This is a genomic window from Halopiger aswanensis, assembly GCF_003610195.1.
Classification (GTDB): domain Archaea; phylum Halobacteriota; class Halobacteria; order Halobacteriales; family Natrialbaceae; genus Halopiger; species Halopiger aswanensis.
Genome location: NZ_RAPO01000004.1, coordinates 1 through 115,343, shown reverse-complemented (window position 1 = coordinate 115,343; position 115,343 = coordinate 1). Strand labels below are relative to the sequence as shown.

At 61.1% G+C, this 115,343-nt stretch carries 83 protein-coding genes and 8 pseudogenes (1 of these 91 running past the window's edge); 42 read left to right on the top strand and 49 right to left on the bottom strand.

From position 1 onward, the window contains the following. The 5 genes from ATJ93_RS18375 to ATJ93_RS18360 form a co-directional block, all read left to right on the top strand. Window positions 1-685, top strand: partial view of a helix-turn-helix domain-containing protein gene (locus ATJ93_RS18375; protein WP_120246127.1) — the 3' portion only. The gene continues 59 nt to the left of window position 1, outside the view; 685 of the gene's 744 nt are visible here — the last part of the coding sequence; its start codon lies off the left edge, out of view; its stop codon occupies window positions 683-685. Window positions 686-772: 87 nt separating this feature from the next. Beyond that, window positions 773-1,612, top strand: a complete 840-nt coding sequence (locus ATJ93_RS18370; protein WP_120246126.1) for a proline dehydrogenase family protein — start codon at window positions 773-775, stop codon at window positions 1,610-1,612. A gap of 176 nt (window positions 1,613-1,788) precedes the next feature. Beyond that, window positions 1,789-1,935, top strand: a complete 147-nt coding sequence (locus ATJ93_RS23790) for a hypothetical protein (RefSeq protein ID WP_170155607.1) — start codon at window positions 1,789-1,791, stop codon at window positions 1,933-1,935. Continuing rightward, entirely contained in the window at window positions 1,925-3,613 is a 1,689-nt protein-coding gene (locus ATJ93_RS18365; RefSeq protein WP_120246125.1) for a sodium/proline symporter, read from the top strand. The genes ATJ93_RS23790 and ATJ93_RS18365 overlap by 11 nt, the downstream gene beginning before the upstream one ends. Further along, window positions 3,614-4,132 carry a hypothetical protein gene (locus ATJ93_RS18360; RefSeq protein ID WP_120246124.1) on the top strand — a complete coding sequence of 173 codons (519 nt, stop codon included), beginning with the start codon at window positions 3,614-3,616 and terminating at the stop codon, window positions 4,130-4,132. It abuts the gene before it with no gap. Window positions 4,133-4,953: 821 nt separating this feature from the next. Here the strand turns inward: ATJ93_RS18360 and ATJ93_RS23265 are convergent. Then, window positions 4,954-5,748: a hypothetical protein gene (locus tag ATJ93_RS23265; RefSeq protein ID WP_147376663.1), complete on the bottom strand. Its 795-nt coding sequence runs from the start codon at window positions 5,746-5,748 to the stop codon at window positions 4,954-4,956. A 228-nt stretch (window positions 5,749-5,976) separates the two neighbouring features. Here ATJ93_RS23265 and ATJ93_RS18350 point away from each other — a divergent pair, with 228 nt between their 5' ends. After that, the gene (locus ATJ93_RS18350) at window positions 5,977-6,972 is read left to right on the top strand and encodes a restriction endonuclease (RefSeq protein WP_120246122.1); all 996 of its coding nucleotides are present in this window, start codon (window positions 5,977-5,979) and stop codon (window positions 6,970-6,972) included. Window positions 6,973-7,065: 93 nt separating this feature from the next. On the opposite strand, the gene ATJ93_RS18345 is transcribed toward ATJ93_RS18350, so the two are convergent. The 5 genes from ATJ93_RS18345 to ATJ93_RS18325 form a co-directional block, all read right to left on the bottom strand. Continuing rightward, window positions 7,066-7,965: a polysaccharide deacetylase family protein gene (locus ATJ93_RS18345; protein ID WP_120246121.1), complete on the bottom strand. Its 900-nt coding sequence runs from the start codon at window positions 7,963-7,965 to the stop codon at window positions 7,066-7,068. A 385-nt stretch (window positions 7,966-8,350) separates the two neighbouring features. Then, a complete protein-coding gene (locus ATJ93_RS18340; RefSeq protein ID WP_211334090.1) occupies window positions 8,351-9,703 on the bottom strand; it encodes a S8 family peptidase in 1,353 nt (450 codons plus the stop codon). Window positions 9,704-9,716: 13 nt separating this feature from the next. Further along, a complete protein-coding gene (locus tag ATJ93_RS18335) occupies window positions 9,717-11,063 on the bottom strand; it encodes a M14 family zinc carboxypeptidase (protein WP_120246120.1) in 1,347 nt (448 codons plus the stop codon). A 613-nt stretch (window positions 11,064-11,676) separates the two neighbouring features. Then, the gene (locus tag ATJ93_RS18330) at window positions 11,677-11,988 is read right to left on the bottom strand and encodes a hypothetical protein (protein WP_120246119.1); all 312 of its coding nucleotides are present in this window, start codon (window positions 11,986-11,988) and stop codon (window positions 11,677-11,679) included. Between the two features lie 89 nt (window positions 11,989-12,077). Beyond that, window positions 12,078-12,353: a PadR family transcriptional regulator gene (locus ATJ93_RS18325; RefSeq protein ID WP_120246490.1), complete on the bottom strand. Its 276-nt coding sequence runs from the start codon at window positions 12,351-12,353 to the stop codon at window positions 12,078-12,080. 216 nt (window positions 12,354-12,569) lie between these two features. On the opposite strand from ATJ93_RS18325, the gene ATJ93_RS18320 reads away from it, so the two are divergent. Further along, on the top strand, window positions 12,570-13,043 hold the full coding sequence (locus tag ATJ93_RS18320) for a redoxin domain-containing protein (protein ID WP_120246118.1): 474 nt from the start codon (window positions 12,570-12,572) through the stop codon (window positions 13,041-13,043). Window positions 13,044-13,092: 49 nt separating this feature from the next. Here the strand turns inward: ATJ93_RS18320 and ATJ93_RS18315 are convergent, their stop codons facing one another. After that, window positions 13,093-14,736: a DUF2070 family protein gene (locus ATJ93_RS18315; protein WP_120246117.1), complete on the bottom strand. Its 1,644-nt coding sequence runs from the start codon at window positions 14,734-14,736 to the stop codon at window positions 13,093-13,095. 216 nt (window positions 14,737-14,952) lie between these two features. Here ATJ93_RS18315 and ATJ93_RS24145 point away from each other — a divergent pair, with 216 nt between their 5' ends. Then, window positions 14,953-15,834: a hypothetical protein gene (locus tag ATJ93_RS24145; RefSeq protein WP_245977685.1), complete on the top strand. Its 882-nt coding sequence runs from the start codon at window positions 14,953-14,955 to the stop codon at window positions 15,832-15,834. Continuing rightward, a complete protein-coding gene (locus ATJ93_RS18305; RefSeq protein ID WP_120246116.1) occupies window positions 15,834-16,847 on the top strand; it encodes a hypothetical protein in 1,014 nt (337 codons plus the stop codon). The genes ATJ93_RS24145 and ATJ93_RS18305 overlap by 1 nt, the downstream gene beginning before the upstream one ends. Before the next feature lie 45 nt (window positions 16,848-16,892). Here the strand turns inward: ATJ93_RS18305 and ATJ93_RS18300 are convergent, their stop codons facing one another. The 3 genes from ATJ93_RS18300 to ATJ93_RS18290 form a co-directional block, all read right to left on the bottom strand. Then, window positions 16,893-20,096 carry a PAS domain S-box protein gene (locus ATJ93_RS18300; RefSeq protein ID WP_120246115.1) on the bottom strand — a complete coding sequence of 1,068 codons (3,204 nt, stop codon included), beginning with the start codon at window positions 20,094-20,096 and terminating at the stop codon, window positions 16,893-16,895. A gap of 614 nt (window positions 20,097-20,710) precedes the next feature. Next, window positions 20,711-23,215, bottom strand: coding sequence for an alpha-L-arabinofuranosidase (locus tag ATJ93_RS18295; RefSeq protein WP_120246488.1), 2,505 nt, complete (start codon window positions 23,213-23,215; stop codon window positions 20,711-20,713). A 219-nt stretch (window positions 23,216-23,434) separates the two neighbouring features. Beyond that, window positions 23,435-25,519, bottom strand: a complete 2,085-nt coding sequence (locus ATJ93_RS18290) for an IclR family transcriptional regulator domain-containing protein (RefSeq protein ID WP_120246114.1) — start codon at window positions 25,517-25,519, stop codon at window positions 23,435-23,437. Window positions 25,520-26,070: 551 nt separating this feature from the next. Between ATJ93_RS18290 and ATJ93_RS18285 the strand changes: the two genes are divergently transcribed. Both ATJ93_RS18285 and ATJ93_RS18280 read left to right on the top strand, forming a co-directional pair. Further along, window positions 26,071-28,752 carry a glycoside hydrolase family 2 protein gene (locus tag ATJ93_RS18285; RefSeq protein WP_120246113.1) on the top strand — a complete coding sequence of 894 codons (2,682 nt, stop codon included), beginning with the start codon at window positions 26,071-26,073 and terminating at the stop codon, window positions 28,750-28,752. 52 nt (window positions 28,753-28,804) lie between these two features. Beyond that, entirely contained in the window at window positions 28,805-29,566 is a 762-nt protein-coding gene (locus tag ATJ93_RS18280) for an IclR family transcriptional regulator (protein WP_120246112.1), read from the top strand. A 93-nt stretch (window positions 29,567-29,659) separates the two neighbouring features. Here the strand turns inward: ATJ93_RS18280 and ATJ93_RS18275 are convergent, their stop codons facing one another. After that, window positions 29,660-31,570 carry a glycoside hydrolase family 127 protein gene (locus ATJ93_RS18275; RefSeq protein WP_120246111.1) on the bottom strand — a complete coding sequence of 637 codons (1,911 nt, stop codon included), beginning with the start codon at window positions 31,568-31,570 and terminating at the stop codon, window positions 29,660-29,662. 169 nt (window positions 31,571-31,739) lie between these two features. On the opposite strand from ATJ93_RS18275, the gene ATJ93_RS18270 reads away from it, so the two are divergent. Beyond that, a complete protein-coding gene (locus ATJ93_RS18270) occupies window positions 31,740-33,938 on the top strand; it encodes an alpha-L-arabinofuranosidase C-terminal domain-containing protein (RefSeq protein WP_120246110.1) in 2,199 nt (732 codons plus the stop codon). Window positions 33,939-33,972: 34 nt separating this feature from the next. Here ATJ93_RS18270 and ATJ93_RS18265 read toward each other — a convergent pair whose 3' ends face one another. From ATJ93_RS18265 to ATJ93_RS18235, 7 genes are all read right to left on the bottom strand, one after another. Next, the gene (locus ATJ93_RS18265) at window positions 33,973-34,185 is read right to left on the bottom strand and encodes a hypothetical protein (protein WP_120246109.1); all 213 of its coding nucleotides are present in this window, start codon (window positions 34,183-34,185) and stop codon (window positions 33,973-33,975) included. A gap of 68 nt (window positions 34,186-34,253) precedes the next feature. Continuing rightward, window positions 34,254-35,366 carry an ABC transporter ATP-binding protein gene (locus ATJ93_RS18260; RefSeq protein ID WP_120246108.1) on the bottom strand — a complete coding sequence of 371 codons (1,113 nt, stop codon included), beginning with the start codon at window positions 35,364-35,366 and terminating at the stop codon, window positions 34,254-34,256. After that, a complete protein-coding gene (locus ATJ93_RS18255) occupies window positions 35,359-36,414 on the bottom strand; it encodes an ABC transporter ATP-binding protein (RefSeq protein ID WP_120246107.1) in 1,056 nt (351 codons plus the stop codon). Before ATJ93_RS18255 ends, ATJ93_RS18260 begins: the two co-directional genes overlap by 8 nt. 2 nt (window positions 36,415-36,416) lie before the next feature. After that, entirely contained in the window at window positions 36,417-37,409 is a 993-nt protein-coding gene (locus ATJ93_RS18250; RefSeq protein WP_120246106.1) for an ABC transporter permease, read from the bottom strand. 13 nt (window positions 37,410-37,422) lie between these two features. Further along, on the bottom strand, window positions 37,423-38,433 hold the full coding sequence (locus ATJ93_RS18245; RefSeq protein ID WP_120246105.1) for an ABC transporter permease: 1,011 nt from the start codon (window positions 38,431-38,433) through the stop codon (window positions 37,423-37,425). 77 nt (window positions 38,434-38,510) lie between these two features. Then, the gene (locus tag ATJ93_RS18240; protein ID WP_120246104.1) at window positions 38,511-40,193 is read right to left on the bottom strand and encodes an ABC transporter substrate-binding protein; all 1,683 of its coding nucleotides are present in this window, start codon (window positions 40,191-40,193) and stop codon (window positions 38,511-38,513) included. 773 nt (window positions 40,194-40,966) lie between these two features. Then, window positions 40,967-42,475, bottom strand: coding sequence for an alpha-N-arabinofuranosidase (locus tag ATJ93_RS18235; RefSeq protein ID WP_120246103.1), 1,509 nt, complete (start codon window positions 42,473-42,475; stop codon window positions 40,967-40,969). A gap of 359 nt (window positions 42,476-42,834) precedes the next feature. Here ATJ93_RS18235 and ATJ93_RS18230 point away from each other — a divergent pair, with 359 nt between their 5' ends. Together ATJ93_RS18230 and melA are read left to right on the top strand one after the other, a co-directional pair. Beyond that, window positions 42,835-43,878 carry a zinc-dependent alcohol dehydrogenase gene (locus ATJ93_RS18230; RefSeq protein ID WP_120246102.1) on the top strand — a complete coding sequence of 348 codons (1,044 nt, stop codon included), beginning with the start codon at window positions 42,835-42,837 and terminating at the stop codon, window positions 43,876-43,878. 267 nt (window positions 43,879-44,145) lie between these two features. Beyond that, on the top strand, window positions 44,146-45,468 hold the full coding sequence (gene melA / locus ATJ93_RS18225) for an alpha-galactosidase (RefSeq protein ID WP_120246101.1): 1,323 nt from the start codon (window positions 44,146-44,148) through the stop codon (window positions 45,466-45,468). A gap of 135 nt (window positions 45,469-45,603) precedes the next feature. Here the strand turns inward: melA and ATJ93_RS18220 are convergent, their stop codons facing one another. Continuing rightward, complete coding sequence (locus ATJ93_RS18220) at window positions 45,604-46,848, bottom strand: M14 family zinc carboxypeptidase (RefSeq protein WP_120246100.1); 1,245 nt, start codon at window positions 46,846-46,848, stop codon at window positions 45,604-45,606. Window positions 46,849-47,526: 678 nt separating this feature from the next. Here ATJ93_RS18220 and ATJ93_RS18215 point away from each other — a divergent pair. After that, entirely contained in the window at window positions 47,527-48,867 is a 1,341-nt protein-coding gene (locus ATJ93_RS18215; protein WP_120246099.1) for a right-handed parallel beta-helix repeat-containing protein, read from the top strand. Window positions 48,868-48,889: 22 nt separating this feature from the next. On the opposite strand, the pseudogene ATJ93_RS18210 reads toward ATJ93_RS18215, so the two are convergent. Together ATJ93_RS18210 and ATJ93_RS18205 are read right to left on the bottom strand one after the other, a co-directional pair. Further along, a pseudogene (locus ATJ93_RS18210) lies at window positions 48,890-49,060 on the bottom strand (ATP-binding protein); the annotation flags it as partial. Window positions 49,061-49,092: 32 nt separating this feature from the next. Continuing rightward, a complete protein-coding gene (locus ATJ93_RS18205; protein WP_120246098.1) occupies window positions 49,093-49,647 on the bottom strand; it encodes a flavodoxin domain-containing protein in 555 nt (184 codons plus the stop codon). A 792-nt stretch (window positions 49,648-50,439) separates the two neighbouring features. On the opposite strand from ATJ93_RS18205, the gene ATJ93_RS24685 reads away from it, so the two are divergent. The 5 genes from ATJ93_RS24685 (at window position 50,440) to ATJ93_RS18185 (ending at window position 53,578) form a co-directional block, all read left to right on the top strand. After that, window positions 50,440-50,613, top strand: coding sequence for a hypothetical protein (locus tag ATJ93_RS24685; RefSeq protein WP_449405100.1), 174 nt, complete (start codon window positions 50,440-50,442; stop codon window positions 50,611-50,613). Window positions 50,614-50,705: 92 nt separating this feature from the next. Further along, window positions 50,706-50,993, top strand: coding sequence for an amphi-Trp domain-containing protein (locus tag ATJ93_RS18200; RefSeq protein ID WP_120246097.1), 288 nt, complete (start codon window positions 50,706-50,708; stop codon window positions 50,991-50,993). 127 nt (window positions 50,994-51,120) lie between these two features. Beyond that, window positions 51,121-52,095 carry an asparaginase gene (locus tag ATJ93_RS18195; RefSeq protein ID WP_120246096.1) on the top strand — a complete coding sequence of 325 codons (975 nt, stop codon included), beginning with the start codon at window positions 51,121-51,123 and terminating at the stop codon, window positions 52,093-52,095. 133 nt (window positions 52,096-52,228) lie between these two features. After that, the gene (locus tag ATJ93_RS18190; protein ID WP_245977683.1) at window positions 52,229-52,789 is read left to right on the top strand and encodes a dihydrofolate reductase family protein; all 561 of its coding nucleotides are present in this window, start codon (window positions 52,229-52,231) and stop codon (window positions 52,787-52,789) included. Between the two features lie 174 nt (window positions 52,790-52,963). Further along, on the top strand, window positions 52,964-53,578 hold the full coding sequence (locus ATJ93_RS18185) for a peptide-methionine (S)-S-oxide reductase (protein ID WP_120246094.1): 615 nt from the start codon (window positions 52,964-52,966) through the stop codon (window positions 53,576-53,578). A 284-nt stretch (window positions 53,579-53,862) separates the two neighbouring features. Here ATJ93_RS18185 and ATJ93_RS18180 read toward each other — a convergent pair whose 3' ends face one another. Together ATJ93_RS18180 and ATJ93_RS18175 are read right to left on the bottom strand one after the other, a co-directional pair. Next, window positions 53,863-54,453: a hypothetical protein gene (locus tag ATJ93_RS18180; RefSeq protein WP_120246487.1), complete on the bottom strand. Its 591-nt coding sequence runs from the start codon at window positions 54,451-54,453 to the stop codon at window positions 53,863-53,865. 190 nt (window positions 54,454-54,643) lie between these two features. Next, a pseudogene (locus tag ATJ93_RS18175) lies at window positions 54,644-55,464 on the bottom strand (IS5 family transposase). A 257-nt stretch (window positions 55,465-55,721) separates the two neighbouring features. Here ATJ93_RS18175 and sfsA point away from each other — a divergent pair. Further along, the gene (sfsA, locus tag ATJ93_RS18170; protein ID WP_120246093.1) at window positions 55,722-56,435 is read left to right on the top strand and encodes a DNA/RNA nuclease SfsA; all 714 of its coding nucleotides are present in this window, start codon (window positions 55,722-55,724) and stop codon (window positions 56,433-56,435) included. A gap of 778 nt (window positions 56,436-57,213) precedes the next feature. Here the strand turns inward: sfsA and ATJ93_RS18160 are convergent. After that, window positions 57,214-59,214 (bottom strand): beta-galactosidase, encoded by a 2,001-nt coding sequence (locus tag ATJ93_RS18160; protein ID WP_120246091.1) that lies wholly within the window; start codon window positions 59,212-59,214, stop codon window positions 57,214-57,216. Between the two features lie 451 nt (window positions 59,215-59,665). After that, window positions 59,666-62,020, bottom strand: coding sequence for a glycoside hydrolase family 95 protein (locus ATJ93_RS18155; protein ID WP_120246090.1), 2,355 nt, complete (start codon window positions 62,018-62,020; stop codon window positions 59,666-59,668). A gap of 162 nt (window positions 62,021-62,182) precedes the next feature. On the opposite strand from ATJ93_RS18155, the gene ATJ93_RS18150 reads away from it, so the two are divergent. From ATJ93_RS18150 to ATJ93_RS18140, 3 genes are read left to right on the top strand one after another with little or no spacing between them, the layout of a single operon-like run. After that, window positions 62,183-63,997, top strand: coding sequence for an ABC transporter substrate-binding protein (locus ATJ93_RS18150; RefSeq protein WP_120246089.1), 1,815 nt, complete (start codon window positions 62,183-62,185; stop codon window positions 63,995-63,997). Window positions 63,998-64,039: 42 nt separating this feature from the next. After that, complete coding sequence (locus ATJ93_RS18145; protein WP_120246088.1) at window positions 64,040-65,056, top strand: ABC transporter permease; 1,017 nt, start codon at window positions 64,040-64,042, stop codon at window positions 65,054-65,056. After that, window positions 65,043-65,996 carry an ABC transporter permease gene (locus ATJ93_RS18140; RefSeq protein ID WP_120246087.1) on the top strand — a complete coding sequence of 318 codons (954 nt, stop codon included), beginning with the start codon at window positions 65,043-65,045 and terminating at the stop codon, window positions 65,994-65,996. The genes ATJ93_RS18145 and ATJ93_RS18140 overlap by 14 nt, the downstream gene beginning before the upstream one ends. 81 nt (window positions 65,997-66,077) lie before the next feature. Here the strand turns inward: ATJ93_RS18140 and ATJ93_RS18135 are convergent, their stop codons facing one another. Continuing rightward, complete coding sequence (locus ATJ93_RS18135; protein WP_245977682.1) at window positions 66,078-66,362, bottom strand: hypothetical protein; 285 nt, start codon at window positions 66,360-66,362, stop codon at window positions 66,078-66,080. A gap of 222 nt (window positions 66,363-66,584) precedes the next feature. Between ATJ93_RS18135 and ATJ93_RS18130 the strand changes: the two genes are divergently transcribed. The 3 genes from ATJ93_RS18130 to ATJ93_RS18120 all read left to right on the top strand — a co-directional run bounded on the left by ATJ93_RS18130 (window position 66,585) and on the right by ATJ93_RS18120 (window position 71,270). After that, window positions 66,585-68,810 carry an ABC transporter ATP-binding protein gene (locus ATJ93_RS18130; RefSeq protein WP_120246086.1) on the top strand — a complete coding sequence of 742 codons (2,226 nt, stop codon included), beginning with the start codon at window positions 66,585-66,587 and terminating at the stop codon, window positions 68,808-68,810. Window positions 68,811-69,867: 1,057 nt separating this feature from the next. Continuing rightward, window positions 69,868-70,758, top strand: coding sequence for a ParA family protein (locus ATJ93_RS18125; RefSeq protein WP_120246085.1), 891 nt, complete (start codon window positions 69,868-69,870; stop codon window positions 70,756-70,758). Continuing rightward, entirely contained in the window at window positions 70,755-71,270 is a 516-nt protein-coding gene (locus ATJ93_RS18120; protein ID WP_120246084.1) for a hypothetical protein, read from the top strand. The genes ATJ93_RS18125 and ATJ93_RS18120 overlap by 4 nt, the downstream gene beginning before the upstream one ends. Window positions 71,271-71,595: 325 nt before the next feature. Here ATJ93_RS18120 and ATJ93_RS24575 read toward each other — a convergent pair. Then, window positions 71,596-71,760 (bottom strand): annotated as a pseudogene (locus ATJ93_RS24575) (transcription initiation factor IIB family protein); the annotation flags it as partial. 81 nt (window positions 71,761-71,841) lie between these two features. Here ATJ93_RS24575 and ATJ93_RS18110 point away from each other — a divergent pair. Continuing rightward, window positions 71,842-72,039: pseudogene (locus ATJ93_RS18110) on the top strand (DUF1214 domain-containing protein); the annotation flags it as partial. 195 nt (window positions 72,040-72,234) lie between these two features. Here ATJ93_RS18110 and ATJ93_RS18105 read toward each other — a convergent pair. Together ATJ93_RS18105 and katG are read right to left on the bottom strand one after the other, a co-directional pair. Next, window positions 72,235-72,474 (bottom strand): annotated as a pseudogene (locus ATJ93_RS18105) (primase-associated protein); the annotation flags it as partial. A gap of 377 nt (window positions 72,475-72,851) precedes the next feature. Beyond that, window positions 72,852-75,035, bottom strand: coding sequence for a catalase/peroxidase HPI (katG, locus tag ATJ93_RS18100; RefSeq protein ID WP_120246083.1), 2,184 nt, complete (start codon window positions 75,033-75,035; stop codon window positions 72,852-72,854). A 308-nt stretch (window positions 75,036-75,343) separates the two neighbouring features. Between katG and ATJ93_RS24570 the strand changes: the two genes are divergently transcribed. From ATJ93_RS24570 to ATJ93_RS18060, 9 genes are all read left to right on the top strand, one after another. Further along, window positions 75,344-75,748 carry a MarR family transcriptional regulator gene (locus ATJ93_RS24570; protein ID WP_211334108.1) on the top strand — a complete coding sequence of 135 codons (405 nt, stop codon included), beginning with the start codon at window positions 75,344-75,346 and terminating at the stop codon, window positions 75,746-75,748. Then, window positions 75,745-75,930, top strand: a complete 186-nt coding sequence (locus ATJ93_RS23935; RefSeq protein ID WP_211334089.1) for a hypothetical protein — start codon at window positions 75,745-75,747, stop codon at window positions 75,928-75,930. The genes ATJ93_RS24570 and ATJ93_RS23935 overlap by 4 nt, the downstream gene beginning before the upstream one ends. Before the next feature lie 287 nt (window positions 75,931-76,217). Further along, the gene (locus ATJ93_RS18090; protein WP_120246082.1) at window positions 76,218-76,571 is read left to right on the top strand and encodes a hypothetical protein; all 354 of its coding nucleotides are present in this window, start codon (window positions 76,218-76,220) and stop codon (window positions 76,569-76,571) included. Window positions 76,572-77,562: 991 nt separating this feature from the next. Further along, window positions 77,563-78,462, top strand: coding sequence for an LEA type 2 family protein (locus ATJ93_RS18080; RefSeq protein ID WP_245977678.1), 900 nt, complete (start codon window positions 77,563-77,565; stop codon window positions 78,460-78,462). Continuing rightward, window positions 78,459-78,581, top strand: coding sequence for a hypothetical protein (locus ATJ93_RS24385; protein ID WP_281271579.1), 123 nt, complete (start codon window positions 78,459-78,461; stop codon window positions 78,579-78,581). The genes ATJ93_RS18080 and ATJ93_RS24385 overlap by 4 nt, the downstream gene beginning before the upstream one ends. A 384-nt stretch (window positions 78,582-78,965) precedes the next feature. Beyond that, entirely contained in the window at window positions 78,966-79,811 is an 846-nt protein-coding gene (locus tag ATJ93_RS18075; RefSeq protein WP_245977677.1) for a hypothetical protein, read from the top strand. Between the two features lie 12 nt (window positions 79,812-79,823). Beyond that, window positions 79,824-81,539: an ABC transporter ATP-binding protein gene (locus ATJ93_RS18070; RefSeq protein ID WP_120246079.1), complete on the top strand. Its 1,716-nt coding sequence runs from the start codon at window positions 79,824-79,826 to the stop codon at window positions 81,537-81,539. Further along, on the top strand, window positions 81,536-82,351 hold the full coding sequence (locus tag ATJ93_RS18065) for an energy-coupling factor transporter transmembrane component T family protein (RefSeq protein ID WP_120246078.1): 816 nt from the start codon (window positions 81,536-81,538) through the stop codon (window positions 82,349-82,351). Before ATJ93_RS18070 ends, ATJ93_RS18065 begins: the two co-directional genes overlap by 4 nt. Before the next feature lie 70 nt (window positions 82,352-82,421). Then, entirely contained in the window at window positions 82,422-83,240 is an 819-nt protein-coding gene (locus ATJ93_RS18060) for an inositol monophosphatase family protein (protein WP_120246077.1), read from the top strand. A 25-nt stretch (window positions 83,241-83,265) separates the two neighbouring features. Here the strand turns inward: ATJ93_RS18060 and ATJ93_RS18055 are convergent, their stop codons facing one another. From ATJ93_RS18055 to ATJ93_RS18040, 3 genes are all read right to left on the bottom strand, one after another. Continuing rightward, on the bottom strand, window positions 83,266-84,036 hold the full coding sequence (locus ATJ93_RS18055) for an inositol monophosphatase family protein (protein ID WP_120246076.1): 771 nt from the start codon (window positions 84,034-84,036) through the stop codon (window positions 83,266-83,268). A gap of 87 nt (window positions 84,037-84,123) precedes the next feature. Continuing rightward, entirely contained in the window at window positions 84,124-84,891 is a 768-nt protein-coding gene (locus ATJ93_RS18050; protein WP_245977675.1) for a CehA/McbA family metallohydrolase domain-containing protein, read from the bottom strand. 925 nt (window positions 84,892-85,816) lie between these two features. Further along, entirely contained in the window at window positions 85,817-86,479 is a 663-nt protein-coding gene (locus ATJ93_RS18040; protein WP_120246074.1) for a helix-turn-helix domain-containing protein, read from the bottom strand. A 270-nt stretch (window positions 86,480-86,749) separates the two neighbouring features. On the opposite strand from ATJ93_RS18040, the gene ATJ93_RS18035 reads away from it, so the two are divergent. Further along, the gene (locus tag ATJ93_RS18035; RefSeq protein ID WP_211334088.1) at window positions 86,750-89,875 is read left to right on the top strand and encodes a glycoside hydrolase family 2 TIM barrel-domain containing protein; all 3,126 of its coding nucleotides are present in this window, start codon (window positions 86,750-86,752) and stop codon (window positions 89,873-89,875) included. A gap of 293 nt (window positions 89,876-90,168) precedes the next feature. Here ATJ93_RS18035 and ATJ93_RS18030 read toward each other — a convergent pair whose 3' ends face one another. From ATJ93_RS18030 to ATJ93_RS24560, 6 genes and pseudogenes are all read right to left on the bottom strand, one after another. Next, the gene (locus tag ATJ93_RS18030; RefSeq protein WP_120246072.1) at window positions 90,169-90,474 is read right to left on the bottom strand and encodes an L-rhamnose mutarotase; all 306 of its coding nucleotides are present in this window, start codon (window positions 90,472-90,474) and stop codon (window positions 90,169-90,171) included. Window positions 90,475-90,552: 78 nt separating this feature from the next. After that, a complete protein-coding gene (locus ATJ93_RS18025; protein ID WP_120246071.1) occupies window positions 90,553-91,227 on the bottom strand; it encodes a carbohydrate-binding family 9-like protein in 675 nt (224 codons plus the stop codon). 94 nt (window positions 91,228-91,321) lie between these two features. Then, on the bottom strand, window positions 91,322-93,187 hold the full coding sequence (locus tag ATJ93_RS18020; RefSeq protein WP_120246070.1) for a DUF2264 domain-containing protein: 1,866 nt from the start codon (window positions 93,185-93,187) through the stop codon (window positions 91,322-91,324). Between the two features lie 125 nt (window positions 93,188-93,312). After that, window positions 93,313-95,823 carry a methyl-accepting chemotaxis protein gene (locus tag ATJ93_RS18015; protein WP_120246069.1) on the bottom strand — a complete coding sequence of 837 codons (2,511 nt, stop codon included), beginning with the start codon at window positions 95,821-95,823 and terminating at the stop codon, window positions 93,313-93,315. A 320-nt stretch (window positions 95,824-96,143) separates the two neighbouring features. Further along, a pseudogene (locus ATJ93_RS24565) lies at window positions 96,144-96,269 on the bottom strand (alpha-L-rhamnosidase C-terminal domain-containing protein); the annotation flags it as partial. A 171-nt stretch (window positions 96,270-96,440) separates the two neighbouring features. Next, window positions 96,441-97,105: pseudogene (locus tag ATJ93_RS24560) on the bottom strand (enolase C-terminal domain-like protein); the annotation flags it as partial. Here ATJ93_RS24560 and ATJ93_RS18000 point away from each other — a divergent pair. After that, window positions 97,088-97,522: a TIM barrel protein gene (locus tag ATJ93_RS18000; RefSeq protein ID WP_245977668.1), complete on the top strand. Its 435-nt coding sequence runs from the start codon at window positions 97,088-97,090 to the stop codon at window positions 97,520-97,522. The pseudogene ATJ93_RS24560 and the gene ATJ93_RS18000 sit on opposite strands and share 18 nt — an antisense overlap. Here ATJ93_RS18000 and ATJ93_RS17995 read toward each other — a convergent pair. Then, window positions 97,436-99,172 (bottom strand): right-handed parallel beta-helix repeat-containing protein, encoded by a 1,737-nt coding sequence (locus ATJ93_RS17995; RefSeq protein WP_211334087.1) that lies wholly within the window; start codon window positions 99,170-99,172, stop codon window positions 97,436-97,438. The genes ATJ93_RS18000 and ATJ93_RS17995 overlap by 87 nt on opposite strands. Before the next feature lie 185 nt (window positions 99,173-99,357). Here ATJ93_RS17995 and ATJ93_RS17990 point away from each other — a divergent pair, with 185 nt between their 5' ends. Then, window positions 99,358-99,600 (top strand): hypothetical protein, encoded by a 243-nt coding sequence (locus ATJ93_RS17990; protein ID WP_120246067.1) that lies wholly within the window; start codon window positions 99,358-99,360, stop codon window positions 99,598-99,600. On the opposite strand, the gene ATJ93_RS23785 is transcribed toward ATJ93_RS17990, so the two are convergent. The 3 genes and pseudogenes from ATJ93_RS23785 to ATJ93_RS24555 all read right to left on the bottom strand — a co-directional run. Continuing rightward, complete coding sequence (locus ATJ93_RS23785; RefSeq protein ID WP_170155606.1) at window positions 99,597-99,752, bottom strand: hypothetical protein; 156 nt, start codon at window positions 99,750-99,752, stop codon at window positions 99,597-99,599. The genes ATJ93_RS17990 and ATJ93_RS23785 overlap by 4 nt on opposite strands. 17 nt (window positions 99,753-99,769) lie before the next feature. After that, window positions 99,770-102,604, bottom strand: a complete 2,835-nt coding sequence (locus ATJ93_RS17985; protein WP_245977666.1) for a sugar-binding domain-containing protein — start codon at window positions 102,602-102,604, stop codon at window positions 99,770-99,772. Window positions 102,605-103,772: 1,168 nt separating this feature from the next. Next, window positions 103,773-103,934 (bottom strand): annotated as a pseudogene (locus tag ATJ93_RS24555) (helix-turn-helix domain-containing protein); the annotation flags it as partial. Window positions 103,935-104,604: 670 nt separating this feature from the next. Between ATJ93_RS24555 and ATJ93_RS17970 the strand changes: the two are divergent. After that, entirely contained in the window at window positions 104,605-105,591 is a 987-nt protein-coding gene (locus ATJ93_RS17970; RefSeq protein WP_120246065.1) for an LLM class flavin-dependent oxidoreductase, read from the top strand. Window positions 105,592-106,361: 770 nt separating this feature from the next. Here ATJ93_RS17970 and ATJ93_RS17965 read toward each other — a convergent pair. After that, the gene (locus ATJ93_RS17965) at window positions 106,362-107,363 is read right to left on the bottom strand and encodes a Gfo/Idh/MocA family protein (RefSeq protein ID WP_120246064.1); all 1,002 of its coding nucleotides are present in this window, start codon (window positions 107,361-107,363) and stop codon (window positions 106,362-106,364) included. Between the two features lie 336 nt (window positions 107,364-107,699). Between ATJ93_RS17965 and ATJ93_RS17960 the strand changes: the two genes are divergently transcribed. Further along, on the top strand, window positions 107,700-108,854 hold the full coding sequence (locus ATJ93_RS17960; protein WP_120246063.1) for a site-specific integrase: 1,155 nt from the start codon (window positions 107,700-107,702) through the stop codon (window positions 108,852-108,854). 200 nt (window positions 108,855-109,054) lie between these two features. On the opposite strand, the gene ATJ93_RS17955 is transcribed toward ATJ93_RS17960, so the two are convergent. The 6 genes from ATJ93_RS17955 to ATJ93_RS17930 all read right to left on the bottom strand — a co-directional run bounded on the left by ATJ93_RS17955 (window position 109,055) and on the right by ATJ93_RS17930 (window position 115,054). Then, a complete protein-coding gene (locus ATJ93_RS17955) occupies window positions 109,055-109,318 on the bottom strand; it encodes a hypothetical protein (protein ID WP_147376662.1) in 264 nt (87 codons plus the stop codon). A 908-nt stretch (window positions 109,319-110,226) separates the two neighbouring features. After that, window positions 110,227-111,018: an ABC transporter ATP-binding protein gene (locus ATJ93_RS17950; RefSeq protein WP_120246061.1), complete on the bottom strand. Its 792-nt coding sequence runs from the start codon at window positions 111,016-111,018 to the stop codon at window positions 110,227-110,229. Further along, window positions 111,018-111,797 carry an ABC transporter ATP-binding protein gene (locus tag ATJ93_RS17945; protein ID WP_120246060.1) on the bottom strand — a complete coding sequence of 260 codons (780 nt, stop codon included), beginning with the start codon at window positions 111,795-111,797 and terminating at the stop codon, window positions 111,018-111,020. Before ATJ93_RS17945 ends, ATJ93_RS17950 begins: the two co-directional genes overlap by 1 nt. Beyond that, window positions 111,797-112,897, bottom strand: coding sequence for an ABC transporter permease subunit (locus ATJ93_RS17940; RefSeq protein ID WP_120246059.1), 1,101 nt, complete (start codon window positions 112,895-112,897; stop codon window positions 111,797-111,799). The genes ATJ93_RS17945 and ATJ93_RS17940 overlap by 1 nt, the downstream gene beginning before the upstream one ends. Further along, entirely contained in the window at window positions 112,894-113,787 is an 894-nt protein-coding gene (urtB, locus tag ATJ93_RS17935; RefSeq protein ID WP_170155605.1) for an urea ABC transporter, permease protein UrtB, read from the bottom strand. Before urtB ends, ATJ93_RS17940 begins: the two co-directional genes overlap by 4 nt. A gap of 1 nt (window position 113,788) precedes the next feature. Then, window positions 113,789-115,054, bottom strand: a complete 1,266-nt coding sequence (locus ATJ93_RS17930; RefSeq protein WP_120246058.1) for an urea ABC transporter substrate-binding protein — start codon at window positions 115,052-115,054, stop codon at window positions 113,789-113,791. Between the last annotated feature and the right edge of the window lie 289 nt (window positions 115,055-115,343).

The window sequence follows — 115,343 nt, the reverse complement described above, 5'->3', positions numbered from 1 at the left end:
CCTCGAGATCTGGCATCCGGACTGTTGGGGCATTCAGGCGACGGAAGCCGTCGACGCCGGCCTGCTCATCCACACCGTCCACCGAACCGTCGACGAGACCGTCAAGGGACACTTCACCGTGTACGCCGACACGACGGCCCAACTCGACGAGTTCGTCGCCTTCGCCGACGAGTCTCCCCTGACGCACTCGGCGGTCGAACTCGGCGGGCGGCCGACCAGCACGGCGCCGAACCCGGGCAACGCGACGCGCGAGTTGTTCGTCGAGTACGAACCCGAACACAGCATCAGCGATACGCTCGTCTCCCACGGCTTCATTCACGACGCGTCGGTTCGCGTCGAAGGCGGCGTCGAACACTGGCCGGTCTTCGTCGCCGACGATCGCTCGCAGGTCCGGGACCGCCTCGAGACGATCCGCGCCGAGACCGACGCCGAAATTACGGTCAGCAAGATCGGCTCTGCCGACGGGGGCGGGGGATCGACGGATTCGGGGCCGGTCGATCGGCTCGATCGTCTCACGCCGCGGCAACGAGATGCGTTCGAACTCGCCTGCGAACGAAATTACTACGCCTGGCCCCGCGAGATCAGCACGCGCGAACTCGCCGACGAACTCGGCGTCTCGAAGACGACGCTGCTCGAGCACCTCCGAAAGGCGGAGGCGAAACTCCTCAATCCCGACGCCGCGTGATCGCTCGCCGACTTCTATTCAGTAGAACCGGGAGCGAATCTTTTGGTCGGGTATCGATTTAGGAGGGATCCCTCCCAGTTGTTCGATATGATTCCCCCGATCGCCAGCCGATTCGTCGCCGGAACGACCGCGTCCGGCGCGCTCGATCACGTCGCCGACTGCAACGCCGATGGCCTCGGCGGTATCGTGAACCTGCTGGGCGAACACTATCACGAGCGCGAACCCGCCGACGAGGACGCCGAAACGTACTGCCGGTTGGTTTCCCGAATGGCCGCTCGCGGCCTCGAGGGAAGCGTCTCGGTCAAGCCCTCCCAGATCGGGATCGACGTCGGACCGGACGTCTTCGCGGAAAACTTCGATCGGATCGTCGAGACCGCCGCCGAGGAGGACGTGTTCGTCTGGTGCGACATGGAAGACCACACGACGACCGACACGACGCTCGAAGCCGTCGAATCGGCCGCGGAGAAGTACCCCCATGGCGTCGGTGTCGCCATTCAGGCGAATCTCAAGCGGACGGGCGACGACCTGCGCCGTCTTGCCGACATCCCCGCAGCAGTCCGCCTCGTGAAAGGCGCCTACGACGAACCCCCGTCGGTCGCCTACCAGACGAAAGCCGAGGTCAACGAGGCCTACGAGGAGCACCTCGAGTTCCTGTTCCGGGAGTTCGATCAGGGCGTCGCGGTCGGCAGCCACGATCCGGCGATGCTCGAGACCGCCAGGGACCTCCACGAGGAGTACGGAACGCCGTTCGAGATCCAGATGCTCATGGGCGTGCGCGAGGACGCCCAGCGCAGGCTCGCGGCCGAGGGCTACGAGGTCAACCAGTACGTTCCCTACGGCGACAAGTGGATGCAGTACTTCTACCGGCGGGTCCGCGAGCGCAAGGAGAACGCCCTGTTCGCGCTGCGTGCCGTCGTGGGCGTATAAACCGCGAGGGCGAACGTCGGGCTTCGAATCGTCCACGACAACCGGAGCAGTACTGGTTTGCAGTCCGGAGCGAGCGACAGCTGTAGTCTCAGCGGGGCATGTTTTCGACGCGTTACCCCATTAAAGAACGGGTAGATTCGGTACCCTTATGTGTGGGTAGTAACCACACAACGACGATGTCTGCGAGTAACATGGTCGGCCAGGTCTGGTTATTCGGACCGTTCGCCGTGTATCTGGTGATGCTCGGCGTCTACTACGTGTGGGAAGGAAAGCGAGAGAAACGACTCCGCCAAGAGTACGAGGAGACGAACCATGGCCAGTGAGGGAATCGCCGGCTCCGCCGGAATCTGGGTCCTCGGAACGTTCGCAGCGTATCTCCTCGTACTGCTCGGGATCGGGCTGTACTCCTCCCGGCTCATGGACACCGTCGACGACTACGTCATCGGCGGACGAAGCGTCGGTCCCGTGGTGACGGGCTTTTCCGAACGCGCCTCCGAGATGAGCGGTTGGCTGACGCTCGGCGTCCCCAGTGACGCGTTCGGAACGGGCGTAATGGCCTTCTACAACGGGCTCGGCATGATCCCCGCCGACCTGTTCGCGTGGGCAGGACTCGCGAAGCGACTGCGAAAGTACACGGAGATCGTAAAGGCGGTCACGCTACCGACGTTCTTCGAAACGCGGCTCCAGGACGATACCGGCCTCGTCAAGGGCGTCTCCGCGTTCGTCCTCATGATCTTCGAGGGCGGTTACGTCGGCGCACAGATCGTCGCAGCCGGGACGCTGCTGGAAGTGCTCACCGGCGTCGAGCCGCTCGTGGGCATCCTCGTGGGCGGCCTCATCGTCGTCGGCTACACTATCCTCGGCGGCTACTTCGCCGTCGCCTGGTCCGACTACTTCCAGGGTGCGATCATCCTCGGCGCGTTCATCGTCCTGCCGATCATCGCGTTTACGAACTACGGCCTCCCGTTCGACGACCTCGCGTCCGTCGGGAGTTCCTACACGAGCGTCACGGCCGGCATGACCGGCTGGGCGGCGATCTTCGGCATCATCAGCTACGCCGCCATCGGACTCGGAATCCCCGGCAATCCGCACGTGATGGTGCGGTTCATGGGGATTGACAGGGTGAAGAACATCCGCCTCGCGGCGATGGTCGCTCAGCTGTTCATGTTCGTCGCGTACCTCGGCGCCGGCTTCGTCGGGCTGTACGCACTGGTCGCCTTCGGCCAGGGCGGGATCGACGACCCGAACAACGTCATGCCGATGCTCACCCTCGAGTTCTTCCCCGGCGCCATCGCGGGCATCATCCTCGCGGCGGCGCTGGCCGCGATGATGTCCAGCGCCGACTCGCAGCTACTGGTCGCGACCAGCGCCATCGTCGAGGACGTCTACCACGGGTACGTGAATCCGAACGCGAGTCAGGAGAAACTCGTCCGGTACTCGCAGATCGTCACGCTCGGCCTCGGCGCGGCGAGTATCGCCTTCGCTTACCTCGCGAAGGACACCCCGATCTACACGCTCGTCCTCGACTACGCCTGGGGCGGTCTCGGAGCCGCCATCGGCCCGACGCTGATCGCGGCGCTGTGGTGGAAAGGCGTCACCGCCAAAGGCTCGGTTGCGAGCATGATCGTCGGCACGACGACGATGATCCTGTGGACCCAGTTGTCGTCGCTCCTCGAGGCGCTCGGTCTCTCCGGAGCGGTCGAGAGTTCGGCGTTCCTCTCGGGACTCGTCGGCGTCTACGGGCTCTTCCCGGCCTTTATCCTCTCGGTGACGACGCTGATCGTCGTCTCGCTGCTCACGCGCCCGCCGGAGGGCGTCGACGAGCACTTCGACGTCTTCGACAAGCCCCTCTCGGCGCTCTCGAGCAGCGAGAGTCCGACGGGCACCCCCGATTACGTCACCGACGGCGGTCGCGACGTCGACCCGAAGGCCGTGACGGAGACCGACAACATTCGCGCCCACGTCGCCGCCAGCGACTACTGGGAAGAGGGTGACGAATAGATGAGTAACGCTCGTCGGACCGACGCTGCGTCCGCATCCGCGCCTGCTCGGGGCGACCGCCGCGAGCGCACGGAACTCTCCGTCATCGCACCGACGGTCGCACGAGACGACGTCGACTCGGACGGCCGCGTCGGCGTCGTCGCGTATCCCTACCGCGTCTACGACGCCGTTGCGACCATCGACCGGCCGCTGCTGTCGGACCGCGAGCTCGAGTACGTCGTCACCGTCGATCGGTCTCGTCGACTCGCCGTTCGGGCGGATACGTTCCCGGAGACGACGGAGCAAACGGTTGAGGACGTTCTCGTCATCCCGTCGGAACTCTCCGACGAGCAGACGCGGGCAAAGGCCGAGGACGCCGTCTTCAACTGGACGCTCCGGAAAGTCGCCGTCAGTTCTACGCCGGACATTCGCTTCGAGCAGTCGGTCGACGCCTACAAACTGTTCTGGATCGCGTCGCGGCCCGACGGCGACGTCATCGTCGACAGCGTCCGGGGTACCGAATCGCCGCTCGAGGACTGAGCCGGTCCCCTGTGACCGGTTGGCGGTGCCGGTTCTCGCTCTCTTGGAGGGAGCATCTGTGCTCGAGTAGGTGGACCAACCACCGCTAATGTGTGGTTTCACCGTCTAGTGTAGCCCCTCCGCTAGTATCCATTATCTTTCTGACCGATTTAATCGGGGCGTGCTACAATAATGTTCGATCTATGCAATACAATACCGGCGCTGGTCCGACTACCCATCCACGAGATGTGGAAGAAGTGGGATCACAATTTGAGGGTTTGAAACCACTTTTCGATATGATTTCGATCAACGTAGGTGGGTTAACTGTTCCATCCTAAGCGAATATGGTCAGTCAGGTATCCGTAACTCTCAACGGGAAACACAGGTCGGAGAGATCGTGGATTTTGATTTCTTTCTATAAGAATGTAGCAGTTGGTTTGGTTCTTCGTCATCCAAAACTGCGACGTCAAGAGTATACCGGAAGTCGCCATTTCTTGCATTACCACTACAATACCACCCTTGTTGTTATTGATGAAACACTACCAACATCGACCTGCGACACTTCCGGAGTGGGGCTGTTCGTGTATAGGATACAAATCAGTTAGAGTCCAGTTAGACAACGAAACAGGACCGTGGTGGGAAATTCGCTCTAAGACACGTTTGGATGAACTGGCGTTCAAGCCACTGCACAGGAGGAAAACAGGCCTTGCAGATCCTCTACGTATGGGTCTTAGCCGTAGTCTTCTTAGTCTATCCAGTTGCCGAACAGATCAACGAATGGAATTGTAAAGAACTTATACTACTGGACTCCTCGAATGGTATCGTGATTGAGGTCTAACAGATTATAAGAGAACGAGTGCGGTACCGAACCCAAATCCTGCGAATGCCGACGCAGCCAGAAACCTAATGCCGACTAAGCCGAGCCACCGAACACGACTGGTCGCGTCCACGTCTACCAACATGTCGTCGTCGATTCGCAACCGAATCGTCGCCTCCGAGGCACTATCTTCCGAGCGGCCGAGGACGTAGAGTCTGTCTCCGGGTTCGAGTCGCCACTCGGTGTAGCGGTGTGGATTCGACCCAATGCCGAACACCGCCCCTGCACTCGAAACGTCTGGAACGTCGCCTAGAACATCGTGGACCGCCTCGGGCGGCGGGCTGGTCTCGTCGAACGCGACCCGGTCGTCGATACCGAGTCGGAGATCACTGTACAGTTCATCGGGGACGGATCTCCGCCACGACGCAACGTCCGTGTCGAACTCGAGCCGGACGCACCCGGTGTCGTCGGCGAGATACAGCGGCGGGAGGTCGTAGTGGCCGTCCTTGCGGTGCCATCGCGGAACGAGCAACCCGAGTCCGGTTCCGCCCGTACGGTGTTTCACCTCTCTGGTGAGGATGTATCCAGCACACACCTCCCCTGAGAGTGGCGCACGCACCGTTGACTCGGCGGCCTCGATCTCGCCGACCGCTGCAACGCGGCCGGATCCAAGGGCATCTAGGGGATTGACGCCGGTTGAGACCATCGTTTGCACCGAGCGTAGCGAGAGTGCCACGCCGGTCAGACCTACGAGTCCGACGAGGATGAATATCGCAGATAGAATTAATTTCAAGACCATCGTTTCGCTCGAACCGGACACGATGTTTCAGCGATGTTCATACTTGAAAGAGTAAGAATATTGTAATAAGTGTATCGTCGGCGCTCGAGCGGTTGGAACGACTGGCGACGCTAGTACACGAATGCTGTATGTGTCCGTTCAGAATACGTGTCGCACTCGTTGCAGTAGCGCTTGTCATACCGGCTGCATTCTTGCGATTAACTGGAATACGAAATCTTTTGCCACCGTAGCGACGATGGTCACAGCGTTATGGGCACGGGAGGATCGGCGACTTCTATCCTGCAACTGCTCCAGCAGTTAGACGGCCACGAATTCGAACACTTCATCGCCGATCTCTGGGCTCGTCGCGGGTGGAACGCCGACGTAACGTCCCAATCGAGCGACAAAGGAATCGACGTGGTCGCCACGAAAGCGTTCCCGTATCCGAAGAAGGTACTCATCCAGACGAAACGATATCGTGACACCAACTCAGTCTCCGGCCCCGAGTTGCAGAAATACGCCTCGCTAAAGCAACGAGAGAACGTCGACGAAGTCGTCGTCATTACGACGAGCGAGTTCACGAACCAGGCCGACGTCATCGCCGACGATTTCAATATCAAGCTGATTGACGGCAAAACGCTGCAGCGATTGGTCGGCGAGATGTCCGCCGAAGATCTGGTCGCGACCTACGCGGACGGAGCCGAAATTCAGAACCATCCGTACACTGAGTGTATTAGCGCATTCGAAGCGCCATCTTCGACGACTATCGTCGCCGAATGCGAACTCTTCAGGGCGACCCTCGTCGGATACGAGTGGGTCACGTCGTCGGATCCGGCCGTGAGGAAGCCGACCGAATTCGACGGCCCGTTCTTCGCGTTCGAATTCACCAATCTCGTCGATTACGATCTCTCCGTGCACCCGTGGGAGGATTTCACCGTCTACGACGACCGCGGCCGGTCGTACACCCAAGAGATGCGGTTCTCGCGGAACAGCTATTTTCCGGGCGACTGGCAGGTCAAACAGCCGACCATCCCCGCCTCGGGGACCGCCAAATTCGCGTTCTACGTTGCCGACGTAGCGGGCGACGTCTCCAGAATCCGATTTCGGAACAATACGCACCTGCTACTCGACGATTATGATCGGGAATCGGACGAATTCTCTACGGAAGACTTACTGCGGAAGGTCGAGTGGACGATGTACCTCTCCGAAGAGCAGAAGGCAGCGGTCCCGGACCTTCCGGCGAAACTGGCGGCTGCCGTCAAGTGACCAGTGAGTACGCGGTTCGAATTTTTCAGTAATGTGGGTTTTATACGTCGGTTCTGTGTTCTGACCCCGACTGGCTCAAGAACTGAACAACGATCACACGTAGTCGCTCTGACTCTCGTACACCGACGGATCGTCCTTGTACTTCTCGGCGATGGTCTCGAGGGTAGCGAACTGCGCGTTCTCGTGGCCCTTCACGTACTGGATAAACTCCTCGAGCAGCGGGATCATGTGCGGCAGGCCGTGGATGTCCGGGTGGATCGTGAACGTGTAGACGCCGGCGCCGCGGCGGTTGTAGAGGTAGTCGAACTGGCGCTTGTAATACTGCTCGTACATCATCTCGGGATCCTTGTACCCGGCGTGGTAGATCGGCTGTTTGATGAACAACATCGGCGGGATGTCGTCCCGGTACCAGCTGATCGGAATTTCGACGACGTCGGTTTCCTCGCCGTACCGGTAGGGTTCCATCCACGTCTCGGGCTCCTCGTCGTACTGGATCTTCTCCCAGCTGTCGCCCTTGCGCATCCAGCCCGGTTCGAACATCCGCTCCATGAGGCTGCTGTCGTACAGGAAGCCGTGCTTTTCGACCAGTTCCGGCGTGTTCTCGCTGAACTCCCACCAGCTGGCGCGGTGGCCGACCGGTTCCGATCCGGTGACGTCCTCGATGAGATCGATCGAGACCTCGAGGATTTCGTCTTCCTGTTCCCGCGAGAGGTCGGTCGGGTTCTCGTGGGAGTAGCCGTGGACGCCGAGTTCGTGGCCGTCGGCCGCCACCGCTTCGATCTCGTCGCGGAAGGTCTCGATCGTGTGACCGGGGACGTACCACGACGTCTCGACGTCCTGATCGTCGAAGAGCGCGAGCATCCGCGGGATGCCCTCGTTTCCGGCGGCTAACCCTCGAGAGAGGTCTGCGGGCGAGTCCGCACCGCCGTAGGAGCCCAGCCAACCGGCGACGCAGTCCGCGTCGACACCGATCGCGACATCTACTGTTCGCATGTACAGCAGTGACTCTCGACAACCAGCGGGAAAGAAGTGTATCACTGGCGTCCGTGACCGTGTTTGGATCTGATAGGACACATCTAGAGTATTCGAGAGTCTTAGGAAGCTGGTAGTGCGCACAAGAGGGGCTCAAAATTGTGTTTAGGGTCATCGTTTCGACCTTCAGTGAGAGAACCATGACAAACAGCCTCGAATTCCTCCTCCTGACAGAGACAATGCAGCTGTACCTGAACGCCGTCGCGACAAACTTACAGACCCACCGATCCGATCTCAGGCGGTCTCAAATGGTTTATACAGCAGAGTGAACGGGATGGTCTCGATAATCCGATGAGGTTGGTGCTCGAGTGCTGTTAAGAACTGTCCGTCAGATAGCTGCGTCTGGTCAGTCTGTCAACGCAGCGTATGTATCGAGGTAGCCTGCGCCGTAGTACTTGTTCGCGTACTCGTCCGGACGGTCCGCGGTCCGTTTCAGTACGTTCCGGATCTGGTTGCCGTTGTACTCCGGATGCGCGCTGTTCACGAGTGCAACGGCACCCGCAACCTGTGGTGCAGCCATCGACGTCCCGGCTAACCATCCGTAGCCGTACTCGGTCTCGAGATACTCGCCCGTTTCGTCGTCGAAGACGGGCGTTGCGGTGGCGTTCAGCACGTTGTCGTATTTGTTCTCCCCGCCGTGTCCGCCGGGGGCCGCCAGATCGATCGCACCGACGCCGTGGGTCGTGTAGGTCGAGGGCGAATACGCGGGTTCGTCCGCGTCGCCGGTGTCGGGATCGAAGCCGACCGGACCCGTCGCACTCGTCGTGATGCCGCCGGCCGTTTGCGAGGAGTCCGTTTCGTCTTGGTTGAACTGGAGGCTCTCGCCCCAATTGCCCGATGCGTGCGTGTGAACGGTTCCGTTCCGTCGCGCGTAGTTTCCAACGCGCTGGTGGACCTCGCCCCAGAATCGTCCCCAGCCGTCCGTCCGCATTCGCCAGGTCCAGCCGAGGCTTAGATTGGCCGCATCGCAGCCGATCTCGGCGGCGTACACGAGTGCGGCCATAACGGTCCCGTAGTAGGTCTCGCCCCAGTAGGCGGGCGGGAGGTCCTGTCCCTGCTGGTCGACGCTCGCCGGGGAAGCGCTGAACACGCGCAGATCGACGAGTTCCGCGTCCGGCGCGGATCCGATCACCTTCCCGGTATCGTCGCTCGCGGCGATGATTCCGGCCACGTGCGTTCCGTGGGTGCCGGCGTAGGGCTTCCCCACGCCGTAGTCGTCGTCCGCGAAACTCCGCGACAACTCGAGGTTGACTTGTCCGTCGAGGGCGGGATGGTCCGCGGCGATTCCGGAGTCGATAACTGCGATGCGACTCCCCTCGCCGCGAGTGAGTTCGTGTGCGTCGGGGATCCGCTGGTCCTGCTTGTCCCACTGGTACTCGACCAGGTCGCTTTCATCCGCCGCCGTCTCGGCGTCGGCACGGCGTACCGGTCCGTACGGTTCGGGCCCGAGACGAACGTCCGGTGCAAACGCCGCCCCGACGTCGTCGAGTTGCGATTCCGTCGCCCGAACGACGAGGAGATCCACCGGATCCAGCGAGTGGATTACCTCGAAATCGTCCTCGTTTCGGAGGCTCTTGCGGTCGACGATGAACCGCTGTGGGGAGTCTTCATCGGCGCTTACGGCTGTCGATCCCAGGACGAGGCCACCGATCGATACGCCCGTTCGCCGGAGCAGGGTGCGTCGTTGCAGACGTGACATAGGCGTGGCGTTGTCAGCGATTATCGTGCGGATTTTCGATCCCTTCGCTGAGCGGGATATCGAAGTACGCCATCTCGTCGACGTCGTGAATCGACCCGTCCGCGAGCCGTTCGAACGTGGCCATGATCCCCTCGACGGTCGCTTTCACCATCGTTCCACGGGCCTTGTGACCGCGGTCGTCGCTCTGGTGCGAAACCTCGTAGAGCGCCCCCGCGGCGTCGGTCTGCGGGCAGAGCGCGTCAAGGTACGACCCCCAGAGTGGACCGTAGCCGTACCGCGTGATCGTGTTGAATCGGCCCTGGCCGAACTGCTCCATCCGGTCGGCGACCAGCGCGTTAAGCTGCAGGGAGCGGGTCTGCGCGTCGACGGACAGGAACGGATTCCCCTGTCCGACGTACGATCGATAGTCAACGCCGTCGAGTCCGGCGTACGTGGGCCCGAACGGCGACATCACGCTCATGATCGACTGCCATTCGGGACCGCCGTTGCCGCCGGATTCCGGATCGATAGTCGGACCCTGATGGTGGTGGGTGATCGCCCAGTCGGGATCGGCCTCGAGGAACGACTCGGTCACCGCCTGCGTCTCCGGATTGATGTTCAGGCCGACGTTCCAGAGTTCATCGTACGGGTCCCCGTCTTTCAGTTCGAGCGGCACCTCCTCGACGGGCATGTTCAGCGTGGCGAGTTTCGCAGCTTCGTCTTCGACAGTCCACCAATCCTCTTCTTCGTCGCCGGGGGTGAACTCGGGATCGATACTGAATCCGCGGTTGAGGTCGTACCCGGGGATCTCGAGGTTGTAGGCGTAGGAATTCGCGTTGATATACTGTGAGTCACCTTCTTCCCATTCGGTCGTATTATATCGGCGCTGGCGGAGTTCGCCGTCCGTTCCGAGTCCGTCGTCGCCGACGAAGTTCGCGCCGTCGGGGTTGACCCGCGGGATGATCGTGATCGTCAGTTCGTCCAGGATCGCGTCGATCGTCGCCCCGGAGCCGTTCGCGAGCGTCTGCAGGATTTTCACCATCGCCTCCGCCCCGGTCGGTTCGTCGCCGTGGATCTGGTTGATGATGTGGACGTTCTCGTCGCCGTCGCCGACGGTTACTTCCCAGATCGGATCACCGCGGCCCGCGGATTCGCCGATTTGCTCGAGCGTAATGCGGTCACTTCGATTGTCGAGTTGGCGTAGTCGCTTGGCGAGTTCCTCGTTGTCGAGATAGCCGTTGTAATTGATCGCCCGCTCGTTCGGCGCCCACGGGCCACCTGGTCGGTACCGGTCACCGTCCTGCGCGGTTACCGTGTTCGTAAGCCCGAGTCCGCTCACTGCCAGTCCGGTCTCGAGGAACCGTCGTCGGTTGAGATCCATAGCCACCGGCTTAGTTTAGAGATAGAGAAATAAACGTTAGCGTAACCTACGGTATTGCATTAATTCAATCGACCAACAATAGTATAGTAGTATTTTGCTCGGAACGATTCTTATCGTTGCTGTCAAGCGACAGTTCGAACGAGTCTTCGATCGCACGATCAGCGTGATCAGCGTGTTTGAGGGCAAGTTCTAGAGCAGAATTATATTGGTCCAACTCCCTACTCCTTCGCAGTAGTTGCGTCCTGAGGACGGACGCTGGCAACCGGTCCGCCGATGATACAGTTACTGCTTGATCGACTCTATCTGAGATACCAATATAATTAGCCAGCAGGACTATAGCTTCTATTGACGATTCACTATATGACGAGGGGGTGTGGGGAGCGGTATCGATCCGACCGACCCTTTGGCCCGAAGACAGCGCCTCCTCGTCTACCAACACACCGTTCCGTTGGTATTCACCTCACCACTCCGATCATCGATTCGGTCACCGGAGTATCCCACCGGTGACTCTCACCGCAACCAGTTTGCTACATAGTGGAGAGTCGAACTCACAGTGTCCGGTAAATCGGCCGGTTCCGCTGTGGATACCGTAAACGTGCTCGATGGCGATAGCCTACGTACTGTCGCCCCGTGCCGAGACACCGTAGTCGATGTGGACCGCAGGCGTACTCGGTGAGTCAGGCGCAGCGATACCGTTCCAATCGACGATACGGATATCCGCCATTTCACCGGAAAACCGGAACCGCATAACGCCGGTGTCTACGGAACCCTCCGCTGAATGGTCCGTAACGACCGTTGCCTCCTCGAGTGGATCAGCACCGACGAGTTCGATAGCACCGTCGACGGTGATTTCATAGTTTGATGGAACGCCTCTCCCAACGATCGTAACGAGATTTGGCAGAGTGTCGCCAGTCTCAGTCGACATACCCCGACGACGCTAGTCTGCGATCATAAGCCTTCTCTTCGGTAAAACCATAGCTATTGTTGAACTAGCCCGCAGATAACGACTTCACCTCACACCTCAATATACTGCCGTACCCATTCCTGTCGCTCCGCAATTGCTTCTTTTCCGGCCGTAGTGATAGCGTAGTAGTTCGTCCGGCGGTCGAGTTGTCCCTTCTCGACGAGTTCCTTGTTGACGAGCGTATCGAGATTTGGATAGAGTCGCCCGTGATTGATCTCGTTACTGTAGTACTGTTCGACTTCCTCCTTTACGTCCTGCCCTGACGGCTGGTCATCACCCGCGATGACGTACAGCAAATCACGTTGGAATCCGGTGAGGTCGTTCATCGTACATGAGTATTCAACAATGCTGTATTTGAGTTCTTTTCTGGATAGAACTAACTGTATTATCCGGATGAAAGTCCCTTTTTCGTCACAATACTCGTCAAATCGGGAGGTATTATTCTGCTTCGCTAGCAAGCTGAATGCGAACCGGGCGTACTCGTTTCGAATATCGGCTGTTCGGGACGGCACTTATGCTGGTTGTTACCAAACGGAAGTCGTATGCCCACGACTGGAGACACCGCTCCGACGTTCACGGCGACAGTCGGTACCAGCGACCACGAATCGTTCGACCTCGAGAACCACCTCGGTGACGGTCCGATCGTCCTCGCGTTCTTCCCCGGCGCGTTCACGCCGCCCTGCACGAACGAGATGGTCGCCCTGCAGGACCGTCTCGAGCGGTTCGAGGGCGCTGGCGCGACGGTCTTCGGAGTGAGCGCGGACTCCCCGTTCTCACAGGGTGCGTTCCGTAAGGAACACGGACTCGAGTTCGATCTCGTCAGCGATATGGCCCGCGCGGCCATCGATGCTTACGACGTCGAAACGGACATTCCCGACCTCGGCCTCCACGGGATCGCGAACCGGGCCGTCTTCGTCCTCGACGGGGACGGTCTGATCACGTACCGATGGGTTGCTGACGACCCGACGAACGAACCGCCCTACGACGACCTACTCGAGGCCATCGAATCGGCGTAACGCTGATCAAACTCACGAGACTGCTGAACGTGTGAGCGAAAATCGATACTCAAAGGACCCAGAGAACGAGGAAGGCGTAGAACGCCGCAAGCGAGATAATAACGAGTCGGATGAGGATGTTCACGCTGAAGACGAGGCCGCTGTAGTCGAGTTTGAGCAAGTGTAACTGATCCGTCTGATCGTTCGTCAGCCCGATCTCGGCATCGGTGACGCGGTCGGTTGCACGCTGGACCGTGTCCGTGACCGTCTCGATGTCGAATCCGTCCATGTTCGCCAGGTCGTGAACCGATGCGTGCGTGTCCGTCGAGAACAGAATCACCTCGTCGAACTCTTCTTTGAACCGTTCGCGTTGGGCTCGCAGATCGTCGGTGATCCCGTTGGTATCGACGCCGAAGACGAGCGTTCGTTCTCCGTCGACCTCCTCCACGAGCGCCAGCAGCGGATGGTCGCCGCAGTCGACGGCGAAGCCGGCGCTGTACGGGTAGGTTTCGGCACCCTCGAGGCGCTCGAGGAAGTCGTCGAAACACCGCTTGAGGCGGGCGGCTTCCTCGGTGCCGTACTGGATTTCCCGGTCCAGTTCCGCGTGGATGTGGTGGTTGTGCATATCCACGAGGAGGACGTCGTCTTTCGAGACGTCCCGCATGAAGACGCCGGGATGGTAGTCGTCGATTCCCTCGGCTTCGAAGAAGACGATTTTCTTTCCGTCGATCGTCCGCCCGTAGAACTCGAGGTCGTCGTACTCCGCGCTGTGGAGTCGCGACGCCGTCGACACCGTTTCGGGGTCGCCGACGGCGTCGATGACTTTGGTCACGTCCGCCGGATCGGCGAGGTCTTCCTTGTGGGTACACGGAACGTGCAGGAAGAAGCCGGTGCCGTCGTCGTTCAAGTCGTCGATGACGTCGCTGCTGAGTTCGCCGCCGCCGAACCCGCCGAGGGGGCCCGGATGGATCCACGGCGCTGCGAGCGTAAGCGTCTGGCCGTTGTCGATCGTCAGCGTTTGGACGTCCGGCCGCGCCGGGTACCCGAGATCGAGGGCCGATCGTTCACCCTTCAACAGCCCCGACGTGAGTCTGAACGCGGAGACGTTGGCGTTGCTACCGATCAGATAGTCGAATAGCTTCAGGAATCCGACGAGGACTGCGACGACGACCAGAAGTACGCCAAAGTTGACGAGCAGCGACGCCTCGGAGACGCCGACGTTCCGACCGATGAAAAACTGGAACGTGCCGATCAGGAGAAGGGGTTGAACGAGCGACAGGAGCACTATCCGCCGCAGGCGCTCGGGACCGACCGAAACGGTCAGGACCATCACGTTAGTGAGGCTCACGGTGATCAGTGCGAGCCAAACGATTCGCCACGCGTTCAGTCCGGTATCCGCACCGGAGAGGATGAGCGCGTAAATGAAGAGAAACAGCTGCGTCGTGAGCGCGAGGAAGTAGCTCCAGTGGCGCGGATAGTCGGGCAATGCGTGATAGAAGAGTTCGGCGGCGATGACGAACGGCCCCATGAAGATTACGAGCGCGCCGACCGGGATGAGCCACGGTTCCAGTTCGACCGGCGCGAATTCGTTGAGCGCCAAATACGCGAGAGTTGCATAGAGCGGGCTCAAACCGACCAACGCGGCGATTTGAACCGGGAGCGACGGGAGCCGAAAGACGATGTGTTTGAAGATATCGACGTTATCAGCACCCATGACTACTCACCGGTAAGTTCGTCACGCCCTTTGTGAGTGTTCATTGCTCGCGGTAGTAACCCCATTAGGGTATCTCTTTTCGTTCACGGGCGAGCGGGACGTCGTCTGCCGTCCCAACCCGACCCGTAGCAATTCCGCGGTAGGCACACGTATCGGATCTCTTGTCATCAGTGGTACATAATTACTACGAATAGTGACGTTCACTATTTCCGATAGATGACCGAAAACGAACGGACGTTCCGAACGCCTCGTCGTGGACTCCTGTCGACGGTCGCGGGAACCGGTTTCGTCGCCGTCTTCGGTTCGATCGCGTCACGGTACGTCACCGCCGACACGAGCACGGGCGCGGGTGATGAGTTCCTGCTCGGCCCCCTCGAGTCGGCGCTCGACGAGTGGCGACCCGGTGACGACGTCGCGCTGTCGAGAGTCGCCCGACGTGATCGTCCGATTGCGGTCACCGAAGGCGAGTACGCCCTCGAGGCGACCGTCGACGGGAATACGACACCGACCATCTCGCGGCGGGTCGCCGACCTCGACCTGATGGCGCATCCGTACTTCGTCGCCGGTGTTACGCCCGGCCGAATTGCGGGGACCGATTCGGCCCTCGAGTTTCGGTTTCGGCTCGTGAATGTCCTCGATGACTGGGTAGCGACGGATCCGATCGCCGAATCCGATCCCATCCCGATCCCGCAAGCGATGCCCGCACGCATTTACTGGGACGCGAGCGACGTCGACACCGGTCTCCTTGACGCGACGGCACGACTCGAGATCACGTGGTCGGTGGCCGACCGCGATTCGGGCTCGTCGACCGAAATTGACACACGCCGTGGGGGAATCGTCTTCGATGCCGTTCGTGCGACCAACGCAGTCGGCGCCATCGGCCGCGCACGCCTCGCGGCGACGATGCGGGACCTCCAGTTCGATCACGGTGTCTACGTCCGTACCACGGTAACTGCGGAGTCCGAGACGCGAGAGGAAGGCGAATTCGTGTTCGCCGACGGTGAAACGGAGCCGTATCGATTCGAGAGGCTCGCCGCAGATCGGCACCTGCTTACGGTTGCGGGAACCGAGATCGAATTCGGCGGAGGGTGGCACTGATGGTCGAACGATCCACGTCGGCGACGACCGTCACGCTCCTCCCCGGTCACAACGAGAACAGTTCGGAGGGCGGCGATCCCCTCAACAGCTCGATGCCCGACTACTACGGGAAGTCCCTCGACGCGTGGTTCGTCGCCGACGCCGTGACCGACCTTCCGGACGACCTGCAGGCGGTCCGCGAGATGCGAAAGCAGCTTCCCGAATACGACGAGGGGCTTCGACAGTACCGACTGGCAAACCGCATCGAACTGGCGTTCGCCACCCCCGACGGCCGAACCGTCGTGGACTCGAGTCTCTCCTACGACACGAACGCGGACGAGAAGCCGTCGTACGTCGGCGTCGAAGGAGAGGAGTCGGAGGACAACCTCGTGAGAGACATCATCGAGCGAGAGGATCTGGACTGGTTCGATGGTCAGGACAAACTCCGCGCGTCGGTCACGCGGTTCGAGAGCGATGCCGTCTCCGAAGCCGTCGACGGCGTCGAGGGCGTCCGGGCCTCCGTCATCTTCGGCGGCACCGATACGTACATCGAGATCATGCGCGAGAAGTTCTACGAACTCGGTCCCATCGAGTTTCTCGAGACGACGGGGATGGACGCGGCGGTCGTTCCCGCGTTCATCGTCGAGCCGCCGACGATGTACACGTTCCTCGAGCTCGCGCTACTGGCCGATGGGACGACGCTCGCGCGCGTCTGGGACGTCAGTCCGTATCCGAAGCACTACCTCTACGTCGAGGAGCGAAAGCGCGAGGAAACCGAGTTCGAGGAGGGGAGTCGCCCGGACGGCGGCGACTGGCAGCCAAACGAGGACACGAACGAGCGGTTCGGGCAGTGGGTGCTCGAAGAGCAGGGATTAGAAACGCCGTTCTCGCCGCATACGAGAGCGGGATACGAGCACTCTATCGAGTACGCCGCCGCAGCCGATGCGTATCCGACGATGAGCTACGGCGAGGACGGTGCTGAACTAACTGCATCGTCGGTTGCCTCTGCCCTTCCGCCGTTGTTCCCGTGGTAGCCCGGCAATTCCGCTATCGATAGTACGGAGCCGAGGAATGGCCGATCACGCCGGGGGCAGCGTGAACGAAAACGTCGTTCCGTTCCCCGGTTCGGAGTCGACCCAGATCTCGCCCCCGTGACGTTCGATGATGCGCCGACAGAGCGCGAGACCGATGCCGGTCCCCGGATGCTCTTCGTGGGTGTGGAGCCGATGGAACACTTCGAAGATTCGATCCTGGTCTTCGGGATCGATCCCGATCCCGTCGTCGTGAACCGAGATGACGTATTTCGCTCCATTTCGTTCGGCAGCGATACGGATCTCTGGCGGCTCATCGCCGCTGTACTCGATCGCGTTGCTAACGAGATTCTGAAACACCTGCTGGAGTTGGCTGGCGTCTCCGCGGACGGTTGGTAGCGAGTCGACCACAACCTCGGCCTGATTTTCGTCGATCTGGAGTTCGAGATTCTCGAGCGTCTCGTCGAGAACGTCGTTCAGATCGATCGATTCGAACGGATCGCCGCGCGTTTCGACCCGCGAGTACTGGAGGAGGCCGTCGATCATCTGGCGCATGCGCTCGGCGCCGTCGACAGCGAAGTCGATGAACTCCTCGGCATCGTCATCGAGGTCGTCGCCGTACCGATTCTCCAGCAACTGCAGGTAACTGGTCACCATCCGCAGCGGCTCCTGGAGGTCGTGGGAGGCGGCGTACGCGAACTGCTCTAAGCGTTCGTTCGACGCCTCGAGCTGGTGTTCGTACTCGAGACGGTCGGTGATGTCGCGGCCGATCCCAGTGAGCACCTCGTTCCCGTCGGGATCCTCGAGCGTGGATGCCGTGAACTCGTACGGTATCTCTTCGCCGTCCCTGGTCCGAATCTTCGCTTCGATTTGTAGATCGCCGGTTTCGAAGCCGTCGGCGATCGTCGCTGCGACCTGCTCGGCGTGTTCCTCGTCGAAAAAGTCCAGTGCGGTCATCGACTCGATTTCCGCGTCCGAGTTGCCGGTGACGTCGTTTACGCTCTCGTTCCACCGCTGTAAGTTGCCGTCCGCATCGATGAGATAGAACAGATCGTCGACGGCGTTCAGAACGTCGTCGGTGAACTCCTTGTGCTCCTTGAGCCGACGTTCGCGCTCGCGGAGGGCCCGTTCGCGTTCCTTGCGTTCGGTGACGTCGCGGACCACGCCGATCTCCTCGTGGCTGTCGCCAGTCTGTAACGTCGCGAAGGTCCCTTCGACCGGGACGCGGTCGCCGCTGGCCGTCTGAAGTTCCGTCTCCATCGCCGGCGGTGCTTCGACGCCGGCCGCAATCTGGTCTCGCGATTCGGTGATCGTCTCCTCGTCGACGACCAACGAGGCGTGTTCGCCCACGAGTTCGGTGCGATCGTAGCCGGTGAGTTCGGCGTACGCCTCGTTAACCATCGTGAAGTAGCCGTCCTCGTCTTTGACGTAGATACCGTCGTTGATCGTCTCGACGATGGTCTCGTACTTCGTCAGTTCCTGCTCGCGCTCTACTCGAGCCGTCACGTCGCGGAAGTAAATCGAGAGCCCCGATTCGGACGGATACACCGAAAACTCGAGCCACGACTCGGTGCCGTCCTCGTAGACCTCGAAATTGAGCGGCTCCTGCGTTTCCATCGCCGTTCGGAACTTCGTCCTGTATATTTCGTCGTCCGTCTCGGGAAGGACGTCCCAGATTTCTCGTCCCAGTAACTCCTCGGCGGGTTGTCCGAGGAGTTCGGCGGCTCGATCGTTTAAGTGTGTCAACTGCCAGTCGTCGTCGAGCGCGTAGAACGCGTCGGAGATTCGCCCGAGGATCCCGTTGAGTTCCGTCTCGAGTTCCGCTTTTCGTTGCTCGAGTTGTCGCTCCCGTTCCTTGAGTTCGGTGATGTCCTTCCCCGCAGTGATGATGCGATCGATCGTTCCGTCGGGACCGTATACGGGGACGGTATTCACGCGGTAGTGTCGTCGATCACCGTTCGGCAGTTCGAAGATCAGTTCTTCGTCGAACACCGGTTCGCCGCTTTCTAAAACGCGGGCCGACGTCGTCTCCTCCGGCTCGAGTCGATTCCCGTCGGCATCGTAGATTTTCCACTCTCCCGTATCGACGGGGTTCGCGGTAAATTCCGCTTCGGAGAGGTCGAACACCTCCTGCGCCCGTCGATTTGCCATCACCGTCTCTCGGTCGCTGTTTTGCACGGCGATGGCGACCGGCGCGGTCCGCAGCAGTTGTTCCGTCTGGCGGTACTGCTGTCGGAGTTGCCGTTCGCGCTCCTTTTGCTCGGTGATGTCCTCGAGCGAGAGGATCACTCGCCGATCCTCGCCGTCTTCGAGCGGCGCAGCGTTGAGCGAGACCCAGCGTCGGTCCCCGTTCGGCGCGTCGAGCTGGCACCGGTAATCGTAGACGGGGTCCCCGGTTTCGAAGGCTTCCGCCCAGGGTCGATCGGCCGGCGGAATGCGGTCGCCCGCTTCGTCGTAGACTTCCCACGAGTCCACGGTGTACTCTGACAGGGCTGCATCGTCGATCTCGAGTCGGGTAAGCAGCCGCCGGTTTGCACGGGTGAGGCTCCCGTCCGGACTCAGGACGCAGGTCCCCACCGGGATCGTCTCGAGGATCCGTTCGGTGAAGTCCCGCTCCCGGCGCAGTCGCTGTTCGTACTCCCGGCGCTCGGTCATATCTCGCGTAACCTTCGTAAAGCCCCGGAGCGTGCCGTCGTCGTCGCGGATCGCGGTGATCGTGACGTGGGCCCAGAACCGGGTGCCGTCCTTGCGGACGCGCCACCCTTCGTCCTCGACGCGGCCCGCGTCCGCCGCCGCCTCGAGATTCTCCTCGGGGACGCCCGCTTCGGTATCGCCATCGGTATAGAAGGTCGAGACGTGTTCGCCGACGATCTCCTCGGTTCGGTACCCTTTGATCCGTTCGGCTCCGTCGTTCCAGTTGACGACGGTCCCCTCCGGATCGAGCATAAATATGGCATAGTCCCTGACGGCGCTCACGAAGGCCGCGAACTCCGCTTCGTCGGGGCTTTCAGACCCCGTTCGGTCGTCGCCGTCGGGCTGCCACCATACTCGCGTCCCGTCGGCGAGTTCCCGCCTTTCGACCTCGCCGCTTTCGGTAAGCTCGTCTAAGGCTCGGCGTGCCGTTCGTTGCGAGCAGTCGAGTGCGTCGGCGACGTCTGCGGCTGTAATCGGTATTCCTTGTCGCTCGAACTGCGTAAAAACACCCCGCACGTCCTCCCGTGTAATGTCCGGTGCTGACCCGGGGGTACCCATAGACGCAGTTCTCGGCCCACCCTTGTAAACACTTACCGTTCGATACTATTCAGTCTGAGCCGAAAAACCGAACTCCGCTTTACTCCCCTCGAGATGGCATGTTCTGGTCGATTCACAGCGCGTCCTAGCGGTATTTGACTTGCGCGGTTGTCCACCCTTCGGGGTCGAAGATAGGTACAATAGCTATAATAGCTACAATAGGTAACTATCTCACTCACGTAACTATACAAATTATGGTAATATAGTAATGAATATATTTCCTCTGTCAACCTTGCTACTTTACTATTCCCCTCAATATTCAGATGGCGGAAAAATGGCGGCTATACCCCTATAACTCATTTTATTTGGCCGAGGTATTGGTGATACATAAAAAGAAATGGTATATATGTGGTCAGATTATTTCGTTCCTTTTCTCTCTTACAAACCAATCACTAGTCTAGAATAGATAGCAAATATTTATCATAATATACTGTATCTCGTTCTATATAGTCCGGATGATCTCATCAGGTAATCGGCTCCTGTGCTCCTATCGGTTACCGCTCAAACCTTGACGGCACGCTCAACGAGCAGCCGCCAAAATATATCAGGAGCGCAATTCGTACCGCTGTACTCGGCTATTTTGACTGCCCACGCTTTTTCTCGTTCCCGTTTCTGTCCTTCTTTTTGTTCCCGTTCTTCTTTCCGTAACCGTTCGTCCTGCCGGGGCCGCTGTTGTTTCGAATCGGGATGTTCTCCTCACCGTCGAGGCCGGGCCACACGCCGTTGTCGCCGATGATATCGGCGCGTCCCCGATCGTTGTCGACGAACAGCCGGGCGATCGACGCCGGCTCGAGTTCGAGCGTGACCGTTCCGTCGCCGTCGACGTCCTCGATCGTGTGCTCGACCGCGTGGTTCGTCGGTTCGTCCCACGACGTCGGGGTTTCGTGAGGAAGCGGTCGTTCGTCGGCAGCCGGCTCGAGTCGGACGATCTCGACCGACTTGTCGGCGTACCACTCGCCCAGTTCGATCGTCACCTCGCTCCGTGCGCGGAGGTTTCGGTTGGTCAGGAACAGGGCCAGTTCCTCGCCCCGTCGGTTCTGCATCGCGGCGGCGTCGACGTACGGGACGTCGGCCATGGGGTTGATCCGCTCCCCGGTGTCGGGGAGATCGCGGCTCGCACCGGTCGTTTCGACGTCGACTGCGTGCCACTCGGCGTCGTACTCGAAGACGGCCGAGTACAGCCCCGTCACGGAGCCGTCGGGACGGAGCGGATTCGGATCCGGCGGATGATCGTCCGTCTTCACCGGCACCCACGACTTGATCGGGACCCACGTCTGGGCGGCCCACTTGACCGTGTCCGTCTCGCGAATGCACGCGTTGAGCACGCCCGCCACGTAGGACGCGCCGGGCATCGTCTCCGGCCCCGGATACGGCGCGCCCTCCGCAACGGTCGGGAAGATCCCGATCTCGCTGAGGTTGACGTAGAAGTCGTCCTCGTGGCCGTATTCGTCGGCCAGATCGCCGAGTTCGCCGAGCTGTTCGCCCAGCTGGGTCGCCGCCATCACGATCACTTCGCTGTAGTCCCAGTCGTCGGCGTCGTGGTCGTCCTTCCAGGCCTCGACGTCCTCGGCGCTGTCGAGTCCCCACTGGTAGCGGTGGATGTTCAGCCCGTCGAGCTGTTCGGGCGAGAGTTCGTCCAACAGCGTCTCGTTCCACGGATTGTCGTTGTGTTCGGCTTCGGCGGGGTCCCACCCGCTCGCGATGATCGTAATCGAATCGTCGACCTCGCGCATCGCGGCGGCGTACTCGTCGAATCCGATGCGCTCCTCGGAGCCGGTGGCGTACTCCGAGGCGTCCGACGTGTGACCGAACTGCCAGTCGCCCCAAACCTCGTTGCCGACGCCCCAGTGCTCGACGTTCCATGGATCGGCACGCCCGTGTTCCGCGCGCAGCGCACCCATCTCGGTGTCGCTCGAGCCGTTGACGTACTCGACCCAGTCGGCGGCGTCTTCGGGGAGGATCTGGCGCTCTTCGGCCCAGTCGTCCGGGTTGTCCCACCACCCGATCGTGATCTCGGGCGTGAGATCGGCGACCTCGCACAGTTCGAGGTACTCGGCGGTCCCGAAGAAGTTGGGTTGCATCCCCTGCCAGGCGTGGTTGAACCGGGGCGTGCGCTCCTCGAGCGGACCGATCCCGTCGCGCCAGTTGTACTGGCTGGTGACGTTGCCGCCGGGCCACTTCAGCCACGTGCCGTGCTGTTCCGCCAGCAGGTCGACCGTGTACGGATTGAATTTCCCGTTAACGGCGTCGTCGGCCGCGAGTTCGACGAAGTCGATGTCGAAGTGCCCCGTCCCGTCGGTCGTGAACTCGAGGGCGTACCGTCCGTACGGCGTTTCGACGTCAGCGACGGCGCCGCCGACGTACTCGTCGCCGCTCTTTTCGTCGAGTTCGAGCGTCGGCTCGTAGCGCGTCCACTCCCCGGAGACGTCCACCGCGGTCGACGCGAGCACGTCGCCCTCGAGGGTCGTCAGCGACGCCGTGACGGTGTCGACGTCGCCGCGGACCGAGAAGCCGAGGTCGTACCCGAGCGTCCGATTGTCCGGCAGGACGATCCGCTGTTTGATCCCGGCGCCGTCGGTCCCTTCGTCGACCGCGATCCGCGGGTAGCCGGTGGTTCCGTGCGGCGAGTCGCCCCCGGCGACCCGTTCGCCGTCGGACCGGAGGTCGAAACTCGCGCGGGATCCGTCGACGGGTTCCCACGGGAACGGGAGCGTCTCGTGGCGCTCGACCTCGTAAAACGCGTCTATTTCGTCGCTGAACCAGTAGTCGGGAACCCGCCAAAACGTCGGGTTCATCACGTGCAGCGAGTACACGCCCGGATAGATCGTCGCGTCCCCGTAGTGTTCATTCAGCCGGCCGAACAGCGTGTCGGGAACCGGCTCCTCGGACTTGTCGTGCGGATCGACGCTGACCCTGTTCTCGATCGTTTCCCGCGGCTCGGCCGATGCGATACCGGCCCCGAATCCGACCGTGGATCCGGCGACCAGCATGGACTGCGTCGCGAGCACTTCGCGACGCGACAGCCCTCCACCGTCCGAATCGTTGTCGCCACTACCGTCTGCAGTTGGATTTGGTGACATCCACTCGCGAATTGAACAGAACATCATTAAATTATTATCCAAAATTACGCTCGGTTAGGATGTGAAGATAATTCCGGACCCGAGCTAGATAGATATACGACCAATCCTCGGCGAATCAATCCGTTCCGCTGTTCGGTGAATTCGGGTATCGCGGCCCGATCGCCGTTGTTCGAGTCGCACCGAGAAATCGACCGGATAATTCTATGGCGGGGTCAGCCGTTAGTTACTCAAGAGTTCGGTTTCGATCGATTTTCCGGCCGAAACCAGCAGGGGGACGATCTCCTCCTGCAGTCGTCGGGAATCGCGTTGTAACTCGGAGCCGAGGACTTCGATCGCGGCGATTCCGTTGTCTTCGGTGTCCCGAATGGGAACGGCGATCCGGTAGAGTTGATTCGTCTCCGCTTGCTGGTCGAAGGAGTGCCAGCGCTTTTCCAGCACGCCCGCGTTGTACTGCTGGTTGTTCGTTTCTCGATCGATGATCACGCGGTTATCGCGCGCTCGCTTCAGGTCGGCGTAGAAGTTCTGGCGATCGATATCGAACGCGGTGTTCTCGAGGATGTCGTCGACGTACTCCCGAGATCGGTACGAGAGCAGTGCCTTTCCACCCGTCGACGCGTGGATCGGCATTCGACTACCCTCTTCGATGGTCCGGTCGTCGTGTGGCGAGGTGGAGTAGAGATACACCGCATCCCCGTCCTCTTCGACGATCAGCGAGACCACTTCGCCGGTTTTCTCGGCCAACGCGTCTAGTTCTGGCTGTGCGATGCGGTAGACCTCGTGGCGAGAGACGATGCGTTGCCCGAAGTGGAACAGTCGCAGCGACGGTGCGTAAGCGCCGTCGGATTTCGTGACGTATCCGAGGTGGCGCAGCGTGTCGAGGTACTTGTAGACGGAACTCTTCGCGATGCCGGTCTGTCTGGACAGTTCGGTGACGCCGATCTCGCCCGTCTGCTCGAGCGTCTCGAGGAGTTCGAACGCTTTGACGATCGATTTGACGTGGTGAGATTCCGCGGACTGCGTCGACTCCCGCGATCGTCGAATCGCTCGGGGTGGGTCCTGCGACGGCGACGGGTGGTCGCTGGGACGTCGCTGGGACGACTGTTCATCCACGTGCTCGCTCGAGTCGTAGTCGAAAAGCGATTCCAGGGTGGCTCGCGCGTACCTGATCTCGGTTTTGCCGTGACCGTCGTACGTCGAAGTCAGGTGCAGGAGCGACGTTCCGTCCGCCGACGGGAGCAACGCGCTCGACCAGCCGACGGACCGGTGGCCGGTTTCGAGTTCGTCGTCGAACCACAGCGGCGCTGAAACGGGTTCCCACGTCTCCGCACCGGCGAGATCGCTCGAGGCGAGCAGGACCGTCCCGCTTTCCGGAACGCGATTTCGATTTTGGTCACGGAGCGTTTTTCCCGCGACCAGAATCGTTCCATCCTCGCCGCCGTAGGGAACCCAGGTCGCGTAGGGGCCCTCGATGAGCTGGCGCCCGTCGTCGGTCCGGACGGGCGATCCGACGTCGTCGGGGTCGCCCCAGTCGCGGCCGTTCGGCGACGTTTTGACGTACACGCCGCCCCCGTACTGTCGGCCACCGATAAAGTACGTAAGGAGGTACTGACCCGTCGGGAGTGTCGTGATCGTCGGCATTCCCGGCGTCGACTCGTCGTCTGCGACCGCAACGTCGAACGTCTCCGCGTTCCACGTCTGCCCGCCGTCGGTCGAGACGCGGTGACCGATGACGCGGTTGTACCCCTCGTCCGAGTGGCGCGCGTCGGAGAAGTAACAGACGAGGTTGCCGTCGGCGTCGACGGTCAGTTCGGGCGCCCACACTGGCGACTCACCGCGTCCCGGAACGGCTTTTCCACCCGTGACGACGGTGCTGACGTACGACCAGGTCCGGCCGCCGTCTTCGCTCGCGTAGAGGTCGATGCTCGTCTCGGAGCGGTCACTCGGGATCGAGTTTCCGACGGCAAAGACTGTGCCCGCCTCCCAGGGACCGAGCTGCTGTGGGACTTCGAAGAGCGTCGGCTGGTATCGCAGTCCCCATCCGTGCTGGGTGTCCCGAATCTCGGCAAAGCGGGACCAGGTTCGGCCGTCGTCGGTGCTCCGATAGACCGGGAAATACGGCTCGTCGGTGCCGTTCTTGCCCGTCGTCTCGTAACATTCGAACGTTGCGAGAATCGTCGGGTCGTCGCTCTCGTCGTGCTCGAGTCGCTCGACTCGAGGATACATCGCTCCGGGGACCGGCGCCCACTCAGGGGGACTGTACAGCACGCGCCCATCCCGGTCGTCCGTGAGTTCGTCGTCGGTCATGGTTCCCCGTTCGATAGCGTGTCGTTCGACACCGATCGGCCGGCTGTCCGATACCGTCCGGTCTCGCACGTCGGCCCAGCCGGTCCGTGAGGTACCAGTCCGTTGGGCGAGCGTCGTCGACCGGGGCGGACCGTGCGTGCGTGCGTCATCGAGTATCGCTTCGTGGTTGGACGACCTTATTGGTACGGATCCCGCCTGCGGCTTCACCCGTCACTGCCGATCGAATCGAAGATCGATCGGCGTGAGACGGCGGTCGTCGGTTTCACCCTTTATCGACCATTTTTCTCTATAGGAAACAGAATACGTTCTCCGTAGAAGTGCTGCTATCCCGCAATTTGCCGTGTGACACCGTACCAACCGTTACAATAGTACGTATGTAATATGTCGGTATCGAACGCAGCTATTTCTTATATCGAAATCATGCAGCGGTTCGGATGCGGCCGTTCGTTGGAGTGGACGGCCGGCCTCGAGCCAGCCGCGGACCGTCGAGCAACGTTCCTAACGGCAGGCGGATACTGAAGATTTAACCCCGATCAACCAGACACACCGGTATGAACGACGACACGTCCCTTCGCCGCTCTCGCTCGCTCGACGGAGAGTGGCTGTTCGAGGTCGATCCCGACGGGATCGGGATGACGGAGGGATGGCAGACGGAACTCGCGATGTGGCTCACTGAGGCCAATCCCGTCGACGTCCCGCACATCTGGCAGGAGGACGACGGCCTACGGGGGTACACGGGAACCGCGTGGTACAATCGGACGTTTCAGATCGAGACGGCGGACCTCGAGTCCGAGCGCGTCTTCGTCGAATTCGGCGCCGCCGACTACTGGACGACCGTCTGGGTCAACGGCGAGCGGGTCGGCGAAAACCGCGGCGGCTACCTCCCCTTCGAGTTCGAAATCACGGAGGCGATCACCGCCGGCGAGAACACGCTCACCGTTGCGGTTCACGATCCCGGAGATCTGTCGGAGATTCCCCACGGGAAGCAAGGTGAGCCGTGGTTTACGCGCGTCAGCGGGATCTGGCAGTCGGTGACGCTCTCGTTCCGGCCGGCGACCCACATTTCCGGGGCGAACGTGACGCCCGACCTCGAGACGGATACCGCCGCCGTCTCGCTGGATGTCGACGTCGGCGATACTGATCGGTCGGTGGTCGATGCCGTCATTCGGGCCTCACGAGATGGCGAGGTCGAAGCGATCGCCGTCCACCCGATCGACGAGGACGACGAGGCCGTCCTCGAGTTCGACGATCCGGCGTACTGGTCGCCCGAGTCGCCGGCGCTGTACGACCTCGAGATCACGCTCGAAGCAAACGGCGAGGTACTCGATCGCTACGAGGATTACTTCGGCCTTCGGACGATCGAGCGCGACGACGACGGCTTCCGGCTCAACGGGGAGCCGATTCGGCTTCGCGGGGTGCTCGATCAGGGCTATTTCCCCACGACGTTGTATCGGCCGCCGGACGGCGACTTCTTCGAGCGCGAACTCGAGCGCGTCTCGGAACTCGGGTTCAACCTGGTCCGCAAACACCTCAAACCGGCTCATCCCGATTTCCTCGAGGCAGCCGATCGAAAGGGAATCCTCGTCTGGGAGGAGCCGGCGAACCCGGCACAGTATACGGATCGCTCGAAGGAGGAGGTAAAAACCGAACTCCGCCGACTCATCGAACGGGACTACAACCGACCGAGCGTCGTCATCTGGAGTCTCTACCACGAGGAGTGGGGCATCGGCCACAACGAGGCCGAGGAGACGCTCTGGACCGACGAGGCGAAACAGACGTACCTCGCGTCGCTGGTCGAAACGGTTCGGGAGTGGGATCCGACGCGACTCGTGTGTGACAACTCCGGGTGGGCACACGTCGAGACCGATCTCAACGACTATCACTGGTACTGTATCAGTCCCGATCGAGCGACGGAATGGGTCGAGAATCTGGAACACACGCTTCACCACCGTCGGGATAACTACGCTACGCAGCGCTGGTCCGACGACGGCGAGCCGGTCGTGATCTCGGAATTCGGTGCCTTCTCATTCCCGTCGGTCGATACGCTCATCGATCACTACGGGCGAGAGCCCGCGTGGTTCTCCCACGAGTTCCTCACCGATCCGGTCAAGCGGCCCAGCGGCGTTCAGGATCGGTTCGCCGAGACCGGTCTCGACGACGTCTTCGACAACCTCGAGGACCTCGCCGAGTCGTGGCAACACCGCGCGAGCGTCTCGCTCGAGCACATTCTCGGTGAGTTCCGAACGCGGGAAGAAATCGCCGGCTACGTGTTGACGCAACTGTACGACACCGAGTGGGAGGTGACCGGCCTGCTCGATTACTGCCGAAACGAGAAGGCCGTCTACGACGACGTCGCCGCGCTGAACGCCGACGTAACGATCGTTCCGACGGTCGATTCGCACGTTTCGTGGGCCGGCGAGGAGTTCGAACTCGAGATCGCGCTCGTCAACGATACCGACGACCGCGTCGTCGAAGACCTCGAGTGGGAGTTCGACGGACGGACCGAAACCCGGCGACTGACAGCACCGCCACACTCGGTGGTGGAATCGGAACCGGTACGGATTACTGCGCCGCAGGTTGAAACGGTTCGAACCGTTGATGTAACGGTTCGAGGCCGCTCCGAGACGGAGTTGACGCGCACGGAACCGATCGTTGTCGTCCCCTCGCCACCGCGCGAGCCGCCGGAAGCGCTGGTGTTTGCGGAGGGAACGCTCGCCTCGCGACTCGTGTCGGTGGGATTCGACGTCACCCACCGCCTGACGCCCGATGTCGACGTCGCGTTCGTAACGGAGACGACCGCGGACGTCGTCGAGTTCGTTTCGAACGGCGGGACCGCCGTTCACGTCCCGGACCGGCAGGGAGAGATGCGGGGGACCGAGTTTTTCGAGTTCCGGTCGCTCCCGCGGACGGATAGCTGGAACAACACGGCGTCGTTTTTCTATCAGGACTCGCCGCTCGTCGAGGAGTTCTGTTCGAACCGCCACCTCGGCTGGGAGTTCGAAGACGCCTATCCGTACGACATCGTCGCGGACGTAGCGCCCGAGGAGGATACCGTCCACGTCGGCTTCGTGCGGGGGTGGCTGGCCGACCTCGGGAGTCCGCTCCTCGAGCGGTCCGTCGACGACGGTCGAGTCGTCGCGTGTACGTTCCGCGTGCAGACGACTGCCGGATCACATCCGGTCGTGACCGGGTTGTTGTGCCGACTCGTCGACTATCTCACCGACCGGGACTAGATGCGTCTCGGCGCGGGACAATCTATATGTGGCGGTGAGCGTAAGTACGACTATGGCTAAGTCAGCGTCTGCTATCCGGTCCGTTAGCCGCACCTTCGAAATCCTGGAGGTCATCCGCGATCTCGACGGTGCGACCATCGGCGAAATTACCGAGCGGGTCGATATCGGACAGCGATCGGTGTACAACTACCTGAAAACGCTCGAGCACAACGAGTACGTCGACAAGGACGGCGACGAGTACCACATCGGACTGCCGCTTTTCAGTCTCGGCTCTCACGCGAGAAATCTCGTTCCCATCTACGATATCGCACAACCGCAGGTCGATCGACTCGCCGAGGAGACGGGCGAGCTCGCGACCCTGTTCGTCGAGAACAACGGTCTCGGAGTCTATCTGTACTACGCCAGCGGAGCGAACGGAATCGAACTGGGCACGCACGAGGGCGAGCCCGTTCCGCTCCACAGTACGGCGTCCGGCAAGGCCATGCTCGCCTTCCGTCCCCAGTGTGAGGTCGACGATATCCTTTCGGAGCACGGCTTACCGATGTTTACGTCGAACACCATTACGACGCGGGAGGCGCTCGATGACGAACTAACCGCAATCCGCGAACAGGGTTACGCGGAGAGCGACGAGGAACAACGGCCCGGGTTACGATCGCTCGCGGCGCCGATCACCGACGACGATGGGCGGAGCATTGCGTCGATCGGTCTCTCCTGCCCCGTCCACCGTGTCGACGATGATCGCTTCTACGGCGACTATCTGACCGCGCTTCAGGGTGCAGCGAACGTGATCGAACTCGAGTACAACTACGCATAGTGCTGTCAGCCTGATTCGCTCGGAGCCGCGGCAGTCTCCGCTTTGGACCACAGTATCCCATCCGCGATCGGCTGACTCGAGTTCGGTCTCCGCTTAGTGTTCCTGTATCCAGACGCGCATCGCACAGCTTTCGCGGTTATCCCACGCGTAGTACGGAATCGCGGTCAGTCGGGCCGTCGTCTCCTCGCACTCCTCGGCCGGCCGGTAGAGATCGTCCTCCCAGCCGTCGAGCGCCGGAACCGGCGCGTCCCCCTCGAGGACTGTCACGCCGTCCAGGAGATCGTCCCGGTGCACCGGCTCCAGATCGGTCTTCGCGTCGACGCGGTACTGGTGGACCGGCCGCTCGGTATCGAGGGCCTCGAGGCAATAGACGATCGGCCCGCGCTCGAGGGCCACGCGGCCGGCGTTGGCCGCGACCGCGGGGTGGCTGCGGACGACGGTGACGTCCATCTCGAACGTCGCGGTGATCCGGTCGTCGTCCCACGTTCGCTCGAGGGAGACGTATCCGTCGCCGTCGACCGAGACCGACTCGCCGTTCACTTCGATCGACGCCTCGTCACACCACTCGGGAACGCGAAGCGAAATCGTGGCCGCCGCCGGCTCCGTCGCCTCGATGTCGATCGTCACCTCGCCGTCCCACGGGTAGTCGGTCGTCTGGGTGACCTCGAGTTCGGTGCCGTCGACCGTCGGCGTCGCCGTACTCTCGACGTACTGGTTGACGTAGAGCTCCCGGCCGTCGACGGCGTACAGGTACCGCTCGAGCGAGGCGAACAATCGCGCGACGTTCGGCGGACAGCAGGCGCAGTCGAACCAGCCCTGCCGTCCGTGGCTCCCGTCGCTCTCGAGGCGGTTATCGTAGAAGAACTCGGTGCCGTCGAGCGAGACGCCGGCCAGAAAGCCGTTGTACAGCGTTCGTTCGATGAGGTCGGCGTACTTCTTGTCCCCGGTCAGTTCGAACAGCCGCCGGTTCCAGAAGACGCTCCCGATCGCCGCGCAGGTCTCGGCGTAGGCCGTGTCGTTCGGCAGGTCGTAGTCCTCGGTGAACCGCTCGCCCTCGTGTGCCGAGCCGATGCCGCCGGTGACGTACATCCGTTTCGTCGTCATGTTCCGCCAGAGCCGCTCGAGGTGTGCGAGCAGGTCGTCGTCACCCGTCTCCGCGGCGACGTCCGCTGCGCCGGCGAAGAAGTACATCGCTCGGACGGCGTGGCCCTCGACGGCCTCTTGCTCCTCGAGCGGGGCGTGGGCCTGCGCGTACGTTCCGTCGTACTCGCCGTCTTCGTAGAACGCGCCGCGGGCGCTCTCGGCGATCCCGCCGTCGTCGGGATCGTAGCCGGCGATGTCTTCGATGTTCTCGAGTTCCCGTTCGAAGCGGTCGGTTCGCCCCCGAACGTCGATGAAGTAGTTAGCGAGATCGACGTACCGATCCTCGCCGGTTGCTCGGGCGAGTTTCACGAGCGCGAGTTCGATCTCCTGGTGGCCGGGCGCGCCGTCGACTTCGTCGGGGAACACCTCGTCGATGTAGTCGGCGAATTTCGTCGCGACGTCCAGCAGCGCCGTCTTGCCGGTCGCACGATGGTGCGCCACGGCCGCCTCGATGAGGTGGCCCGCGCAGTACAGCTCGTGCATCATGTTGAGGTTGGTCCACTTCCGTTCCGGCTCCTCGAGCGCGAAGTACGTGTTGAGGTAGCCGTCGTCCTCCTGTGCGGCGGCGATCAGGTCGATGACCTCATCGAGTCGTTCCTCGAGGTCGGGATCGTCGGTCGTCGCGAGGACGTAGCTCGCGGCCTCGATCCACTTGTACGCGTCCGTGTCGGCGAACCAGAACCCCTCGAAGCCGCCGGTTTCGCCGGCAGCGGCCCGCCGGAAGTTCTCGAGACAGCCGCTCGTCTCGAGTTGCTCGTACTGGTACTCGATCGTCACCTTCCGGTTGGTCTCGATCCGCGGGCTCCAGAACTCGTCGTCGATCGTCACGTCCGTAAGCGGGACCGGCTCTGCGTTCAGCATCGTGTATTGTGTGCGAACAGCACACGTGAACATATAAATACTGCTGTAGGTCCGTCGAACCAGCCTTCGACCGACTGCGAGGGCCGATCCGCTCTCCGGCAGGATTTCCCACGAGACCGTTCGGCGACCCGTACATTTATCAGACGATGGAGAACAATTGGGAACGATCATGGCAGATCTTTTCACTCACACGGACGGCGAGTCCGACTCCCGGGCGACCGTTCGACTCGATCCCTCGCGGCGGGGCGATGAGGTCTCCCCCGAACTGTACGGCAAGTTCGGCGAACACCTCTACACGCCGCGAAACGTCACCAACGTCCTCGAGGCGCAGGTGCTGTTCAATCCCACGTTCGGCTCCTGGAAGTTCGGCGACCAGCAGTACGGTGCGGACGGCGGCAACAGCGAACTCGCCGATCCCGATGCGATCGACGAGCGGATCGAGACCTACGCCGAAAGGCACGGGTTGCCCGAGGCCGAGCGACTGCAGCAGGCGTACCACGACGGCACCGCGCTGTGGTGGTTCCCGTACGGCAACGCCGACGATGTCCGGACCAGTCCCGATATCGGAACGGCCGACGACCGCGCACAGCGGTTCGAGACCGGGTCGACGGAGGGCTACGACGGACTCGCGCAGTGGTGTTACCTTCCGGTGCACCGAACGACCGAGTTCGAGGGCAAGGTGACGCTGCGCGCTCCCGAGGAGACGACGGTTCGGCTCGCAATTCACGGTCTGGCGGACGACGGTTCGCTCGGCGCAGTGCTCGCCGAGACCGACGTGACCGCTCGAGACGAGTACCGAACGGCCTCGTTCTCGCTCGAGCTTCCGACGGTCGATCGAGACGACGAGCGACTGTTCGGCTTCAGCGTCACCACCCGGAAAACGGACGGGAACGTCGTCGTCGACCGCGTCTGTTGCTATCCCGACGATCACGTCGCCACGGCCGATCCCGAGATCGTCGACTTGCTTTCGGAGATGAACCTCTCCGTGCTCCGATGGCCCGGCGGAAACTTCGTCTCGGGGTATCACTGGGAGGACGGCGTCGGGCCGATCGAAGAGCGTCCGACGAAGCCGAATCCGGCGTGGGACGCCCTCGAGACGAATCTCTTCGGCACCGACGAGTTCGTCGCGCTCTGCGAGGCGGTCGGCTGCGAGCCGATGATCTGCCTGAACGCCGGGAGCGCGACGCCCGAAGACGCAGCGCGGTGGGTGGAGTACTGCAACGGCTCGACCGATACCGAGATGGGCGCGCTGCGGGCCGAACACGGCCACCCCGAGCCGTACGACGTCGCATACTGGGAGGTCGGCAACGAACTCTACGGCTCGTGGCAGATCGGCTGGACGACGCCCGAGGGCAACGCGGACCGGTTCCGCCGGTTCAAGGAGGCGATGGAAGCCGTCGACGAGTCGATCGACGTCTTTGCCTGCGGGAACCGACTGACCGACTGGAACGAGCCGCTGCTCGAGGAACTCGAGGCGGACGACTGGCTCACCGACCACGTCCTCGTCGAGTGTCACGCAGATCCAGAAACCGATCCGGTCGAACTGTTCAACGCCCACTCCGGTTTCGCGAGCCAGTTGCGCGAGGAGTACGAGGCGGTCGCAGCCGAGTGTCGGGCGGCCGGACTCGAGGAGGTACGACAGGCGATCACGGAGCTACAACTGTTTACGCGGTTCGATGAACTCGACGAGGAATCTGAGGCGGATGACGGCGCAGTCGAGGACCGTGAAAACGGGGAACGCCACCTCGACCGCGAGACGCTCCCGACGAACAAGAGCATCACCGAGGTCGTCTTCGACGCGACGATCATCCACGAGTGCATCCGGAGCGGTACCGTCGAGATGGTGACTCACTCCGGCGTCGGGAACCACGGCGGCGGCCTCCGGAAGTCCCAGGGACACGTCTGGGCGGACCCCTGTTACTACGGCCAGCAGCTCGGCTCGAGGCTCATCGGCGGGACTCCGATCGGCGTCGACGTAACCTGCCACACCTTCTCGACGGAGACGGCCTGGGGGACGGACACGAGCGAGTGGTTCGGCGAACTCGAGCCGGTGACCGACGAGCCCGCGATCGACGCGATGGCGGTCACCGACGCCGACGAGCACGACCTCGCGATCGTCCTCGTCCACCGCGACGCGGGCGCCGACGCCATCGACGTCACGGTGTCGGGCGAGCCGCTGGCGGCCGTCGACGGGGACGAGGTCACCGTCGATCGCCTCTCGGCGGAGACGATGTACGAGCGGAACACGCTCGAGGAGCCCGACCGAATCACGCCGACGACCGACAGCGCGACGGTCGACGAGGACAGCGTCACGGTGTCGCTCCCGCCGTGCTCGATGGTTCGATTGACCGCAGACCGAGAGAAGTAGTCCGAGGGCGGGAACGGGACCTACTGCAGCCGAGTTAGCTTTCGTCGAGGAACGAGAACGGCTCCCAGCCGAAGTAGAGCCCGGCCGCGGCGACGAGAATCAGCACGCCCTGAATCGACAGCGTCAGCACGGAGATGACGTATCCGCCCGATCCGGGGTCTTGGAAGGGAAACAGCGCCAACAGGAGAACCGCAAGCGTCAGAGTGATCGCGAGGAGCCCCCGAAAGATCGCTTCGCTCGTATTCATTGCAGGCTCGTTTCGGCGGCGCCGTAATAGAAGTACTGGAGACTGTCAGCCCCGAATCGTCGGGATCGTTACTGCGTCGGCTCGTTTTCGAGCCGTGGGGCGTCGTCCGGTTCGTCCCCGAGTTCGGGACTCTCCCAGTACGCGTGGTCCTCGAGTTCCCGGAAGCAGGTCACCGTGTGATCGTCGTCGCCGTCGACCGCGACCGCTTCTGGTACGTTCTCCTCGCACGCTTCGCGGGCCTTCGGACAGCGAGTGTGGAACCGACAGCCCGACGGCGGGTTCCGCGGGTCGGGCACGTCGATCTTCCGAAGCGGCGAGCCGTCCGGCTCGTCGACGTCGGGATCGAGGTTCGGCGTCGCCCACACCAGTGCCTTCGTGTAGGGGTGTTTTGGATTCTCGAGCACCTCGTCGATGGGACCGAGTTCGACTAGCTCGCCGAGGTACATGATGCCGATCCGGCCGTCGGACTTCCCGGCGACGTAGCTGGCGTTCGAGAGGTTGTGGCTGATAAACAGGAAGGAGGTGTTGAACTGCCCCTGCAGTTCCAGCATGAGGTCCATCATGTCGATCCGCAGGGAGACGTCCAGCGCGCTGACCGCCTCGTCCGCGAGGATGAGGTCGGGGTTCATCAGCAGCGCCCGGATCAACGCGACGCGCTGTTTCTCGCCGCCCGACAGCTGGTGTGGGAACCGCTTGGCGTAGTCTTCGGGCGGGGACATCCCGACCCGTTCGATCATCTCGTGAATTCGCTCCCGGCGCTCGAAGGTATCCATCTCCGGCTTGCGGAGCCTGAGCGGCGCCTCGAGCGAGTGTTGGACCGTCTTGTTCGGATTGAGCGACGCGCCCGGATCTTGCGGGATGATCTGGAGCGACTGCCGGATCTCCTCGAAGGGGATCTCGACGGTTCCCTCGCCGTCTTTGGCCTTCCAGATGTCTTGGCCGCGGTACGTCACGGATCCAGCGGTCGGTCGCTGGACCCCGATCGCCGTTTTGCCCAGCGTCGTCTTGCCGCAGCCGGATTCGCCGACCAGCGCGACGACGTCGTTCTCGGGAATCGAGAGCGAGACGCCGTCGACCGCCTTGACGATGTCCGTTTCGCCCCGCAGCCGAGAGAGCATCGACGAGTCCGACTCGAAGTGCACTTCCACGCTCTCGAGGGAGACGACGTGCTCGTCACTCATTGACCGTCACCTCCTGAAGGGTCAGCGGTACCGCATCGGGGACGTTTTCGACGTGGTGACACGCCGCGACGTGGCCGTCGTCTTCGTCCGAGTCCAGCGGCGGATCGTCGCGTTCGCAGACCGCGTCGGACAGCGGACACCGAGGGTGATAGGAACAGCCCTCGGGAACCGATACCGGATCGGGCGCCGCGCCCTCGATCGGCTTCATCTGTTCGCGCGGCGTATCGAGATTCGGCGTCGAATTGAGCAACGCCCGCGTATAGGGGTGTTTCGCTGCCTTCAGCACGTCGTAGGCGGGGCCGACCTCGACGAACTCGAAGGCGTACAGGACCGCGATCCGGTCGGCGAGGTTCGCGACCAGCGGCAGGTCGTGGGTGATGAAGACGATCGTCAGATCCCGCTGCTCGGCGATCTCCCTGATGAGTTGGATGATACTGCGCTGCATGAGCAGATCCAGCGCGGCGGTCGGCTCGTCCATGACCAGCACTTCGGGCTCGAGGACGAGACTCAGGGCGATCAGCGCTCGCTGGGACATGCCACCCGACAACTCGTGCGGGTAGGCGTCGAGGACCTGCTCGGCCTCGAGGTAGAGGTCCGAGAGGAGCTCTTCGGCGCGAGCCATCCCCTCCTCGACGTCGTAGTCGTGGACGGCCAGCGTCTCCCGGAAGTGATCCTCGATCGTCATCGTCGGGTTGAACGAACTCATCGCGCCCTGAAAGACCATGGAGATTTCCTCCCAGCGGACCTGTTTGATCTCCTCGTCGGAGAGCTCGAGTAGGTCGATCGACTCGCCTGACTCGGGGTAGTAGGTGATATCGCCGGTGAGGATGCCGGGATCGACGACCGCGTCGAGCAACGCGGACGCGAACATCGACTTCCCGCTCCCGCTCTCTCCGACGACGCCGAGGACTTCGCCTCGTTCGATGTCGAGGGAAACCTCGTTCAATACCTTCGATTCGCCGCGTTCCATGTCGAACGAGACGCTCGTGTTACGAACCTCGAAGATCGGATCGTCGACTGACGTCGTTTGTGCGTGTTGTTGGTGCATCGTTATTCCTCGTACGGCGCAGTGTCTTCGACGGTTTCCGCGTGACGCGCCCGAATCCGCGGGTTGAACAGTTTTTCAGTCCCCTGTGCGAACAGTACTAACCCGAACGAGAGGGTGACGATCGTTATCATCGGAATGAGGAGCCAGTAGACCATATCGAGCGAGTAGATGGCAGCGTTCGTGTAGGCGTTGTTGAGCATGATCCCCCAGTTGCTTCCGACGCTGTTCAGCAGCCCGAGATAGTACAGGGCAACCGATCCGAAGATCACTCCTCGCGCGGAGTTGACGAAGTTGATCAGCACGTAGGGCATGATATTCGGGATAACGTCGTCCTTGAGGATCCTCGAAAGGGGTGCACCCATGATCCGCGAAACCTCGACGTACGTGTGGTCCCTGATCGAAAGCACCTGCGATCGAATCGACCGCGCGAGGCCGGCCCACGCGTTGATCGAGAGGAAAATCCCGACCAGGTACGGACTCCGCGGGTCGAAGACGGCGACCAGGAGGATGATCAGGGGGAGGCCGGGAATAGTCATCGCAATGTCGGTGAAGGTAGTCAGGACTCGGTCAACGAACCCGCCCTTGTAGCCCGAGACGGTTCCGATCCCTACTGCCATAATCGTCGAAAACACCGCGCCGGCCAGGATCATCTTCAGCATCGGCGGCGTCGCGTACACGATCTCCGACAGGAGGCTCGTCCCGAGATTGTCCGTCCCGAGCGGGTACGACAGACTCTGGAGCGGCGGCGTCCGGTTCGGCCCCTGTCCTTGCGTCGGCGCGGGAACGAGATAGAGGCCGACCGTCCCCATCAGGACGTAAAACAGGATGATGAGGGAGCCGAGTTGCGTCCGCCAGTCATCCCAAATGACTCGTAGTGGGGCGAGAACGGCTACGTCAAGCCACTCCCTGTACAGTTCCGAACGAGTTGCTCTCGGTCCATCTCTCGTTCCATCTCGGTCGTCGGTCGCGTCGAACGTCGAATTCGTTTCAGCCATTGTCAGTCACCTCTCAGTATGCCTCCTTGGACTGGCCTTCGCTGATCCGCGGATCGATCTTTCCGTACGTGAGGTCCGCGATCAGGATACAGAGCAGAACTGCGACGGTAATAACGAGGAAGATGCCCATCATCAGCGGATAATCACCGCTGTGGATTCCCTGCAGGAGGTAGTACCCCAGGCCGGGGTACGCGAAGATTTCCTCGAGGATGACCGAGCCGCCGAACATGAAGCCGATGGAGATCATCAAGCTCGTGTACATCGGCAACACGGCGTTTCGACCGACGTATCGGATCGCGATTCGGCGTCCGGGAACGCCACGAAGGTTCGCAACTCGAATGTAGTCTTCGCCGATCTCCTGGATGGCGTTCCCCCGCATCGTGATCGCCGTCCCGCCGAAGCCGGTCACGACGAGGGACGCGATCGGGAGCGTCGCGTGGTACAGGACGTCGGAAATGAACGCGGCCGACAGCGACGGATCGATGCTGGTCGAGTAGTTCCCCGACTGCGGGAAGACACTCAGCTGGATGGAGAGGACGTACACCAGGAAAATCGCCGCGATGTAGTAGGGAACCGAGTTCAGAAACATCGAGACGACCGTCGATCCGACGTCAAATCGGCTTCCTTCTTGGTATGCCATGACGGCCCCGAGCACGATTCCAATTGCGAACGAAAGCAAGATTGCGATCGTCAGGAGGAAGATCGTCCACGGAGCGGCTTCGATAATAATGTCGCTAACGGGGCGGTTGAACCACACCGATTGCCCGAGATCCCCCTGCAGGACGCTGGTGAGATAATCGAAGTACTGGACGTACAGCGGTGTCGACGGGTCGACGTTCGTGTACGACTCGACCAGCGAGTTGAGCTGGGACATGTCGACGCCGTTCGATCCGCGGTTCTGCATGACCTGTGCCCTGATGTACTCCGCCGGACCACCGGGCATCGCTCGAATCAGTCCGAACGTCACGGTTATCACGGCGAGAAGCGTGACAACTGCTTGCCCGAGACGCTTTATTATGTACATTAATTTGAATGAGTGTGGTAGGTGTTGTCCTATAATGGTTCCGTTTTGCTGACGGATCGACGCTCGACGTCGTCACTCTACTTCGCCTGTAGGTCGCCAAATCGCGGGAACCACCAGAGCGGCCACTTCGACTGGTACTTCGGCGAGTCCGGTTCCGGAACCTCCCAGTCGTCGGTATAGAACCAGACCGGGTCGTTGATCTCGTTGATCTGTAGCATCGGCATCGTCTGATTGGTGATCCACGCGAGTTCGTCGACGAGACTGGTCGCCTCCGCATCGTCCTGCGTGACGAGCAGTTCCTCCATCAGTCCGCGCGGATCGACGGATTCGAGTTCGCCGTCGGGGTCGCCCATCGGCGGCGCCTCGAGGTCGTCGGGGGAGAGGTTCATGAACTCCGGATCGATGTTGTAGTACATGTCGAAGACGTAGTACGGGCTCGATCGCTGGAGCGTCCACCCCGTCGACGCCAGTTGGAAGTCACCGGCGAGGTAGTGGTTCGACCAGTACGCCGACTCCTCGATCTGTTGTAGTTCGGCGGCGATCCCCTCCGCGTTGAGGTTGTCGACGATCGTCTCGTAGATGGGGTGCCAGTCGTTAAAGCCGGCGACGGTTTTGACCGTCACTTCGAACCGGCTGCCGTCGGGACGGTACCACTCGCCGTCGTCCTTCTGGTACCCCTCTCCCTCGAGGAGTCGTCGGCCTCGCTCGGGATCGTCGTACCGGTGGAGTTGCTCGGCCATCTCGTCGGAGACCTTGTTCCGCCATCGGTCGCTTTGTTCGTTCTGTCCGTCGATGTTTCCGACGAGTCCGCTCGGCGCTTCGACCGGCTGTCCGAAGCGGCCGTAATTGCTCGCACAGGCGTCTCGGTCGATAAACTCACAGATGGCCTGGCGGACGTAGATATTGCCGAAGTCCTCGTCCTCGTGGTTGAAGGGTAACGAGTGGCCCCACAGTGCAGGCAGTTGCGCGTGCAGGAGATCGTCGGGGGCGCTCTCGAAGACCGATTCCGGTGCGGTGTAGTTCCGAATCCCGTCCACTTCGCCTCCGAGCAGCACGCTCGCGGTGTCGGTCGAGACTCGCTGGATCTCCCAGTAGTCCCAGTTGATGTTGTCCGCGTCCGGGTGGTGCTCGTACAGACTCATCCGGAGGTAGTTGTTCGTTCGCTCCTCGAACTGGAAGGGGCCGTTCCCCTTCGGCTCGTCGAAGGCGTCGTTGCGGAGATCGCTTCGAATATCGGCGACTTCGTCGTCGGTCGTCGCGTCCTCCCACCGCTCGACGTAGTCCCGGTACAGCCGGTGTGGCGTCTCGAGCCAGTAGTAGTTGAGCGCGTCCATGAACAGTCGCTCGTTGACCGTCCCGTCGAGGGTAAGCTCGACGGACTTGTCGCCGGCTCGTTGCATGTCCGTCCAGAGGGTCGAGATCGTGTCGCCGATGATGGCGTCGGTCGCCAGTTTCGTGTAGAGGTCGTCGGCGTTGACCGGATCACCGGGATCTCCGTTGTGCCACGTGAGTCCGTCTCGCACCTTCAACACTGCAGTCTCACCGCTGAATTCCTCGACGGAAACCGCGTACGAGTCGAACTCCTCGTTGGCGATGTGGTATCGCTGGAGCGGATCGCTCTGCATCTCGTGGGCGAACGGATTGGTCAGGTTGAGGTGATTGAACTGCCAGTTCGTCGGCTGGGTCGTCGTTGGCTCGATGAACGTGTCAGTCCCCCCTGATTCCCCCTCCTCGCTTCCCGCGCAACCGGCCACGACCATCGCACCGCCGGCTGCGCCGGCGCGAAGAAGACCTCTGCGCGAGATAGAGCGCCGATTCGACTCTACCGTGTGCTCATTGCCAAGTGATGGCATAGCCTCCTGTTCTGGTTACGGGATAAAAAATATTGTGGACTATAATGACTTACAGAGGAGTTGAAACGACTCCGCGTTTGTCACGGTTGCTCGTGTGGTACTACGGAAGAAATTGTATCAGCCCGATCACCGACCGGATAGGTACTATCGCTACCGCTATCGGGTTCTAGGACCCCGTGTGGGATACACTGTCATTCCCCGTTTCCTGATTAGGAACGATAGAATCGCGTAAAGTATATTTACGGATGTACGATCGTAATCGAATGGGGTAGCCGACGTTGCGAATAATAGAGAATACGGGATGTACCCGACGAGTAGATGTATTTCTCATTGGGAAACGCAGTCTACTGCGGACTCGAGGAACGAATCAGATTTCCGGCCATCTCGTGACAGGGGGTCAGTCAGCGACGACGATTACTGCCGGTGTGACGTGGTGCGAACTCCGTCGCGTGAGTACGGCGGTCGGTGCCGGAGCGGTGTGTCGATGTTCCCCTCCGAACGTGTGTCCGACTTCCGTTCTCCGAGCGTGCTTTCGAGTCCTGTTTGCCGGACGCACGCTCGAGTTGCAGTCAGTGGATCACCAACAGATTCGAGCAGCGTCTCTTCGAATTCGACCGGTCGGGCCGAAATTACGACGCGAAAAAAGAACGGTGCAGGACAGAACGGCCGTTCGGAAGCGCTTATTCGATCGAGATCGCGGCGACGGTCGACGGCGGTAGCTCCACTTCGATCGAACTGCCGTCCGACGGCACGGCGAGGTCGTCGGCGGTGAACTCGTCGGCGTTGTGCTTGGTTACCGCGTAGTCGGGCTCCTGCTCGGCGAACAGGATCTCGGCGGAGATATCGTCCTCGTTCAGGTCCGTTCCCTCGAGGGAGACGTCGACGGTCTGCTCGCCGCGGCAGTCGAGGTTCGCCACGGTGACGTACGTCCCGTCGTCGCCGACGGACGCGGAGGCGCTGACGAGCGGAAGTTCGTCGTTCGAATCGCCGTCGACGACTTCGCGGGTCGGCGTGTCGACGGAGGTCCGGACGGCCTCGTTGCCCTTGTGCGGAGCGTAGAGGTCGAAGACGCGGTAGGTCGGCCGCGCCCAAGCGTCGTCCTCGTCGGTTTCGACGAGACACTGGAGGACGTTGACCGTCTGGGCGATGTTGGTCATCGTGACGACGTCGCTGTTGTCGTTGAAGATGTTGAGCACCGCCGCCGCCGAGAGGGCGTCGAATACGGTCCCTTCCTGTTCGAGGCCGTTGTCGGCGGTCGCTTCGGGGTGCCAGGTCCCCCACTCGTCGATGATGACGCCGATGTCGCGAGTTGTCGCGACGGCGTTGATCGCACCGGCCATGCGCTCGATGTGGCGTTCCATCTCGAGGGCCTCCGCGAGCATGCGGTCGTACTTGTCCTCGTCGGCCTCGTCGACGTTCGTTCCCCGGCCGTAGTAGTGGTGCAGCGTGAGGTGGTCAAGTGGGAACTCCGCGCCCCACGGCGCCTCGTTGATCTCCTCTAAGAAGCGGCGGTTCCACTCGTGGCCCTCGAAGCCGCAGGCGATGAGCTCGAGGTCGTGGTCGAACATCAGGTTCGACTGGGTGCCGACGTAGGTGGCGTACCGGCGGTACTCGCGGGCGTACTGCTCGGGCGACATCTGGCCGCCACAGCCCCAGTTCTCGTTGCCCAGCCCCCAGTACTTCACGCCGTATGGGTCTTCGCGGCCGTTCTCGCGGCGTCGGTCGGCCAGTTCCGTGTCGCCGTCGTAGTTACAGTACTCGACCCAGTTGGCCGCTTCCTGGGGACTGCCCGAGCCGACGTTTGCCGCGAGGTACGGCTCCGTACCGATCCGCTCGCAGAGTTCGAGGAACTCGTCGGTGCCGAAGGAATTGGACTCCTCGGGCTTCTCTTCGGGACCCTGCGCCCAGAAGAGGTTCCGGCGGCGCGGCCGCTCGTCCTGCGGCCCGACGCCGTCCTCCCAGTGGTAGTCGTCGGCGAAACAGCCGCCCGGCCACCGCAGCACCGGCAACTCGAGGTCCTCGAGTAACGAGACGGTTTCCTCGCGGAAGCCGTCCTCGTCGGCGCTGTCGGCGTGCCAGATTCCCCCGTAGATACACCGTCCCAGGTGCTCGGCGAAGTGGCCGTGAATTTCGGGCGCGATCCGGTCGATACTCGCTGCAGTATGGACTGTGATCTCTGCGTCAGCCATCTGTACGTTCATTTTGGATAATGTAGTATAAGTGCCTCGGTTCATGTCACCACGATGGTCAATCTCGCGTCCGGATGGCCGAGGGACGCTGGGACGATCGAACGTCACCGGTGAGTGTGTCGCTATCCGTGCGGTCCTCGAGACGAGAGCGCTCCTAACGATCGGTCGGAAAGCACCGCTCGTAGTGAGTGTTCGATCGTACCCTTCTGCGAACACGCTGTCGGCAGAACTGTGCACGAACCTCCGTCTCGATCTACTTCGCTCGATACGGATAGGCGGCTTCCGCGAGTCTCAACTGGGCTTCGGTCCGTCGATTCCAACCCCACAGAATTATAACCATGAATCACTGATCCGGTACCATGCGAGGATTAGCCAAGACTGCTCGAGAGCACGGAGCGATGGAACTCGTCGATCGCGACCGACCGGATCCCGCACCGGACGAGGCGCTGATCGAAGTCGACTACGCGGGGCTGTGCGGGAGCGACGCGGGCATCTACGAGTTCGAGTCGGCGTTCGAGCGGATGGAGCTGCCGACGATCATCGGCCACGAGTACTCGGGTCGCGTCGTCCAGGTTGGCGACGCCGTGACGAAGTTCTCGGTCGGGGACCGCGTCGTCGAGCGTCCCATCCGGGGCTGTGGCGACTGCTACCAGTGCGAGATCGGCGAATCGAACGTCTGTCAGAACGCGGTCATCACGGGTGTCGACCACAACGGCGCCTACGAGCCCTATATCGCCGTCCCCGAGGACGCGCTTCACCCCGTCCCCGACGGGGTCGACCAGCAACACGCGGCGATGGTCGAACCGACCAGCATCGGCGCGCGAGCGGTCATCCAGAACTCTCGCGTACGCGCCGGGACGCGAGTCCTCGTCGAGGGACCCGGTCCGATCGGACTCCTCACCGCTCAGATCGCCCGCGCACAGGGCGCCGAGGTCGTCGTCAGCGGCGTCGGTCAGGACGCCGAGTATCGCCTCCCGCTCGCCGAGGAACTCGGCTTCGAGACGATCAACGTGGCCGACGACGAGCTCGACGCCGTCCGCGACGAATTAACCGACGGCATCGGCTACGACGTCGTCTTCGACACGACGGGCCACCCGTCGGGGCTGCCGTCGGCCGTCAATGAGGTCCGAAAGGGCGGCCAGATCGTCCTCGTCGGTCAGACCGGCGAGACGACGATGCCCTACTCGCCGCTCGTCCGGTCGGAAATCGACCTGCAGTGTTCCTACGCGTCGAAGTACGAGGACTTCGAGAATGCGCTGCGCCTGATCGACACGGGCGACGTTGACGCCGAGACGTTTATCGACGACCGCTTTAACCTGCTCGAGGCCGACGAGGCCTTCGAGACGTTCCTCGAGGGCGGGACCTGTAAGCCGGTCTTCGACGTATCGGTCCTCCGTGAGTAACGTAGAACCGCTCAAACGGGACAGTTGCTGACCGGCAGTTTCCCTCCGGTCGACCGTCAACTGTGTAGTCGGCACGTTCCGTGGAATCAATTGGCAAGAGTTTATTACCGACAAGAGTCATCGTTGATTCATGCCGATTCAGCATCGTCGTCAGTGTCGTCCACGACTGACCGACACTGCTCGCACGTCCCCGAACAGTACCCAGACGGCTTCTCGAGGCGGTCGTTCGGAGCAACAACTTCGTCTCACCGCAGTTGAGGGGTTCTAATGACGAACATTACCTTCATCGGCGCCGGGAGCGTCGTCTTCGCAACGAACCTGCTGACGGACATCTACTCGTTCGACCGCTTGCAAGACAGCACGATCACGCTGATGGATATCGATCCGCAGCGGCTCGAGCGGACGGCCGAAGTCGGCGAGGCGGTCGTCGACCACCACGACCTTCCGGGTGACATCCGAACCACGACGGATCGACGCGAGGCCCTCGAGGGAGCCGACTACGTGCTGAATATGATCAACGTCGGCGGCGAAGAACCGTTCGAGAACGAGATCCGTATCCCCGAGGCGTACGGCGTGAAACAAGCCGTCGGCGATACGCTGGGCCCCGGTGGGGTCTTCCGCGCCCTGCGGACTGCGCCGACGGTCCTCGACATCGCTCGCGATATGGAGGAGCTGTGCCCCGACGCGCTCCTGCTGAACTACACCAACCCGATGGCGATGCTCTGCTGGGCGGTCGACGAAGCGACTGACGTCGACGTCGTCGGGCTCTGTCACAGCGTCCAGCACACGACCGAGGCTATCGGCCGCTACCTCGACGTCTCGAGCGACGACATCGAGCACTGGGTCGCCGGTATCAACCACATGGCGTGGTACCTCGAGTTAGAACGCGACGGCGAGGATTGCTATCCGGCGCTCCGCGAGGCTGCGTCCGATCCTGACGTCTACGAGCAGGATCCGGTCCGATTCGACGTGATGGAGCACTTCGGCGCGTTCATTACCGAATCGAGCCACCACCTGAGCGAGTACCTCCCGTACTTCCGGACGGATGACGACCTCATCGAGGAGTTGACGCCGGACGAAGACTTCGGCCACTACACCGTCGAGTGGATGCCGACGGGACGGTATCTGGAGCACTGGCAGTCTTACCAGCCGGCCCTCGAGGAGGACGAGTTCGAGGTAACCGAGGACGACGTCGCCCTCGAGCGCTCCGCCGACTACGGATCCCGAGTCATCCACTCGATCGAAACCGACGAAACCCGCCGGATGAATCTCAACGTCAGAAACGACACCGACGCGATCGCGAACCTGCCGACCGACGCCTGCGTCGAGGTTCCGTGTCTCGTCGACGGGCGGGGAATTCATCCCTGTTCCGTCGGTAATCTTCCCCCGCAGCTCGCGGCGTTGAACCGTTCGAATATCGCCGTCCAGGAACGCGCCGTCGACGCGATCCTCGATCGGGACGAGACTGCCCTGCGACAGGCCGTGAAACTCGATCCGCTGACGGCGGCCGCGCTCGATCTCGAGACGATCGACGAGATGGTCGACGACCTGCTCGCCGCGAACGCCGAGTATCTCCCCGACCTGCACTGATCTTCGCTGTTCACTCTCGGTGTCGAATACGGTCCGTATGTCGTAATTCGTCTCGATTCGATCTCAACGACTGGTAATCGATCGACGGGGGTACTGCTACCCTCTCGGGGGGTTGTCGGTTCCGGTGCGTAGCGATTACTCTGCGCCGTCCTCTTCTATTCCAACATCGGTGCCCGCTTCAGGAAGTTCGTCCACACGAGCTGTGTCGACGGTATACAGCGACCCGTCGGCAGTCGCTTCGGCTGCTGCCAGCATCGCGTCAAAGGGTTGTCGTGCTCGGAAGAGACGGTCGCCGAGCGTCCCGCCCGCTACTTCGACGAGGACGCTGCCGTAGCCAGCTAACGCGTGGCCGTTTCTGGCGATTCCACCGTAGGTTCCGCCGGGATATCGCACGTATTCTACACGTCGTAATTCGTCGTCGGGTTCGATTAGGTCGTCGCGCATCGTCACTACCAGTTGCTTGGAGAGTTCGCGAATCTCCGGATCGACATCCTCGTGGAGCGGCCACAGCATTGCCCCGGTTCCGATGTACCCGTCGCCGGGATCGTTCGGATCCGGCGGGACGAAGCCTTCAGTTTCGTCTTCCGCATCGTCGTCCGTGTCGTCGCGGGCCCACTCGGGTCCCGGCCACTCGGACTCGTAATCAACCATGAAACTCCCCATTCGGTGGAAGTCGATGACCCACTCCGGATCGACTTCGTCCATCATTGCGTGGATGGCCACCGCTTCGGGAACCGGATTCTCGGGATACTCTTCGGGGAAGTTCTGGTACAGTTCGTGTTGAGTCCAATCGTGGCGGTTGTAACGGTTGATATCCCAGCCGACCCCCGGTTCGTCGGCCGCGAAAATCCCAGATCCGCCCTGAAAGATACCGCTCTCCGGATCGTCTTCGGGCGCCTCCGGATCGATATTGTACCGGTGCGGAACGACGAAGCCGTCTGGATTCACTCGCGGAACGAGATGGACCGTTCGATTCTCGAGTATACGCTCGGCTCGCGGGTCGCCGCTGGTGAGGAACTGGGCGACCGCGAGCAGCCCCTCGGCCATGAAGTATTCGTCGCCGTGCTGTTGGCCGATGGCCAGTACGCTCGGGTTCTTCTCTTTCCCGACGCTCACGGAGTACAGCGGCCGTCCTTGATTCGATTGTCCGATCTGATCGACCGTAACCAGTTCGGGGTTTTCGTTTTCTAATCGGTGCAGAAGCGTCTCGAGTTCTCGGTTATCGAGTACGTCGTCGTTGTTGAGGTATGCTCTTGCGAAGTCTTCGAGTTCGAAGTCATCATCAGTGTGCCGGTCGGATCGCGCCGACGCTGACCCTGCAGTTGTTAACGCTGCGATTCCACCCAGTGCTTTCAGGAAGTCCCGTTTTTCTAACTCCATGACACGAGCTATCAGACAACAGTCGATAATGTAAATTATTCTATAATACTTGGTGGTAGTTACAAATATCTAACTAAAATATGTAATAACCAATGGTAATCTCAGGATGTGGTTGACGACTGACAAAACCCGACTTCGAGAAGTATCGCCTAGTTCTGCATCCGGTCAGTTGGTACGTTACCGTCGAGTGTTGAATACGGTCTCTAACCACCATAATAGTGTGTGGGGAGCACAATTCTCTGACGAATGTCGGTCGATTGGTCTTCAGAGGCTATGGATACAGCCAATACGTATTTTGAGGTATTGGTGCGATTTCGGTGTTGTTTTGATTAATTACGTTAGTTCGACTGTTCAGCCGTAGCCGAAGGAAAATCTGATAGCCGAATTAGGTCTGAGGAGCTTAGAATCCGGAATATTACGGTTTCTGCGATAATTCTGAAGACACATAACTTCATATCTATACTATACCAGTTATATAGCGAAATATCTGCAGTTTTCTTTAAACTAAACTATATTGTAGAATAAACCCAAGAGCATCTTGGCCATCTCCTCTCGGTACGACGCGGTCTGATTGAATGTAAATATGGATACATATTCACCAAACCAAGATTGTATCGGATAAAGACCGATCAGTTGAAGAGAATCTGGCTTCCGTGAACTGGCCATCGGAACGGGTAGATGACTACTCACGAGGAGACTCGTTCGGAAGCGGACGAACGGACGCTAGTCGATCGTCGCTCTTGTCTGAAAGCGGCCGCGAGCGGAGTCGCCCTTGCGCTTACCGGTGCCACCTCTGCTGCGGCCGCCGGCGGAGACTACGACGTCATCGAGGTCCCCGCTGGGCAGACCCACACGATCACGCTCGGCGATGGAGACACGCTCGAGAACACGCTGATCGACATCTCCGCACGGAACGCGAAGTTCCAGATCAGTGCGCGCGGCTCGGGTTGGGAAGTTCGCAACCTCGGGATCCGCGGGAATTGGGACGAGACGACGAAGGCGGAGCCGTTTATCGTCAGCGGCGACGGCGTCATCGACAACTACTACTTCGCCGACGGCGCCACGGGCGAGACGTACCCGAACGGGCCGACTGGTATCTACGTTGCGAACGACCATAGCGGCACGATCGAGATCAACAACGTCAACATCCAGGACCTGCCCGACAACGCGATCTACGGCAGTTCGCCGGGCGACCTCCCCCAGCACAGTCTCGGTGCCGGAGGCGGTGGCGACGTGATCATCACGAACAGCTACGCAGCCGACTGCGTCTCGTCCTCGTTCCGCGTGGGGACCGACGGCAGCCGCGTCGAAAACTGCGTTTCCGTCGGCTCCGATTGCGGCTTCTGGGGATTCTACAATGCGCCGAAGGTCGTCGACTGCGATTTCTCCGACTCGGAACTCGGCGATATCCGCGTCGGCGACGGTCAATGGCAGGACGACGCGACACCCAGACTCGAGAACGTCCGCTACGAGACGGAGGTAATCCACTCGGGGTCGATCGACGGCTCGTCCGCGGGCTCGCCGCAGCGGACGTCCCCGGAGGAGGTCGCGGGGGTCCCGCGCTCGGCCGAAGAAGCCGCGTCGGGCGGCGGCAGCGACGGTACTAGCCCGTCGTCGGACGGTAGCGCCGACAACGACGGCGATGAGGGCGAAGACGACACCGAGCCGGAAGAACACCTGCTCGCGTTCGTCACCGAACCCGACGCACGGTTTGCCGGGTACGAGTTCTCGGCTGATGGCGCCGTCGAGTTCACCGACGCGCCGTACGAGAGTCCCTCCGGCGGTCGGATCGAAGGCGGCACGTACGACGCGGCTGACTTCATCGAGGAAGCCGACGATGGCACGATCCGCGCTGGCGGCGTTACCGGCGGCGGCCACGGCGACGCGTTCACCGTCGTCGGTCCCGTCACGTCGATCGACGTCGACCAGCCCGAGGCGATGTGGATCGAACTCGACGGCGAGGAACTGTCCGTCGAAGCGGTCCTCGAGGCGACGGCCGTCGGCGAGGGCTCTCAGTAGACAGTCGGCGAAGCCGACTCGATCACGCGGCAGGGAGTGTAAACGAAAAGGTCGCGCCGTCGCCGGGCTCGGACTCGACCCAGATCTCGCCGCCGGCAGACTCGCTCTGCGAGCCGGCCGAACTCGCTTCGCTCGTTCGAACGCCGTGCCGTTCGACGATCCGCTGGCAGAGCGCGAGCCCGAGGCCCGTACCGATCGTCGGCTGCCGTAGACGCGCGGCGTGACTCAGTCTCCCGTTCGGCTCTCGACGAAGGCCGCGAAGTCGGCGGCGAACGCGTCGACCTCGTCCCAGTCGGTGTACTCGTAGTCCCGACTGGTATCCACGTCACCAGTCGCGTCCTTGGCGATCCGTTTCATCAGCAGTCGCTTGAGAAATCCATACTTCGAATACCGGAGCGCGCCCCCGAACAGCCCGATTCGATCCGGATGCCAGTCCGTCTCCTCCAGTAGTCCGTCCACGTACGATGCTGCGTCCGCTCGACGCTTCTCGTCGTCGACTGCTGACGACAGCGAGAGTTGGAAGAACGCTGTCGGCCGACTGTGCAACGCTTTGCGATTCGACGCGACGAACTCCGGGATCGCCGAGTGGTGTTTCCCGACGTGTATCGACGAGCCGATGAGCGCGGCGTCGAACGAATCGATCGATACGTCGTCGGATATCGATTCGATATCGATCGTCGTAACGTCGTGTCCTCGATCCTCGAGCGTCGCCGTGATCCGTTCCGCTACGGTCGCTGTTTGTCCTTCGCCAGTCCCGTACACGACGAGAACCGATGCCATGCGTTGGATACGCTCTCGATGTGGATAAAGCAATGTGGGGACTGCCCGGGATGAGTACACCGCAAATTACCGCCGGCCGCGGTCCCTGCAGACGTCTCGCAGCACTCAGGAGATTCGGTACTGCACGATTGCGTCCGACCCACACTCGGGGCAGTTGTCAGTGCCGTCGTCGACGGTCGTCCCGCATCGACGACACTCGTATACGGTCTCCCTTCGCGTCAGTCGGGACAGCAACCGGTCCATTCTATCGGTTAGCATCGTTCACGTCGCTCGCTGGGGCTGCAGTCGTGGAACTCTCCGAGAGGCGTAGACTCGAGACAGCGGTTCGGTGTCGGAATCAGAGATGGGGAGTTCGTGGGAGGCATGAATCGGGAAAGACGGTGTGGAGGGAGCGCGTGACTACGATAGGCCGATGGTAGGTGTGGTGGTGTCGTTGCCCCCTCTATGCCCACTTTTGGATCCGAGGTTGTATATAGGCGAGCCAACCAGAGTGAAACTGAAACTGGACCGGCGAGATCGGCTGTAATACGACGCGTTCGATCGAACGGGCAATAGGTCAGCAGCAGGCAACGAAGGCAGCCTCGTGATGCCGACCAGGGAGACGAGTGGTCAGGAACTCGCCGTGGCTCAGGTACTGGTGCTACAGGTTCGGCTGCGTACCAGCTGTTTTCCATTCGCTTGTCATCGGGTGTGACCTGTGAAACTCACAGTCAGTATCCAGATAGCGACTCTCTCGATTTAGCGCAGAAAACTACATTATCATTCGTGGTGTATATTGTACGATCAGCGCAGATGCAAGTCCAAGAAACCGAAGAAGTCGCGTGCCCGAAATGCGGCGAGACCAGTACCGTCCCGATTCCGGATGCAGACGTAGAACTAAAAATCAGTCCGTACGTAGCCGCATTCGGTGATTACACGAAGGTTGACTGTGCAGCCGGACACACCTTCTGGGTCTACTACTGCTAATGGAATTTCAGTATCTGTCGGCTAACGGGACATGTAAATGTGCCACGGTATAACAGATGCACTTATCGGCACTGGGGACGTAGTCTCAGTCTATGCCCGAAGAAGTACTATTCAAATCGGAAAGTGACTTGCCTCGAGAAGAAATCGCCTCGTATCTGCGCAGTGTCGCCGATAAACTCGACCACGGCGAGACGATAACGCTGAAATCCGGATCGGAGTCAGTGACGATGGACCCGCCGGCACAGCCGACCTTCGAGGTCAAAGCTGAACGCGAGGGGCCGGCGGACGGCCCCGGCGAGCTGAGCATCGAGTTCGAACTCGAGTGGGACGAGAACAGCGACGAGACGGATGCGGGGAGCGGCCGGTTAGAAATAGAGTGATCGAGCAGCCGGATTCTCGATTCCTGATTCCCGATTCGAGCGTCAGTTACGATCGCCCCTTCGTCTACTGGACCTGAGCCACTACCGGCCGGTAACAGCGAAGTAGCTTCGACCAAAACAGCGACGCATGGCGCTCCCACAGGTTCGTGTTCTGAGTACCGGTGGCACGATCGCATCGACGGACGGCCCGGACGGGGCAACGCCGTCCAAAGACGGCGACGATCTCGTCGACGCTGTTCCCGAACTCGAGGACGTAGCGACTCTCGACGTCGAATCCGTCTGCGACGAGCTTAGCTTCCACCTCTCGTTCGGGGACGTCGCGTCGATGGCACGCGCCGTCGAGCGCGCAGCGGACGACGGAGTCGACGGCGTCGTCATCACTCACGGCACCGATACGATGGAGGAGTCGGCGTACTACCTCGACCTCGTCGTTGACGCCGAGATACCGGTCGTATTCACTGGGGCGCAACGACCCGCGGATCGTCCGGGTGCGGACGGCCCAGCGAATCTGCTGCAGGCGGTTCGCGTCGCGGGTGACGACCGCTTCGGAGATGGCGTCTACATCGCGTTTGGAAATCTCGTCCACGCAGCTAGATGGGTGACGAAAGCACGGGCGGGACGTCCGGAAGCCTACGCGTCACCCGATGCGGGACCGGTCGCAGAGATCACGGCCGACGGGCTGGCGCTCCGCCGCGAGCCCCGCAGCGAGTCAGTCTCGATCCCCGCTCTCGAGACGACGGCCCGAGTCGAGGTGGTCACCAGCGGCTTGGGTGTCGATGGTCGACAACTCGAGCGTGCCGTCGCCGACGGCGTCGACGGGATCGTCCTGGCTGCGAGCGGCATCGGGAACACGACCCCCGAACTCGGCGATGCCGTCGCCGATGCGGTTGCTGACGGAATTCCGGTCGTCGTCGCGACGCGCTGTTACGACGGCGCTGTCGGTGCGCGATACGGTGGACCCGGTGGCAGCCAAACGCTCCGTGATCACGGGACGATTCCGGCCGGTGAGCTTCCCCCGTGGAAGGCACGAATCAAACTCGGGTTGGCGCTGTCGGCCTTCGATGAACACGAGGCTGTCCGGCAGACGTTCGAACGCCAGTAGGGTCGACGGCTCCGTTGAAGGCTGAAGAGAATTGCAAGTTTGACTGGTAGCTTGATCGAAGCCTGCCCCGTCGAAGTTCCAAGGTTCCAATTCGTTGTGAGTACCGTTATACCCTCAGAAGCCGTCTAAAGTAGTGGTTGGACGGATGAAGACCCACTATTACACGGCCACGAGTCTCGACGGGTATCTCGCTGACCAAGACCAGTCACTGGACTGGCTCTTCCAGTTCGGCGAGATCGAGGGTGTCCAGGACAACTACCGGCAGTTCATCGATCAGGTCGGTGCTGTTGCCATGGGGTCGACGACCTACGAGTGGCTGCTTGAGCACGAGACCCTCCTCGAGGACCCCGAAAAGTGGCCGTACGACATCCCGGCCTGGATATTCAGCACTCGGGACTTACCGGTGGTCGACGGTGCGGACATCCGCTTCGTACAGGGGGACGTTGCGCCCGTCCATGCTGAGATGGTCGATGCCGTAGACGGTGAGAACATATGGCTAGTCGGTGGGGGTGACCTCGTCGGGCAGTTCCACGATCACGGACTGCTCGACGAAATCATCCTCAGCGTTGCGCCCGTCACACTCGGTTCGGGTGCCCCACTGCTGCCGCGCAGGATCACCAGCCCGTCCCTGAAACTGGTCGACGTCCAGAAACACGGCGACGTTTTTGTACAACTCACCTACGAAATTCAGTAACTCAGCAGACGGGGTGCACCGAATTGCCAGTGTAGATGGACTACGAGTCCGATGTACAGAACAAAACGTCGAGCGACTCGCACCCCTCGAGCGCGCTACGACGGGCGGCGGAGACAGGGTTAACTACGTACAGACCGGAACGACGATACCGAACACGGTCACCCCGCTACTGCCATGCTCACACCAACAGTTATCGAAGCATTCGATGCGAAAGCGCCGGATACCACCGAAACAGCGACGTTCGGGCTCGGTTGTTTCTGGGGACCTGACGCAGCAGCCGGCGCACTGGACGGCGTCGTTCGAACGCGAGTCGGCTACGCCGGCGGGACGACACCCGAGCCATCCTACGACGCTATGGGCGACCACACCGAAGTCGTCCAACTCAAGTACGATCCCGATCAGCTGTCGTTCGGCGACCTCCTCGAGTGGGCGTTCGCCGAACACCATCCGTACAAACAGCCAAAGAAACGCCAGTACCAGCATATCGTCTTTACCGAGACGGCCGATCAACGGGATCAACTACAAACGTATCTGGCTAACGCCGAACTCGATCGAGAAGAGATCGAGACGCGGCTCGAACCGCTCGAGGACTTTCACGTAGCAGAGGAGTACCACCAGAAATTCCAACTCCGAGGCAAACGCTGGATCACAGAGGCCTTCGACGGTGCGGGGTACGACGCCACTGCGGTGCGTGAGTCACCTGCTGCAGCGAAACTAAACGCGCATGCCGCTGGGCACGACGTAGATGTTCCTTTTCTCGAACCATCGTACGATCGTCGTTCAGCATGATTCAACAGGTCGGTCCAATACTATTTGGCCGTCGTCTCTTCCGAACGGATATTCTACATCTTGGTACACTCGCGGGGACCCACTCGGTGGCTACGGTCTTCCCCACACCCCATCCCCTCCCCGTGTCAGAGGCACCATTCCGCGAGTGTTTTACCCCGTCTCGCAACGCTGTCTTCGATCCGATTCTATCGCTAGTATGCAATTAGGCGGGTCTATTGAAATCCTATGCGTTCGACATCATCGTCGCTGAAACAACCGTTAGGTAGATGTGCGTGTTGAGCGGTTCATTCACCGGCTTCGGTCTCAGCGGGAACCTCGAATTCGAGTTGTCCGTCGAGGACGTGTGTTCGGTCGGGTAGCCCCGGCTTGACGAGTTTGACGGTGCTTTCGACGACGACTCGTCGGGCCGACTCCGGCCATCGGGTGACGGGGAGGTCAATGAATACGGTCTCGTTGGCGATCTCGCCGAACCGGTGGACTTCGACGACTGCAGCCGTCCCCTCTCGGAACAGTGATACGGACGGATGGGGTTCGTGGTCGCCCATAAACGGACCTTGGAGCGAAAGCTGTGGCGGGGTGCCGTCACCGCCCAGTGCCACAAACCGCTGTGTGAGCGACTGCAGTTCGGTATCCTCAGGGTGCGAAATCGACGTGTGGAAATGGTTCGGCAAGGGGGCAAACCTGGGATCAACGCCCACGGTAGCGAGGTCAGTGCCGTCTTTGCGAAATTCGAGATATTTCCCATCATCCCGGGGATTGTCGTCGGTTTTTACTGTCGGGTCCGTGTGTTCGGTTCGCGAGTCGACAGCACTACACCCCGCAGCGGTGGTGGAGGCGGCGGTCAGGGCGGACGCGAGGAATGCGCGACGGCGCATAAATGGTAATTTCACTAGCAGCATCAAGAATGTTAAGAAGCTAGTATCAATCCCGAACCTGAGCACTCTCTTTTGAGAAGTCAACGCGTGATTGTGCGCTAAATACGCGCTCCGTATCTTTCACGAGGGGTTCATGGATTCCCGACCGGCGATAAACCTCGATGATCACTACATTTCCTCTATCGAACGTTCAGAGTGCCTTGTCAATGTTGTGAGTGAGACAGCAGACAACGAGTTCACGGAACCGCTTCCACCAGTACCGTGTGCGGACGAATGCGCCGTACTTCCGTTTAAGCCGAGAGTTCACCGTTTCGTTCTGACTACGCTGCCCGTAGAGGTCGGCGTCCAGTCGAGCATTCTACGCCCTGTGAAGTGACGAGAACGCTCGATGCTTGATGACCGGGCGAACATCCTCTTCGTGGGCTAATGCGCGAATCTTCTGATCATCGTATCCCTTGTCGCCGAGGAGAATCGCTACATCATTGGTATTCCGCTTGATGAGCGACGGCGCAATTTGCGAGTCGTGTTTTCGGGTCATCGTTACGTGTACGTCGATGATTGCGTTCGACCTCGTGTCTACGAGGTGCGTGACTTTCAACCGCTGAATCGTCAACTTCGTTCGCTTCGTGTAGTGTTTCGAGGCGTGACTGCGGTCGAAACCGGAGGCATCAATCCCGACGACGCCGTTGGTCGGGAGGAGTGTGACCGAGAGGTTGAGCAGGACGTGCCAGACCGCCATATCAAGCCGATTGAATGCCTTCCACAACGTCGAAGGAGAGGGGAGCTCCTCAAGTTCGATGGCGCTCCGAATCCGAGGCATCTCGTAAGTTCGTCAAGAAGCATCCGGTACGTCGTATTCTTTCGTACCTTGAGACAGAGCAAGACGATGTGCTGGTGAAGTGTGTACCGGCGTTTCGAGAACTTCGACGAGTAGCGGGCAACAGCTCGTCGAGCCAAGTGATACGCCTGCTCAACGAACCGAAGCAACTGCGACTTTGGGAAGGTCTGCATCCGGTCAGACTACCGGGCGAACCTGTAACTCTTCGAGGATTTCAACAGAGCCAATTAGGCACGTTTTCCGACCGACTCGAGCACCACGCTTCCGTTCGTTCTTTAAGTGCTTCTGGCCACAAAGTGAAGCTATGACGGGACAACGGTTCTCCAGCAACTCCTCCTACCGTAGCAACGGCGATTTGCTGCGCTGAAGTCGGTCTGCTTACAATCGACGTATTCGTATTGATGGAACTGAATCCTCTGTCGACCATAGCATGGCGCTATTCACGTTCGACGACGAACTCACTGCGGGACAGATCGTGGACCGACCGAACCGATTCGTCGTTCGCGTCCGGTTCGATGAGGACCCCGAACGCGTATTCTTAGGCGATCCCGGCGCACTCGAGGGCATCCTCGAATCAGGACGAAAGATCCTCTGTTCGCCCGTCGACGACCCCGATCGATCGACCGACTACGACGCGATCGCGATCGACGTCGACGGGACGTACGTGAGCGTTCGTACGGCGTTTGCTAACGACCTCTTCGAAGAACTTCTAGCGGCCGACGCGCTCCCCGCTTTCGAGGGGTACGAGCTTCGCAAGCGAGAACCGCAACTCCCCGACCACGGTCGGGCCGACTTTCTCCTTCACGATCGGTTCGACTCGCCCGCGTACGTCGAGGTCAAATCCTGTACGCACGTCGAAGACGGGATCGCGAAGTTTCCCGACCGACAGACCGAACGCGGTCGTCGACATCTCCGCAGTCTCGCTGCACTCGTCGACGACGGGGACGAGGCGCACATCGTATTCGTGGTGCAACGGCCCGATGTCGCTCGCTTCCGGCCGTACCGCGAGGTCGACCCCGAGTTCGCCGAGTTGCTGGCGCAGGTACGCGACGCTGGCGTAACGGTACACGCGATCGCGACCGCATTCGACCCGCCGCAGTACCGACTCTACGAACGTGCGCTTCCGATCGATCTCGAGGCGTAATCGCTCTGCATCGACGTGGGAAACGTGCGATGGAGATAATGCCAGCGTAAAAAGCGGGTCGCGAAGGCGTTTGCAATGTGTGGGACAGACTACGACAAGTGGACGATGCCTTGGGGGTGGTGGGTGCGTGGATCGGCTGAGGACGCGGTCACTGTTCTGACCGCACCCGTTGTTTGGCGGATGTAGATAATAAAGCGCGGAACACGCTCCTACATTCTGGGAATGGGCAAAACCGAGGTCTCTCCGGCTCCTGCCGGTTGCGACGCGTCCTCGAGCATATAGCTTGAAGTCACTGCGAAATCGATCGCCGGCGTGGGAGAATGAGCGACGATGGGGCCGATCGATTCGGGGGACTGCACGTTACTGGCAGGGAATCGAGCGACTGGATGCACGCTGCAGGGGATACCGTCCTCGAGTTTACGTCGACGTGCTGGCACCGATTCGTTCGGCCGGTCAGCCCGGTTTTCGAGGGTGCGACGGTCGCCGTCGTGAGCACTGCCGTTTCAGCCGCGTTGACGGTAGGTATCGATGGCGGTCCGATCTTCTATACCCTTACTGCGCTCGTGACGATTTCCGTATATTTCAAGTATCGCCTGTAGTAGCATTCGTTCTCTCACGAAGGCTACTGTTCCTCTATTCTCGGATTTTGTGTGTAAAAATGTTTTATCGAGAATATAGATGAATGCTCCTGGTATAGATGCAGGGATTAACTCACAAAGTAAACTCCGTGGTTCTAACAGCTATTATAATATACACTTCAAATCTCGTATTTGATTCCTTATTCGACCTCGAGGTCGGTCACCGGCGTGTCGACGACTGCGAGGTCGTACGCCGGAATGGTGTCCGAGCCCACGACTACCGAGGCGTTAGCCGGAAGCGAGAGGGTCCGTTCCTCACCCGTGAAGTTCATGACCCACGAGTACCCGTTTCGCTCGATGGCGCGGACGTTCGCTGGTAGCGGCTCCGGAGTCGTCGCCACGTTCGCGTCCTCGAGCAGGTCGGTCACGAGTGCATCCGCCAGTTCGTCTTCGGGCCAGATGCCGCAGTAGCGGACGCGACCGTCGCCGACGTCGTTCGTCGTGATCGCCGGGGTGTCGGCTGCAGTGCCGGACTGATGGGTTCCGGTCACGGTCGCCGTATCGGGCTCGAGCCACTCGTCCCAGACGCGGTAGTCGAACGTCTCGCCGTCGTACTCGAGCGTGCGCTCCTGATCCGGATGCGGCGCTTCGTGGGCGTCGACCGTCGCGCCGACGAGGTCGGCAAGTGGGCCCGGCGCCGGTTCGTTCAGGAGTTGGTTCGCTCGATCTTTGACGCCGGAGCGCATCGTCAGCAGCAGGTTCCCGCCGCTTTCGACGTACTCCGTGAGCTGCGTCGCGAGTTCGTCGTCGACGAGGTGCAGCGTCGGCGCGACGACGGCAGCGTAGTCGTCGAGATCGCGCGTCGGCGGCACGATATCGACCGTCACACCGCGCTCGCGAAGCGCCCGATAGTAGGTCTCGAGGTGGGCCCAGTAGTCGAACTCCGGCGCGTGGGGTTGGATGTTCAGTGCCCAGAGATTGTCGTACTCGTGGAGGATCGCGACCGACGCTTCGGGACCTTCGAGATCGGGAAGCGACTCGAGATCGGCTGCAGCGTCTGCGGCATCGGCGTAGCCGCGGTCCGGACTGCCGTCTGCCTCGAGGAGCCCGGCGTGGTACTGCTCCTGGCCCTGTCGGCAGCGGCGCCAGCGGAAGTAGACGACGCTGTCGGCGCCGTGTGCGACGGCGTGGTGGGCCCAGAGCCGCATCGCTCCCTCTGGGGGCTGGGGCGAGTAGGGCGGCCAGTTGATGTCGCCGGGCTGTTGTTCCATTACCCAGAACGGCGCGTTCGCGGCGGAGCGGTAGAGATCGTGATCGAGGCCGGTGACGTCGGGACTGCCGACGAGGTATTCGTCGGTCGAGGGTTCCCCCTGGGCCTGAACCTGAACGTGACCGGTCGGATAGGAGTCCCACGAAGCGAAGTCGAGGCTCTCGCTGACGTCGTACGCGTCGAGCGGACCGAAGTGGCTCATGAAGTTGTGCGTGACGAACCAGTCGTCGTTTGCCTCCCGCAGGATGTCGACCTGCCGTTCGTTGTACGCGACGGCGCTGTCGCTGCTGAACCGGTAGTAATCGAGGAGCAGCGACGGGTGCTGGCTGGCCGCCGAGTGGCGCGGCGGCTGAATCTGGTCGAAGTCGTCGTATCGTTGGCTCCAGAACGTCGTTCCCCACGCCTCGTTGAGCGTTTCGATGTCGCCGTACCGGTCCTGAAGCCACTCGCTAAACGCCGCCGAACAGTCGTCGCAGTAACACCGGATCGTCCCGTGACAGCCGTACTCGTTGTCGGTCTGCCAGCCGGCGACGACGGGATGGTCGGCGAACCGCTCTGCCAGTCGCGTGACGATGCGATCCGTCTCCAGCGCGTACGCCTCGGAATTGAAGCAGTAGTGGCGACGACCGCCGAACTCCCGCGTCGTCCCGTCCGGTTCCTCCTGCAGCATATCCGGATGATCGTCGACAAGCCACCGCGGCGGCGTTGCCGTTGGGGTACACAGAACGGCTTGCATTCCCTGATCGTCGATGTACTCGAGGGCCGTCTCGAGCCACTCGAAGTCGAACTCGCCGCGTTCGGGTTCTAACCGCGCCCACGCGAACTCGCCCATCCGGACGTACTCGAGGCCTGCGTCGGCCATCTGCTGGACGTCCGTTTCCCATCGTTCGCTCGGCCAGTGTTCCGGAAAGTAGCACGTTCCGATTGACATACGCTATCAAGCGAAGGCATTCATCTTAGTTGTATTGTTATCGCATGTCAGTCCGAACTCGCGTCGAACCGCCGAGCCGAGGCGGCGATTGCCGAACCGCTGGCCGAATTGCTGGCCGCACGTCGGCTGCTGTGGACCCGTTTTCCACAATATAGAACGGGTATTCAACTCCGCTCACGACGATTCGGTCCCGTGACGAGTAATTAACGGGGGATATACGCCGCTAATTTACACTGGTATGATTGTAACAGCAGCACCGTTCAACAATATGGGACGAGCGTTCTTCCACCGCGTGCGACAGGACAAAATCAGCCGAAGACGGGCTGATTCGGCGGATTTCTCAAAGGGGCGCTGATTCGAGCCCGCTCCAGACCGTCAGCGCGTCGTTGCCCTCCCGTTCGGTCGTTCTATCGTATCGACCCACCCGACGTCGTCTTCGAGCGGATATCGATCACTCGGTTTCGATCAGGTACGTCCGGTCCGGTTCGACCGGCACGGTGACGACGTCCGGTTCGGGAGACGCAAACGCGACTCGTTGACCTGAATTAGTCGTGATCCGTTCGATTGGTGTTCGAGTACGAACCCGAACTTCTTCCCGGTGTGACGGCCTAAGAACCGCCGAATCGAGTCGTCCGTCGGTCCAGCGGAGATCGACCTCGAAACCGCCGCGAGCGCGCAACCCTTCGACGCTGCCGTCGGCCCACGCATCTGGCAACGCCGGGAGCAGCCGGAGTTCGTCGCCGTGGCTCTGGAGGAGCATCTCCGCGATGCCGGCTGTGCCGCCGAAGTTGCCGTCGATCTGGAACGGCGGGTGGGAATCGAGCAGGCTGTCGTACGTCGACTCGGAGAGGAGCCTCCGAACGGCCTCGAGGGCGCGGTCGCCGTCTTCCAGCCGTGCGAACAGGGCGATCGTCCACGCGCAACTCCAGCCGGTGTGGCCGCCGCCGTGCTCGAGGCGTCGTTCGAGCGAGGTGCGGACGGCCTCGGCGAGTTTCGGGTCGTCGCGGAGCGTGATCACATCCGCGGGGTAGAAGCCGAACAGGTGCGAGACGTGGCGGTGGCCCGGATCGACTTCCTCGTGATCCTCGAGCCACTCCTGCAGGTGGCCGTGTTCGCCGATCTGCATCGGCGGCAGCCGCTCGAGTGCATCGGCCACCTCCTCAACAAACGCCTCGTCGGCGCCGTCGGCGACGCCGAGTTCGGTCGCGGCCTCGATGCAGTGCGTAAAGAGGTCGGTCGCGAGCTGGACGTCCATCGTCGGGCCCTCGCAAACGGTCGCCTCCTGGCCGTCCGGCGTCCGGAACTGGTTCTCGGGCGAGGCCGACGGCGCGGTGACGAGCCAGCCGTACTCGGGGTGTTCGACGAGGAAGTCGAGCAGGAACCGCGCGGCGTCTTTCAGAATCGGATAGATCGCCTCGAGGTCGCTTCGATCGCCGGAGAACGCGTAGTGGTCCCAGAGGTTCCGACAGAGCCAGGCGGGTGCCATCGGCCAGTGGCCCCAGCGCGCGTCGACGGTCTGGACGGTCGTTCGCCAGAGGTCGGTATCGACGTGGGCGGTGAACCCGTCGCAGTCGTAGTACTCGCGGGCGGTCCGCTGGCCGGACTCGCGCATCGAATCGACGAACGCGACCAGCGGCTCGGCACACTCCGCGAGGTTCGCCACCTCGGCGTGCCAGTAGTTCATCTCGAGGTTGACGTCGAGCGTGTAACAGCTGTGCCAGGGCGGGTCGTACTCGTCGTTCCAGATCCCCTGCAGATTCGCCGGGAGGGTTCCCGGTCGCGAACTCGCCAGCAGGAGGTAGCGCCCGTACTGGAAGTACAGTTGGACGAGGTGCGGATCGGAGTCGCCGTCCCGGACGGCGGCCAACCGCTCGTCGATCGGCGCGTCGACTGGATCGCCCAATTCGAGCGAGACGCGATCGAAGAAGTCGCGATGATCGTCGACGTGGCGGCGCTTGAGTTCCTCGTAGGTTCGATCGGCGACTTCCTCGAGCGTCGCCGTCGTCGCGTCACTGGGATCGTCGCCGTCGTAATCCGTCGCCGCGGCGAAGGTAATCGTCACCGCGTCCGCTCCCGCGACGGCAACCGCGCTCGGGGACTGCCCCCAGTCGTCGGCGACGTCCGGCTCGGCGGACGCACCGTCGGCCCGCACCGCCGCTCGCCCTTCGAACCGGAGTCCCCAGCCGCCCGAGCCCTGGTACATGTCGGCCGTGTTCGGCATGTCGACGACCTGTCCGCGCAGCAGGGGGCGATTCTCCTCGTCGACGCCGGCCCGCGCACAGCGGTCGCGGTCGAGTCGGACCGACGCGTCGACCGTCCCCGGTCCGTCGCACTCGAGGCGGACGACCAGAACGTCGTCGGGCGTCGAGACGAAGTACTCGCGGGTGTAGGTCGTTCCCTCGAGGTCGTACTCGACCCGGTAGCAGCCGTCGGCGAGGTCGAGTTCCCGTCGGTAGGCCGTCGCCTCGTCGTGGCCCGGCTGTTCGATCAACAGCTCGCAGAAGGGGAGGTACGGCCGGATTCCGGCCGGTCCCCCCTGCAGGTGTTCGTTGCAAAGCTCCTGGGCGGCTTCGTACTCGCCGTCGAAACACAGCTGCCGGATCTCCTCTACGTGCTCGGATGCCCCCTCGACGACCTTCTCTTCGTGGCCGCCGGCCCACAGCGTCTCCTCGTTGCACTGGATGCGCTCGCGCTCGAGTCCGCCGTAGGCCATCGCACCGAGTCGGCCGTTGCCGAGCGGCAGCGCGTCGATCCACTCGTCGGCCGGCTCGTCGTACCACAGGGTGTGGGTCGCTCCCTCGTCCATACACCGTTCCGTTCGGCGAACCGTATAATCGTACGGGTTCCCTGAGGCTGCTGCCGTTCTCGATTCGGTCGTTACTCGCCGCGGCTGGCCCGATATCGGCTGATCCTGTTACTGTCAGCACACGTCCAAAACCCTTATTAATGAATATTGGGAACACAGACCATGGTACGGACGACTGACAAGACCAGGGCTCGGTATCGGTCACTGTCCCGCCGCCGACTGCTGCAAACGGCAGCCGGCGGGGCAACGGTACTGGCTGCGGGGTGTGCAGGTGGCACCGGCTCCGGTGACGATCAAATCCTCGTCGACGGCGACCACCACTGGATGGACGAAGCGGAACTCAATCCGTACGCCGGCGACTCGACCGGCGGCGCGATCTGGCGGTTCTTCCCGGCGCTGGCCCTCTACTCGACCGAAGCGACGTTCTACGAGGGTGGTTCGGAGGACGAACACGTCACCTACGGAGAGTTCCGCCCCGGAAGCGCCGCCGAGTGGGACCACACCGGCGATCAACTGTCGATCACGCTTCGCGAGGACTGGCAGTGGGACTCCGGCGACGAGGTGACCGCCCAGGATCTCGTCACCCGGCTTCGACTCGACAAGTACGACGAGACGGACCCCTGGGACTTTATCGAGCAGGTTTACGCCGACGACGAGAAGACCGTCGTGCTCGAGTTCGACGCCGAGTACGACGAGGAACTGTTCCTCCACACGTTCTTCCTCCCGGGGATGACGGTCAACACCCCGCCGGAGATCGACGGCGAGCAGACGAAGTTCGGCGAAATCCTCGAGGCGCTCGAGGAGTCGACGACGGACAGCGAGATCGACGACCGCATGACCGAACTGATGGAGTTCAGCTGGGCCCCCGGCGACCTCGCGCTGGCAGGGCCCTACAGCGTCGAGACGGTGACGCGGGATACGCTCATCCTCGAGCCGAACGACGGCTTCTGGGAGCCGGTCGCGTTCGACGAACTCGAGACGAGAACGGTCGGACTCGGCGGGACCGGCGCCGACACGCAGCAAGTGCTGTCGAACGAGACCGATCTCGGTCCGATTCTGACGCCCGAGATGCTCGACGAGATGGACTCGGGTCTCCACATGGCGATCAAGCAGGGCGTCTTCGGCGTCGGCTTAGGATTCAATCTGCAGGGTGACGGTCCCTACACCGACCGCAACTTCCGCCGGGCGGTCGCGTACGTGCTGGACGCCCAGCGCATTGCCGAGGGATCGAATCCGCTGCTGTACGGCGTCCCCGAGTACGCGGCGACCAATCTCATCACGACCGAACAGGCCGAGGACATCCTCGGCGACCGCATCGACGACTTCGAACTGTACGAACGGGACACCGACCGGGCGGCGGAACTGATGCGCGAAGCGGGCTACGAACGCGACGGCGACGCGTGGGTCGACGGCAGCGGTGAGCAGGTCGTCCTCCAGCTCGATACGACCCAGTGGGACGGCTATCCGGAACTGGGAAACCAGTCGACGGAGTTGCTCGAGTCCTTCGGCATCGACGTCGAGTTCGAAGTGATGCAGGAGTCGGCGTACGTCGACATGATCTGGGGCGAGGGCTCCGGGCTGGAAGCCGCGTTCGCGACGTGGGGCGACGGCCACCCGTACCCGGCCTTCCAGGAGGCGTTCAGCGACTGGAGCCAGTGGAACACGCCCGCGGAACTCGAGGTTCCGATGCCGGTCGGCGACCCGGCGGGCGACCTCGAGACGGTCAACGTCCGCGAGTTGACCCAGCAGATACCTGAACAGACCGGCGAGGAGTTGACGGAGACGCTCGTGGAACTCTCGTGGGTCTTCAACCAGAGCCTGCCCGTCGTGCCGCTGGTCAGCGAGAACATGGGCGTCACCTACTGGACCGACGACTGGGAGTTCCCGGGCCGAGACGATTCCATCTGGGGGGTCGAGCGCAATCACGAGAAACTGACCGCCTACGGACTCGTCAGTCCGAGCGGCGAGAGCGAGTGACGATAGTGACAGCGACCACTCTACGAGACCCTGCCACGATCCATGACTAACTGGCTAACGAAACGACTCGTCAAGGCCGCACTCACCGTGTGGGGCGTCGTTACGCTGACGTTCGCCCTGAGTCACCTGATGCCGGGCGGACCGGCCCAACACATTCAGGCGCAACTCGTCTCCCGAGAGGGCGGCAGCATCGATCCCGAACGCCTGAATCAGTTGATGGAACGGTACACGAACGTCCAGCCGGACAAGCCCGTGTGGCAACAGTACATCGATTACGTAACCGCGGTGCTACAGGGCGACCTCGGCGAGTCGATCATCCGGAACGAGCCGGTCGTCGACATCATCGCCGACGCGCTTCCGTGGACGATCTTCGTCATGGGACTCTCGCTAATCTTGACGTTCGTCATCGGGATCACCCTCGGCGCGGTGATGGCCTACTACGAGGGCACGCGGTTCGATTTCCTCTCGTCGACGATCGGGACGGTTCTCAACTCGACCCCGTTCTACCTCCTCGGGCTCTTGCTCCTGTTCGTCTTCGCGTACCAGGTCAATCTCCTCCCGACAGGCGGGAACATGAATCCGCGGACGGAGCCCGGTCTGAACTACCCGTTCATCAGGGGCGTCCTCATACACGCGACGCTGCCGGTCCTTTCGATGGTTCTCACCGAGGCCGGCGGCTGGGCACTCTCCATGCGGGGCAACAGTATCAGCATCCTCGGCGAGGAGTACCTCCGCGTCGCCCGCCTTCGCGGACTCTCCGATCGACGGATCGCCTTCACCTACATCGGACGGAACGCGATCCTGCCGCTGTACACGAACTTCATGATCGCGATCGGATTCGTCATCGGCGGCTCCGTGATCCTCGAGCAGGTGTTCACTTACGAGGGGATCGGCTACTACATGGTCGACGCCGTCCAGGCCAACGATCACCCGCTGGTGATGGGGACGTTCCTCGTCCTGACGCTCGCAGTGGTCTTCGGGTTACTGTTCGCCGATCTGACCTACGGCAAACTCGATCCGCGGATCGCCGCCGGAGGTGAGTCCGATGAAGAGTACTGATCGCTCGTCCGCGGATCACCCGTTCGAGCGGGTCTCCGAGGTCTCGAGTACCGACGGATTCGATCTGTCGCGGTGGCTCGAGGAGCACGTCCTCGTTCCCGCGCGGATCCTCGCCGAGGACCGGAAGACGATCATCGGGGCTTCGATCCTGACCGTCTACGTCCTTATGGGAACGGTCGGCGTCCTGCTCGTGCCGGAGCCGACGACGGACGGCCCCCGTCTGCAGGCGCCGTTCCAGTCGCTCGAGTATCCGCTCGGGACCGACGCGATGGGCCACGACCTCCTCGCGATGATCGTCCACGCGACGCCGCAGATGTTACAGATGATCCTCGCTGGTGCGGTGTTCGCGACCGCGGTCGCGACGGCCGTCGGAACGGTAGCGGGCTACAAGGGCGGACTCGTCGACGACGTCCTGACGCTCATCATGGACGTTATGCTCACGATTCCCGGGCTCCCGTTGATCATCGTCCTCGCGGCGACGATCGAGCCGTCGAACCCGCTGGTGATCGGCGTGTTGCTCACGATCAACACCTGGGCGGGACTCGCGCGAACCATCCGTGCGGAGGTCCTCTCGCTGCGTAACGACAACTACGTCGAAGCGTCCCGACTCATGGGGACGCCGACCTGGCGGATCATCGCGGAGGATATCGTCCCGAACATCATGCCGTACGTGCTGATCAACTTCATGATGGCCGGCCGGTCGGTCATCTTCAGCGCCGTCGGCCTCTACTTCCTGGGGCTGCTACCGTTCACCGCGCTGAACTGGGGCGTGATCCTCGACATGGCTTCCAGCAACGGCGCCCTCTCGAGCACGTCGACGATCCACTGGGTGATCGTTCCGACTGTCGTCATCATCGCCCTGTCCTACGGACTGATCATGCTCTCGCAGGGCATGGATCGACTGTTCAACCCGCGCGTGCGGGCTCGGAAGCGAGACTAATCGGTCCTACCCTTAGACTCCGTTTTTACACGCCTTTGACTCGAGCCTCGAGGGCAATCCAAAACGAGCGAGGTATCGCCGTCACGTCCCGTATCGGTAGCGAAGACCGACGAGGAGAGCCAGAAACGTACCGAGCATCGCGAAGTTAATCTGTAGCAGGACGAACGACGGTGAATCACGGTCAATGAAGAGTAGCGACAAAACGGACAGCGCCAACAAGACGATACAGAGCACTATCAGAAGCGGAATCGCGTGCCGGTTATCTCGAATCACGACCTCGAGCGCAGTCCGAAACGATCGCGTTTGTCTCTTGTTTTCGTCGCCCATAGACTCGTTTGTCGGCTGTTCGCTCGGCGTGAACTTCATAGTTGGTACAGTTACCGTAGCGCAGCAGCGGGTGTTGCGTTTGTCCGTAGTTTCAGCACCGTAACCATTAAGATGACTGGTGAGATACGAGGTACCATCTACCATGATTAGCGTCGGTATCGATCAGCGACGACTGTCGCTTCGATCGTCGCACCCGTTCGAACGACCATCGCCGTCGACGGTCGACGAACACCCAGCTGTTCGCCACTACGGGACGAACCCATGAGTATCGAGACCGCTCACTCTGATCACGAGACCGACGATGCTCTCGAGCCGATCGAGGTCGACGATCCGATCTTTTCGGTTCGGGACGTCTCGGTCACGTTCGATATGGATCGCGGCGAGTCGCGAGTGCTCGACGACGTGTCACTCGATATCGCTCGCGAGGAGGTTCTCGGCGTCGTCGGCGAGTCGGGCTCCGGCAAGTCGATGTTCGCGTCGGCGCTGTTAGATGCCGTCGTCGACCCTGGCCGCGTCGAGGGTGAGATCACGTATTATCCGGACTCGGGATCGCCGGTCGACGTCCTCGAGTTGGGAACCGACGAACTCCGACGCTTCCGGTGGGAGGAAGTGTCGATGGTGTTTCAGGGCGCACAGAGTTCGTTCAATCCGGTCATCACGATCCGCGAGCACTTCGAGGAGACGATCACCGCCCACGGCCGGAACGTCGACGAGGCGATGGCTCACGCGTACGAACTCATCGCCGACCTCCACATGGAACCGGATCGCGTCCTCGATTCTTACCCCCACGAGCTTTCGGGCGGCATGAAACAGCGGACGCTCATCGCCCTCTCGTTGGTTCTGGAGCCGAACGTGCTCGTCATGGACGAGCCGACGGCCGCGCTGGATCTGTTGATGCAGCGGTCGATTCTGGATCTCCTCGAGAATCTCAAGGAGAAGTACGACTTGACCGTCGTGTTCATCACGCACGACCTCCCGCTGGTGACGGGACTGTCCGATCGACTCGCGGTGTTGTACGCGTTCGAATTCGTCGAGATTGCCGACGCCGACCGGATCGTCGACCGCCCCGTCCATCCGTACACGCGGTCGCTGCTGAAGGCGGTGCCGAACCTGAACATGCCACCGGCGGAGATGCAGCCGATCGACGGGTCGGCGCCCGACCCGGTCGACGTGCCGACCGGCTGTTCGTACCATCCGCGGTGTCCCTTGGCCGACGACAGGTGTCGGACCGAGGATCCGGCGCTTCGCGAAACCACTGGGGGCGCCGTCGCCGCCTGCTTCCACTGGGAGGATGCTCCTGATGCGGTGCCGTTAGATCTCGACCGAACATACGATCCCGACGAACAGACGATCGTCGAAGGCTCCCAATCCGAACGGCCTGTACTCTCCCTCGAGGACGTCGAGGTGCACTTCGAACAGGAAAAACGGGGCCTACGAAACCTCTTTTCGGATCCCGAGGTCGTCCGTGCGGTCGACGGCGTCGACCTCGATATCTACGAGAACGACGTCGTCGCGCTCGTCGGCGAGAGCGGCTGCGGAAAGACGACGCTCGGGAAGGCTGCGATCGGTGCCCAACGGCCGACCGGCGGTCGCGTCTCCTACCGGGACGTCGATATCTGGGAGGCTCGAGATCATGGCGATGCCGAGGTCGAGTTCGACGAGATCCGTCGCTCGCTCCAGATGATCCACCAGGACCCCGGGAGTTCACTGAACCCGAACAAGACCGTTCGGAAAAGCCTCGAGTCGCCGCTGAAACTCTGGAAGCCGGACATGGACGCCGCCGATCGGAACGCGCGGATTCTCGGCATGCTCGAGTACGTCGGCATGAGTCCGCCGGAGGACTACGCGGACCGGTATCCACACCAGCTTTCCGGTGGCGAACAGCAACGCGTCGCGTTGATTCGAGCCCTGCTGATGAATCCTGACGTCATCCTCGCGGACGAAGCCGTCTCGGCGCTGGACGTCTCGCTGCGCGTCGAGATGATGGATCTCATGCTCGAGTTGCAGGAGTGGTTCGACACCTCGTACCTCTTTATCTCGCACAATCTCTCGAACGCACGGTACTTCGCGGGCGGCGTCGGTGGCCGAATCGGTGTCATGTACCTCGGAGAGATCATCGAGATCGGGCCCGCAGAAGAGATCATTCAGGACCCGCGTCACCCGTACACGAAGGTGCTAAAATGGTCGACGGAGGATCTCGATTCCGACACCGAAGCCGGCGAGCCGCCGGTCCGCGGAATCGACATTCCCGATCCTATCGATCCGCCCTCCGGCTGTCGGTTCCACACGCGCTGTCCCGAGGCGAGGGAAGTCTGTCGCACCCAGTGTCCGTCGATCCATGACTCGGCTGCCGACGACGGCGATCACGCGACAGCGTGTTTCCGGGAGTACGGTTCCGACCACCCCTACTGGGACAGTGACTCGATCGTCGACGAGCCCCGGCCCGTTTCTGAGACGGTTTCAGGAGAGGACGCCTCGAGCGACTAGTTCGTGCGAGATCGAACAGCGTTCCCCATCGTCTCCGGGTACTGCGATCGTTTTTGATCGCCTCGGCACCTGATAACCTGGCTATCTCTATACTATCAGCTTTTAATACTGTTATTTTGGTGGAGAGATACTGAAATGCATCCCCATACTCAAAAGGCACCTATTGTACCTATTCTTGGCTAATCTGCTTTGGAAAATGCTGATACGGGAGGATAGAACTATAACCGGTTGTCCCTTCTTGAATCCATTTTCCCGAGAGGAATAGCTCGAGATTACCGGCTTAACTTCTTGTACGGCCACTAGTGACCATACTATGCTTCTCCGCACTTTCAGATCTGGACTATTATCTTGACTTGACAGGATCTCAAATGTCTAAGTGAAAATAAATACTCACTCATGACCGCCTCGGTGCGAGTCGTTCCGCTCTGGTGTATAATTGCTGAGCGCTGTTTCCTTGTAACCGAATCTCCTCATTCTGTTCATTGTGTAGAGTATATGGACGGATAAACGGCTGTACTATCAGAATGGGTTTAATAGGTGAAATAGATACAATAGGAACAATAGTTGCAATAGGTGAAATATCTCTAATTGGTGCGGTAGTTGGGTTAGGTCGTGGGTCCTCACGAGGGCCAGCAGCTGCCTCACCCGTCTTTGGACCGATCTCTGAGTAACGTCAACTGCAGAACGTTCAGAACGTGCGGAAGGTGCGAGAGCCGCAATAGGTGGGATAGGTAGCTATTGGAAGATAGCTCGCGGAGCGATTAGTACCGTGCCTGCCGTTTCTTCTGTAGCTCCAGTACATGAACTGCGTTAGACAGCTAACAGAGCTACTGTACATACAACACCTATACCAGAAGAAACAGCTCCAATAGGTGGCTTAGGTGACTAATCTACTGGGGCTATTGCACCTATTGCACCTATCGCACCTATTGGAGCTATCGTAGTTGCAGTAGGTAGAATTAAGAAGGTAGAATAAAATGTCTTTCTTGCCCGCTGAACCAACCACATACGGAACAATAGGCACCTATCGAACTACGATCGGGCGGGCAGAGATACCATGGAGACCACAACGACCGAGCCACGCGCCGTAAGCGTCGTGATCCTGAAAGGCGGTGTCGGCAAATCAACGACCGCGATGAACCTTGCGCGACAGCTCGCCGAGCGCGGCGACACGCTGTTCGCCGACCTTGACCCAAACGGCCACGCGACGAACGGGCTGGGATACGAGGAGGCCTACCAGGGCGATATTAATCTCGGCGACGTCATCCTCGAGGGCAACGCCACCCCGCAGGATCTGATCCGTCCGACGGACCACGGATTTGACCTCCTCCCATCGTCGAACACCCTCGAGGACGTCGAGAAGGATCTCGCCGGCGCGATGCAGGGATCGGCCCGCGTCAAATCGAAGATCGTCGATCCGTTGCTCGGCGACGTCTACGATTACGTCGTCTTCGACTGCCCGGCGTATCCGGGGATGCTCAACAACAACGCGCTCGTCGCGACGGGCAACGTCATGATCCCGATCGAACCCGGTTCGAGTGCGATCGGCGGCTACAAGCGAACGATGGAGCGGTTGATCGAACCGGCGCGCGAGTACATCGACGTGGAGGTACTGTCCGTCGTGCCGAACAAACTCGGCGACCGAATCGACCAGCAGACCGAAGACCGCGAACTCCTCGAGAACCTGAACACGGCGACCTACGAAGTCAATCCCGGCCAGCCGCTGCAGGAAGCGGTACCGGAGTTCGCTCGAATTACAGCCGAAGAGTTCGAGGCGATCGACGCCGGCGAAATGGATGCCCCGAAGCCGGGAATCCGGCACCGATCCGCACTGTCCCGCTCGCTCCAGCACAATCAACCGTTGCAGGACTACGATCCGGAAAGCGATCAGATATCGTGCTACGAAGAACTGGCTGAGATCGTCGTCAACGGAGGGATCGATCGATGAGCAATCCGTTCGATGACCTCAAAACGGACGACGAACCGGCAACAGATTCCGAGTCGGAATCGGAATCAGTGTCGGAGTCGGACGATGAGCAGTCTGCAACGGAATCTATCGATTCTGTCGATGCAGACGTCACGACGTCGACGACCGACACGACGTCGTCGGACTCGTCGGAACCGAGCACCGACGAGACTGACTCGAGCCAATCGTCACAACGAGACGAGCCGAACGATGCGACGACGAGCGATGAGATTGAGGACGAACAACAGTCGCCGGCCGAGACCGGCCCGGCGTTCGAATACAGCGAAGTGCGACAGAAACCACTCTACGCGCGTGACGAAACGTGGAACGAACTCGAGGACGAGCTCGGCATCACCGTCACACCCGAACTCCGTCGGATGGGTATCCGAGACGAGGAGACGAGAGAGATCCACGACGCCCTGTTGAAGGTTGCAATCGAGCATATCGACGAGGTTCCCGACACGATTGCCGAAGTACGTCGCCAATCGTCGTAGCTGCGTATACCGCGAACTGTACAACCGCGTCGGGAGTGCTATTGGTATGAACTCTACCTGCAGACCCGAACACGACTAAACTACAAAGAAGACAGATTGACACTGGACAGTAACCCGTCCGCAGAAAAGGAAGGGAATCGGAAGCGAAGGTCCAATACATAAGACCGGGATCAGTCTGCCTGCTATCTGGTGTCTCCAGTTTGGTTGCGAGTCGTGGAAGAACGCGTTTGGGCTGTGGAACCGCTGTCGGAAGCTCGAGTTCGGTGTTCATCGCCGAATACGCACACTCGAGTTGTGATCGTGAGCACGTTGCTACCTGACTGATCTCCTCGAGGGTTCGCCCGACTCCATTACACCGGCTCACTGCATACACACTGGCTGCTGCGACTCCCTCGAGTGATCGTCCGCGACAGAGGTCTTCCCGCTGAGCGCGTCGAAAGTGCGAACACGCCTGTTCCCGAAACGAGTCGGATAAGCCGAGCGCGCTCACGAGGCAGCGAACTTCACCGAGCCCAGTCGCCAGATTCCGCTCGCGCTTCGACCGCCACTGGCTGCGTAGGAGAACGAGTACGACGCGTACGCGATTAACAACGTGACCGCAGAGCGAGACGACGACGGCGACGTCACCATCCACTTCGGCGGTGACCCCGATCAACCGAACTTCCTCTACACGCCGGAAGGGTGGAACTATACAGTCCGACTCTACGAGCCGCGCGAAGAGATTCTCGACGGGGGCTATCAGTTCCCCGAGGCCGAGCCGGGCGAGTGACGAAGGCACGAACATAGATGCTCTGACGACTGAGTCGGCGTGACTCGACCGTCGCTCGTCTTCCGTTTCGTACTAAGGGTGGTGCCGAACTCATTCTCCGTATTCAGCAGGCCATTTGTGTCACTTCTGAGAGTCACAACAGACCTCTGTAACCCAATTCTCGAAAACTGAGGGAAGTCATTGATTCAGAACTGCTCAGCTGGCTGATTTCTCCTCAAGTTGCTCGTACATCTCGTCCGGGAACGGGAGACTCGAGTAGGTGCATTGGTCTTGGCCGATGCAGTAGCACTGCATATCCTCGTTATCGCAGTTCACCGGAAACGGGGTGTCGCCGTCGATTGTGTTCGAGAACTCATAGCGAACTTGGTACTCGGTCTCCTGTTCGTCGTACCACGGCCACCGGGAGAAAACGTTCTTGACGTCCGCGACGATCTCGCTGCCAAGTTCGGGCCGCTCACCAGTTGCGGCTTCGACGGCCACATACTTCGAAGCCGCGTGCTTGGCCGGGAAGACGGGCCACTCGTTGGTCGGTGGATCTTGCACACGCTTGAGGCGCGAGTGCGACGTGAGCGGCGTTGGTACGCCCGACGGGTGTACCCTCGAGACTTCCCGTAGACCTCCATGCAGTCGCGCTCTAAGTCGACATCGTCCCACTGCAGGCTGTTCCGTTCGTCGTCGTTTCTGTCGCGAAAGAGTTCGCCACCGCGAACGCCGAGTTCCGCGAGCAGGACGACGGCGGTTCGGTCGCGGTACGCCCGTTTCCGTGGAACGCCGATGTTGTCCTCGAGTGCCAGTGCGACGCGGCCGGTCGCTCACTCGAGGTCGAAGCGGTCGTTGGTCATCACGTTGTGCCACGCGTCGACGAAGTCCTCGACGAACTTCTCCTCGCCGTCGTCGGACGCGTAGACCTCCGCGATGGCTCGGAGGCGGGCGTTGGAACCGAAGACGAGGTCCACGCGGGTCGCGGCCCACTCGACCTCGCCAGTTTCGCGGTCGCGCACCTCGTAGATCTCGTGGCCGTCCGAGGGCGACTCCCACTCCATGATATCCTGCTGGGAGTCCGCGTCCGCCGCTTCCCACTCGTAGTCCATGTCGAGCAGGTTCACGAAGAAGTCGTTGGTCAGCGTCTCCGGCTGGTCGGTGAAGACGCCGAGTTCGGAGTCCTTGTAGTTGGCGTTCAGCGCGCGCAGGCCGCCGACCAGCACCGTCATCTCGTCGGCCGTCAGGTCCAGCAGGTCGGCCCTATCGATCAGTAGCTCCTCCGCCGACTGCTCGTGGCCGTCGCCGAGGTAGTTACGGAACCCGTCGGCCTGGGGTTCGAGCGCCTCGAAGGACTCGACGGCGGTCTGTTCCTGGGTGGCGTCGGTACGGCCCGGTTCGAACGGAACCGCCACGTCGTAGCCGGCGTCAGCCGCGGCCTGCTCGACGGCCGCGTTGCCGCCCAGCACGATCAGGTCGGCCAGCGAGACGCGCACGTCGTCGGAGCGCGACCCGTTGAAGTCCTCCTGGACTTCCTCGAGCGTCTCGAGGACCGTCTCGAGCTCGTCGGGCTCGTTGACCTCCCAGCTCTTCTGGGGTTCGAGGCGGATCCGGGCCCCGTTCGCGCCGCCGCGCTTGTCGCTGTCGCGGTAGGTCGACGCCGATGCCCAGGCGGTCTTGACCAGCTGGGAGACGGAGAGATCCGACGCGAGGATGCGTTCCGTGAGTTCGTCGATCTCCTCGTCCCCGATTAGCTCGTAGTCGGCGTCGGGGAGCGGATCCTGCCAGAGCATCTCTTCCTCGGGAACCTCCGGCCCGAGGAACCGCTCCGGCGGGCCCATGTCGCGGTGGATGAGCTTGTACCACGCCTTCGCGAAGGCCTCTTGGAACTCGTCGGGGTTCTCCTGGAACCGCTCGAGGATCTCTCGGTAGTCCGGATCTCGCTTGAGGGCGACGTCCGTCGTGAGCATCATCACGTCTTCCCTCTCCGACGGGTCCTCGGTGCCGGGTGCGACGCCGTTGAGTTCGCCGCTCTTCGTGGTCCACTGCCACGCACCGCCCGGGCCGGTCTCCGCCTCCCACTCGTGCTCGAGCAAGTTGTCGATGTAGCTCGTGTCCCACTGGGTCGGCGTGGCGTTCCACGGCCCTTCGATACCGCTGGTGATCGCGTCGGCCCCTTTCCCGGAGCCGTGGCTGCTCTGCCAGCCGAGACCCTGCTGATCGATTGGGGACGCCTCGGGCTCGGGACCCATGTGCTCCTCGGGGTCGTCGGCGCCGTGGACTTTCCCGAAAGTGTGTCCGCCGGCGATGAGCGCGGCCGTTTCCTCGTCGTTCATCGCCATCCGGCCGAACGACTCTCGAATTCGTTCCGCCGACTTCTCCGGATCCGGCTCACCGCCCGGTCCCTCCGGGTTCACGTAGATGAGCCCCATCACGGTGGCGGCCAGCGGCTCCTGGAGTTCGCCACCCTCGTCGAAGCGGTCGGAGTCTTCCCACTCGGTTTCGGGACCCCAGTCGACGGCCTCGTCCGACTCCCACTCGTCCTCGCGGCCGCCGGCGAAGCCGTACGTCTCGAAACCCATCGACTCGAGGGCGACGTTCCCTGCCAGGACGATCAGGTCGGCCCACGAGAGCTTGCGGCCGTATTTCTGCTTGACCGGCCAGAGGACCCGTCGGGCCTTGTCGAGGTTGGCGTTGTCGGGCCAACTGTTCAGCGGCGCGAAGCGCTGGGTACCGCCGGAGGCGCCGCCGCGACCGTCGCTGGTGCGGTACGTGCCGGCGCTGTGCCACGCCATCCGAATGAAGAGCGGCCCGTAGTGGCCGTAGTCGGCCGGCCACCACTCCTCCGACGTCTGCATCACGCCTTCGATATCTTCCTTCACTTCTTCCAGATCGAGTTTCTGGAACTCCTCGGCATAGTCGAACTCCTCGTCCATCGGGGCGACGTTGCTCGCGTTCTGATCGAGGATTTCCAGGTTCAGTCGGTTTGGCCACCAATCTCGGTTCGACTGGTTCATCACTGATCAATTATCGCTTTCACCTATTAAGACACCCACATGCGGTAGAAAGTATTTTGATTATACTAAGATATTTTCACGAATAGGAAAGTACCCAGTAGGGGATTTCGCGGCGGGTGTTCGATACGTCTGCCGAGTCGCGGCGATGCCCCTTGAGCCACCACTTAAGGATTTCACATCTCTGTCCAGAATACGGATCATGATCCAGAATTTGGAATTGGGTGATGGACAAGCGGCGACGATTATCCTCCCAACACCCGTTCAAATCCGAAATTGTTCGGAAGCAAGGCAACGAATGATATGCTCCTATTTTACCCAACCGTCGGTTTAGTCGATACTCCCTTCGAGAGATTGCAGAGCAGATCGGAACGTCGCACCAGACTGTTAGCCGAGTCGTCGACATCTTAGCTGAGAACGACCTAATCGTCGAATTTTCAAACAACAAGAACAAGCGACTCGTCCAAATCAACCGAGAGCGACTGTCAATCCCTGGCAATCCGATACTCCGTATCCCTCAGCCGGAGTTCCACGAACCCGTGAAAACTGCCGTTGACGAACTAACCGCGAAGTTAGACAGTATACTCGGGGTCGTCCTCTATGAGAGTGTGGCTCGTGGTGAAGCTGCCCGACGGAGCGACATCGATCTCCGGTGCTCACTCGGAGTGAACGGGCTGCAAACCGGTAGGAAGCGAACGCCATCGCACGTAACTTGAAAGAGACCGAGTTCGACGGGAATCGGTACGCCTTCGATATCGACGTTGAGACGGTTCAGGCAGTACCCGCGTACACGGAAGGTATCCGGGAGATCGTCGTCTCCGGTATCCCTATCTACCAGACAGGCGATTTCAAGACTGTCGAAAATCTGCTTCTTCAGGGAAGTGACGGTGATGAGTAGTGGGAGTGACCCGGGTGACGTTTCCGATACGCTGAACGGTGCCTAGGCTGCCTTCGAGTTAGTACCACACAGGACAGCGGTCGACTATTGGTTGATATCTCGGCGCCAAACGAACGACTCCCTGACGAATCGCCCCTTTAAATTGGTCTCTTACATGGCGTTCTAATTCGTTGGAAGTAGTAGCTGAGTAACACGGAATAAGTCAAATTCGATATCAGTCCCGATACAGATATTAATCCGTAATCGCTCATCCCAAGCTTTTAAACACTGTTTCGAGTGTATCCGCCATGGCCTCGGGGCTGGATCCGACCGAAGAGTACGACGGTTCGATTACTGTTCGCCTCCTCGATGACCAGACGGGGACGGAAAAGATTAGCTGCTCTTCGTACGAGGAAGCGATCGAGATCGCCAAAGAGAACCAATACTCGGTGACAGTAGCGAAGATCGTGGATCGGGATGGAAACGTCGTCTTCACGTCTGCTGATATGGATATCGACGACTGGGAAAGCGTCTGGCGGCAAGAGAGGCGTCGTCAGTCTGTTACTGTCGAAGAGTACGACTGTCCTTACGATAGCGTTTCGTGTTTTGCCGACGATCTCTGTGTCCAGTGCAAAATCGATAAGGTGCAAAATCAGTATTAAGCCGCTCCAGTTCTCCCACCCCAGACTCGTCAGCAAGTCTATCGACGAATCAACTTCTCGAGAAAACCACAAACTGTTCGCAATCATTCGGCCGTCGAGTGTCTCTCGTAGGCGGCTTTGTGCTCGAGGGTGACTAGTCAGTCGACAGCGCTACCCCTGCCCCTCCCAGAGATTTACTGCCGAGTCGGAGTCGAGGTTGTCGGAGGCACATCTGACTCGGCAGTCCCCGCTTTGTCCCTCCCAGTACAGGGGGCTGACTGCCGCTGACATCCTCCTACGGCTAAAGCTGTAGGTCTTCGCTTCGCTCTTTCGATAATAAATAGGTGGACAGAATCCACGAGTACCCCTACTCGGTGTCCACTTTCTTATCTGGTTAGTCACGGGTAGACAGAATAGGCTTTGTGGCGCAGAGATACGTTCGATGCTCTCGGCGCAGGCGATCTTCACTCATTGTTCCCCTGCCGATAAATATCCGTGTAGAGTGTCCAGTAGTTACTACCAATTATTTTAGTTAAGCTAATTGTCGTTTGTATCCTCCCGGAAGTATCGATTATGGCCAAAGAGACGATGTATCTCGGGTTTTAGTTGAAGGTGTGCACTGCGGGGTGGGATATACAGCCAGACACTGGCCGGATGGTGAAATCCAGCTAATTGGCAAAGAGGGCTGTAGTTGTGGAGAAACAGACATCCGTACTATCGATGATCTGGTTGATGACGGGTCACCAAGCGGAGCAAACGCTGAATGATCAGTACCGTCCGTACAGTTGCCGCTCATTGTCGGTCGCCTCAATAGACCTCGAGATGTGAACGCCCAACACGACAGTGAGAGAGGTGACTGATAGCCTTAGTCTTCAATACCCTGAACGTGTAACGCGATAGCAGAACTACGGTCGGACGAAAGGAACAGTAGATGGCCGGTCGCAGAACAGCGATAGTGATTCTCGTCGTACTGGTTCTGATCGCTGCGACTGTCGGCTACGGCGTGATTGCAGTGGATCGACCACAGATCGAATCCGTCGACAACGAATGGGGGACCGTTACGGCCGATCGGACCGAGGTCGAAACGCAGATCGACGTCGACAATCCACTGTTGCTCCGCGTCGGCGACGCGACGGCGAACGTCTCGTATACCATCTCGGCAAACGATATCGTGCTCGCATCGGAGCAGAACAATCGCGTGCGACTCGCCGGGGGCGAGAGTACCGTGTCCGTTTCGACGATGATCGACAACGATCAGCTTCCGGCATGGTGGGCGTCTCACATCAACGAGAACGAAACGACTGAGGTACGAATCGAACCGGACGTGACGGTCGATTACGCGGGCCTTCGTCTGCCAGCCGATCGATGGACGCACGATCGGACCGTCGAGACGGATCTCCTCGAGCCGTTGCAAACGAACCGCAGTCAGCAGATTCAAGCGTCCGATCGGACGCTATTCGTCGTCGAGGAAACGGACGCACAGTGGGGTAACGCCACGACGAATAGCACGCCGATCCAGGCCGAGGCAACGGTGACTAATCCGACGGACATTCGGGTGCCGATCACGGAGATCGGATACACGATTCGACTGAACGACATCGTCGTCGGAGACGGCATCGCCGCAGAACAGGCCGTGATCGAACCGAATAGCACCCGGTCTATCGAGGCTACCGCAGCCATGGATACCGCTGCGCTGGACGAGTGGTGGGTCACGCATCTTCAAAACGACGAGACGTCGACGCTGTCGGTAGAGTTCACCGCAACCCTCGAGTACGCCGGCATCCAGCGCGAAGTCCCGTTAGATGTCCTCTCCTATGACCGCACGTTTGAGACAGATATATTAGACGAACACTCACGCGAGGCATTCGCAGCAGGCAGTCCAACTCCCCCGGCGAACGACGCACGCTCTTGAGCCGTTCCGACTTCCGACAGTGGAATACGGATCCGTACGAAGTGATGATGGGCCACAATTTCCTCGACGGGCGCCTCGCGCTCGAGCAGTTGCTCGAGACGCCGATCGAGTACATCTGACTGATAGGATCGGCGAAGCGATTCGAAGAGATGCAAGCGGACTTCGCCGACGAGGATCGGCCGATCACGGACGCACAACGCGAGCGGATCTACACGTCGACCGGGTTGAACCTCGGCAAAGACGAACCTATCGGATTGCAGTGAGTATCGTCACGGCGCTACTCGCGGTCACTCGTGGTCGGACACCGCGACACCGCAGCCGACGGGACGGTCGGATCCACTTGCGTACGGACGCGGAAAAGTAACAGTCCGAACCGGCGACGTCGCGACGACGGTGGAACGACCCCCTGCCTATTTAGTCATCTATGTACCTCTATCTGCAGATATATAAACAATATTAAACTTCAAACCGGTATCAGCCGACGATGGATCTGTATGTCAGAGATGGCGACAGAGAATACGAACTGGTTCAGCTTCGGTCAAAAGGATATGACGGTGTTCATCTTCGTCATGTCCCTCAGTGGGCTCCAATACGCGATAACAGAGGTACTACCCGAGTTCGACGTCGGACCGTTGGAACTGGGCGTTGGTGACTTCATCTTTATCCCGATCGTGCTGGTGTTGCTGTTTCGAACCTTCTGGGCTGCACTCGCAGTTCCGATGGGGGAGGTCGTCTTCGAGGACATTCTGTTGGGCGATTTCAACGGCCTCGGTGTGATGGAAGATTTGCTGCTCGTTTCGACGTGTTTCTTTTTCGCGGCGCTGCTGTTTCAGGACCCGAAAAATCGCCGTCAACTCGCTGCCGTCGTCCTTATCGCTGAGGGCCTCAACGAGTTCCTCGCCATGTTCGTCGATATCGGGAAGGTGTACATCGGCGTCGAAGAACTGGAAGCAGTGCCGGGACTCCCCGAGAGCATACTCGTTCTCGAGGGTGTCGACTTCATCACGCAGATGGTGATTACGGGCATCATCTTCGGGGTTATTCCGGCGCTCTATCTGTATCCCAAACTCCACGGGAAGATTGAACCGCTGATGGGGATGGAACCGTACAAGGGGACCCGTGGCGCGTCCATGGTCCGCGGCTTTTCGTGGAAAGCAGCACTGTCCGTACTGCTCGCGTTCCCGCTCGCGTTCGGGTTTGCAGCGGCCGAAGAAGCTGGCTTTGGACTGAACGTCGTGTGGGAGCCCGAATTCATGGAGGCCTACGGTGAGATGTTTATTGCCGTCCCGATCGTCGTGGCTGCGCTCGTCGCGATCGTCGTCTGGCAGCGCGCAAAACACTCCGCGTAACCAGCCGTGAGCATGACAGAGACAGCGATCGACGTGTCGGATGTCACCTTCCGATATCCGGGGGTTGACGAACCGACGCTAGAGAAGGCGGATTTGCGTATCGATCGCGGCGAGTTTATCGCTATCCTGGGCGGAAACGGGAGCGGAAAGACGACGCTGTGTAAAACGTTCAACGGACTCGTCCCCCACTTCTTCGAGGGCGAGTTCGACGGGCGAGTCCGTGTCGCCGGTCGGGATACGCGTGATGCGTCCGTTGCAGACCTCTCCCGGGATGTCGGCTACGTGTTTCAGGAGTTCGAAAATCAGCTCGTAACGCCGACCGTCTACGACGAACTGACGTTCGGACCCGTCAACTACGGACGAGATGATTACCGCGAGCGAGCACTCAACACGCTCGCACAGTTAGACATCGAAACGGTCGATGGGCGCTTTATCTGGGAGTTGAGCGGTGGCCAGCAGCATCTGGTGGCCCTCGGTGCGGCGTTGACGATGGATCCCGACATCCTCGTCGTCGACGAACCGGCTGCACAACTCGACCCCGTTCGTGCGCACGAAACGTACGAACGGTTACAGGAGCTAAACGAAGACGGAATAACGATCGTCACGATCGAGCACCATACCGAGTTCATCGCCGAGTACTGCGATACCGTTGCACTGGTTGCTGACGGCACCGTCAAATGGAAGCAGTCGACCGACGAGGGGCTCAATCGAATCGAAGAATTACGAGAACAGCGTATTCACCCGCCACAAGTAACTCGAGTCGCCAGAACGGTCGACGACGACGGGAGGCTCCCGACGACATACGCCGATGCGGTCGCTCGGTATCGGTCGCTCGAGCACGACCCAGCTCAACCCGACGACCACGACCGCCCTCGAGGCCGATCGGGAGACGAGCCGATCATCTCCTTCCAGCACGTCGATCACGGGTATACGACGCTGCGCGATGGAGACGTTCGAGTGCTGGAGGACTTCTCGTTGGACCTCTATCCGGACGAACGAGTCGCGCTCGTCGGTGCTAACGGTGCCGGCAAATCGACGTTATTGCGGCTGATTACCGGGATCGAAAAGCCCGATACTGGACGCGTAACGATCAACGGCACCGACACCGATGCTGTTCTTCCGGAAGAACTGGCAGCGGACATTACCTACGTCGATCAAAACCCCGAGGACATGTTTATCCGCGACTCGGTCCGGGGAGACATTGCCTACTACTTACGAGAACGTGACGTCGCCGACGTTGAGGAACGAGTCGACGAGGTCATCGAGTTTCTGGATCTCGAACGGCTACAGGACCGTGACGGACGACTGTTGAGCGTCGGCGAGCAGCGTCGCGCATCGCTCGGGATCGGGTTGGCGACGGACCCGTCGATCGTGTTGTTCGACGAACCGACCGGAAGCCTCGATCTAGCGAGTCGCCGCGAAGTCGAACAGACGATACACCGCGCTGAAAACCGCGTCGAGACGGTTATCATCGCCACACACGATCTCGAGCTGGTCGCCGAATGGGCGACGCGGGTGATCGTGTTGAACGACGGTGCCATCGAAACGGATGGGGCGCTGCGAGACGTGTTTTCCGACCTCGATCGGCTCGAACGATGCAACCTACGGGCACCGCAAGTCGTTCGATTGAGCCACGACCTCGATATCTCACCGCCTGCGCTGACCGTCTCTGAGTTGGCCGACCGACTCGCCGGACGGACCCCGGAACTCGAGGGGGACAACCGATGAGCTACCAGGAAGAGTTTCGCGACGCGCTGTCGATCGAGTCGTTGAAGCAGGATCTGCTGCGCACTGCGTACGACAACGAGGGAACGATTTTCAATCGACTCGATCCTCGCGTACTACTCGCGTGGTACGCGGCGTTCCTCGTCATTCCGTGGTTGTTTTACGATCTACGGATCCTCGGTGGACTGCTCGCGTTCGTGTCCATCCTCGCGGTGGTGTCTCGGGTCAGCAAGTACCTCATTGCGCTCCTCGCGTTCGGCGTCGTCACGAACGTGCTCTTGTACGCGTTCGTAACGGTGCTGATGGGCGGGAGTTTCGTCCGGAGTGCGACGGCACTGCTCCCGTACACGACGAAACTGACGATCGTCTCGGTGACGTCGATCGCCGTATTCTCCGGGATGTCCCCGAAAAACATCAGTCGCGCGTTCATGAGCATCGGCGTTCCCCGTCAGTTTACGTTCGCGATCAGCTACGGGTACCGAATGCTACCCGTTCTCATCGAGGAGTACCACGCGACGGTAACCGTCTACCGGCTTCGAAGCCGAGCACCGGAATCGCCCGGTCGCTTCAAATGTCGCTATTACGTCTACCTGATTCGGCTCTCGATCAAGGCGTTCTATCCGATGATCTTCGACGTCGCAAAACGAAGCCGCGTGACGGTCGAAGCACTCGAAACGAGAGGGTTCTCGTATTCGTTAGAGAGCACGAAAAGCCGTGAATTGCAGTTAGGCGACTTGCGTGTCGGCTGGTTTGACCTACTCTTCATGGGCGGTTCGGCGATCATCGTCGCGAGCATCATCTTTCCATTCGTGTAGCCATCCACCGCTTTTTGTCACTGCAATCGACGCCAGTAGAACCCGAATCCAGACACCAGCATCAGAACACATGGGAACTGCATTCGACGAATTCCTGACGACAGCGAAGGAAGCAGCGACAGAAGCAAGTACGCTACTCCGATCGAATTTTCAGTCCGACTACACCATGACGCAGAAACGAGAGGGGACGCTGGTAACGGAGATCGACCTCCGTGCCGAGCGAACGATTCGCTCGATCATCACGGAGACCCACCCGGATCACGCGATTATTAGCGAAGAGACCGACCGAGATGGAGCGGCGCGATTCACGTGGGTCGTCGATCCGCTCGATGGGACCGCAAATTACGTTACCGGCTTCGAACATTACTGCGTGTCAATCGCGTTGCTAGACGACGGAGAACCGATCGTCGGTGTCGTCGTCCATCCCCAACGCGAGGAGACGTACACGGCAGTTGCAGGTAACGGTGCGCAACGGAACGGACGACGAATATTCGTGTCGTCGGCTGATACACTTCCGGAGAGCGCCGTCTTATTCGGCATCTCGCCGCCTCTCATCGATGACAGCCGGCTCCGTCGGGTGTATCAGCACCTCTTCCCTCCTGACCGGTCGCGGGGACTTCGCCAACTCGGTGCCGGCGCGTGTGATCTTTCGTTCGTTGCGAACGGAACGTTCGAGTGCTTTCTAGACAAGTATACATCGCCCTGGGACGTTGCTGCGGGAAGTTTACTCGTCGAGGAAGCCGGTGGCAAGGTAACCGATTGGGACGGATCGCCGGTGAATTTCACGGCTGAGGAGCGGGACGTCGGCATCATCGCCTCGAACGGTCGCGTTCACGGCGACCTGCGTCAGCTCTATCGAAACGAAACAGCGAACCCCGACACGAACTGAAGTGCCGATTCGGGTCGCCACTCGACTATCCTTGCCTACTCGAGGAGATGAGAGAGACGGCTCTCTGGTGGATTTGTGGATTCGATGCGAGGACCATCTCACGGTTACTCCCGTTCAGTCGCTCGATCCGGGTGATCTCGCCGCCGGCCTCCTCGATGAGTTTGATTCCCGCGGCCGTATCCCAGATGCTGAGCTCTCGCTCGAAGAAAATGTCGAACTGTCCGTTGGCAACCATTGCGAGTTCAGTAGCGGCGGATCCGAACCGTCTCACCCCTTGGGTCCGGTCGATCAGTGACCGAAACTGATCGAAGTGTTGTGACTCGATCGTCGTCGGATCGAACCCCGTAACCACCAGCGCATCCGAGAGTGTGGCCGTCTCTGAAACTGAAATCGGGCGTCCGTTCAGGTACGCACCGTGCCCCTCAATAGCCGTAAATAGCCGATCCGAGGGGATATGATAGACGACGCTCACGTCCGCTGCTCCCGTCCCCTCAAACGCGATCGACACGGAATAGTGGGGAATGCCGTTGAGATAGTTAATCCGTCCGTCCAGTGGATCGACGATCCATCGCGGTTTCGTTGTGAACTCCGGATAGCTCTCCTCCGAAATCACGTTGTGCTCGGGGAAGTGACGCTCGAGCTCGGTTAAAATCGCTTCCTCAGTGGCTAACTCGCAGCTTTTGTTCGGTTCTCGGACTGCTGTGCGATTCGGATGGTGCTCGTCCCAAGCTGCAAGCGCTTCAGCACCGCGACGGGCGGCTAACAGCGCAGCCCACAGGTGAGGATACTGAGCCATACGGTTTGTGCCCAGGTGACCACCTATTCGTTTGCTATGAGTGCTATGTGGGGCTATATACCTAGTCTAGTCGGTCTCCGTTCTCGTTCAGACCGGATAGAACGGTTGGGTACAGCTAACGGCTCGGCCGTCTCCGTGAACTTCTGCTCGGACGTACGTCCGATCGACGAATCGGTCGTTCGGAATCGTTTCTCCGGTTGCGACGACCTCGCCGTCCGCGATCCACTCTATTCGCACTGCATCGGGGGCATCGACGGAAATTGCGTCGTCCGTCACGTCGATTGCGTGGATGAACGGCGCGTGATGGTCCCCATTGTGCTGAACGTAAAACTGGCCCGTAGTCAACGCCTCTCGAACGGCAGCCTTCGAATGAGTCGAGAGGAGCAAGACGTTCCGTGAGCGGTTGAACCGTTTACCGTCCTGCGGGCGGGCGCGGCCGTGGTAGTCATCGCCGGCGAACGCCCAGATCGGTCGATCGGGTCCGAAATGCGTGAGCAACCGATCCCACAGGGCGCGACTCGGGTACCGATCGTTCCCGTTGAAGATTTCCATTCCGAGGAGGACATCAGCGGCTTCGAACACCGGGACGTATTGCTCGTAATCCGACGCGTCGTTGTATTTCGAAGGGTGGGGGAGAATCGCCAGGCCGTCCTGATCCGCGATACGGTCGAGTAGCGCAGTTATCGAGGCCTGTCGTCCGTGTCCGATATCCGTGTCCAGGCCGATCACATCGTGAAGCGAGCCGTGATACGACGCCCGTAATTCGGTTCCCGGAAGCGCGACCACACCGAATTCCGCCGGATCGACGTCCCACTTCGCCCAAGGCCAACTCGTTTGCTCGAGTCGCTCGGGCATCTCTTCGTAGGGGACATCCTTGTACTTCGAGCGCTCTACGTAGTATTCGTGTTCTGTTAACGAAAATACAGTATATCCTACGTTTCTATATTTCTTCAGTAACGTTTTGGGCGAGGAGGCTGGCGAGAGGTTGTTTTTCCCAAGATCGTCGATCGGAATAGTTTCTGCATCGATACTTGGCTCGTGAATGCACGTGTCCTCGCGTATCGTGTTTCGCGGCTCGTGCGTGTGAAACTGCGCTAGATGTTGCGCGTGCTCATCCCACGCTAATCCATCATACGGGTGGAACTTTTCCATGGGTAGCCAGAAGATACCGATGTTAAAAGTGTTCTGAAAGAAGACATGGAAGCTCCTACAACTTATTTGATATAGGGGAGACAGCGCTTAGATGGCCTCTGGTCGGACTTTAGATCTGAGGCTGCCTAATGCTCTACAATCAGCACGCGATTACTTCGGATTCTGAAAGACCCCCTCACTCCATAGACGAGTATTGGCTCCAGTAGACATATTGTTATACGCGAAGAGAATGCGAACTCCCTACCCTGCTCCCGTCGTCCCTTCGGTCGTCCCTCACCGAGAAGGAAGCTTACACCCCAACTCAATTAACTAATAGTAAACCCACAGCGCTGTAGCCCCGAGTAGGGTCATTGTGAGATGGCTTCAAATGTCGATGCCCCACATCGACAACCGTCTTTCTTCCCGATTGGTTGAACCGTGCTATCGGAAAGGACCCACGCGGAATAGACCGCACCGCACTCACAACACCTACCAGCTACTTTCTGCCGCTCGTCGACCACCGTATCGTTGGTTTCGCACGCCCGTTGGTTCCCTGGCATGGATGGATAAACGACTACCTTGCGGAAGAAGCGAGGGGTTGTATGGACAACCTCGAGGTCGATAGTACGAAATGTCAGCTGGCAGTAACTCACTCATCATCCGGATGGGTGAACGTCAAGGTACTCGTGATGAGGTTCTTGTGTGCAGCGTGAAACCGCTTCGAGAGCGCTTGCTGTGAGACGCCCATCTGCTCGGCCAGTTCGCTCATCGAGACCGTCTGTGGGACTTCGTAGTATCCGTCTTCGAGTGCGGTGACCAGCGTCTCGCGTTGCTTCGTCGTGAGATCGTATTGGGCGCTGGCCATCGGCTGTTCCTGATCCTGTATTCGGTTGAGTTCGAACGAGATCTCGTTCTCCTCGCAGTACGTTTGGAACTGAGAGAGACTTTCCTGATCGTCGAATCGCATCCGTAGTTCCCAGTTTTTGTCCCTGCCGATCGCCTGCAAGATCGTGGCTCCGAGTTCGACGTAGGCGTAGACGATCGACTCGACGTTCTGGGTCCACTCGGCACGGTACAGTTTGGCGCCGTCTACTTCGTCAATGGAAGCGACGTTCGTCACCGTCTCGTCGTTCTCGAACGCCGCTTCGAACTCGGTGTGATCACCGCCGCTCACCCAGAAGTATGGCATCACTCTGTCCTCCATCGTCGCTACGACTTGCTCGATCTCGACGACCATATGCGGTGCGTCTGTGAGGGCGTGATTCAGCGCCAAATCGTCGGATTTGACGGAAAATTCCGCAATGAGGCTCATATCGCTAGTTCGCGTCTGAGAGGATTAAAGCCAGTGTTGAATCGGCTCCCTGGTCTCGAGTGATGTCAGTTTCCCGGCGATGCTGCGGGTACCGGGGGTATCTTCGGCTATCGGGGCCACAAAATCGGTGGATCGCTCGAGAAAGTGAAAGAGGCGTGGATCGGAGCGGATCGAGCGCCGCGAGACACAGCGTAGGACTGTATCGCAACAGGAATTTCCACTGTAAGGGTGGCTAAAAGAATAAGTTCCAATACGCCAATTTGAGCGATCATGGACGATTGGATCGATCCGGAGACGATCGGCCGTAACCGGTTGCCGCCTCGCGTGGACGTATTGCCGTACCCCGACCGAGAGACCGCCCTCGCCGACGATCGAACGGCGTCTCGGTGGTTCACCTCGTTGAACGGCCGCTGGCAGTTCGACCTCGCACCCGCGCCCTCAGCTGCGCCGGCCGGATTCGCCGAGCCGGCGTTCGACGCCGCGGACTGGGATCGAATCGAGGTCCCGATGAATTGGCAGGTCGCTGGCTACGGCAACCCACACTACACGAACGTCGTGTACCCGTTCCCGGTCGATCCGCCGAACGTCCCGACGGATAATCCGACGGCGTCGTATCGACGGACATTCTACGTCGACGACGACTGGACGGACAGACAGGTCCGCCTCCACTTCGAGGGCGTCGACTCCGCGTTCCACCTCTGGGTGAACGGTAAGCGCGTGGGCTACAGCGAAGGGGCGCGGCTCCCCTCCGAGTTCGACGTGAGCGAGTACGTCCACGCGGGAGAGAATACGATCGCTGTCCGCGTCTACAAGTGGTCCAACGGGAGTTATCTCGAGGATCAGGATATGTGGTGGCTCAGCGGGATCTTCCGAGACACGTACGCCTACGCGGTCCCGGAGCCCCACGTCGAGAATATAGACGCGAGAACGGAATTCGACGACGAGTACGTCGACGGCGTCTTCCGTGCGGATATCAGTCTCGCTAACGGCGGCGACGCGAACGAAACGGTCGTCCTCGAGGCCGAACTCCGCGATGCGAACGGCGAGTCCGTGGTCGAGTTCGAATCGATAACAGCAGTCGACGCCGGCGAAAACGAGACGGTCACGCTCGAGGCGGACGTCGAGGACCCCGATCTGTGGACCGCCGAGACGCCGCACTGCTACGACCTGCTTCTCACCGTTCGTGATGAGCAGGGTACGGTTACTGAGGTCGTCGCGGAGACCGTCGGCTTTCGCGAAGTCGATATCGAGGACGGCATATTCCGCGTGAACGGCGAACCCGTCACGATCCGCGGCGTGAACCGCCACGACTTCCATCCGGACCGCGGCCGGGCAGTCCCTCTCGACGCGATGCGGGAGGACATCGAGATGATGAAGCGGCACAACATCAATGCGGTCCGGACCGCACACTACCCGAACGACAGCCGATTCTACGACCTCTGTGACGAGTACGGGCTGTACGTCATCGACGAGACGGACATCGAGTGCCACGGACTCGAGTTCGCGTCGGAGACGCCCCACCTTAGCGACGCACCCGAGTGGGAAGCCGCCTACGTCGACCGGATGGTTCGGATGGTAGAGCGGGATAAGAACCACCCGAGCGTGATCGTTTGGTCACTCGGGAACGAATCCGACTTCGGCTCGAATCACGTCGCGATGGCCGACGAGACCCGCGAGCGCGATCCGACGCGGCCGATCCACTACGAACCGGACGAGGCGCAGGAAGTCTCGGATATCGTCGGGCCCATGTACCCGCCGTGGGACCAACTCGAGGAGTGGGCGGCTGCAGACGAGTACGAGCACCCGGTGATCCTCTGTGAGTACGCCCACGCCATGGGGAACGGGCCGGGCAACCTGCAGGAGTACTGGGACCTATTCGACGAACACGAGCGGTTGCAGGGGGGCTTCATCTGGGACTGGCTCGACCAGGGGTTGCGCCGGACGACCGACGACGGCGAGGAGTGGTTCGCCTACGGCGGCGATTTCGGCGACGAGCCGAACGACGCCAACTTCAACATCAACGGCCTCGTCTTCCCCGACCGCGAGCCCTCGCCGGGATTGCTCGAGTACAAGAAGGTGATCGAACCGGTCGCGCTCTCGGCTGCGGACCTCGAGCACGGTGAGGTGACCGTCGAGAACAAGTACGATTTCCGGTCGCTGGGGCATCTTCGGGCCGATTGGCGCGTCGAAGCCGACGGGCTGGTCGTCGAGAGCGGCGCGTTCGAACTCCCCGACGTCGCACCCGGCGAGAGCGATACCGTCGAAGTTCCGGTCGACACGGACGCGTACGACGACGAGGCCGAGTATCTGCTGACGATCGACGTGTCGCTGGCCGGGGACACGCGGTGGGCGTCTGCCGGACACACCGTCGCGACCGGCCAGTTCGACCTTCCGGTCGGCGGCGGCCCGACGGAACCGTCGACCGAAGCCGCGCCGCTGTCCTGCGAGACGACCGACGACGGAATCGTCGTTTCGAACGCCCACTTCGAACTCGTCTTCGATGAGACGGCCGGCGCGATCGATTCGATGCGCTACCGGGGACGGGACCTCGTCACCGACGGCCCGACGGTCGGCCTCTGGCGCGCGCCGACGGACAACGACAGGGGGTTACCCCTCTCGAGGACCCTCCTCTCGAGGATGACCGCGGCCGCCTCGGGTGACGGTCGGATCGACGAGGGAGATATCTACACGATCGGCTTCGCCCAACTCTGGCGAGAGCACGGGCTCGACGAACTCCAGTTCCGGGCGGATACCGTCGAATACGAGGTCAAAAACGACGATCGCGTCGAGATCACTGTGGAGGGACGGCTCGCGCCGCCGATCTTCGACCACGGATTCGGGGTGGAGCAGGAGTACGCGATCGCTGACACCGGCGCCGTCGAAATCGAGACGCGGCTGGTACCCGAGGGAGACCTATCCGTCCTCCCGTCGCTGCCGCGAGTCGGGCTCGATCTGACGGTCCCGTCGGCGTTCGATCGGGTCACCTGGTACGGGCGCGGGCCCGGCGAATCCTACGTCGACAGCAAACGGGCGTCGCTCGTCGGCCGGTACGAGCGCGACGTCGACGAGCTGCACACGCCGTACGTCAGACCGCAGGCGAACGGGAACCGGACGGACGTTCGGTGGGCGACGGTTACCGACCAGCAGGGGGTCGGACTGTACGTGAGGGGCGAGTCGCCGCTGAACGTGACGGCACACCGTTACACGAGGGTGGACCTGGAAGCCGCGGACCACGTCCACGAAGTGCCGCGCCGGGACGAGATCTCGGTATCGTTAGACCACGCACACTGCGGACTCGGAACCGGCAGCTGCGGTCCGGAAACGCTGGAGACGTACCGAGTCGATCCGACAACCCACGAGTTCACGGTCGAGCTTCGACCGTACGTCGAGGCGTAAGTAGGTCAGTCGAAACCGACTTTGAGGTCGGACACGACGACAGATTTCCGTTCGAACAAACTCTCGGAACGATCCCGGAGACGAATGTCGATACTATTGTCTTAGTATTACAATACTATGATCTTGCTAATATATTCTCACATAATATTATGAGAGAAATAATCGCCTTCTCATTCGGCACTCATCGTGAAACCGTTATTAACGGTTGAAACGTTGTGGTTAGAATCCTCTCCGCTGTCGACTAGCCGTGATCGATAGCTACAATATTACGGCGACTATACTTCGGCGGCGGATCACTTCATCCGGTATACTTCGTCCATCCAAATATCGTCATCGTCCGGCTCGAGGATGCCGTCCATGACTTCGTCCCAGTCCCCTTGTGCATCACTCTCTTCCATGATCTCCTTGATGACGTCCGGGTCCTCGAGTTCCAGATAGCCGAAGACGTGGCCGTCCCGTTCGAACACGGAGTACGTCTCGATGCCGGCGTCGGACTCGAGGTAGGCCTCCTCGAGTGCGTCCGGGACGTTCTGGTGTTCCTCGCGATACGCGTCTCGCTGTCCGTCGACGATTTCCAGGTGGAACGCGATTCGCTCCATACGAAGACCGTTTTCTCACGACGGTATAGACGTTGGGGTCCTCCGTGATCGTTGTCTCCGTTCACATCGAAAACACCATCACTCGAACCGAAGCCGACCGAAATACGCCGGCGAGTGGTAGTCAGGAGTCGCCTTCTCGATCGGATTCCACGTAGATTTCTGGTGATCCGGCAGCCCGCTCCGATAGAAGTTCCCCCGCCACTCGGTCCCCGACGTCGGTCGAATCTCGAGACCAGTCACCTCGCTCAGGACGTCGAAGGGGATTCTGGCGGCGAGCCACCAGGCCTCGTCGTCCGGCTGCGACTCTTTCGTCGGTCCCGGAACGGACGTTCGAACGTCGATCCGTTCGGCGAGGTCGGGATCGATCAGCGTCCGGCCGATTCCCCGTTCTTCCCAGCCTGCTTCCTGCCAAGCGAGTTTGAACTGGCCGCAGCAGTTGGGTTCGAAGTTGAAGTACCGCGAGTCCACGTCGGGCGTCGGATCGGCGAACAACTCGACCGAACTGTCCTCGAACGTGGAGCCGTTGAGCTCGGTTACCGACGCCGAGATATCGTCGTCCTCGGCGTGGAACTGCAGGAACAGCGCTCGCTCGTCGTAACAGACTCGAGCGGTCGTCGTCGGTTTCGGGTCCGAGCCGCCGTACCAGGTGAACTCCTCGAGTTCGAGCGCGGGAACGTCCTCCCAAACCGTTCCTTCGATCTCGCCGGTCAGTGGGACATCGGCGGTCGTGCGAGTAATCGTGTATGACTTCATCGATGTGGATCTGAACTCTCTCGATATCGGTATAAATTTCGGCGCTTCCGCGGGGTCGACTCGGAGCAGCGACGCGACGAACGGGGCGCTCGCGCTAAACCGACCAGTCCGTCGGATCGAGCGGTCGCTCGAGATGCAGCAGTTCCGTGCCTTCGACGTCGGTAACGACGATCGGATCGACCGACTCGAGCGTTGGGGCCTGGTCCCACTGTTCGTCGCCCTCGTCGCGGGCCGCCGTCACCGCCGTCACCAGCCAGTGGGTTCCGGGCTCGTACTCACCGACGAGCGTCGGGACGGTCGTCCGCGAGTGACAGACGTTCGTGTTCGGTTCCGGATCCGCTGTCTCGCCCTCGCGGCCGTCGTCCCCGTCGGCGTCTATTCGGAGGTCCCGAACGCCGCTCGTGCCGCCGGGCGTTTGACACCACGCGCGGCCCGCTCCCGTCTGGTACTCGTGGTTTTCCGGCCGGTCGTCATCACCCTTCGGCAGCGCGAAGCCGCCCTCAGCGCTGCGGAGCGGTCGATCGCTCTCGAGGCGGTGGACGCGGACGTGCCACGGCGACGCGGGTGCGAGCCAGGTATCGACGCGGACGTCGTCCCAGGGCGTCCACCGCGAGTATAGTGTTTCGTCTCGAACGGCGGTTTCCTCGACCGACTCACGGATCCGATACGTTCGGCCGTCCTCGCTCAGCGCCAGTGCACTGTCGACGCCCGCACCCTCGAGTCCGGGGCGTCGGCCTCGAACGCTGAAGCCGAACTCGCTCGAGTACGCGAACTTAGTGTACTTCTCGCGGTAGTTGGTCGACTGTCCGGCGGCGAGGGCGTAGTGGTGATCGGCGGTCCGATCCCGGCAGACGATCAACTTCGGCTCCGACTGGACGACTTGGTCGGGCAGGTCCGGAAGCGGCTCCGGATCGGCCCGCCAGAAGGGGTGATCGGCGTCGAGCGCGAGCGGGAGGAACGCCTTCAGCGCCCAGTAGGGCGAACTGGGGGAGTTGTACGGCTCGCTCGTCTTCAGCGTCGGGTACCGGTAGCCGACCGAGAGTGCGCCGCCGTCGGTGAAGATCGGCTGCTCGAGCCACCACCGCAGGTTGCGCAGCCACAGCCCCTTGAGTTGGCCCCACGGGAGTGCCTCGCAGTCGGCGTACGCGAGTACACCCCAGAACGCGGTCTGTGCGAACCGGTAGGTGAGGCTCCGGCCGTAGGGAAGCGCCGCGCCGTCCGCGCGGAACCAGTGGCGAAACTGCGGCGCGAAGTCCACGGCGCGCTCGCGGAACCGGTCGGCCCGCTCGGAATCGCCGTCGACCAGCGTCGCGTAGATGAGCCCGTAGGTGTGTATCGCCCAGGGAACGTAGTAATCCCGCGCGCTATCCGCGTTCGGTCCGTCGGCGTACCAGCCGTCCGTCGTGGCGAGGGATTCGAGGCGATCGAGCGTCTCCTCGGACAGTTCTCGGTCGTAGTCTTCGCCGACGGCCTCGAGACCGAGGTGGACCAGAATCCGGAAGAACAGCCAGTTACAGTCGTACAGCGACGCGTCGTCGACCTGTCGAAGATAGGTCGCGACGCGGTCTTTCGTCTCCGAACTGAGGGGTTCCCAGAGCCGGTCGGGGACGACCGCGAGACCGAACCCGATCGCGGCCGTTTCGACGTGTTTTTGAGAGGTTTCGCCCGCCGGTCCCCAGTACTCCGGATGGTCCGGGTTCGTCCCGTTTCGTAAGCCTTCTCGAATCCGTTCCCATCCGTCGAACTCGCCGCCACCGGCGGCGAGCGGGACGAGTCCCCACAGCGGTCGCGCGAAGCCTTCGAGCTCCGCCGCGACGTCCGGGAACCAGGCGCCCGTTTCCGTCGGCTTCAAGCGAGCGCCGCCGGGACTGCGGTGGTTTTCGAGCGGGTCGACCAGTTGTCGGACCGCGCGCTGCACGTCGGCGCGGGTCTCCAGCGGATTGTCTGCGACTGGGTCCATACCGGCCGACTCTCGAGGCAAACAGTTAATTCTTCTGTGGCGTTCGCTCGGTTCCGAGCGCTGATCGACAGGGACTCGCGGTTCCGGACCCGTCACCATCGCAAAACAGTCCGTTCGGCGAGTTCTTATTCGTTCTCGTCGATGCTCTCGTCGGAATCGTGTTTCAAAACGATAGCCGAGTCGTCATCGGGGTCGTCCGCGGTGTCGTCGATCGCGTTCTCGTCGACCTCGAACGCCGCTAACGAGACGCGTAAGTCGTCGGCCGCTTCGGTCAACGAATGCGTGCTCACGGAGACCTCCGAGATCGAGGCCGTCTGTTCCTCGACGGCGGCCGCGACGGTCTCCGTTTCGGACTCCGTCTCCGAACTGAGCTGCGTGGCTTCGTCGACCATAGTGACGACCCGTTCGCTCGCTCGAGCCTGCTCGTCTGTCGCCTCGTCGATCGTCCGAATGCTGTCGTTCGCCGTCTCGACCTGATCGGCGATCGCGTCGATCGCGTCGATCCCGTCCTCAACGACGTCGACGCCGTCGTCGACCTGCTCGCGCATACGGTCGATCTCGACGACGGTTTCTTCGACCGACGCCTGGACCGCGTCGATCAACGCATCGACCTCCTGTGTCGCGTCTGCAGTCTCTTCGGCGAGACTCTTGACTTCGTTCGCGACGACGGCAAACCCGTCGCCTTCTTCGCCGGCGCCGGCCGCCTCGATCGAGGCGTTCAGCGCTAGCAAGTTCGTCTGGCCGGCAATATCGTCGATCAGGTCGACGATCTCTCCGATCTCGCCCATCTCCGACTCCAGCTGGCCGACCTGCTCTGTGATCGCTTCGGCGCGCTCCTCGAGGCGTTTCATCTCAGTCCGAATTTCGACGCTTGCCTCGCTGGCGTCGTCGGCGCGGTCGGCAGCCGCCGCGGAGACGGTCGCGACGTCGCCGGCGGTGGAGGCGATCTCCTCGACGGTCGCCGAGAGGTCGTTCATCTCGCCGTAGACTGCCTGAAACCGCTCGCTCTGGTCGGCCGCGGCGGACGCAATTTCCTCGGTCGACCGGCCCACCTCGTCGCTGGCCCGTTCGATCTCGCTGACGCGCTCGGTGACGTCCGCGCTGGTTCGGTCGACGTCCTCGGCGAGCGATTGGATGTCGACGATCGTTCCCTCGATGTCGGTGAGCATCTCGTTGAACGCAGTCGCGATCTCGGCCAGCGCGTCGTTGTCGACGTCCTCGTCGAGTCGCTGGGTGAGGTCACCCTCGGCAGCCTGCGACATAACGTCGCCGAACTCGGCGGCCTTCTGTTCGAGGCGATCGGCGAGTCGTTCGGCCTCGCGGCGGGCCTCGGCGGCGTCTGCCTGCGCAGCCTCGGCCTCGGATTTGGACTGCTCGAGGTCCGCAATGGACTGCTCGAGATCGGCGCGCATCGTCGCGAGCGAGTCGCCGAGTTTCCCGGGAACGTCGGCCTCGAGGACGGGATCGTCGAACTCCTGGCGAGCGATCGCGTCGGCCTGTTCGGCTGCGGTCTCGAGGTAGTCTCGGGTATCGGCGAACGCCTCGCGTACGTGTCCGACTTCGTCGATCCGGTTGTCGTCGCTGATCGTGATTTCCGTGTCGCCGTTCGAGAGCGCGCGGGCGTTGGTCGCGAGGTCGGTCATCGCAGCGGCCGTCGATCGGCCGAGCGTCGCCCCGACGACCAGAAAGCCCGTGATCGCGATGCCAATCAACAGGAGTAACGACGTGGCAACGCTGTCGGCGAGCGCGTAGGCGGCCGATTGCGGCGCGCGGGAGACGACGCGCCAGTCGGTGTCGCCGACCGTCGCGTAGGAGATCACGCTGTCCGTCGCCTGGTGTTCGAATATACCGGCCTCCCCCTCGGGGAGTTCGGCGCCGGTGTATCCCAGTCCAGATGCGAGAATCGCACTCTCGTTGTCGGCGTACACGGTCGTCTCGGCGGACGCGTCGAAGACGCGGATCTCCTCCTCGTCGACGGTACCGTCGAACAAGTACGCGACGTCGGCGATGTCGACCTCGATCATCACCGCGCGGTCGTCGGAGCCGGAAATCGGCGAGATGAACGCGAGCAGCGTCTCGCCGTTCCGTTCGTACACGTCGGTGAACCCGCCGGCGAACTCCCGGCTGTCTATTTCGTCATAGGCGATTTCGGTGGTGGCGGCGCCGCTGCGGTCGTACACCTGCACGTCGAGATCGGCGAGCCGTTCGCCGTTCATTCTGGAGTTCGTGCTGCGAACGATTTCCTTCGATCCGAGGTCGAAGTAGTGGACTCCGTGTGACTCGGCGGGCAGCGTCCGTCGATGGTTTCGTAATTCGCTGTCGATTTTTGCTTCGGAGCCGTTGATGAGTTCCTCGGAGCGCGTTATCGTATTGGCCGCCGTCTCGTAGTCGGTGATCCATTCATCGAACTCGTCGGCGTTGTGGGCCGTATTGTCCGCCATCTCCGCCTGCACGTCGCGAGTGATCTGGCCCGTTATATCTACATAAAAGTACGCGGACGACGCGATCAACAGAACCGCGATAATCGTAATGACGACGCCAAACTTTACCAGATATCGGCTCCGCACTCGATCCGGGAGAACCCCCTTCTCGGGTAGTCTCCTCCGTACTCGAGCCCACAGCTCGTCCTGAACCATGACATTCATTTTTCATCACATGCAATGTTTGTTATGGCCAAGCAAACACCGCTGCCGCAAAGCGATGCTCAGAGATCACAAAACGCCGTTCAAACGGCCGAGACCCCAGTTTACAGTCTCGTTCAGATTCGTAATGTCTCACACAGATCCGTCACGTGCTGCGATGCGTTCGACGGCACCCGTTTTCCTCACTCGAGCGTGAATTGATACGTCCCGGCTTCGACCTCGACCACGATCGCTCCGTCCTCGCGTTGGACGCTCGAGATTCCCTCGGGGAGCGACGGGGCGACTGGCGTCACGTCGATCCGGTTAGTCTCGACGTCGGCAGGGAGCGAAATCGAGGCGGTCGCGTTCCACGGTACCGTTACTTTGAGGTCGCATTTCCCGTTCGATCTGGACCAAGCAACTTCGACGCGGCCGCGTTCGGTCGGGACTCGGCCTGACGACCAGAAAACCCGCGATCGTGATGCCGATCAACAGGAATAACGACGTAGCAACGCTGTGGGAGAAGGCGTACGCGGACAACTGCGATGCGCGGGAGACGACGTGTCAGTCGGTGTGGCCGACCGTCGCGTAAGAGATTGCGCTGTCCATCGATTGGTGCTCGAATATCCCAGTGTCGCCGTCAGGGAGTTCGGCACCTGTGCGACCTGTTTTTGTGCCTTCGTTTCCTCCGGCAGGACGGAATCCTCTAGCCACATCAAGTCGTACGGCTCGAGCTTTCTGGCGAGGCGCTTGGCGCTCTCGACCGTGTAATCTCAGTGGCAGTCGAACGACAGATCAACGTCGTAGCCGACCGCGTCGCGCACCGCCTCGACGACGGCTACCTTGTAACGGATTACCGTGTTCGTGAACCTCTCATCAACGGTGTACGCCTCGCCAGTGTGACAGTCGCAGTAGATCCGCACGCGGCGTGGTACTTCGAATCGAGCAGTTGATAGACGGGAGGATCGAGGATCTTTCCGGCGGCGTCTCACAACGCGATCTCGATTCCGGACGCGGCGGTGACGACTTTTCCGGTCGTCCCGCCGTGACCGGACATCTCCTGGACGATGTACCGAAAGAGTCTCTCTACGTCCAGGGGGTTCTCCCCGACGAGAAAACGGTTGGTGCACTCGACTAGTTCCGGGATCCCGCCGCCGCGACACGCTTCGCCGACGCCGGTGACTCCGGCGTCCGTGTAGACCTTCACGAGGTTCCACTCGACCACAGCCGACCCCACCTTGGTGCTCTCGACTTCGTGCGTGTCAGGTCGCTCCGTGGCGTGGTCGAACCGCTCAATAACCCGGTCAACCACCGCGGCTACTACCTCGACTCGTCATACGCTGCCTACGAAATCGTCGACGCCGTCGACAGCCCCGTGGTGTCGGTGCTGTTCGACGTCTACCACCAGCAGATCGTCGAGGGCAACGTCATCGCCAACCTCACCGAGAACCTAGAGTTCGTCGGGTACGTCCATGTCGCCGACGTCCCCGGCCGCCACGAACCCGGCACGGGCGAACTCAACTACTGGTGCGTCTTCGAGGCGCTCGACGAGGCCGGCTACGACGGCTACGTGGGCCTGGAGTACGCCCCGGCGACGTTCTCCGCAACGCTTCTCGCTGCGACCGTCTCACTCCATCCCAGCAAACTCGTTCCAGGTGTTCTCGACCTCGCGGCCGCCGAGGTTGGCCTGCGGGCGGTCCACGATGTACTCTAGTTCGACAGACTCGCCGGGGTCGGTCACCCACTCGAAGACGAGGTCCCAGCTCTCGCCGTCGGGGTTCCACTCGAAGTGGTGTTCCAGCGCGAACGCGGCATCCGGGGCCTCGACGACCGAATCCCGTAGGTCCAGCGTCGCGCCGCGCTCGCCCGAGATGCCCTCGACGCGGGCCGCGGGCGACTCGCCGGGCGAGAGCGACACGGATCCGGACGCGACGCCGTCACCGACGTTGTCGGCGACCACGGTGCTCCCGGACTTGACCCGGATATCCGCTTCGGTCCCAGCGCCCCGCACGTCGTTGTCGACGAACTGGTTGCTGAAGGCGGTTGGGCCGCTCTCGTAGATGCCGTAGGGCTGAGAGCGCTCGTCCTCGGGGCGATCGTCGAGGATCCGCACGTCGGTGACGCTGACGCCCTCCGTCGGGACGTCGTAGCTGAACGTCCCGCTCGCGTAGCCATGGATGCGGATCGCCTCGTTCTCGCAGTTCTTGATGACGCCCCCGTCGATGCGCACGTTGTACGACGCGGTGAGAAAGATCCCCTTGTCCTCGGCACCCACGAGGTTCACCTCGCCGACCGTGGCGTTGCGGGCAGTGATGAACATCAGTCCCTTGGCCCCGCCGCGGCTGACGACCTGCCCGATCGAGACGTTGTTACAGAAGTTGGCCAGCCGGAAGGTGGGGTAGTCCTCCTCGCCGCCGGGATTTCGCCCGACGACGCTGTTGACCGTGGCGTCGCTGGTCTGGTTAAGCAGGACGGCGCAGCCGTCCATGTCCTTGCCGATCACCCGGTCGATCTGCAGGCGGTTCACGCCGTAGGTTTCGACTCCGTGTTTGGTCCCATTCTCGAGGTAGACCGAGTCGATCTGGACGTCCTCGCACCGCTGGGGCGTCCCGATGTCGTAGCCGTTGTCGATCCGGACGCCGTCGTTCGCGTCCGAATCCTCCTCGTACTGGATCTCGATCTCGCCCAGGCGGACGTTCGAGCAGCGCTGGAACCGCACCGCCATCCACGGCCCGCCTTTCACGGTCAGGCGGGGAATCTCGATGTGCTCGGCATCGCGGGCGGCGGCCACGATGACATTGGAGTGTTCGCCGGCCTCGTACTCGCAGGAGATCGGCGCGGCGACGTCGAGGACGGTGTAACTGGGAAGCTCGATCTCCCGGAAGTCGCCGTCGTTGTAGGGCACTGTCCCGGGCGAGACGACCGCCACCTTCTCCTTCCAGGTCCGGTCGTCAGTGAGGCTGTCGACGGCCGCCTGGGTCACGTCGAGGACGTCCTCGCCGCTGGCGACCTGATCGTCGCGGCCGTCGGCGTGGAAGACGCCCTCGTCGTCCTTCCAGACGATCACGTCGGCGTCGCGGGCTGTGGTGTAGACGCGATCGACGTCGACGGCGCCGAGGTTCCGCAGATCGTGGTCCCGCGCGTCGACGTCCTGATTCCACGGCCGGGCGTCGCGTCCGCCCCCGCCGTTTCCGCCCGTTCCGCCGGCCTGCGAGCCGTTGCCGGACTGGGCGGCCGCCCCCTCGGCGGCGGCGCCGAACCCGCCGGCGCCCAGCAGCGCCAGCGCCGTCCGGCGCGTGAACGTCAGATCGTCGGTCGAGTCGCTGTGCTCATCGCTACTAGTCGCCGAGGCCTGCCTTGACATACCATATGCATAGATTATGTATTACTTAAGAATGTCGGATATCAATAACGTTAGTAACAAATCGAGATCTGTCGACGGTCGCGTCGCTGCCGGTGACTCGGCGCGGGATCGCGCCGTGGATGAACCCTGCCGGCGGATCCGTGCTATTCAATACTCACACACTTTCCGCGTCAGTTCCTGCGCCCATGCACGCCGACGACCTCGAGTTCCACAACGTGGCTGAGCTCCGCCCCGCCGACGGGCGTGACGGACGACCCCTCCAGCGCGTTCCCGAGGAGATCCGGGAGCGACTGAACGAGGGCGCACAGGACCGAATGCGCCACCCCGCCAGGATCGAGCTCCGGTTCGTTCCCGAAGACGCCGTCGAGGTGACGCTCTCGACGATCCCTCAGCGCGGTGTCACCGAGGGGACGGTGCAGGTATTCTAGGGGCCTTCCAAGGCGAGACGTTCGCGCTCGGCGAGGAGCCGACGACCGTCGAACTCGAGTTCCCGGAGAAACTTGGGCGGATCTGCGGGGACGTAATCGAGGACTTCGCGTTCGATCCGCGGGTGTGCCAGCTCCGACTCCCCGGCGAACACCGCGGCGGGTACGTCGTCTATCCGACGTCTACCCACGCGCCGGCGTCATCACCGTAGGCCCGCTCTTCACCCCGTACGGCGTTGAGAAGACTGTCGAGAACGCCGGTCGACAGTTCGGAGGCCGGATCGAACGACGAGGACTCGAGGTGGGATTTGAGGCTTCGTCGAAACTGCCGTACGGCAGGGTCGTCACCGGAAAGGTCGAGCGTACAGACGGCGAGCCGTCCGTCCCCGACGGCTGTCTCGAAGTAGATGCCAAGTTTGTGATTTCGATAGATCGTATCGATTATCTGTACGGTCGGTTCGAAGTCTGCCGGAGCATCGTCCAGAACGACCGGTCGCGCGTGACGCAGGAGCGGCCACCATTGCCAGTTGCTGTGCCCATCAGTCGGGAACTCGTCGAACAGCGGGTGTTCGGGGTTCGTCGTCATTCCGAGCGTCCCCGGCTTCCCGTTTTGCTTGAAGATCTCGTAGTTCCAGAAGTCGGGCTGGAACGATCCCTCGAGACCGTATCGGAGCGCGCTCGGTTCTGGGACTAGGAGGATCGTCTCGCCGTCCTCCAGCCGCGCCCGCGTTTCCTCGTCGAAGCGCCGCGCAACGCTGAAACTGTCCGCGGCGGATGCGAAATCGAAATCAGGGGCTTCGGGATATACCCAGATCGGATACGACGTCTGCAGATGGACGGCCGAGCCGCATTCGAGTTCATCGCCCTCGATCTCGAGGGTGACCTCGAGCTTGGCGGGCGCGTCGACGCCATCCAGCGACGCGTTGATCGTTCCGACCGTCGCGAGCACTCCCTGTTCGAGGGTATCTCCCTCAAGGTCGCCGTCCGCGAGTTCCGACCCGTCGACAGCGGTGATCGACCAGGTTGTAGTCGCGTCCGCGATCGCGTCAGGTCCGTAATTGGCGAGCATCGCTTCGGCCGCGAAGTCATCGTCGGTCGTGTAGGTGTACCGGTCGAACGAGAGGAGCGGAACGCGCGCGTCACAGAAGCGCCGCCACTCGTAGGGTTCGATTAGCCCCTTCGATTCCATAAAGGAGTCGAGGATACCGACGAGGGCCGTTCCCTGGCCCGGGAAGTCGTCCAGACCGAGTAGCTGGAAGCCGCCGAAGCCGGCCGTCCGGAATGCGGCTTCGATATCTTCGCGGTAGCAAGCGATCGACAGTGCCCCGGACGCAGCCTGAAAGTCCGTATCCGAATCGGCCATATAGTGGTCGGCGAGCGAACGCTCGAATCGCTTCAGGTTCCCGGCCTCAAGTACGCCGTTGTACTTGCGCGTCTCGTCGTAGTTCGGGTGGATCTGGTACTGTCCGATCTCGTGGGCCACGACGGGGAGATCGTAGGGCTCAATCTCTCTCACGTAGTCGACGGTCGTGGACGGCGGCGTATCGTTTACGTGTCCGGTCCCCCGAATCGGCGTTCGATCGGCCTCCCAGTGGCTGGCGTCGGGATCCTCGGGGACATTAGCGGTGATAAAGAAGTCGTCGGCTTCTCCGGGGTGAGGCGAGGAAAGGAAATTGTTCGCCCCGTACGCGTACAATCGGCGGTCGTCGAGTTCTCGGCAGTGACGCACGAGTTCGGTCATTCGCTCCTCATCACCCTGATTTTCGTTTCCGAGGGTGAAGAGGACGAACGAGGGGTGGTTTCCGTAGGCGTCGAGAATGCGCTCGGCTTCGCCCTCGAAATACGCGTAGGCGTCGTCGTCGACGAGCGACTTGCGGGCGTTCCACTGGGAACACTCCGGTTGCATGTAGATTCCAACCCGATCCGCCGCCTTGAATGCCGCCTCCGGCGGACACCAGCTGTGAAAGCGGTAGTGGTTGATGCCGTACTCCTTGGCGGTCTCCATATGGTCGACCCATTCGGCGGTCGTCGTCGGTGGGTACGCGGTATCGGGAAAGACGCAGCAATCGGTTCGTCCGCGGAGGAAGATCGTTGTTCCGTTGATCGAAAACTGCGTGCCGTCGGTCTCGAACTCGCGGAGACCGAACGTCGTCTCGAACTCATCGGTGTACGCGTTCCCCTTCGCCGATGCTTCGAGCGAGACGGTCACGTCGTAAACCGAGGGAGAGAACTCGTCCCACGTGAGCGCGTCGGGTCCGAGATCATAGGTGAACTCGACGGTCGTCCGATCCGATCTCGCTCCGTCGTCAGCGGTGACCGAGATAGGGTGATCGACCGGGTCAGCGACGTGGATCTCGTCGCTAGTCACGCTCCGTGCAGCGGCTGTCAGCGTTCCGTCGAAGTTGGCCGTCGTCGCAGTCGTGAGCGTCACCTCGAGATGGACTGCGTTTTCGTTCGGATCCGGAACCGTCCGAACGTTCTCGATCCCGATCCGCGGCCTCGCTTCCAACCGGAGATCCCCGACGATGCCGTTCCAGTTTGTCTGCGTGTGTTCGGACCGCGCGTGCGATCGGCGCACGCCGGGCCGGTCCATCGAGTCGTCGGCGTTATCCACCCGAATAGCGATTTCGTGCTCGCCGGGTCCGATTACGTCGGTGAGGTCGTATCTGTGGGGCGTGCTCAAACACTCACGTGCGCCGATCCATTCCCCATCGATCCAGACCTCACTCGGACGGGTTCGCTCGAGCGTTAGCGTCACGAGCTTGTGTTTCCACTGGTCGGGGACCGAAACCGTGCGTCGGTACCATGCCGGTCCCTCGTACCGATAGGTGCGGTGGAGGTGGTTTCGCCCTCCCTCGGCGAGGTCTTCCCCGTAGCCGTATTCGTCGGTCGTTCCGGGGAGGTAAACCGTCCCGTCGACGGCGTCGTCGGACAGATCTTCGACGTACTCGTCATACTCGGCGTCGAGACGTAGATCCCACGGTCCTGCTAGCGAAATCGTTTGCACGCCTCTCTTTCTTCCCGCAATTCATATAGAGGCTGCGCTCGTCATTCGAAGCTTGCGTCCCGTCTCCTGAGCGTCGGAGCGAGTCGGGGACCGCATCAATTTCGAATCTAATCGAGTAGATCGGCTGTCGTGTCCCGGTGATCCGTGCGGTTGTGTCTGTCCGTGCAACAGTACGAGATCCCAGTGCGTTCTTCAATGCCGAATTAGACGATCTCATCAGCCTTCTGGTCCGCACCTTGATTTCACTTTCGACGACGTCACCATTAGTGATCTCTTCGCGAACTGCCATATCACGTCGAGCGATCCAGAGCGGTTGCCGATCGTACTCGTAGAGTGCTCGAGTTCGTCTACAGTTTCTCTGATGCAAGACCGAGCAGTTACTGCACGATGCGGCTGTGTTGACGGGACTAGTAATCCGGTCCTCGATACGCACGTTCTCGCAGCGGGAACCGTAGTGCCCACAAAGCGTGCCCGGTCACAGACCGGTTTACGCGGAACTACCGGCACTCGATATTGGAAAGGCGATATAGCGCTGATTCTTGCACACCGCCGAAAACTCGAGCGCTCCAATCCCGTTCGCGTTTTGGGAACCATTTTGGACGCGTATTGTACGGCTAGTTCGGCCCTGTCCGTGCTGTTAGTGCATCCGATCAGTATTCTGACTTTTCGTTACAGTTCACTTCTTATATCGTTTTTTCCTTCCGAACAACGGGTGACGTTCCATCGCTCTGCTGACTCTTGTATTACACGAGTGTGTCTGTAAATATGGTGCCGGCAGCGAGCCTGCGACGAGGGTACCGTTCGATCAATCCGCTCTGACCGGACAAGCTCCGCGAGCGACGGGACAACCACTCAAGCACGGGGGTACCGCTCCGTTCTTCGAATTCGACGCCGATTCGGAGGCCAATACTCACTGCCGACGCCTCTTGGATCCTGCCACCCGAAATTGTAATGGGTGGTACTCACGTTGCCCTTTCGTACGTATGAAATTCGGAATTTTCCCCGTGGAGGACAGACAGTCGTGAGACGACGTCGTCGAGCACTATCAACTCGCCGAAGACGTCCGTCTCGAGTTCTGCTGGGTCAACGACTACCAGGCGACCGAGGGCGAGAACTACTGGCCGTCGCGCTGACGCGGTTGACCAGCATCGGTACCGGCGCTGAAGAGCTCGTGTGTCCTAAGGTGGCTGTGGACCGTGCTCTTGGAGTGACCGAGTTCGTTCGCGATCTCCGTGACGCCGGCGCCGTTCTTTCGCTGTAGCGTGTCGATAATGTTAAAAGCGATCGACCGGCTTATCCGGTCGTCTCCCGTTACAGTACCATATTTCAGCGATTAAGAGTTCCTAATAAGTCTGTTCCCATCACAGAAACTGCGACACGGATCGAACTCGGGCGCTCGGTCGATGAGCACGGCTATCGGTAATTGGAAGTTCGAAACGCGATGTAGGCCGTCGCCCCGTATACTGTCGAAAATACACACGCCATCATTACGTTCTCAACGCAGGAACGGATTTCGAACGAGCGTAACACAACCGAGTTCGGTCGAGTGCGTACGCGCCATCGATACGACCGACGAACTGCTCGATGTTCTCTCCCTCCTTTCTACTGCTTCCGATGTTCGCCTCTTCCGAACGACGGTCAACGCTCGGTCACACTGCTATTCCGAGTGATCTGTGTTCCGCTGATACGTGTGTATTACATCTGTACGACAGTAAATATCCTGCGGTGGTATGCGTTCAGAAAGCGGGAGTCTCCTTCGTTTCGATCCGGTATGGCCGGACGAATCGTGTCCTCGGCGAGGCATTCAGCCAACTGTGGTGGGGAACGCCCCATTCTTCGAATCTGTGTATCGGATTAGTGCTCGAGCGAGTACTCTCGTGGGCAATCGATTTTCCGGCGGCGAAAAGCGCCGAATTCGACATCGTTTAAGGCGGACATATGCAGAATCCCACACAACAGAAGATGTAAATAGGTGCTGATCGCACTGTCCCATCGTACGTATGAAATTCGGGATCTTCCCCGTCGAAGGCGGACAGTCGTGGGACGGCGTCGTCGAGCACTGTCAGCTCGCCGAAGACGTCGGTTTCGAGTCCTGCTGGGTTAACGACCACCAGGCGACCGAGGGCGAGAACTACTGGCCGTCGCCGCTGACGCGGCTGACCAGCATCGGTACCGGCACCGAAGAGCTCGAGCTGGTCACGTCGGTACTGATTCTGCCGCTGTATCACCCGCTGCACGTGGCACAGCGAGCGGCGATGCTCGACAATATCTCGAACGGACGACTCACGCTCGGGGTCGGTCTGGGGTACGTCGAGGAGGAGTTCGAGGCGTTCGACGTGCCGATGGACGAACGCGCCGGACGGATGATCGAAGGGCTGCGCTTCCTCGATGAATTCCTCTCGTCGGACGAACCGATCACCTTCGACTGTCCGTTCTTCTCGGTCGAGGACTGGCAGCCGCTGCCGCCGACCGTGCAGGAACCGCGCCCCGATCTGTGGGTCGGCGGCTGGGGCGACAAACAGATCGCGCGCTCGGTGAAGTTCAGCGACGCCTGGGTGCCCGGCGTCGTCGCCGACCTCGGCATCGTCGAGGATCGGAAAGAACAGCAGCGCGAGCACATCGAAGACAGTGAGCAGGACTGGGACGAGATCGAGCACCCGCTGATGCGCGAAGCGGTTATCGCCGAAACCGAAGAAGAGGTCATGGAGCGCAAGGAGTACGTCCACCGCACCTACCTCGACGAGTACGGCGGGGAGTTCTCGCATCCGCTGATGACCGCCGACTCGGTCGAAGACTTCGAGGAACTGGCCGACGACCGGTTCATCTACGGCACGCCCGAACAGATCGTCGAGCAGATCGAGTCGATGCAGGAACGGTTCCCGCTGGACCACCTCGCGCTTCGCTTCCACCACTCGGGTATGCCGAAGGACCTCGTCGAGGACCAGATTCGCCTGTTCGGCGAGGAAGTCATTCCCGAGTTCGAGTAACGCCGCACTTGCGATCCCGGCCCGATTCGGGTATTCGTCGCGTGTCCTTGCAGCTCGGCCGAACAGCGCGGTCGGCTCCCGAGGCCGTGACTCCCGTGCTATTCGGTGGATACGTTCGTCGGTACCAGTCGCTGGCGCTCTTGCGATCGGACTGTATCGCTGTGCCGACTGAAGCCAGCCGACGAATACTATCCTCCGCCTCGAGTACGAGTACTCGTCGTCGCCTCAGCGCCTCGGCGCCTTGGGTAGACTCTCAGGTGTTCATGGCACTCTCAAGAATGCACTCTGGCAAGGACTTCGATCTTCGCGTTGTCCGGCGAGAGCGGATTTTTCGTCGTCTCTATGCACAAACTCAAATTTCTACGCCGGATTACTGGTGGAGATACGTACTTAGAGAACAGGGCTAGTCGTTTGTTATTTTAAGACGGCCGACACTGTCGCCAACGGCCCCTTTCCGATTATCCGGTAATGCCGGATGTGTTGACTTTACTGAATGATAAAAATATTTCATAATCACAAATTTAAATATAGCAACTCATCATATTAGGGATAAGAGCGAGTACCCCGACTCACCGTAGTCGAGGGCAAAGTCCGACGCTCGGCCTAACTGCCAATATTATCTCACACATTCGCAGAACCGCAGTACCGCGGTTAGAGGATCGACTGCGTTCGGTAGTCGGCTCTCGCATACCCCGGCACAGAACAGCGTCTCGTCGACGTTCAGCCCGGAAAAGCAACCTGTAGTCGCCCTTACTCGCTTCCTCACCCGCTCACTCGAGTTTGACTTCGACCCGCTCTCCGGTTCGGGCAGCCTCGTACGCTGCATCGAGCAGCGCCGTCACGCGAATCACGTCCTCGAGCGTCGCCGGCGGTTCGGCGTCCGTCGTGATCGCCTCGACGAACGCCTCGATCTTTCCGCGGCCGCTACTGTGGTCGATGTCCGGGGCGGTGTCCTCCCCTGTGTCATCGATCTCCGTCAGCGTCGGCTCACCCCAATCCCGACGAGTGAACTCGAACGCGCCGTCGTCGTCCCAGATCTGAATCCGTTCGCGGTCAGTCGTCGCGACGGCCGAGTCGGCCATCGTCGCGACGGCGCCGTTCTCGAACCGGATCGACAGCGTCGCGCGCTGGTCGATCCGATTCGCGTCGTCGTAGAACGCCATGTCGGCGGTGACGAACTCGGGCTCGAGGCCGGTCATCCAGAGCAGCGATTCGAGGACGTGCGTGCCGACGCTGAAGAGGTGGCCGCGGCAGCCGATATCGGGATCGAGCCGCCAGTTCGTTCCCTTCTCGAAGTGGTCGGTCCAGTCCTGCAGGAGCTCGCCGGTCATGAACGTCGCCTCCGCGTCGCCCTCCGCCCAGCGCTCGCGGCCGCGGATGAACGCCGGCTCGAGGTGGCGCTGATAGCCCGCCATTAGCACCTTCGAACTGTCGGCGAACATGGCTTCGACGTCGCGTGCCTCCTCGAGGTCGGCGACGACGGGTTTCTCACAGAGGACGTGGAGGCCGCGATCGAACGCCGTGTGGATCTGGTCGTAGTGGAACGCCGGCGGCGTTGCGATGATGACGGCATCCAGTTCCGTTTGTTCGTACAGATCCGCTTCGTCGGTGTAGCAGGCCTCGGGATCGACGCCGAACTCGTCGACTGCGATTTCGAGGTTATCCGGATTCACGTCTGCGACGGCTGCGATAGTCGTCTCGGGGTGGGCCGTGAGATCGTGTGCGAGGTACCGACCGAATCCGCCGAACCCCAGCAAGGCTATCCGAAGCATGGTCTCGACAACCCGCGATCGATAGTTATGGCTTCCGGTCTCGAGCGGTCCAGTTTGAAAGCCAGTGTCGCTATCGCTCGGTCCGTGCTTTCCGACGGTATCTCGGTGACAGCGCCGAGTCGTACCGAATTCGGATGGGGGCGATCCATCGCACGCTGGCTGATATTTGATATAGCGAAATAGAATTTACCAAAATCATCTCTCTCCCCGTTCGGCCGCTACGGCAACCGAGACTGGAGATATCGGCAGATAATCGATTGGGATATCCCACTTTGCATTAGTCCAGTAATCACAAGTAGCTTTACTACCCCCGACGCCGTACAGTCGTCGTAGCTGATGGAATCCGCAGATTCCGGGGGTTCACCCCAGGGAAAACCCCTCGAGGACGCCCTCGACGAGTGCCTCGAGAGCAAAGCGAGTTCGTCGCCGAACTACCGACAGAACCTCGAGCGAGTCGTCACTGACTGGATCGGCTTCTGTCGCGATCGCGATGTTGAGACGCTCGAAGCTGTCTCGCAGCGGCTGATGGGGAACTACGCCGGCCATCTCGCTCGCCGCGTCGAGGCTGGCGAATCCGATGCGATCGACGGCGGGATCACCGCTTCAACCGCTTGGACCTACTACGATTACGTCTCGGCGTTTCTCACGTGGGCGGTCAAGTGGGACTACCTCGCGGAAAACCCCGCCGAAAAGGGGCCGGCTCGAGAGAGCATGCCCGATCGGCCCTCGAGCGGGGAGTACGAGCGCCAGTACTGGCAGCCGGCACAGCGCCAGGCCATCCTCGAGTTCGTTCGCCGGCGCGTCGACAGCGCCTATCGGGAACCGGTCGCACCGACGCCGATCCTCCATAAACGGCTTCGCGATCGGGCGTTCGTCGCCACGATCGCCTACTCCGGGGTCCGCGGCGGCGAGATCGTCAAGGATCCGAACGACCCGCGCCGAACCGGGATCAGCTGGACCGACGTGGATCTCGAGGCGGGAACGATGTGGATCCTCGGGAAGAATCAGGAGCGAGAGCCCGCACAACTGCCGGATCAGGCGTCGACGCCGCTTCAGCGCTGGTACGAGGCGTACGACCCGCCGAGCGACGACTGGCCGGTCTTCCCGTCACTCCACGTCCCGACGCTTTCGCGGAAACTCGGATCAGAGCTCGGCAGCGAGGAGCGAGACCGGCGGACTGAGCGACGTGGGTATTGGACAGTTGCACTCGAGGCCGGCGTCGAACCCTCGTCGATCACAACTGAGGGCGCACGGTCGGTGATGCGACGGCTTTCGGCGGCCGCCGACGTGCCGGAGCTCGAGGACGGCGAGTATCTGAAACCACACGGTGCACGCCGTGGTGTCGGCGAGTTGCTCTACAAGGAGAAGGGCCACCAGCGCGCCCAGCGGACGCTTCGACACGCCGATCCGAAGACGACGAGCCAGATGTACTCGCACATCGAGGCGAGCGAACTCGCCGAAGACAATACGGAGGTATTCGACGGCGAGTAAGCGTCCAGAGCGGTGCTCTGTGTGCTGTTGCTGGCAGACAGAAAGAGAAACCACTCCCAAATAAATCAAATAGTGCTATACGGAATGGTTCCGGTATTGGCTCGGGGTCTCTTGCTGAAGTAGTCCCCTTGCTCCCGGCGAGTTACCCGCTGTACTCCGTGTGCAGGCGTGGTCTCAGTTTCGAGGTTGGGTCGTCACGATCAAACGGCGGCCTCAAGGAACTCGATTTCCGTCGGGAGGATCTCGATCGTCAGCGCCTGTTCTTCGTCTTGCTGCCCGCGAACTCCCCAGACGTCCCACTCGTACGTTTCCGGCTCTCTGTCTTCGACGGTAACGTGAATTCGATGGATGCCAGCACTTTCGATGGGATCGGGGAACGCAATGGACGGTTCATCTCCTGTCCCGCCCGTTGGAACGAGGCGCGTCTCGGCAAGGAGTGCCTCATCGGTTGCGCTTCGCGTCACTCGGACAGTTACGGTCTGCGGTTCTCCCGTCTCGTTTCGCACACGGATATCGTCCAATCCTGCGGACTTTTGGCGCAGACAGCCGCTTGCCCATCCGGAGAACAGAAGCACTCCGATGAGATACCGGCGCCGTTTCATACTCCGCTACGTACCGCGCTCATCAGGTTCGATTCCGGTCGTGGCGCGGGTGCGCTTTCCGAAACCGTGGTCACGAAAGGATCAGCGTTCCGACGAACGTAGCGATGAATGCGACTCCGAGCGTCCCGCCCGATAGCCCGAGAAGCCACAATCTGGCGGTCACAGCGATCGGCAGCACGATCACGGCTATCAGAATCCACTGGACGATCGCGGTAGCACCGGTCGGGTCCGCACCTCCATACATATTGTAATTTTACAGGTACTCCTATTCTGCGGGTTTCTCTTTCGAAGTACGTGCGTCTACGCTGACTCAAAGATCGGCACTGAACGTAAGTTGCAAAATCAGAACCCTGGCTGAGCAAGTATGTCCGTAACCATGGTATTAATTGGTATTCGGATCGATAAAACGACCGATGCTTGAAATACCACTTCATACCGGATCGGAACATCCTGACCTCCTCTGGATACTGATTCCGAGTATCCTCTCGTTCGTTGCCGGCCTCGGTCTCGGGTCGGTTACGGATCGGATCCGTAACTGGCTCTCCCCCGATAGTACGGCGTCGACCGAGTAAGTTAGCGGATAATTCGTTGCCGTCATTTCTTCGAATAGTAGTCCGGCAGTGTACCAACCGTACGGCACCGTCAGTCTCGAGGTAGCAGCGTAGGTCGAAGAACGATTTTTCGTCCTGCTCTCGGCTTCTTAACGACGGAACCGTACTGAAACGGAACTACGGAGTGTGACCTGGTGCCGTGAATTCGACCAGCGCCGACTAGACGGCGAGGTACTCCGCCACGGCGTCTCGAGACTCGAGTCGGTCGGGTCCGAGTTCGTCGACGATGGTCCCCTTGTCGATCGCGTAGCAGCGCTCGGTGAGGTTCTGGACGACGTGGAGGTTCTGCTCGACGAAGAGGATCGTCGTATCCAACTCGTCGTTGACCCGCTCGAGGTCCCGCGTGATGTTCTGGACGATCGAGGGCTGGACGCCCTCGGACGGTTCGTCGAGCAACAAGAGATCGGGATTCCCGACGAGTGCACGGCCGATCGCGAGCATCTGCTGTTGGCCGCCGCTCATCGTCCCCGCTTCTTGGTCGCGGCGCTCATCAAGGATGGGGAAGTAGTCGTAGACGAGTTCGTACTGGAACTCGCTGGTTCCGCTGTTGATCGGTTCGCCCATCCGAAGGTTTTCCTCGACGGTGAGTTCGGGGAAGACGTCGCGTCCTTGCGGAATGTATCCCATGCCGCGGCGAGCGCGTTCGTCGGCGCTGACGTGGGTCCCGTCTTTCGATCCGCCGCCGATTGCGGCCGCGAAGCGGGCCGGAAGCCCCGTGCTGTCGGTGGACGAGGGATCCGCATCTGGTGCCGCAGAGACGACCTCCCCGTCGAAGACGATCCGTCCCTCGTCGGCCTCGAGTAGGCCCATGATTGCCTTTACGAGGGTCGTCTTGCCGACGCCGTTTTTCCCCATAATGCCGACGATTTCGCCGTTGGCGACGTCGATATCGACATCTCGGAGGATCGGCGTCTTCCCGTAGGAAACGCCGAGTGAGTCGATCGACAGCATTATTCTTCCTCCCCCAAGTAAATGCGCCTGACGTCGGGATCGTTTCGAACTGATTCGATCGTGCCTTCGGTGAAGATATCGCCCTGGTGTAACACGGTTACGCGGTCTGCTATCGATTCGACGAAGTCGATGTCGTGTTCGATGACGATGAACGCGACGTCGTCCTCGTCGTTGATGGTCCGCAACAGGTCGGCGATTTCCTCGGTCTCCTCGAGTGATAGCCCGGCGACGGGCTCGTCCAGCAGCATCAACTTCGGCTCGAGGGTCATCGCCATCGCGATCTCGAGTCGTTGCTGCTGGCCGTGTGAGAGTGCTGAGGACGATTCGTCGACGTGGTCGGCGAGCCCGAACCGGTCGACCGCTATGGCGATTCGCTCGTCGAATTCGGACGGATCGGCGACCTGCTGCAGCGGGACGCGCAGGTTTTCACGGACGGTCAGGCCCGGATAGATGCTCGGGACCTGGAACTTCATGCTGATCCCGCGGTCGACGCGCTCGTGGGAGGACAGGTCGGTGATCTCCCAGCCGTCGTAGTAGATCGCGCCGTCAGTCGGCTCGAGCTGGCCCGTGATGAGGTTGAGGAATGTACTCTTACCGGCGCCGTTGGGGCCGATCAGACAGCGCAGTTCGCCTTCGGCGACGCCGAAGTCGACGTCGTCGGTCGCGGTGAGCCCGCCGAACTGCTTGCGGAGGTCCCGTGTCTGCAGGAGGGTGTCGGTATCCGCGCCCGTCTCGGCGACGGCGGGCTTCGTTTTGACCGTCGGATCGCTCGCGCCCATCAGTCGCTCACCTCCTCGGCTGCGGCCGGCGTCTCGGACGATCGCTCCCGACGTCGTTCCGTGAGGAAGACGACGAGATCGCGCACCTGCGGCGCGACGCCGTCGGGCATCACGAGGATGACGAACACCAGCAGCGAACCGACGATGACGAGCGCCCACTCGCCCGTTAGCTGGAGCTCGATCCACTGGATGGCGATCGCCGCAGCGATCGTGCCGGCGATGGATTCTCGGCCGCCGATGCTAGCCCAGATAACCGGCATCGAGGCGGCGGTGATCGCGAACTCGCTGGGATCGATATAGTTCCCCCAGGTCACGAAGAGAACGCCGCTGAGCCCGGCCAGCGCGCCCCCGATCGTGAACGTGAGGAACTTGATGAACGTCGTGTTGTAGCCGAACATCTCCGTTCGCGTCTCGTCCTCTCGAGTCGCGACCATCGCGTAGCCGAACTGGCTGTTGACGAGCGCACGGAGGCCGAGGAACGTCCCCACTAACGCGGCGAGAGCCACGTAGTAGTGCATCGCACCGTCGAACTCGACGCCGGTCTCGCCGACGCCGATCGCGAGGTTCGGAACCCCGACCATACCGTTGAATCCACCGAGCGCAGCCTCGCCGATCGCCCATTCGCTGCCGGCGGTCTGGCCCATGAACGTGTTCAACACCAGCGCGACGACGAGCGTGATGATCGTCACGTAGACGTCGCGGACGCCGCCGTAGAACATGAAGTAGCCGAGACCGGCCGCGAACAGCGTCGCGACGGCGACTCCGGAGACGATTCCGAGGGTGACGCCAGTGTACGACGACACGTTGATCGAGACGATCCCGAACGTGTAGCCGGCGACGCCGAAGAACGCCACCTGCCCGAAGCTGAGAATCCCGCAGAACCCCCAGATGAACGTCAGGCTTACGCCGAGCAGCGCGTAGACGAGGAACACCGAACTCGACTCCGCGGCGTAGGAGCCGAACAGGAGCGGATAGAGTGCCAGCAGGAGCACGCCGAGCGCGACGCTTAGCCAGAACCCATCGGAGTTACCGATCGTGTTCGGCCCGTCGAACGGCGCGCGAATCCGCTTGCGTAGCGGTCGGTCGGTGTCTGCGCTCATTCGGTCTCCCTCCGTTTCTCGCGGATGTCCTCGAGTAACCCGGTGATACCGTCGGGTAGCAGGCGGATCGCGACGATCGCGGTCAGCAGCAGCGCCACTGTGCCGATGAACTGGCCGCCGACGTTGGTGAACGCGGCGTCGACCAGCCCCAGCAGTCCCCCGGCGAGCGGCGTGCCGAGCAGCACCGACGGGCCGCCGACGACGACGGCGACGAACGCCTCGACGAGGAAGCTGGCTCCGAGATCCGGCGACATCGGCGTCGCCGGGGCGTAGAGGGCGCCGGTCAGTCCGGCCAGCGCGGAGCCGATCGCGAACGTCGACAGGTACATCCTATCAGTGTCGACACCCATACTCCGTGCCGTCTCCTCGTCTTGCATCGTCGCCCGCGCCCGGACGCCGAAATCGGTCTTCGTGAAGAGGACGTACAGTGCGGCGAGGACGACGATCGCGACGCCCGCTAACAGCACCCGGTACGCCGAATACGAGTAGTTCCCGTAACTGATCCCGCCCAGCGGCGTGCCGATCTGCGGAAGCGAGTTGCCCCACTGGATCCGAACGAGCTGGACGACGACGAGGCTGATGCCGAACGTCACGACCATCGAGTCGAGCAGGCGGCCGTAGAGCCACCGGATGATCGTCCGTTCGAGGATGACGCCGAAGACCGTCGTGGCGACGACGCCGGCGAGCATCGCGAGCGGCAGCGGTAGGCCGGCGTGGAACGACAGCGTCGTCGCGTACGCGCCGACGAGGATGAACTCGCCGTGGGCGAGGTTGATGATCCCCATCATGCCGAAGATGATCGCCAGCCCCACCGTCGCGAGGACGATGAACGCGAAGCTATCGAGGAACTGGAACGCGAGGTTCAACAGTTCGTAGCTGTCCACTGGCATGTTAGATCGCGTCGTAGAACTCGCCGGGCGTGTACTGGGTCTGCTCCGATTCCTCGGTAAGGTCGCAGCCGACTTCGTGGAGGAACGAGGGTTCGATGTACTGCTCCTGGTCGAACGTCACTTCGTGGTTCTCGTCGGCGTGTCCGATCCGCATGTGATGGGTCATGTGGTGAGTCGCCGGATCGAGTTCGATGGTTCCCTCCGGCGCGTCGACCTCGATTCCGCTCTCGAGTTCCGCGATGACCTCCTCCTGATCGAACGTGCCGGCTCGTTCGACCGCCTCGGCCCACATGTGGACCGAGAAGTAGTTGTTCTGGGCCTCCTGGTTGAGGTAGTCGGCGTCGGGGTACTCCTCGTAGAAGCTGTCGACGAACGTCTGGCTCGCGTCCGTTTGGACTTCTTCCATGTAGTTGACGCCGACGTACATGTCCTCGAGCGCCGGCGGCTCGAGGCGGAGGTGCTCGTACCCCTGTGCCATCGTCGTCGAGGACGCCATCGGAATGTCCAGCCCCGTGTCAGCCCGCTGCTCGTAGAAGTTAGCGTGGCTGTCGCCGACGAGCATCGAGGCGATGAAGTCGGGCTCCTCGCCCTGAATGTTGTTGATCGTCGAGCCGAAGTCGGTCTCGCCCAGCGGGATGTACTCCTCGGCGACGACCTCCGCGTCGTGTTCGTCCGCGAGGATCTGGACCCAGTCGCCCGAGAGCTGCCCGAAGTTGTAGTCGGCGGCGATGGTGTAGATGCGCGGCCCGAACTCCTCGATCATGTACGGGATGACCGCGCCCAGCTGCTGGCGTGCGGTCGCGCCCATCGCGAAGGTCGTCCGGTCGCAGACGCCGCCCTCGTACTGGGTCGTGTAGAAGTACAGCTGCTCCTCCTCGTTGATTATCGGGCGAATCGCCTCGCGAGTCGCGCTCGAGTACCCGGCCCAGAGCGCGTCGATATCTTCGCTGTTGATCGCCTCACGCGTAAGTTCCTGGTAGCGCTGGTTGTCCGATTGGGGATCCGGATCGTACACCTCGATCTCTTCGCCGAGCACGCCGCCGTCCTCGTTGAGTTCCTGGACGGCGAGTAGCGACGCTTGCCATTTCGAGGTGCCGTTAAGTGCGAACTCACCCGAGCGGTCCTCGAGGACGGCAATCGTTGGTCCGTCATCGCCGCCCGAGTCACCGAGGACGCCCCCGTCAGACAGACAGCCGCCGATCGTTGTCAGCGTCCCTACCCCCGCGCCCGCGAGGACCGAACGCCGCGAGATCCCTCGGCGCGTCACTTACGATCACCTGCGTTCGATTCGACGAGCAGCAACTGGAGATCAAAGACCTGTCCTTCCCATTTGGAACACGCTTGTCCAATCATTATCCACATCCCTCGGAGATAACACGGATATAAAAGCGTTCCCTAATGACGGTACAACTTCTACCCTAGGCTTCGGTAGGGAACTAACCAGGCAATACGTCATTTCTCCCCCTATTATTATGGGCGAATGAACGATTGAACTGAATATGATGGGCAAATATGGGATATTCTGTCGTCTCTCGGGGGCGGAACGGTTTTGTACG

Excerpts from the sequence above, each read along its gene's own strand:
- ATJ93_RS18370 (WP_120246126.1), top strand. The coding sequence starts at position 773 with ATGATTCCCCCGATCGCCAGCCGATTCGTCGCCGGAACGACCGCGTCC.
- ATJ93_RS23790 (WP_170155607.1), top strand. The coding sequence starts at position 1,789 with ATGTCTGCGAGTAACATGGTCGGCCAGGTCTGGTTATTCGGACCGTTC.
- ATJ93_RS18365 (WP_120246125.1), top strand. The coding sequence starts at position 1,925 with ATGGCCAGTGAGGGAATCGCCGGCTCCGCCGGAATCTGGGTCCTCGGA.
- ATJ93_RS18360 (WP_120246124.1), top strand. The coding sequence starts at position 3,614 with ATGAGTAACGCTCGTCGGACCGACGCTGCGTCCGCATCCGCGCCTGCT.
- ATJ93_RS18350 (WP_120246122.1), top strand. The coding sequence starts at position 5,977 with ATGGGCACGGGAGGATCGGCGACTTCTATCCTGCAACTGCTCCAGCAG.
- ATJ93_RS18345 (WP_120246121.1), bottom strand. The coding sequence starts at position 7,965 with ATGCGAACAGTAGATGTCGCGATCGGTGTCGACGCGGACTGCGTCGCC.
- ATJ93_RS18340 (WP_211334090.1), bottom strand. The coding sequence starts at position 9,703 with ATGTCACGTCTGCAACGACGCACCCTGCTCCGGCGAACGGGCGTATCG.
- ATJ93_RS18335 (WP_120246120.1), bottom strand. The coding sequence starts at position 11,063 with ATGGATCTCAACCGACGACGGTTCCTCGAGACCGGACTGGCAGTGAGC.
- ATJ93_RS18330 (WP_120246119.1), bottom strand. The coding sequence starts at position 11,988 with ATGTCGACTGAGACTGGCGACACTCTGCCAAATCTCGTTACGATCGTT.
- ATJ93_RS18325 (WP_120246490.1), bottom strand. The coding sequence starts at position 12,353 with ATGAACGACCTCACCGGATTCCAACGTGATTTGCTGTACGTCATCGCG.
- ATJ93_RS18320 (WP_120246118.1), top strand. The coding sequence starts at position 12,570 with ATGCCCACGACTGGAGACACCGCTCCGACGTTCACGGCGACAGTCGGT.
- ATJ93_RS18315 (WP_120246117.1), bottom strand. The coding sequence starts at position 14,736 with ATGGGTGCTGATAACGTCGATATCTTCAAACACATCGTCTTTCGGCTC.
- ATJ93_RS24145 (WP_245977685.1), top strand. The coding sequence starts at position 14,953 with ATGACCGAAAACGAACGGACGTTCCGAACGCCTCGTCGTGGACTCCTG.
- ATJ93_RS18305 (WP_120246116.1), top strand. The coding sequence starts at position 15,834 with ATGGTCGAACGATCCACGTCGGCGACGACCGTCACGCTCCTCCCCGGT.
- ATJ93_RS18300 (WP_120246115.1), bottom strand. The coding sequence starts at position 20,096 with ATGGGTACCCCCGGGTCAGCACCGGACATTACACGGGAGGACGTGCGG.
- ATJ93_RS18295 (WP_120246488.1), bottom strand. The coding sequence starts at position 23,215 with ATGTCACCAAATCCAACTGCAGACGGTAGTGGCGACAACGATTCGGAC.
- ATJ93_RS18290 (WP_120246114.1), bottom strand. The coding sequence starts at position 25,519 with ATGACCGACGACGAACTCACGGACGACCGGGATGGGCGCGTGCTGTAC.
- ATJ93_RS18285 (WP_120246113.1), top strand. The coding sequence starts at position 26,071 with ATGAACGACGACACGTCCCTTCGCCGCTCTCGCTCGCTCGACGGAGAG.
- ATJ93_RS18280 (WP_120246112.1), top strand. The coding sequence starts at position 28,805 with ATGGCTAAGTCAGCGTCTGCTATCCGGTCCGTTAGCCGCACCTTCGAA.
- ATJ93_RS18275 (WP_120246111.1), bottom strand. The coding sequence starts at position 31,570 with ATGCTGAACGCAGAGCCGGTCCCGCTTACGGACGTGACGATCGACGAC.
- ATJ93_RS18270 (WP_120246110.1), top strand. The coding sequence starts at position 31,740 with ATGGCAGATCTTTTCACTCACACGGACGGCGAGTCCGACTCCCGGGCG.
- ATJ93_RS18265 (WP_120246109.1), bottom strand. The coding sequence starts at position 34,185 with ATGAATACGAGCGAAGCGATCTTTCGGGGGCTCCTCGCGATCACTCTG.
- ATJ93_RS18260 (WP_120246108.1), bottom strand. The coding sequence starts at position 35,366 with ATGAGTGACGAGCACGTCGTCTCCCTCGAGAGCGTGGAAGTGCACTTC.
- ATJ93_RS18255 (WP_120246107.1), bottom strand. The coding sequence starts at position 36,414 with ATGCACCAACAACACGCACAAACGACGTCAGTCGACGATCCGATCTTC.
- ATJ93_RS18250 (WP_120246106.1), bottom strand. The coding sequence starts at position 37,409 with ATGGCTGAAACGAATTCGACGTTCGACGCGACCGACGACCGAGATGGA.
- ATJ93_RS18245 (WP_120246105.1), bottom strand. The coding sequence starts at position 38,433 with ATGTACATAATAAAGCGTCTCGGGCAAGCAGTTGTCACGCTTCTCGCC.
- ATJ93_RS18240 (WP_120246104.1), bottom strand. The coding sequence starts at position 40,193 with ATGGTCGTGGCCGGTTGCGCGGGAAGCGAGGAGGGGGAATCAGGGGGG.
- ATJ93_RS18235 (WP_120246103.1), bottom strand. The coding sequence starts at position 42,475 with ATGGCTGACGCAGAGATCACAGTCCATACTGCAGCGAGTATCGACCGG.
- ATJ93_RS18230 (WP_120246102.1), top strand. The coding sequence starts at position 42,835 with ATGCGAGGATTAGCCAAGACTGCTCGAGAGCACGGAGCGATGGAACTC.
- melA (WP_120246101.1), top strand. The coding sequence starts at position 44,146 with ATGACGAACATTACCTTCATCGGCGCCGGGAGCGTCGTCTTCGCAACG.
- ATJ93_RS18220 (WP_120246100.1), bottom strand. The coding sequence starts at position 46,848 with ATGGAGTTAGAAAAACGGGACTTCCTGAAAGCACTGGGTGGAATCGCA.
- ATJ93_RS18215 (WP_120246099.1), top strand. The coding sequence starts at position 47,527 with ATGACTACTCACGAGGAGACTCGTTCGGAAGCGGACGAACGGACGCTA.
- ATJ93_RS18205 (WP_120246098.1), bottom strand. The coding sequence starts at position 49,647 with ATGGCATCGGTTCTCGTCGTGTACGGGACTGGCGAAGGACAAACAGCG.
- ATJ93_RS24685 (WP_449405100.1), top strand. The coding sequence starts at position 50,440 with ATGCAAGTCCAAGAAACCGAAGAAGTCGCGTGCCCGAAATGCGGCGAG.
- ATJ93_RS18200 (WP_120246097.1), top strand. The coding sequence starts at position 50,706 with ATGCCCGAAGAAGTACTATTCAAATCGGAAAGTGACTTGCCTCGAGAA.
- ATJ93_RS18195 (WP_120246096.1), top strand. The coding sequence starts at position 51,121 with ATGGCGCTCCCACAGGTTCGTGTTCTGAGTACCGGTGGCACGATCGCA.
- ATJ93_RS18185 (WP_120246094.1), top strand. The coding sequence starts at position 52,964 with ATGCTCACACCAACAGTTATCGAAGCATTCGATGCGAAAGCGCCGGAT.
- ATJ93_RS18180 (WP_120246487.1), bottom strand. The coding sequence starts at position 54,453 with ATGCGCCGTCGCGCATTCCTCGCGTCCGCCCTGACCGCCGCCTCCACC.
- sfsA (WP_120246093.1), top strand. The coding sequence starts at position 55,722 with ATGGCGCTATTCACGTTCGACGACGAACTCACTGCGGGACAGATCGTG.
- ATJ93_RS18160 (WP_120246091.1), bottom strand. The coding sequence starts at position 59,214 with ATGTCAATCGGAACGTGCTACTTTCCGGAACACTGGCCGAGCGAACGA.
- ATJ93_RS18155 (WP_120246090.1), bottom strand. The coding sequence starts at position 62,020 with ATGGACGAGGGAGCGACCCACACCCTGTGGTACGACGAGCCGGCCGAC.
- ATJ93_RS18150 (WP_120246089.1), top strand. The coding sequence starts at position 62,183 with ATGGTACGGACGACTGACAAGACCAGGGCTCGGTATCGGTCACTGTCC.
- ATJ93_RS18145 (WP_120246088.1), top strand. The coding sequence starts at position 64,040 with ATGACTAACTGGCTAACGAAACGACTCGTCAAGGCCGCACTCACCGTG.
- ATJ93_RS18140 (WP_120246087.1), top strand. The coding sequence starts at position 65,043 with ATGAAGAGTACTGATCGCTCGTCCGCGGATCACCCGTTCGAGCGGGTC.
- ATJ93_RS18135 (WP_245977682.1), bottom strand. The coding sequence starts at position 66,362 with ATGAAGTTCACGCCGAGCGAACAGCCGACAAACGAGTCTATGGGCGAC.
- ATJ93_RS18130 (WP_120246086.1), top strand. The coding sequence starts at position 66,585 with ATGAGTATCGAGACCGCTCACTCTGATCACGAGACCGACGATGCTCTC.
- ATJ93_RS18125 (WP_120246085.1), top strand. The coding sequence starts at position 69,868 with ATGGAGACCACAACGACCGAGCCACGCGCCGTAAGCGTCGTGATCCTG.
- ATJ93_RS18120 (WP_120246084.1), top strand. The coding sequence starts at position 70,755 with ATGAGCAATCCGTTCGATGACCTCAAAACGGACGACGAACCGGCAACA.
- katG (WP_120246083.1), bottom strand. The coding sequence starts at position 75,035 with ATGAACCAGTCGAACCGAGATTGGTGGCCAAACCGACTGAACCTGGAA.
- ATJ93_RS18090 (WP_120246082.1), top strand. The coding sequence starts at position 76,218 with ATGGCCTCGGGGCTGGATCCGACCGAAGAGTACGACGGTTCGATTACT.
- ATJ93_RS18075 (WP_245977677.1), top strand. The coding sequence starts at position 78,966 with ATGGCGACAGAGAATACGAACTGGTTCAGCTTCGGTCAAAAGGATATG.
- ATJ93_RS18070 (WP_120246079.1), top strand. The coding sequence starts at position 79,824 with ATGACAGAGACAGCGATCGACGTGTCGGATGTCACCTTCCGATATCCG.
- ATJ93_RS18065 (WP_120246078.1), top strand. The coding sequence starts at position 81,536 with ATGAGCTACCAGGAAGAGTTTCGCGACGCGCTGTCGATCGAGTCGTTG.
- ATJ93_RS18060 (WP_120246077.1), top strand. The coding sequence starts at position 82,422 with ATGGGAACTGCATTCGACGAATTCCTGACGACAGCGAAGGAAGCAGCG.
- ATJ93_RS18055 (WP_120246076.1), bottom strand. The coding sequence starts at position 84,036 with ATGGCTCAGTATCCTCACCTGTGGGCTGCGCTGTTAGCCGCCCGTCGC.
- ATJ93_RS18050 (WP_245977675.1), bottom strand. The coding sequence starts at position 84,891 with ATGCCCGAGCGACTCGAGCAAACGAGTTGGCCTTGGGCGAAGTGGGAC.
- ATJ93_RS18040 (WP_120246074.1), bottom strand. The coding sequence starts at position 86,479 with ATGAGCCTCATTGCGGAATTTTCCGTCAAATCCGACGATTTGGCGCTG.
- ATJ93_RS18035 (WP_211334088.1), top strand. The coding sequence starts at position 86,750 with ATGGACGATTGGATCGATCCGGAGACGATCGGCCGTAACCGGTTGCCG.
- ATJ93_RS18030 (WP_120246072.1), bottom strand. The coding sequence starts at position 90,474 with ATGGAGCGAATCGCGTTCCACCTGGAAATCGTCGACGGACAGCGAGAC.
- ATJ93_RS18025 (WP_120246071.1), bottom strand. The coding sequence starts at position 91,227 with ATGAAGTCATACACGATTACTCGCACGACCGCCGATGTCCCACTGACC.
- ATJ93_RS18020 (WP_120246070.1), bottom strand. The coding sequence starts at position 93,187 with ATGGACCCAGTCGCAGACAATCCGCTGGAGACCCGCGCCGACGTGCAG.
- ATJ93_RS18015 (WP_120246069.1), bottom strand. The coding sequence starts at position 95,823 with ATGGTTCAGGACGAGCTGTGGGCTCGAGTACGGAGGAGACTACCCGAG.
- ATJ93_RS17995 (WP_211334087.1), bottom strand. The coding sequence starts at position 99,172 with ATGTCAAGGCAGGCCTCGGCGACTAGTAGCGATGAGCACAGCGACTCG.
- ATJ93_RS17990 (WP_120246067.1), top strand. The coding sequence starts at position 99,358 with ATGCACGCCGACGACCTCGAGTTCCACAACGTGGCTGAGCTCCGCCCC.
- ATJ93_RS17970 (WP_120246065.1), top strand. The coding sequence starts at position 104,605 with ATGAAATTCGGGATCTTCCCCGTCGAAGGCGGACAGTCGTGGGACGGC.
- ATJ93_RS17965 (WP_120246064.1), bottom strand. The coding sequence starts at position 107,363 with ATGCTTCGGATAGCCTTGCTGGGGTTCGGCGGATTCGGTCGGTACCTC.
- ATJ93_RS17960 (WP_120246063.1), top strand. The coding sequence starts at position 107,700 with ATGGAATCCGCAGATTCCGGGGGTTCACCCCAGGGAAAACCCCTCGAG.
- ATJ93_RS17950 (WP_120246061.1), bottom strand. The coding sequence starts at position 111,018 with ATGCTGTCGATCGACTCACTCGGCGTTTCCTACGGGAAGACGCCGATC.
- ATJ93_RS17945 (WP_120246060.1), bottom strand. The coding sequence starts at position 111,797 with ATGGGCGCGAGCGATCCGACGGTCAAAACGAAGCCCGCCGTCGCCGAG.
- ATJ93_RS17940 (WP_120246059.1), bottom strand. The coding sequence starts at position 112,897 with ATGAGCGCAGACACCGACCGACCGCTACGCAAGCGGATTCGCGCGCCG.
- urtB (WP_170155605.1), bottom strand. The coding sequence starts at position 113,787 with ATGCCAGTGGACAGCTACGAACTGTTGAACCTCGCGTTCCAGTTCCTC.